The following is a 111,251-nucleotide window of genomic DNA, read 5'->3' on the forward strand; positions in this document are numbered from 1 at the left end:
CGACGCCTTCAACGGCATCGTCTCCCCCGCCGCCAGCACCGTCAGCGCCGCAGCCATTGCCGCCATCCGGCTGAAGTGATGCGCGCTCGGGCTTGCCGGGACGGGCGGGGTGGAGGCTGTCTCAGCCCCTGGCCGGAACGATCGTGACCAGGGCGTCGCGCGGATAGACGGACTCGAACAGGACGCCGTCGCCGGGCATGAAGCGCAGGACCGTCTCGCCGTGGGTGTCGGCCATCACCAGCATGCCGTCGCCGGTCGCCCGCCACTGCGAGACGCGGGAGAGGTCGGGCGAAGAAGCGCAATCGGGGCCGAGCGGGGCGGGCTCGAAGGCCTGCGCCGTGGGCTCGCGCCCGGCGACCTTGCAGCTGGCGCCCGATCGCAGATCGATCAGCCGGACCGCCGAGGGCTCGCCGGAGGCCGGCTTGACGGAGCCGACGGCAGCCTGATCGATGGGCAGGACGTTGGTTCCCGCAAGCGTGTTGCCGAGGTCGATGCCCGGCTCCGGGGCCGCCTGCAGCTTCGCGATCAGAAGCAGCGCGGCGGCGGCGGTGCCGAGAACAGTGGCCGTGAAGTTCATGAGACCGGAATCCATTAAGATTGACTGAACCCGATTATCGTCTCCGAAAGCTTAAGCGAACGTTGACGCGCCAGCGCGATGGTCAGATTCCGTTATGAATTCGCCGTGAGCGCGGGACGGCGGACGCTGTCCGGGCAGGCGATGCATCGCTGCGCTCGAATGGCGGCAGGCGCAATGACAGGACGGGCTGCAAGGTCTGTGCAGGGCCGGCACAGAGGCGGCGTGGCGGGCACGGTTCAGTGCGGCGGCTTCCCGCCGCAGGACTGGCGAACCCTCAGCTCGGGCTGGATCAACGTCGTCTGCTCCACCGCCTCGGTCCCCTGCAGCCGCTGCAGGAGGGCGCTCGCGGCCCGCTCGCCGACCTCGCTCTGGCCGTTGGAGACGGTGGTCAGCGGCGGCGTCGCGATCTCGGCTTCCTCGATGTCGTCATACCCGACCACCGCGACGTCGACGCCGGGGCGGATACCGGCGCGGGCGAGGCCGTACATCAGGCCGAGGGCGACGAGATCGGAGAAGCAGACGATGGCCGTCGGGCGCTCGGGGATCGCCAGGAAGGTGGCGGCCGATGCGAAGCCGGAATGGCGGTCACGCGGGCCCTCGATCCGCCACTCGGGTCTTGCTTCGATGTCGGCGCGGGCAAGGCCGGCGAGATAGCCCGCCTCGCGCTCGCGCCCGGTCGAGGTGGCGCGGGTGCCGCCGATCATGGCGATCGAGCGGTGGCCGAGGGAGACGATATGATCGACGGCGAGGCCCATCCCGTAGGCGTCGTCGCCGCGAAAGCCGTGGACGCCGGCGCCTTCGATGGTGCGGGCGATCAGGATCACCGGCAGGCCGTTCTCCTCCGCCAGCCCGATGTCGGCGGCCGGCGTGCCGAGTGCCGGGGAGAGGATCAGCCCGTCGGCGCCGAGCTGCAGCAGCGTGTCGATGAAGGAGCGCTGCTTCGACAGGTCGTCGTGGTGGTTGCAGAGGATGAAGGTCTGGCGATGCCGGTCGAGCTCGTTCTCGATCGACTTGAGGATCTCGCCGTAGAACGGGTTCATCACGTCATGCACGCAGACGCCGACGATGCCGGACCGCGAGGTCCGAAGGGAGGCGGCGCGGCGGTTGTAGATGTAGCCGAGCTCGCGGGCGGCGTCCTTGATCCGCTCGCGGGTGACGTCGGCGACGAGGGGGCTGTCCCGCAGCGCCAGCGACACGGTCGCGGTCGAAAGGCCGAGGGCCTCCGCGATGGTCGACAATTTCACCCTTTGCGCCACGAACGACCGCAATCCCCATCCAGTGATCAGAGGTGATCTATGGCAAAAGCTTGCCGATGCGGGAAGCCCTGCTTCGACACGCTGGCGCATCTCGATGCGGGATGAATGGCGGGCGCATGTGAAAAACCGCCCCGGGGGAGGACGGGGCGGTTTTCCAGTGACTGTCCGGCGCCGGCGCAAGGGCCGGTGGGAGGGGATGGCCGGACAGCGGGGGACACGATGGCTCGGAGGGGCCGCGATGACGCTCAGTGGCAGGTGCGGACGCGCTTCCAGACCCAGAGCTTGTTGCCGCACTCGTCGTAGCCGGCGAAGACCTTGCGCTTCTCGACGTGGCAGACCTTCTCGTAGCGAACGGTGTCGTAGCCATGGTGCTTCTTGTGGTAGCCGCCGGCATTGGCGGGGGCCGACAGGGCGGCGGCGGCGGTGACGACGGTGGCGATCGCGATGATGGTGTTGCGGATCATTTCGGGCTCTCCTCTGTTTGACCGATGCCCGGAGAGTGAAAGGCCGAGAGCGGTTTTTGCGGGATGGCTCCGGTTGCAGCTCTGTTGGCGATCTGCGGATGCGATGCCGGACAGCCGATGCCGACGGTTGAGGATGCGGAACGAAAAGCTTTGCACACTTAGTAAAAAAGCCGAAAAATACCAGATGATGCCGCCTGCTTCATTAAGTAAGGCGCCGGATTTGGCTATAGTTCAAATAGGAGTCATGTAGGCTGTAACTGGTTTGAAATTATTCATTGGCCTTCTATGCCAGATATATCCCGGCAGAAGGCGTGGCGGCAGATGGCATTATCCAGGCGGACATTCATCGCGGCATGCGCTCTGGCGCCGCTCGGCTGCATGCAGGCACGCGCGGCGGCCGGGGCCGGCCTCGACGACCCGGCACAGCCGGTTCTCGCGGTCAGCCGGAACGGCACCCGTCTCGCTGCCTTGAGCCGGGCCGAGCTCGCGGCGATGCCTCAGGCCCGGATCGCGACCCGCACCCCCTGGAACGACACGGCGGTGGTCTACGAGGGTCCATTGCTCGCGGATCTCCTTGCCCGGTTCGGCGACGGGCACGGAGAACTGCGGCTTCTGGCTTTGAACGACTACATGGTGACGGCGGATGCCGCGCTCCTGACGGAGGCGGGAGCGATCCTCGCGGTCAAGCAGGACGGGACGTTCCTGACGATGTCCCGCAAGGGCCCGGTCTTCGTGATGTTTCCCTTCGATGACGATCCGCGACTGCAGTCCCAGCCTTACTACAGCCGGGCGGTCTGGCAGCTCGTCGAGATCGAGCTGCTATGAGCCTCTTTGCAAGGAGCGGGCCGATCGGCATGCGATGGTTCGTCGCGGTACTTCTGGTCGCGACGGTGCTGCTGGCGGCCCTGGCGATCAAGACGTCGATGGAGACGCAGAGCTATCAGCGCGGCCTCGTCGAGGCCTCGTCCTACAACGCCACCTTCGACTATTCCCGCACCCAGGTCGAAATCGAACGGCTCGCCCATGCGATCACCAGCCTCGCAGAGGGGGACGGGACGCGCGCTCAGATGGAGATCGCCTTCGCCGTCCTGAGGACGCGTCTCGACACCCTGCCGGTCTCGATCACCGGGCGGCCGTTCCGCGATGCCTTGACCGCTCGCGATGAGCTGTCCCGCACATGCGACGAGATCGAGGCGATGCTGCCGCGGCTCGCCGACCAGGCCGTGGCGCGCGACGCCGTCGAAAGGCTCGGTGCGGTCGCCCGCCGGTTTTCCAATCTGGCGACGGTGTCGAACGCGGTGCAGGGCGACATCGTCGAGGGGTGGCGCCAGCGTCTGTCGGCATCGCTCGACGAGCTCAGCCTCAACCTGCGCCTCCTCTGCGCCAACGGTCTCCTGCTGATCATCGCCCTGATCCACCAGAAGCTGCATTTCCGGCGCCAGGCCCTGACCGATTCCCTGACCGGCCTGCCCAACCGCGCGGCGTTTCGCGAGTGGACGGGGCGGGCCGACGGGGCGAGGGAGATCGCCATCGCCGTGATCGACGTCGACCTGTTCAAGGAGATCAACGACGACTGCGGTCAGCAGCGAGGCGACCTGTTGCTGCGAAGGCTCGGCGTGATCCTGCGCGAGGCGGTCGGTCGGCGCGGCGAGGCCGCCCGGATCGGCGGCGACGAGTTCGCCCTGATGTTCATCGGCGATGCGGCGTTCGAGCGCGCGAATGCGGCCTGTTCCGACGTCGCCCGCAGGCTCGGCAAGGCGGCGGTCGGCTGCTGCGACCAGCCGCTGCTGACGCTCAGCGTCGGCCTGGCGGCGGCACGGGGCGGCGAACGGGAACTGGAGGCGCTTCTCCTCGATGCCGACGCTGCGATGTATTGCGCCAAGCGGGACGGCGGCAACCGCCTGGTCGTCGCGACGCAGGAATTCCGCAACGAGATCGAACATCGCCGGCAGGTCCAGCGGGATATCGTCAACGCGGTTTCGCGCGGGGAGTTCGAGACGGTGTTCCAGCCGATCGTCGACACCGCCGACTTGCGCCCGCAGGGCTTCGAGGCACTGCTGCGCTGGAACCATCCCACCCTCGGCCGGCTTCCGCCGGACTTCTTCATCCCGCTGGCCGAGGAAAACGGCGCGATCATCCCGATCGGCCGCTTCGTGCTCGACCGCGCCCTGACCATCGCCGCGAACTGGCCGGAGGCCCTGACCGTCTCGGTCAACGTCTCGCCGCTGCAGCTCGGCGAGAAGGGGTTCGTCGCCGACGTGCGCCAGGCGCTGGAGCGCCACCGCGTCGCGCCCCGGCGGCTGATCCTCGAGATCACCGAGACGGTGCTGATCAGGACGGCCAATGCGAGCGCCGTCCTCGACGGCCTGCGGGCGCTCGGCGTCGGCATCGCGCTCGACGATTTCGGCACCGGCTATGCCTCGATGGGCTATCTGCGGCAGTATCGGTTCGACAAGATCAAGATCGACAAGTCCTTCGTCTCGACGATGATCGAGGAGGACAAGAGCGCCGCCATCGTCCGGGCGATCTGCGGGCTGGCGCGGGAGATCTCGGCGACGGTCGTCGCCGAGGGAATCGAGACCCAGCAGCTCCTGTCCCTCGTCGCCGCGTCCGGCTGCGAGTCCGGCCAGGGCTACCTGTTCGCACGGCCGATGAGCGCGCTTCACACCGCCCTGTTCATCGAGAAGCACGGCTGGAGCAGCGCCGCCCCGCCGAGGCCGGCGACCATCCGTCTCGCCGCGAACTCATCCTCGGTCCGAGCGATCGGGTCGGATCATCCATCCGGTCCGCGCGGCGACCGAGTGGATGTCACCTGACGGCGGCCGAGGGTTCGGGCGAACCGGGAGGAAGCGGTCGCGGCTCGACCGGTGCCGCCCGGCGCTACTTGGTGCCGTACATGCGGTCGCCGGCGTCGCCGAGGCCGGGAACGATGTATCCCTTCTCGTTGAGATGGCTGTCGATCGCCGCGGTGAAGACGGGAACGTCCGGATGGGAGGCCGTGAAGCGCTCGATCCCTTCAGGCGCGGCGAGCAGGCAGAGGAAGCGGATGTTGCGGGCGCCGCGCTCCTTCAGCTTGTCGATCGCGGCGGTGGCCGAATTGGCCGTTGCCAGCATCGGGTCGACGACGATGACGAGCCGGTCGGCGAGATCTTCGGGGGCCTTGAAGTAGTATTCGACCGGCTGCAGCGTCTCGTGGTCGCGGTAGATGCCGACATGGGCGACGCGGGCCGCCGGCACGAGATCGAGCATGCCTTCCAGAAGCCCGTTGCCGGCCCGCAGGATCGAGGCGAAGACGAGCTTCTTGCCTTCCAGCGTCGGCGAATCGATCGTCGCCATCGGCGTCTCGATCCGCTTCGTCGTCAGGACGAGGTTGCGCGTCACCTCGTAGCACAAGAGCGTCGAGATCTCCCGCAACAGGCGCCGGAAGCTCGCCGTGGAGGTTTCCTTGTCGCGCATGATCGTCAGCTTGTGCTGGACCAGCGGGTGATCGATGACGGTGACGTTCTCCATGGGGCTCTCTTTCTCGGCTGGCGCTTGGCTTTGCGCCCGGTCTAATGCGATGCGCCCGGCGCGCCAAGCGAAAGCGCCTCGATCTGCAGACGGTCGAGCAGCGTCCGCCTCAGATCCGCCTCGACGAAGGCGGCTTCGAGAGCGTTGCGGGTGAGGGCGATGCGTTCGGCCGGGCCGAGACCGTTCTCGGCGGCGAGACGGTACTCGCGGGCAAGGTCGGTATGGAAGAAGGGCGGGTCGTCGGCGCCGAGGCAGGCTTTCACGCCGGCCTCGACCAGTCGCTTCAGCGGATGGGAGGCGATGTCGGGGTAAAGGCCGAGGGCAAGGTTCGAGCCCGGACAGACTTCCAGGACGATACCCCTTTCGGCGATCCCGCGCACGAGGTCCGGATCCTCGATCGCGCGGACGCCGTGGCCGATCCGGGAAGGCTTCAGGCAGGCGATCGTCTCGCGCACGCTCTCTGGTCCGCAGAGCTCGCCGGCATGGGCGGTGAGCCCGAGCCCGGCGTCGCGGGCGATGTCGAAGGCCCGCATGAAGTCTCTGGGCTGGCCGATCCGCTCGTCTCCGGCAAGATTGAAGCCGGTGATCAGCGGCCGGCCGGCCCCTGCGGCAAATCGCGCCGCCGCCTCGACGGCCTCCGCTCCGAGATGGCGGACGCCGACGGCGATCATCCTCGCCTCGATGCCGGTCTCCCGCCGGGCCCGGGCGATCCCCGCCGCAAGGCCGCGGGCATAGACGTCCGGCTCGGTGCCGCTCGCCCTCGCATGGTCGGGCGAGATGAAGAACTCTGCATAGAGCGCGCCCGCCGCGGCAAGGCCCGAGAGATGCGCGAAGGCGAGATCGGCATAGTCCCCCTCGCTCCGGAACACCGTCGAGGCAAGGTCGTAGGCGGCGAGAAAGCTGGTGAAGTCGTGCCAGACATAGGCGCCGTCGCGGATGATGGCGGAAACGTCGATGCCGTGGCTCGCGGCAAGGCGCTCGACCAGGGCGGGGGGCGCGGCGCCCTCGATGTGGCAGTGGAGTTCGGCCAGCGGAAAGCATTGCTCGCGCCTGGCGTGGGCGGCTGCGATGCTCACAGGAAGCTCCGGCCGTGTTCGCCCGCAGCAAGGCCGAGATGGGCGGCGACGCTTGCGCCGATGTCGGCGAAGGTCTCCCGCCGGCCGATCGGCTTCGGCTGGATGCCGGGCCCGAAGGCGAGGACGGGAACGATTTCGCGGGTGTGGTCCGACCCCCGGAACGTCGGGTCGCAGCCGTGGTCCGCGGTGACGACGGCGAGGTCGCCGGGTCGCAGCGCGGCCTGAAGCTCCGGCAGCCGGGCGTCGAAGGCCTCGAGCGCCGCGGCATAGCCGGCGACGTCGCGCCGATGGCCATGGAGCATGTCGAAATCGATGAAGTTGGCGAAGACGAGGTCGCCGTCTTGCGCCTCGCTCACCGCCTCCAGCATGCGGTCGAACAGCGCCATGTTGCCGTCGCCCTTGAGGACGCGGGAAATGCCGCGATGAGCGAAGATGTCGGCGGTCTTGCCGATGGCGTGGACGCTGCGGCCGGCGTCCACGGCCCGTTCCAGAAGGGTCGGCTGGGGCGGCGGCACCGAATAGTCGCGGCGGTTGGCGGTACGGGCGAAGGTCTCGGCGCTCTCGCCGGTGAAGGGGCGGGCGATCACCCGGCCGATGTTCAGGGGATCGACGTGGCGGCGGGCGGCGGCGCAGAGCTCGTAGAGCGCGTCGAGGCCGAAATGCGTCTCGTGCGCGGCGATCTGCAGGACGCTGTCGGAGGAGGTGTAGAGGATCGGCCTGCCGGTCGCGATGCTCTCCTCGCCGAACTCCCGGATGATCTCGGTGCCGGAGGCGTGCCGGTCGCCGAGGATGCCGGGGATCCCGGCATCGTCGACGATCTGCCGGACGAGTTCGGCCGGGAAGGCCGGGACGGTGTGGGGGAAATAGCCCCAGTCGAAGAGCACCGGGACGCCGGCGATCTCCCAATGACCGGAGGGCGTGTCCTTGCCGCGGGAGATCTCGCAGGCCGAGCCCCAGATGGCGTCTGGGCGCAGGACCGATTCACCCCGCCCGGCGGCGGCGAAGAGGCCGAGGCGTTCGAGGTTGGGCAGCGCCAGCGGACCCTTGCGCAGGCCGTCGCGGTCGGCCCGGCCGGATCGGCAGGCCGCAAAGACGTGGCCGAAGGTGTCGGCGCCGGCGTCGCCGAAGGCGGCCGCATCGGGCGCCGCGCCGATCCCGACGGAATCGAGCACCATGATGATCGCCCGCGTCATGTCACGTCTTCTCCCCGTCGTCGCTGCCCGCTCGCGCTGCCCGACCCCGCCGGGCCTCGCCGAACGGGCGATCCGCCGCCGACCAGCGACCTTGCCCGAGACACGATGGCCCGAGAGCCTGCCGAGCCCCCGGCTCGTGCGAATCTGGAAGCCGCGGAGAAAATTGACAGTCGGGAGGCCCGGTCAGCAGCCGGTGCAGGTGATCTGATGGGTCAGGCGGGGCGTGTGGTAGCTGGTCTCGCCCATGACGATCGGCCCGATGAGACCGAAGCCGCCGAGGGCCTCGTAGGAGTAGTAGGCTTCGGCGACGAGGATGTAGGTGTCCTTTTCGCCCGCGAACTGGCTGGGGAGGGTGTAGTCGTTCCCCTTGGCGAGCGCGGTCGTGCCGACCAGGGTGTTGTGGGAGCGGGTCCAGTCGACCGTCGCCTTGCCCGTGTCGTCGACCTTCACCTGGGTGACGCGCAGGAACACGTCGTCGGCGCTGTAGGGCTGCATCAGCGAGGCCGTGACGGCGAACAGCCCGTCAATCTGGTTCGGCGTCGTCGCCTCGACCTGGCCGACGAGATCGCCGATCGTACCGGCGGCGTTGTGGATCTTCCGGTTGATGGACACGGCCATCGCCGTGTCGGACCCACCCATGTAGACCACCGCGACGAACGGCACGACGAGGGCGAATTCCACGGCGGCGGCGCCGCGGCGATCCCGCGGCAATCGGGCCAGCGTCGCCAGGGTGCAGGCGAGCGTTCGGCGAAGGCTCCCGGTCAGGTCCTGCATCAGTAGGGCTCCGTCATGAATGCGGCGCTGCCGACGATGACGAACGAATGGTCGCTCATCTGGGTGGCCAGCTCCCGCAGGACGTCGACGTAGAGCGGCCATTTGTAATAGGCCTTGAGCGCGGTGACCTTCTCCCCGGAGGGGCTGGCGAAGCCGAAGCCGGTGGTGTCGAGATCGCCGTCCTTGACCGGCACGTTGGTGGGAACGAGGCCGAAGGAATCGTAGGTCTTCAGGTCGACATGAAGTTTCGCGCAGTCGAAGAGGAAGTCCACCTCGTCGCAGAGCTTCTGCTTGAATTCCGTCGCATCGAGGCCCGCGGTGGTAATCTGGCCGGTGCGCACCTCGCGACCGACCTTCGCCACGGCCCGGTCCATGACGAGTTCGGCGTAGAAGATCGTCGAGGTCTCGATGAGAACCATCATGAGCAGAAAGAACGGGAAGGCGAGCAAGGCGAATTCGACCGCCATCGCTCCGTCGCGGTTGCGAAGAAACGGCACGATGCACCTTCGTCCGCCCGGCCTTGAAGCCCCGGCGGACCGTTGCGCCCTTGCGGCTGTTTCCATCTTCGGGTCCCACCTGGCACGAGATCTGCGAACCCGGATTTTCCTGCCGATGGCTTAGGAAATCGTTACGCAGATCGGTCGAGTTTGCTGGATCGGGCCGGATTTTTCCGCAGCGTCATGCCAGTCGGCGATGGCCCCGTGCGAAAGGCCCCATGCGGAAGGCTCCGGCTCCGCTTCGGAAGCCTCGCTTCCGTCAGTTCTGCGCCGCCTGGTCGACGAAGCTCTGGCGCTGGGTCTGCTGCTGCACCGCCCTGCCGAAGCTCGCATCGTCGTCGCCGACGGTGATCGTCAGCACGCATTTCGGCGTGCAGGCATAGGTCGAGCGGGCCGCCTGCCGGTAGACCCGCACGGTGTGGTCCTCGAAGGTCTGCACGGAGACCTGCTCGTCGACGAAGGCATGGCCGTCCTGGTCGAGGATGACCATGTTGGTGATGCCGCTGCTCTTGCCGGTGAGGACGAGCCGGTTGGAGGAGAGCACCTGCACGTCGACGATCGCCGGGTTGCCGACGATGACGGTGGCTGCCGACTTGTCGAGCTCGATCACCTTGGCCTGGTCCATCTCGACCGAGATGATGGTCTCGCCCGCCGCCTGCGCCGGGCCTTGCGCGACGGCCGTCACGAGAAGTGCCGAGACAAGGCTGGCAAGGATCGCACGGAAAGCCATGATGGAAGCCCACTTCGTCGGAATTGGCGGTCTGGTTCGACCGGAACTGTCGCCGATCAGGCTGAATGAAGCGTTAACGCGGCCGAGACTGTCGTAAGGGAAATTCAAAAAAGCTGTTCTTCTCGAACGGTTTCGCGGCAATGCGCCGGAGTTGCGCGTCAGGCTGCCGGATGCCTGCAGTTCGCCGGCCCGAACCGGTTTCTCCCGCCCCGGCTGGAGCGAACGGGGCAATAAGTAAAAATCAACCAAATACCTTAAGTCCATCGCAACGGCGTGTGCCTATCGTCGCAATCACCCGAACGACGGGACAGTCGACGGGAGCGCTACACCGGTTTTTCAAGGAGTTCTCATGTCCAAGCTCATCGCTCGTTTCGCCAAGAACGAATCCGGCGCCACCGCCATCGAATACGGCCTCATCGCCGGCATCATGGCCGTCGCGCTGATCGCCATGTTCGCCCTGCTCACGCCCAAGATGGAAACCGCTCTCAGCACCATCGGCGACAAGATGCAGGTTCAATAAGAACCGCCGCGGTCGCTCCAGGGCGCCCCGACGTTCCGAACTTCATGTGGGCGGCCGGAGATCATCCGGCTGCCCACAATCGCTTTGAGAACCAGGTAGCCGGGTGAAGGTGGCCCGGCGGCGGGTCGTGGCGGTCCTTTTCCACCTCGACCGCTCGCCTGCGCGGGCCCCGGCGCCGCAAGATGGCGAGCATCGGGCGCCGGCGGCCGGTAGAGCCCACCGCCGCGTCGGGCGACCCGGCGGAGAGGCGTAAACGGAAGTCTCACCTTTCGCCGCCATCATCCGTAGCGCGACGTCGTCAGCCGGCCGGCGAAGCGGCCTCGTAGCGAAGGAGACGCCATGCTGACCACCACGCTTCTGCTCACGGTCTTCCCGTTCGCGATGATCTACAGCGCGATGACGGATCTTCTCGAAATGAAGATCGAGAACCGGGCGATGATCGTGCTCGCGGCGGCCTTCCTGCCGGCGGCGTTCCTCGTCGGCATGCCCTGGCCCCTGTTCGGCTTGCACCTCCTCGTCGGCTTCGCCTGCCTCTGCGTGACCTTCGGCCTGTTCGCCTTCGGCGGAATGGGGGGCGGCGACGCCAAGCTCATCGCCGCGACCGCGCTGTGGTTCGGGCCGAGCATGCTGACCGTCGAGTACCTGCTCTATTCGGCCCTCATCGGCGGCGCCCTGACGGTCGGCATCCTCGTCGTGCGCAGCCAGATGCTGCCCGTCACGGGGGTCGAATTCGTCGACCGCCTGATCGAGAAGGACACCGGCGTGCCCTACGGGATCGCGCTCGGCATCGGCGGCCTCATCGTCTACTCCCACAGCATCTGGGTGAGGGCAGCAGTCGGCTGACGCCGGCCTCTGCCGCTCTTGCCGGCGGCCGCCTCAGCGCTTCATCAGCCGGATCGCCTCGCCGACGATGCCGCGCCGGAAGAGCAGGACGCAGAGCACGAAGATCACGCCGATGATCACCGTGACCGGCACGTTGGACGTCGCGAAATAATTCTGCATCGTGATCACGAGCGCCGCGCCGATCGTCGGCCCGAAGATCGTGCCCATGCCGCCGAGCAGGGTCATCAGCACCACCTCGCCGGACATCTGCCAGGCGACGTCGGTCAACGTCGCGATCTGCAGGACGATCGCCTTCATGGCGCCCGCGAGACCGGCGATCGTCGCCGACATGACGAAGGCGGCGAGCTTGTAGCGATCGACCCGGTAACCGAGCGAGATCGCCCGGTTCTCGTTCTCGCGGATCGCCTGCAGCACGTGACCGAAAGGCGAGTGGACGATCCGCCACACGGCGTAGAAGCCGGCGAGAAAGATCACCAGGACGAAATAGTAGATGTTGAGGGGCCGGTCGAGGTCGATCAGCCAGAGCAGGTCGCCGCGCGGCACGCCCTGGATCCCGTCCTCGCCGTGGGTGAAGGGCACCTGCAGGAAGATGAAGAAGACCATCTGCGACAGGGCCAGCGTCACCATGGCGAAATAGATGCCCTGCCGCCGGATCGCGACGACGCCAACGACGAGGCCCATCAGCCCGGCGCCCGCGGCGCCGAAGACGATCGCCGACAGGGGCTCCAGACCCCACACCTTTACCGCATGGGCGGTGAAGTAGGCGGCGCCGCCGAAGAATGCCGCGTGGCCGAAGGAGAGCAGTCCGACATAGCCGAGGAGCAGGTTGAAGGCGGTGGCGAACAGCGCGAAGCAGAGCACCGTCATGACGAAGACCGGATAGACGAAGAAGGGCGCGGCGATCAGGCCGAGAACCGCGATCACCGCCACGGCGAGGCCGACGCGCGACAGGTTCTTCTGCCGCGCCGGGGCCTTGCCCTTGTCGTCCGTTCCGGAGGCCGCCGTGCCGCTTTGGGTGAGGCTCGACATCGTCAGATCTCCTTGCCGAACAGGCCGGCCGGGCGAAGCATCAGCACGATCGCCATGATGACGAAGACGACGATGTTCGAGGCTTCCGGATAGAACACCTTGGTGAGGCCTTCGAGGATGCCGAGCACGTAGCCGGTGATGATCGCCCCGCCGATCGAGCCCATGCCGCCGATCACCACCACCGCGAAGACGATGATGATGAGGTTCGAGCCCATCAGCGGCGAGACCTGGTAGATCGGCGCGGCGAGGACGCCGGCGAGCCCGGCGAGACCGGCGCCGAGGGCGTAGGTGAGGGTCAAAAGCAGCGGCACGTTTACGCCGAAGGCCTGGACGAGCTGCGGGTTCTCGGTGGCGGCCCGAAGATACGCCCCGAGCCGGGTCTTCTCGATCAGGAGCCAGACGGCGAGGCAGATGACGATCGAGGCGACGACGACGAAGCCGCGATAGTTCGGCAGGAACATGAAGCCGAGATTGGTGCCGCCGGACAAGAGCTGCGGTGTGGCATAGGGCTGGCCCGCCGCGCCGTAGTACCAGCGGAAGGTGCCCTCGATGATCAGCGCCAGGCCGAAGGTGAACAACAGGCCGTAGAGGTGGTCGAGGTCGTAGAGCCGCGACAGCATCGTGCGCTCGATGAGCGCCGAGATCGCCGCGACGATCAGCGGCGCGACGACGAGCGCCGGCCAGAAGCCGATGCCGGTATGGACGAGCAGCAGATAGGCGGTGAAGGCGCCGAGCATGTATTGCGCGCCATGAGCGAAGTTGATCACCCGGAGGAGACCGAAGATCACCGCCAGGCCGAGCGACAGCAGCGCGTAGAACGAGCCGTTGATGAAGCCGATGAGGAGCTGGCCGAGAAGCGCCGGGAGGGCAATGCCGAAGATCATGGTCATCGTGGCCTACACCCCCACCACTTCGTTGAGCCGGTCCATCTTCGCATCGAGCTGCGAGGTCGGGAAGCTTTCGAGGATGTGCCCGTCCTCCATCAGATAGAAGCGGTCGGCGACCTTCCGGGCAAAGCGGAAGTTCTGTTCGACGAGAAGCAGCGTCATGCCCTTCTTCTTCAGTTCGATGAGGACGTCGCCGATCCTCTGGATGATCACCGGGGCGAGGCCCTCGGTCGGCTCGTCGAGGAGAATGATGCGCACCCCGGTTCTGAGGATCCGGGCGATCGCCAGCATCTGCTGCTCGCCGCCTGACAGCTTCGTGCCCGGCGAGTTGCGCCGTTCGGCCAGGTTCGGGAAGAGCTCGAAGATCTCGGCGACGCTCATGCCGCCCTCGGCGACCTTCGGCGGCAGCATCAGGTTTTCCGTCACCGACAGCGAGGCGAAGATGCCGCGCTCCTCCGGCACGTAGCCGATGCCGTGATGGGCGGTGCGGTGGACCGGCACCTTCATCATGTCGTGGCCGTCGATGCGGATCTCGCCCTCGCGGCGCGGCAAAAGGTTCATGATGGCGCGCAGGGTCGTCGTCTTGCCGGCGCCGTTGCGCCCGACGAGGGTGATCGTCTCGCCCTCCATCAGGTCGAGGGAGACGCGATGCAGGACGTGGCTCTCGCCATACCAGCCGTCGAGATCGCGGACCTCGAGAAGCGGCCTCTTGCCGTTCGTCCGCTCTGGCGGCGTCCTACTCATCCTCGCTCCCCATATAGGCTTCGCGCACGCGCTTGTCGGAACTGACGGATGCGTAGTCGCCCTCGGCGAGGACTTCGCCACGGGCCAGCACCGTCACCTGGTCGCAGAGATCGGCGACGACGTTGAGATTGTGCTCGACCATCAGCACCGTCCGGCCCTTGGCGATGCGGCGGATGAGATCGGAGATGCGGCCGATGTCCTCGACGCCCATGCCGGCCATCGGCTCGTCGAAGAGCAGCACCGGGGGATCGAGGGCGAGGGTGGTGGCGATCTCCAGCGCCCGCTTGCGGCCATAGGGCAGCTCCGCCGCGTCGTGATTGGCGAAGGGCGCGAGGCCGACCGCGTCGATCAGCTGGTGCGCCTCGTCGTTCAGCCGGTCGAGCAGGGTGTTGGAGCGCCAGAACTGGGTGCCGAGATGGGCCTTGCGCTGGAGCGCGACACGGACGTTGTCGAGAACGGTCAGATGCGGGAAGACCGCGGAGATCTGGAACGAGCGCACCAGCCCCTTGCGCGCCACGTCGGCCGGCTTCAGCCTGGTGATGTCCTCGCCGCGGAAGACGATGGTGCCGGCGGTCGGCGTCAGGAACTTGGTCAGGAGGTTGAAGACGGTGGTCTTGCCGGCGCCGTTCGGCCCGATCATTGCGTGAATGGTGCCTTCGCGGACATCGAGGTCGACGTCGTTCACCGCCTTGAAGCCGAAAAACTCCTTGGTGAGGCCGCGGGCCGACAGGATCGCGTCGGACGGGGGTGCGCTCATGGCGGTGGGGTTCTCCTGTCGTGGCCGGTGCGTGGTCGGTGCATGGCCGGGATGGCGGCCAATCCTTGAGGCGGGGCCGGCGCTCGAAGCGAATGCCGGCCCCGACCCTTCAGTCCTGCGGGAAGGTCGAGACGTCGCAGCCGGACTCCTCGACGGTGCCGTAGGCGACGTCGCCGGGAACGGTGGCGACCTCCTCATAGAGGTCCCACTCGCCCTTCGACTGGTCCGGCGTCTTCACCCGGAACAGATACATGTCGTAGACCATGCGGCCGTTGGGCAGCACCTTGCCGTTCTTGGCGAAGAGATCCTCCACCGGCATCTCGTGCAGCTTCGCGGCGACGGCTTCCGTCTTGTCGGTGCCCGCGGCCTCGATCGCCTTCAGATATTGCAGCACCGCCGAATAGGTGCCGACATGGATCATGTTCGGCATTTTGCCGAATTTGGCCATGTAGCGTTTCGCGAACGCGCGGTTCTCGTCGCTCTGGTCCCAGTACCAGCCCTCGGTGAGGTTCAGCCCCTGCGCCGCCTCGATGCCGAGGCCCTTGACCTCGGCGAGGGTGAAGAGCAGCGCCGCCACCTTCTGGCCGGAGGCGACGAGGCCGAACTCCGTCGCCGCCTTGACGGCGTTGGCGGTGTCGAGCCCGGCATTGGCAAGGCCGATGACCTTGGCGCCCGAACCCTGCGCCTGCAGCATGAAGGAGGAGAAATCGTTGGTCGCCAGCGGATGGCGCGCCGCGCCGAGCACCGTGCCGCCCTTTTCCTCGATGACCTTGGTCGCCTCGCCCTGCAAAGAATCGCCGAAGGTGTAGTCGGCGGTCAGGAAGAACCAGCTGTCGTCGCCGCCCTCGACCAGCGAGCCGGCGGTGCCCTGGGACAAGGCGCGGGTGTTGTAGGCCCAGTGAAAGCCGTAGGGGCTGCACTGGGCGCCGGCGATCACGGTCGAGCCGCCGCCGGTGGTCATGGTGATCTTCTTCTTCTCGCGCGACAGGCCCTGCACGGCGAGCGCCACCGAGGAGGTGGTCAGATCCATGATCGCGTCGACCTGCTGGGTGTCGTACCACTCGCGGGCGATGTTGGAGCCGATGTCGGCCTTGTTCTGGTGGTCGGCCGAGATGATCTCGACCGGCTTGCCGAGGACCATGCCGCCGAAATCCTCCACCGCGAGGCCGGCCGCGACCACCGAGCCTTCGCCGGCGGTGTCGGCATAGACGCCGGAGCGGTCGTTCATGATGCCGATCTTCACGACATCGTCGGAGATCTCCTGCGCGGCGGCCGGAGCGGCCAGACCGAGCGCGCCTGCGACCAGCCCGGCCGCGAGCCCAATCGGCCTGCGGCTGGGCCCGGCCGGCCTGCGGCTCCCCGTTCCCCTTGTCACGAAATGCATGCTGCTCTCCTCCCAGAGTTCCAGTTGCCCGCCTTCCTCCCAGAAGGGGCACCGCTGCATTGGATGGGCGACCGCCTTGGACTGCAAGGGAAATCGTTCACCGCAGTGACGTTCGCTGCGAAGACCGGGCGTCACGCAAGCCGCGGGCGAGGCTGGAGCGGGATGAGACCAGCTTCGCTGGGCATCCCGCTCCATCATCCTGTTGCCGCATGATCTTTTCCGAAAAGCGGTTCCCACTTTTCGGGATCATGCTCCAGTGTCGCCCGCAGCTCCCATGGCCGGGGCGTTACTTGGCGAAGGCCGAGACGTCGCAGCCCGATTCCTCGACGGACAGGAAGGCGTCGCTGCCGGGAACGGTGGCGACCTCGGTGTAGTAGTCCCAGTCGCCCTTCATCTCGTCCGGCGTCTTCACCTGGAAGAGATACATGTCGTAGACCATGCGGCCGTTGGCCTGGACCTTGCCGTTCTTGGTGAAGACGTCCTCGACCGGGAGCTCGTGCAGCTTCGCGGCGACCGCCTTGGTCTCGTCGGTGCCGGCGGCTTTCACCGCCTTCAGGTAGCTCATCACCGCCGAATAGGTGCCCGTCTGGATCATGTTCGGCATGCGGCCGGTCTTTTCCATGAAGCGCTGGGCGAATTCGCGGGTGTCGTCGTTCTGGTCCCAGTACCAGCCCTCGGTGAGGTTCAGCCCCTGGGCCGCCTCGGCGCCGAGGCCGTTGACCTCGGCGAGGGTGAAGAGCAGGGCGGCGAGCTTCTGGCCGCCCTGGACGATGCCGAATTCCGACGCCTGCTTGATGGCGTTGGCGGTGTCGAGGCCGGCATTGGCGAGGCCGATGACCTTGGCGCCGGAGGACTGGGCCTGCAGCAGGAAGGAGGAGAAATCGTTGCTCGCCAGCGGATGGCGCACCGAGCCGAGCACCTGACCGCCGCTCTCCTTGACGAAGTTGCCGGTCTGCTCCTCCAGCGAATAGCCGAAGGCGTAGTCGGCGGTCAGGAAGAACCAGGTGTCGCCGCCGGCCTTGACCAGCGCGCCGCCGGTGCCGACGGCCAGCGCATGGGTGTCGTAGGCCCAGTGGAAGCCGTAGGGGCTGCACTGCTTGCCGGTGAGCTCCGTCGTCGCCGCGCCGGTGACGATGTCGATCTTGCCCTTTTCCTTCGACAGGCCCTGCACGGCCAGCGCCACCGACGAGGTGGTCAGCTCCATGATCGCGTCGACCTCCTGGGTATCGTACCACTCGCGGGCGATGTTGGAGGCGATGTCCGGCTTGTTCTGGTGGTCGGCGTTGATGATCTCGATCGGCTTGTCGAGAACGGTGCCGCCGAAGTCCGCGGCCGCCATCTCCGCCGCCGCGACGGACCACTTGCCGCCGAAGTCGGCATAGACGCCGGACTGGTCGTTGAGGATGCCGATCTTGACGACGTCGTCGGAGACGTCCTGTGCCAGGGCGCCTGCGGGCGCGGCGAGGCCGGCGATGATCGTCGCGGCCAAAAGGGTCTTGTCGATGCGCATGGGGTGTTACTCCTCCCGAACGAAGACGAAAGGCCCCGATTTCCTCCCGGGCCCTTCCACTCGCCGCGAATGAGAGACAGCGGGCTCCCCGATGTCAACGGCTTGACTTGCGATCACAGAGGTATAACCGGCCGCCTCATACTTTGGTCGCATGACGGCGCGGCGGTCGACGTTGCGGCAGCGCGCCGCGGTGGCCGGCATCGGCGGACGCCCCCTTGCGCCGTCTCGTCTTGCCACGCCCGGCGGGCTTCTTCGTCGCCGCCGCCGGCGGCTCCTGCAGCCACGCCGCCTTGCCGTCGAGCCAACGCCTCAGCCGCGTCACCACGATGTGGCGGTTGATGTCGTAGCGCGGGTCGCGGCTGCGCGAAAAGCGCGCCTGGCGGCCGATCTCCCGCTCGACGCGCTCCACGACACCGTCCCGTTCGGCCGGATCCAGCCTTGCCGCATCGTCGAGGCGGACGGCCTCCGCGACGGACGGGCCGCTCGCGCCATAGCGGCGCAGCGCCGCATGCAGTTCGAGGCCCCGCACCGCAACCCGGTCGCTCGTGCGCTTCTCCTCCACCTGACGGCGAATCCGGGCGGCGAGGATTTCGATGAGAGGGGCGAGGTCGTCGGTGGCGGTCATGGCGATGCTCCGGACAAAAGGGTCCGTCAGCATCGGGTGGGATGTCGGGGGTGGGGATATCTTCCTTTCCCGCTCGCGCAACCTCTTGGCCCCTGAGCGCTTCCGAGGCATGTTCGGAGGCGAGGTTTTCGCCGTCGGGCGAGGTGCGGCAGAAATAGGAAGATATTCACATTACGGCATGTCTGGCTTATAAGCGGCTGCAACCGCAGCCAGGAGACGCAGCCGATGTCGTTTGCAATGTCGCGAGACAGGATGGTTTCAACCGGGGAGCGTGGCGGCGAACCGCCGGAGCGCGGGAAGGGGGCAACCTCCGGCGCCCGTCGCTCGGCCGATTGCGAGCGCTGCGGCGACCGGCGGGACCGGATGGCCGCGGCCGCCTGCCGGCTCGCCCAGGAGATCGCCGGCCTCGGCTTCGACGTTCCGGTATCCGAGATCCGCCGGCCCAGCCGGGCCGCCAGCCGGTCCTGCGACGCGCGGCACGTCGCCATGTATCTCGCCCACACGACCTTCCAGATCTCCCTGACCAGGATGGCGCTCGCCTTCGGACGCGAACGCACCAGCATCGCCCATGCCGTCCGCCGGATCGAGGACTGGCGCGACGACGAGGCCTTCGACCGGATGCTGGAGCGGCTGGAGGGCCTGGCGGTTGCCGCCTGCCACGTCATCGACACCGGCCTTGGCGCCGATGTCGCGCCGGAGGACCGTCAATGAGCGGGCGGCCGGGCTTCAACGAGGAGGAGACGCCGCTGACGCGGCTGGCAACGCGGCGCGGGCGCGGCGGCGAGCCGTTCCTCTCGGCGGCGGAGGCGATGGCCGGCGAGCGCATCCGCGCCGACTTCACCCGCGCCCAGATGACGCCGTCGATCGGCCAACGCTGGGACGCCATGCCGCGGGCGCCCCGCCATGGAGGCTCCCACGATCTCTCCGACACGGCGATCGACGCGAAGCGGCGGGTCTCGGAGGCGTGCACGGCCATCGGGCCGGAGCTGTCCGGCCTCGTCCTCGACGTCTGCTGCTTCCTGAAGGGGCTGGAGACGGTGGAGCGGGAACGCCAGTGGCCGGCCCGCTCGGCCAAGCTCCTCCTGAAGACGGGGCTGGCGATTTTGGCGCGGCACTACGGCTTCGACCGGGAGGGCCAGAGCCGGGAGGGCCGAATCCGCCGCTGGCGGGCGCCGAAGGATGCGGCGGACGAGGATGGCGGCAGGGCCTGAGCAGAGGCCCTTCGCCTGCGACGTCATCAAGGCGGTGCGGCGGGGAGCGCCTGCGAAGCGGCCGGCGTCAGGCGGCGGCGGCCTCGCGGGCGTCGTGCTTGATCCGCGCCACCATGGACCTGAGGCCGTTGGAGCGCTGCGGCGTCAGATGGTCCTGGAGCCCGAGCCGCCCGAACAGTGCTTCGGCGTCGGTCGCCTCGATCTCGGCCGGGGTGCGGCCGGAAAACAAAGCGAGCGCGATGGCGACGAGGCCCTTGACGATGTGCGCGTCGGAATCGCCACGAAAGGACAGATGCGGCGGGCGGGCGTCGTCGCTTTCGCTGATCAGCCAGACCTGGCTGACGCAGCCGCGCACCTTGGTCGCCTCGGTCATCTCGTCGGGGCCGAGATCGGGCAGCGCCCGGCCGAGCTCGATGAGGTAGCGATAGCGGTCTTCCCAGTCGTCGAGAAGCTCGAAATCCGCGATGATCTCGTCGATCGTCTGCATGGCCGGTCTCCGGGACATCGTTCACTCTGGCGGCAGCGGTTCCGGCGCGCGTCCGTCCCGTTCCCGTCGTCGTATCCAGGGCCGCGCGGGGCGCCGCCGATGGCTCGGCGGACATATAGGTGATGAGATCGCGCCTGTCAGCCGCGGGGGGCGGGCGCCGGCACCGGCACGGTCGCGACCATTCGGCGCGACGTCACCGGAGCCGCCGGCAGCGGCCGAGCCCCGGCGGTCGCCAGCGCGGCGAGGCTGGGCGTCATGGGCGAGCGGGGCCGGGCGGCCAGCGTATCCTGGGCGCGGTCGGCGGGGATCGCGACGGTCTCGGGCGCGGGACCGGGAACGGTGGGCCTGCCGAGCGGGATCGCCGCGGTGGTGATCCTGTCGGCGCGTGCCGCCGCCTCGTCCCGGGCCTTCGCGGCCGGGACGGCGGCCTGCGGCAGGGGCTGCGGCCGGGATTGCGGCGCCGCGTCCTGCGAGGCCACGGCCTGCGGCGTCTCCGGTTCGTCCCGGCGGCGCTTCGACACGGCATCGTCGACGAAGTCGTAGGCGAGGGCCAGGCCGTCGCTCACCCGCTCGCCGGCAAAGCGGGCGACGTCGCCGCCGGCGGCGCAGGCCGACGGCGCCCTGTCGCAGAAGCTCGACAGATCCGACATCGCCGCCTGCGCCCCATAGAGCACCGCGAAGAGGTTGATCTCCGGCTCGCCGTCGCGGCTCGTGCCGCCCGGCACCAGCATGGCGATGAGGCCCAGAAAGAAGGCCATCTTGATGACGAAGCGAATCATCGCTCTATCCCCGTCCCGTTCGCTCGCGCCGCGATCCACCTCTTTCGCAGTCGCGGCCTCATTGCTGGCCACATTGGCAGGCGGCCCGGAACATCACGTTGAAACTGCGATGAAAATTTTAGCGAAATGGGATCGATTCGCCGCATTGCGGTGCGGCCCGACTCCGGCATCCGCCGATCGAGCGCATGGTTGCCATTCGTTAACCATGTTCGCAGCCGCCGATCGTAGGGAAGCGGTAGTTTTCTGGGGATGGCACGCCTCGCGCCAACTGCCGGGCGATTGGTTTATGGCTTCCTTAATGCGCCCCCGGCATGATCCTGAAAGTCGGTTCGGGAGACTTCGAGACGGAGCCTCCCCGCCCGGCGCGACAGATGATCTGCCAGGGTGAGTGATCAAGCATGAGGCAAGCGTCGAAGCGTCCCAAGGACACCGGTTTGCGTGTTCCCCAGGGCGCCGCCCGCTTCCTGAACCTGCGGCTCGAAGAATTCGTCGCTCCCTCGGTCACGGGAGGCGGCGAGCGCCGCTTTCAGGCTTTTCTGCTGCGCATCCTGCTGGTCTGTGCCCTCGGCGCCGCCCTGTGCTTTCCCTTGTTCCTCGTCGCCGGCTCGTCGGCCCCGGTCACCGCCTTCCCGCTGATCCTCGCTGCGGTCGCGCTGGCCTCGGCGGCCTGGCTGTCGATCGCCGGCGGCGCCGACGTCGTGCTCTGGCTCTGGGGCTCGATCGTATCCGTCGCCCTGACGATCGTCTCGCTGCAGGCGGCCGGCATCAGCGAACTCGTCCTCTGCGCGCTCGCCCTGATCCCCCTCGAGGCCGCGGTCGCCGGGCGCATGCGCCTCGCCGGCGGGCTCGCGGCAGTCTCGCTCGCCTGCGGCATGCTCCTCGCCTTGACTGCGGCCGGCACGCCCGGGATCACGCCCGGCGACGTCGCGCTTTGTCTCCTCGCCGTGTTCTACGGCCTGCGGCTGGCGGGTCGCATGCGCGACGGCACCAGTGCCGGCGCGGCGGGCGCGGACAACGACGCCGCATGGGACGAGCGGCAGGCGCGCCGCCAGGCGGCCGAGGACTTCCGCGCCCTGACCTTCGAGATCGCCCATACCGGTCGGATCGCCTACACCTCCAGCCGGGCGGCGGACGAGATCGCCGGTCCCGACGGGGACTGCGCCGGGCGCCTGTTCGGGGAACTCTGCCATGTCGCCGACCGTCTCGTCGTCATGCAGGCCATCGATGCCGCCCGCACGGATGCCGAGCCCGTCGCGTTCGAGGCGCGCCTGAAGGTCGCCGACGGCGGTTTTGGCGGCTTCCGCCTGACGGTTCGCCACCTGCGGCCGCTGGACGGCGGCAGCGACCGCGACGTCTGCGTCGTCGCCGAGCCCCTGTCGGCGAGCGGCTTCGGCGAGAGCTGCACGGCCGAGGATCTGGAGGCGGCACGCGAGGCATCGGCCGCCAAGAGCCGGTTCCTGGCGACGGTCAGCCACGAGCTGCGCACCCCGCTCAATGCCATCATCGGCTTCTCCGACGTGCTCGACCAGGAGTATTTCGGCGGCTTCGAGAGCACCAAGCAGAAGGAATATGTCGGGCTGATCCGCCAGTCGGGCAGCCATCTCCTGTCGATCGTCAACACCCTGCTCGACGTGTCGAAGATCGAGGCGGGCCGCTACGAGCTCGACCCGGAGAGCTTCGACGTCTCGACGCTGATGGTCGAGATCGGCGATCTGATGCGCGAGGAGGCGCGGCGCAAGGGCCTGCGCGTCGACGTCAGGCCGGCCGGCAGCCTCGAACTCGTCGCCGATCGCCAGGCCTGCCACCAGATCCTGCTCAATCTCGTCGCCAATGCGGTGAAATTCACCGAGACCGGCGCCGTCACGCTGGAGAGCCGGGTGCGCGACGGGTTCTGCGAACTTCTCGTCAGCGACACCGGCATCGGCATCGCCGCGGCCGATCTCGGCCGGCTCGGCATGCCCTTCGTCCAGCTTTCGTCGGGCCTGTCCCGGCGCTATCACGGCACCGGCCTCGGCCTTTCCCTGGTCAAGGGCCTTGCCGAACTGCACGGCGGCGCCATGACCGTCGAGAGCCAGCCGGGGATCGGCACCCTGGTGACGATCCGCCTGCCGGTGGATGGTCCCGCCGCCGCTCCCGCCATTTCCGATGACACTCCCGAAAACATTGTCGCGTTGAGAGATGCCCGCAGCAAAACGAATCCCCAAGCGCAAGACCGCGAAACGAGGCGCTCCGCCTGAGGGCGTTCTCGACGTGGTGGCCGCGATGTCGATGCGGGGAGCCAAGAGCTTCCTGCGCCTCGTCGCGCGCCATCCGGCGTTGTCGACGGGGATCGCCGCCTTCGGCGTGATCGTCATCAGCGTGTCGGTCAACGGCCTCTACGAGCAGCAGGGCCGTCATCCCAATCCGATGCTGGTCACGCGTGCCATTCCCGCTGCCGGCGCGCAGGCGCCCAGCGCTGGCCGGTCGCAGACGCCGGATCCGGCACGCTTCGCCGAGGTGGCCGAGCCCGCGGCTCCCGGCACGGCCGCTCCCGCGGCGACCGATGCGGCCGAGGCGGCCGCCCCGGTCGAGATCGACAACATCCCGGCGCCCGCGCCGCGCCCGCTGGAGCGGCCGGATCCGGAACAGACCGCCTCGATCGAGACCGGTGGCCGCGTCGCCGCGGTTCCGCAGCCGGCAGCGCCCCGCGGCGCTGCGGGCGAGGCGCGCTTCGCCGCCCTGAGCGAGGCCGAGCGGGTCAAGAAGATCCAGGCGGCGCTGGCCTCGGCACAGGTCGCCGAGCTCAGCGTCGACGGCGTCCTCGGCGAGAAGACCCGGGCCGCGATCCGCACCTTCGAGGCGCTGGAGGGGATGGACGTCACCGGCACGCCGAACGAGAAGGTCCTCAAGCGGCTTGCCGCCATCGGCCTCGTGGACTAGTCCCTGCAGGGTGCGGATCACCAGCGAACTCTTCGTCTCCCAGCTCTCGCGCCGGCTGTTCATCGCCGGCGCCTTTGCGGCTGTCGTGCGTCGCGGCGCCGACGCGGCGGGTGCGGTCTTCGTCGTCGCGCGCTCCCGTGATGGAGCCCTGCGGCTGTTCGGCCCCGCCGTCCAGAGCCTGTCCGACGAGAGCGGCGCGCGGCGCTTCATGGAGGAGGCGGCCAGCGACGAGGCGGCCCTCGATGCAAGGTTTCAGAAGGAAGCGCGCTTCGACCCGGACTTCTGGGTGATCGAGATCGAGACCGACACCCCGGAAGACTTCATCGAGATCGTCGAGGGGTGAGTTCGCGTGGCTGCGGCATCCTGCCATAGGGCCGGCCTTGCGCCCCCGTGGCCGTGGAGGTCTTCCGGATCGACTGGCGGGCTTCGGCCCGATCGGCCGTCGGCCTGAGGATGCGCGGCTGTGACCGCGCGGCGATCGAGCTGGGCCGGCATCACCGCCTTCCGCGCGAACCGCAGTTTCACCCGCTTCGCTGGTTCAGCGTCCGGACAGGATCGCGTCCGCGATGACGTCGGAAAGGTGATCGGCACGGCTGGCGAATGACGGCTGGTCGTGAAGCCACGCCAGCGCACTCACCAGGGCGAACAGGTCGGTGCCATCGATGTCGGTGCGGGCCTTGCCCTCGGCTTGAGCGCGCACCAGGAGTGCGGTGCCGGCGGCCTTCATCGAGACGCAGGAAGCGTGGAGGGCCGAGTCCGGCTCCGATATGGCAGCGACCATCGGGGCGATTGCACCCCTGTAGTTGTGCGTCACCGCCACGATCTCGCGCAGCCACGCCGCCAGGGCCTGTTCGGGCGAACTCGATCGCTGCAGTTCGTCCGCTCGTGCCGTGAGCCCGTCGAAGCTCTGGCGAAGGAGGGCTTCCAGCAGGGCCTCCCGTTTGGGAAAGTGGCGATAGAGCGTGCCGAGGCCGACGCCGGCCCGGCGGGCGATATCGCGCAATGACGCATCGCTGCCGCCTTCCCTCAAGACCTCTCGTGCGACGTTCAGAAGGTGATCGTAATTCTTTCGGGCGTCCGCTCTCATCGGCTCCACTTGACAAACGGAACACTGCTCCGGATATACGGAGCGCTGATCCGTATCCAGATATACCAATCGTGATCAAGGTGGAAGCGATGTCGACAGTGATGATGAAAGCGGTCCGGTTCCATGCGTTCGGCGGCCCGGAAGTGCTGGTCTACGAGGACGCTCCCAAACCCCTGCCGAGCCCGGGGGAGGTCCTCGTCCGGGTCCGCGCGGTCGGGCTCAACCCGCCAGACTGGTACCTGCGCGACGGTTACGGGATGCTGCCGCCCGAGTGGCGGCCGGAGGTTGCGTTTCCCGCCATTCCCGGGACGGACGTCTCCGGCATCGTCGAAGCGGTCGCTGGCGATGTCGAGGGCTTTGCAGCCGGTGACGAGGTTTATGCGATGGTTCGCTTTCCGGGTGGTCTTGCCGGTCAAAGCCGAGCCTATGCCGAATACGTCACCGTGCCGGCCTCGGAAGTGGCGCTCAAGCCGGCCCGCATCGATCATGAGCACGCCGCAGGAGCGCCGATGTCGCTGCTGACCGCGTGGCAGTTCCTGGTCGATCCCGGACATGACGAGCCGAACCCGCTTCAGCCGAGACCGCACGAGCCGCTGCCGCTGGACGGCAGGACCGTCCTCGTCAACGGCGCCGCAGGCGGCGTCGGGCACTTCGCAGTGCAGATCGCCAAGCTGAAGGGAGCCCATGTCATCGCCGTGGCGTCGGGCAGGCACGAGACCCTCCTGCGCGGTCTGGGCACCGACGATTTCGTCGACTACGCCAGGGCGGCTCCCGAGGACACGGTGCGTGGCATCGACCTCGTGATCGATACGGTCGGCGGACCGGACACGGGACGCTTCCTGCGCACGCTGAAGCGCGGGGGCGCGCTCTTCCCGGTGTTTCCGCTCGGCTTTGCCGGTGCCGATGAGGCCGAACGACTTGGCGTCACGGTCTCGACGACCCAGGTGCGGTCGAGCGGCGCGCAGCTGGCTGAGCTGGCGCGGTTCCTCGATGACGAGACAATCCGCGTCGTTATCGACAGCACCTACCGGCTCGCCGACGCACGCAAGGCGCATGAGCGCGCGGCGCAGGGGCACATCCAGGGCAAGATCATCCTCACCGTGGCCTGAGGTGGAGCGACGATGATCATCTTGACCGGCTACGTCCACATCGACCCGTGCGACGTCGGCGAGTTTTCCGCCGATGTCGAAGCTCTGGCTCGCGGCGCGAGAGCCCGCGCGGGATGCCTGTTCTATGCCGTCGCCCCGCAGGATGCGCCGGCCGGACGAATGCTGGTGGCGGAGCGCTGGCGGGACCAAAGCGCGCTGACGGCGCATCTCGAGGCCGCGGAGACCGCGGCGTTCGTCGCCCGATGGACGGGCCGGATGACGGCAGACATCCTGAAGTTCGATGCCGACAACGAACGCCGGCTGGCGGACGCGTGAGACCGTCGGCCCCGGTCTCCGTCCGGCGCCGAGGGGGCTAAGCCCAAGCGCCGCGCGGACCGCTGGCGTGAGCGGGCGGCGGGGCCGTCATGGGGGACGATCGGTCCGGCGAGCCGGCAGGCGGCTCCACAGGCCGGCGACCGTGTGAGGCTCGCGGCGTCCGGCAGCACTTCCCGCCAGCAGACGCGGCGACACTCACGCGCTGCGGACGGCGCCAGCCAGCCCGCCGATGCCGCGGAGCATGGTGGCGAGCTGCCCGTCGATCACCCGCGGCACCTCCTCTGCCGGCAGCGGATGGGCGAACAGGTAGCCCTGCACCTCGTCGCAGCTGCGGCTGGAGAGGATGGCCAGTTGTTCGGACGTCTCGACGCCCTCGGCGACGATCGACAGGTTCAGGGCCCGGCCGAGATTCATGACCGCATCGGCGATCGCCAGCGAGCTGTTGTCGTGGCTGAGATTCATGATGAAGCTGCGGTCGATCTTGATGGTGTCGAAGGGGAAGGCCCGCAGGTAGCTGAGCGAGGAGTAGCCGGTCCCGAAATCGTCGAGGGCGAGGCGGATGCCGCGGCGCTTCAGCGCCTTGAGGATGGCGAGCGCCCGCTGCCGGTCCTCCACCAGGATGCTCTCGGTCAGCTCGATCTCGAAGCGCTCCGGCGGAAAGCCCGCCTCCTCGATGATGGCGAGGACGTTCTCGACGAAGCCGCGGCAGCGCAGCTGGTGACCGCTGACATTGACGCTGATCGGGGCGCCGTCGAGGAATGCCAGGCTCTGCCGGCACGCCTCGCGGATGACCCAGTTGCCGATCTCGTCGATCTTGCCGGACTGCTCGGCGATCGGGATGAACAGGCCGGGCCGGACGAGCCCGCGCTCCGGATGGTTCCAGCGCACCAGCGCCTCGTAGCTGACGATGCCGCCGCTCTTCACCCCGACCCGCGGCTGGAAGCAGAGGCTGAGCTCGTTCCGCTCCACGGCCCGGGCGAGATCGGCCTCGAGTTCGCGCCGCGTCTTCAACTCCGTGTCCATGCCCGATTCGAAGCCGGCGAAGGTGTTCCGGCCGTTGCGCTTGGCATGATAGAGCGCGACATCGGCCCGGGAGATCAGGGCCTCCTGCTCGACGGCGTCGTCGGGGGTGAGGGCGAAGCCGACGCTGGCGCCTGGCCGGATCTGGATGCCGTTGCCGACGTCGAGCGGCTCGCTGACCGCGCGCACGATCCGGAAGGCGACATCGGCCACCTGGTTGCGGAAGGGCTGGTCCGCCAGGATGATGGCGAATTCGTCGCCGCCCAGCCGGGCGACGATCCCTGCGGGCCCGGCGATCCGGGACAGCCGTTCGGCGGTGGCGCGCAGGACGGCGTCTCCCGCCGGGTGTCCGTAAAGGTCGTTGATATCCTTGAAGTGGTCGAGGTCGACGCTGATCAGGGCGGCGCTGCGGCGGGTCTCCCTCGCCCGGGTGATGACCGTTTCGAGCTGGGTGGCGAAGAGGGCGCGGTTGGGCAGCCCCGTCAGCGTGTCGTGATGGGCGGTGAAGCGGAGAGCTTCTTCGGCCGCCTTGCGTTCGCTGACGTCGGCGAAGGCGACGACGCGCGCGGCGACGCCGCGCATCACGATCGCCCGCGACCGTGCCTCCACCGGGATCAGTCCGCCGCAGCGGCGCTTCAGGAAGATCTCGTAGGCGCGCGTCTCGTCGCCGTCCAACAGCTCGGCGAGGGTCGCCGCGTTGCCGCCGTCGACGAGGTTGGCGATCGGCGTTTCGCGCAGCTTGGCCGCCGGCTCGTCGACCAGGCGGGCGAAGGCGGCGTTCATGTCGACCACCCGCCCGTCGACGACGACCGCGAGCCCCTCGAAGGCGGCATCGCCGATGGCGGTAAGACGTTCGGCCTCCTGGGTGCTCCGGCGCAGGGTCTCGCTGTCGCGCCGCGCCATTTCGGTATTCTCGATCTCGTCGAGAAAGGCGTTGAACAACCGGGTGACGCGCTCGGCCTCGTCGCCGGTCTCGACGGGCAGCCGATGGCCGAGATCGATGCGGCCGGAGATATAGGCCGACAAGGCGATCTCGAGGCCGCCGGTGCCGAGGGAGGCGCCATGCTCCGACTGGTTGAGGCCGCGCTCCTCCTCCGCTGCGCTGACCCGGATCGGCTCGATGCGATCGGCCAGCTTGAAGAAGCCGTAGGCGATCGGGAACGTCCACAGGAAGTTCAAGCCGGCGCCGGCGGCCTGGATGCCGAGCTGGGTGAGGCGGTCGCCGTCCACCAGCGTGTCGAGCGGGGCCAGGAGGGCGAGGCCGAGCGTGCCGGCGATGCCGGCAAAGCCGTGGCAGCCGATGGCGCCGACCGCGTCGTCGATGCGGCAGCGGGCGACCAAGTCGTTGCCGATGATGGCGATGAGGCCGCCGACGACGCCGAGCGTCATGGCGCCGAGCCCGTCGAGGATGTGGCAGCCGGCGGTAACGGCGACGAGCCCGCCGATCAGGCCGCAGATCGGCATTTCGGGCTGGCTGATGCCGTCGTCCTTCCAGATCCCGTAGACATAGCCGGCCGTGCCGCCACAGCCGGCGGCGAGCACCGTGTTGGCGATGATGGCGGCGATCGCCGGCGTCGCTTCGATCGTCGAGCCGCCGTTGAAGCCGATCCAGCCGACGAAGATGATCATCGCGCCGGTCGTCGCCAGGACGGCGCTGTGGCCCTGGATGCGACGGGGCGTGCCGTCGGGCAGGAAGCGGCCGATGCGCGGTCCGAGGACGATGCAGGCGGCGAGCGAGATCCAGGCGCCGGTGGAGTGGACGACCGTCGAGCCGGCGAAATCGATGAAGCCGAGATTGGCGAGGAAGGCCGATTCGCTCGGATGCAGGGCGTTGCCCCAGGCCCAGTGGGTGAAGATCGGATAGATGAAGGCGGCGATGAGCAGCGAGACCATGCCGTAGACCGCCAGCCGCAGACGTTCGGCCGCGGCGCCGGAGACGATCGTCGCCGCGGTGCCGCAGAACATGACCTGGAAGGCGAAGAAGGCGTGCTCGGACGGGGTCAGGTCCCTGAGGAAGGCGAAGCGCTCCTCATGGCCGAAGCCGTAGCCGGAGTCCCTGCCGAAGGCGAACATGAAGCCTACGGCCGCGAAGGCGACGATCGACAGGAGCAGGTCGAGGAGGTTCTTCTGGGCGACGTTGATGGAGTTCTTGGACCGCACGAGTCCGGCCTCGAGCATCAGGAAGCCGATCTGCATGAACAGGACGAGCCCCGCCGAGATCAGGATCCAGACATAGACGTCGCCGCCGGCAAGGGAGAACGAGGCATTGGCCGCCGTGGCGAATGCCGGCGAGACGCCAGTGGCGAGCAAGGCGAGGAAGACGAGAATCGAGACGAAACGCCGCATGATCAATCCGGTCCGATTGGGCAGACCCGATGAGAGTCCGAGAGTCATTAAGTTTGGCTGAAAATCTGCCGCAACCGTAAAGCGATGCTGCACCTGCGTTGTGGAGAAGCAGCTTCCCTCGCTCCGGCAAGCCCTGCGGCTAGAGCATGATCCCGAAAGGTGGCTTGCCGGCGTTCGGAGAAGATCATTCGGAAGAAAGATCCTGAGCGGGGTGGCGATTCGAAGAAAAGCCATCCCGCTCTAGCGCGGGCGGGCGGCATCGAGTGGGTGATCGAGCGCCCGGCGCATGGCCGCGACATGGGCAGGCGTCGCGCCGCAACAGGCGCCGACGAGCCGTGCGCCGGCAGCCACCGCCGCATGGGCATGGCGGGCCATCGCGGCCGGTCCGACGGGGTGTTCGAACACGCCCGACCGGAGCTGCGGCAGGCCGCAGTTCGGCTTGACGGCCAGCGCGACGCCGTCCGTCCGCGCCATGGCGGCGGCGGCGGCGAGCGCCGTGGCAGGCCCTTCGCAGCAATTGGCGCCGATCGCCAGCGGCGGGACCGGCAGTCCGTCGAAGGCGGCGGCGAAGTCCAGAGGCGATTCGCCCGCCGGCGTCCGGCCGCCTGCGCCGAAGCTCGCCGTCGCGACATAGGACAGGCCCGCCGCGATCGCCGCCCTGGCGCCGGCGCGGGCTTCGCTCGCCGAAACCATCGTCTCCAGCCAGACGAGATCGACGCCGCCCGCCTTCAGGCCGGCGATCTGTTCGGCGAAGATCCCTTCGGCCTCGTCGTCTTCATGCGACGCATCTTCGCCGGGGCCGGGTCGCCGCCATGTCGGCCCGATCGACCCCGCCACGAGAACAGGCCGGGCCACCGTCGCGGCCGCGTCGCGGGCGAGTTCGGCGGCTCGGCGGTTGAGAGCGACGCATCGCGGCGCAGCATCCCAGAGCGCCAGCCGCGGCCGGTTGGCACCGAAGGAGCAGGTCAGAAGGACGTCCGCCCCTGCCGCGAGAAACGCCCGGTGAAGGGCGCCGATCGCTTCCGGCCGCTCCTCCAGCGAGGTCTCCGGTGCCCTGGAGACGGCAAGGCCGGCGGAAAGGAGGTTCGTCCCCATGGCACCGTCGGCCAGGAGAACGTGGCCGGCACGCAGGCGATGGACGAGGGACAGGGGCATCGAGGTCATCCCGGCGGCGGCGCGCAAGCAGTTGGAATTGCCACGGTTTGATGATCTTCGGCGGGGCTTGCCACCAGTTTCGCGCCAGTCACGGATGGTCATCTTCGGCTCGCGGGGATCGAACGGTGATCCCGCGCCAGGCCAGGGACGAAGCACGATCTGCCGACGGCGGGTCGCACTGCCCAGCCCGCCTTCTCAAGGATCGACGCCCGTGTATGAGCGCCCCGTCAAGCGTCTGGAAGACCCGGAAATCATCAGCGCTCTCGTTTCCGCGCTCCACAAGGCCGGCTATCGGCGCGAGACCATCGAAAGCGCCCTGATCCGCCAGGCGCCGATCGACCTCGACATCCTCGCAGATTGCTATCGCCGGCTGACGGAGGCAAGCGCCGCGATGCACGGCGAAGCAGGCGCGCCGCCGGCCGCCGGCAACCGGCGCGCCGCCTGACGGCCTGCGGGCTCGAAGCGCGTCCCGTTGAAGGCGGAGTCGCTGGCCGGAACCTCCCGCCGCGAAGCCGCTCGCTCGCCGGCCCTTCGCCGCCGCAGCTTTGCGGATTGTTCAGCGCCCGCGGTCAGAGCCGCCGGGCGCTGCCATGCGTGGTCTCCTCGCGGGACGCTTCGAGCAGATGCTTTTTCGCAGAATTCGTCGCTGCGGCCGGCGAGTAAAGAGAACGGTAACCGCGTTTCGATAGAACTGATTCCGACACCGGATGTCGCCTGCTCCGAAGTTGGTTTCGCGTATCGGGGCGCGCATCCGGTGTTTACCTTCTCCCTCATCTGTCGGCCCGTCCAAGTCTTGCCATCCCTGTTGCATGGGAGCGGCCAGGCGAGGGCGTGAAGCCGGGCGGGCCGGCGCGAATTACCGCGTTCCACCTTCGACCAGTTGCGCCGCCTCGGCCTCGCCGAGGGGCTCCGGTCGTTCGCAACGCTGAGCGATCGTCACGCTCTTGCGCGTCGTCGCCGCCTCGATGATGCCGTCGACGACGGCGAGGACATGCAGCGCCACGTCGCCATTGGCGCGGTGGGGTCTGCCGGCCTCGATCGCCGACGCCATCTCGGCGAGGCCGAGGCCGCGATAGTTGGCAAAGCGCGGCTCGGCCTGCGGCCAGTTGGCGCCGCCGAAGGTCCGGCCGGACGTGTCGGTGGTCTCCCAGTCGCCCTGGCCGATGGCGATCTCGAGCTCGCCGCCGAACCAGTTCGGATCGGGAACGCGCATCGAGCCCTCCGTTCCGTGGATCTCCAGCGGGCGCAGCCCGTGGCGCCAGACGTCCCAGCTGGCAAGGAAGGTGATCTCGGCGCCGCTCTCGAAGGACAACAGCGCCTGCACCGAGGTCAGCACCTCGACCGGGATCTCGTGCCCCTTGATCGGCGAATGGGGCGTCGTCACCGTCCGGGTCTCGAAGGCGATCTGGCCGGTGGCCTGGACGCTCGCCACCGGCCCGAGCAGGCTGACCAGTGCCGACAGGTAGTAGGGACCCATGTCGAAGACCGGGCCGCCGCCGGGCTTGAAGAAGAACGTCGGATCGGGATGCCAGTGCTCCATGCCATGGGACAGCACCGCCCCGGTGCCGAGCACCGGCCGGCCGATGGTGCCGGCATCGATCCGCTGGCGCGCCGCCTGGATCGCGGCGCCGAGCACCGTGTCCGGGGCGCTGCCGACCCTGAGGTCGCGCGCCCTGGCGGCCTCGATGATGGCGATGCCGTCGGCCAGCGTGCTGGCCAGCGGCTTTTCCGAATAGACATGCTTGCCGCTCTCGATGGCGGCAAGCGATATCTCGGCATGGGCTGCCGGGATGGTCAGGTTGAGGACGACGTCGATGTCGTCGCGGGCGAGGAGTTCGGAGACGCCCGGCGCCTCGATGCCGTAGGCGTCTGCCTGGCGCCGGGCCGCCTCGGGCTTCAGGTCGGCGCAGGCGACGAAGCGGATCGCCGGAAAGCGCGGGGCGTTGATCAGGTAGATGTCGGAGATGTTGCCGCAGCCGACGAGGCCGATGCGAAGGGTCATGGGAGTGTCTTTCCGTCTCAGGCGTTCGCTGCGGCGAGTTCGCGCATCTTGTCGGCGCTCACCCTTGCGAAGCGGGCAAAGTCCGACGGCTTGTCGTGTTCGGCGATCATCAGGCTGGCGCCGGCCTGCACGGCGATCGGCCAGAGCGTTGCCCAGTCGACGGTGCCGGTGCCGACATCGGCCCAGCCATCCTCGTCGAGATTTTCACCGGCCGGTGCGATGTCCTTGACGTGGACCGAGACGAGCCTCGCGCCATAGCGTTCGAGCCATTCGGCCGGATCTGCCCCGGCGCGCGCGATCCAGGCGAGATCGGCCTCCCACAGGACGCCCTCGGTCAGGATGTGCTCGATCGGATAGGAGCCGTCGGCAAGGGCGAGGAACTCGAAGTCGTGATTGTGCCAGGCGAGCCTCAGGCCCTCGTCGGCGCATTCGGCGGAGAGTTCGGCCAGCCTCTGGCCGATCTCGCGCCAGCCGGCCGCGTCCTGCGGCCTGACCTCCGGCAGGAGATAGGGGATCACCACCGTCTCGATGCCGAGGATGCGGCAGAGCTCGACGACACGGGCGAAATTCTCCTCGGCGAGTGCGAGGTCGAAATGGCCGCTCCTGGCGGTGAGGCCGGCCGCGTCCAGGGCCTTGCGGAAGCCCTCGGCGTCCTCGTAGTTCGGCCGGTAGGTCTCGACATTGGTGTAGCCGACGTCTGCCAGTGTCTTCAGGACGTCGGTGCCGGGAGGGGCGTTGCGGGCGGAATAGAGCTGGAAGGAGATGGGGGCGATGAGTGCCATGAAGTGACGTCCTCGATGGAAGGTGAAAGGATGGGGGAGAGGAAAGCGGGTCAGAGGCGCAGATCGGTCGCTGCGTCGAACAGACACGCGCTGGCCGGGTCGAAGCCGAAGCGGATCGTCTCGCCGGGGCGGATCTCGGTCTCGCCGTCGGTACGGATGGTGAGCGGCACGCCCGCAAGGCTCGTCCAGACGATGGTGTCGGCGCCCATCGCCTCAACGAGATCGACCTTCCCCTCGGCGCTGAAGTGGCCGTCCGGCTGGTCGCCGAGGGCGATGTGCTCCGGCCGGATGCCGAAGACGGCGGGGCGGCTCTTCGACGGGGCCCGTTCGATGAAGTCGTAGCGGGCGAGGGGGATGGAAGGGGCCGCTCCGGAGCCGCCGGGTGCGAAGGCGGGACCATCCGGAGAACTGCCGGCCGAACCATCGGCGCTGCCGCGCAACTCGCCCTCGAAGAAGTTCATCGACGGCGATCCGATGAAGCTGGCGACGAAGCGGTTGACCGGCTTGCGGTAGATCTCCTTCGGCGGTCCGAGCTGCTGGATCACGCCGCCGCGCATGACGGCGATCCGGTCGGCCAGCGTCATCGCCTCGATCTGGTCGTGGGTGACGTAGATCATCGTATTGCCGAGCCGCTGGTGCAGCTTCTTGATCTCGACCCGCAGCTCGTTGCGCAGTTTGGCGTCGAGGTTTGAGAGAGGCTCGTCGAACAGGAAGACGTCGACGTTGCGCACCAGCGCCCGGCCGATGGCGACACGCTGGCGCTGGCCGCCGGACAGTTCGGACGGCCGGCGCTTCAACAGGCCGTCCAGCTGCAGGAGCTCGGCGACGCGCGCTACCCGGCCGTCGATCTCGGCCTTCGGAAGTTTCGAGATCCTGAGGCCGAAGGACAGGTTCTTCTCCACGCTCATGCGCGGATAGAGCGCATAGGACTGGAACACCATGCCGATGCCGCGGTCCTTCGGCTCGGCCCAGGTGACGTTCTTGCCGTCGATCCAGATCTCGCCGTCGGAAATGTCGAGGAGCCCGGCGATGGCGTTGAGGAGGGTGGACTTGCCGCAGCCGGAGGGGCCGAGCAGCACGATGAACTCTCCCGGCGACACGTCGAGATCGAGGCCGGAGATCACCTTGTGGGCGCCGAAGGCGATGTCGAGCTCGCGCACCGAGACGGACGGCTCGGCGGTTCGTGCAGTCTCTCCGGCCGGCCGGCCATGCGGCGTGTGGCCGGCGCCCTGGCGCTCGTTCATGCGGTTGGCCCCCTGATGCGCGGGTCTTTTGTCGACGGTGGCGGTTTGCTGGCTCATCCCTTGACGGCTCCCGCTGCGATGCCGCGGACGAACCAGCGGCCGGATACGAAATAGACGAGCAGCGGAACCGCGGCGGTGAGGATCGTCGCCGCCATGTTGAGGTTGTATTCCCGCTCGCCATAGGTGGAGTTGACGACGTTGTTGAGCTGCACGGTCATCGGTAGGTTCTCCCGGCCGGCGAAGACGAGGCCGAGGATGAAGTCGTTCCAGATGTTGGTGATCTGCAGGATCGCCGCGACGATGAGGATCGGCGTCGACATCGGCAGCATGACGTTCCAGAAGATCCGGAAGAAGCCGCCGCCATCGACCCGCGCCGCATTGAACAACTCCACCGGCAGGCCGGCATAGAAGTTGCGGAAGATCAGCGTCATGATCGGCAGGCCGAAGATGACGTGGACGATGACGATGCAGGCCAGCGTGTTGTAGAGCCCGACCATCGAGAAGGCCCGGACCATCGGATAGAGGAAGATCTGGTAGGGCAGGAAGGCGCCGAGAAGCAGGACGGCGAACAGGATGTCGGCACCCTTCACCCGCCAGAAGGAGAGGGCGTAGCCGAGGGTGGCGCCGGCGGCGATGGAGAAGATCGTGCTCGGCACGGTGATCACGACGGAGTTCCAGAAGCCCACCCGGATGCCGTCGCAGTCGAGGCCGGTGCAGGCGCTCGACCAGGCTTTTATCCATGCCGTCAGGTCGAAGCTCTCCGGTAACGCGAAGATCGAGCCCTCGCGGATTTCCGGCATGGTCTTCAGGGAGGTGAGGACCATGACGACCGCCGGCAGGATGAAGAAGGCCGCGGCGACGGCGACGAAGCCGTAAAGGCCGATCCGCCCGATGGTGAGATGGCTCGGCTTGCGCCCGCGCGTCGCGGATCGTTCGTGTGCTCCCTCGGATCCGGCTGCGCGTCCCGGCGCCGTCGCCCGGAAGGCGAGGGTGGCGCTTTCGGCATGCGGCCCGCGGGGCCGTGCGGTCTCGAGGCTCATGCCGCCGCTCCCTTTCTCGCCTTGCGGAAATATTCGGCGTAGATCCACGGCACCAGCACGGCGGCGACGGTGATCAGCATGACGGTCGCGGCCGCCGTGGCGAGGCCGATGTTCTGGCGGGTGAAGAGGTTGTCCATGACGAACTTCGCCGGCATGTCGGAGGAGATCCCGGGCCCGCCATTGGTCAGCGCCACCACCAGGTCGAAGGCCTTGACGACGCTGATCGACAGGAGGACCACGGCCGTCACGATCAGCGGCCGCAGCATCGGCACGACGACGAAGAGATAGACCCGCCAGGCCGGAATGCCGTCGATGCGCGAGGCCTTCCAGATTTCTTCGTCGACGCCGCGCAGGCCCGCCAGCATCAGCGCCATGACGAGGCCGGAGGCCTGCCACAGGCCAGCGAGGACGAGCGCGTAGAGCGCCATGTCGCGATCGACCGCCCAGGCGAAGGAGAAGCTCTCGAAGCCCCAGTCGCGCACGGTCTTCTGGATGCCGAGGCCGGGATTCATCAGCCACTGCCAGATCAGCCCGGTGACGATGAAGGACATGGCATAGGGATAGAGGAAGATCGTCCTGAGGGTGTTCTCGAAGCGCACCCGCTGGTCGAGGACCACCGCCAGCAGGAAGCCGAGGACCAGGGCCCCGGTGATGAACAGGACGCCGAAGATCACGGCGTTCTGCATGGAGACGATCCAGCGGGTCGAGGAAAACAGCCGCTCGTACTGGGCAAAGCCGACATAGTCGTCGACAGGGAGCAGCTTGGAGGCCGTGAAGGAAATCTGCACGGTCCACAGCATGGTGCCGACATAGGCGGCGAGCACCACCGCCCAGAACGGGACGAGCACCAGGGTTGCCGTCGAAAGACGCTTGCGGGGCGCCGTCATGAAGGCTCCTCTCATCGCAACAAGGGTCAAGGAAACGCAACGGATGTCGGCCGGACGCGGGCGGTTCGGCGAAGACGGGCGAGCCGCTTCCCGCGGGCGCCGTGGCGCCCGCCATGTGCGACTGCTCGTCCCGGCCCGGCCGGGCGAGGCGGCATCGTTACAGCCGCCTCATGGTTCCGGGAGAAGCGTGGGGCTGTTTCACCCCACATCCTCAGCCCTCGATCTCAGCCCTCGATCTCGAAGGCGTTGACGAAGCCTTCGACCACGTCGTCGGGCTCGGCCGAGGGGTTGTTCCAGAACTGCGTGACGACGTCGTCCACCGAGCCGGCGAGGCTTGCGCTCACCAGGATCTCGAATACCGGCGCCTGCCCCGCTTCGCTCTGGAGCAGCTTCAGCCCTTTCTGCGCGCAGGCGTCGAAGCTCGCCGTGTCGACGTCCTTGCGAACCGGCATCGAGCCCTTGGCGAGGTTGAAGGCGATCTGCGCGTCCTTGGAGATCATCGTCTCGACGAGGAGGTCCTGGGCCGCCTTCTCGGCGGGCTCATCGGTCTTGGGGAAGACGAAGACGTCACCGCCGACCATCAGCATCGTGTCGTCGAGGCCGATGGTGCAGCCATAGTCCTCGCCCGGCTTCTCGCCGGCATTGGTGAACTCGCCCTTCACCCAGTCGCCCATCACCTGAATGGCCGCCTGGTCCCGGAGGAGGAGGGAGGTCGAATCGTTCCAGCTGCGGCCGGGCGAGCCGGCATCGACCATGGCGCGCAGGGCCCCGTAGGTCTCGACGGCCTTGCGGAAGCCCTCCGAGCGCACGGCTTCCTCGTCCTTGTCCCGATAGACCTTCATGTAGAGGTCCTTGCCGCCCTGCTGCAGAAGGATGGCGTTGAACAAAGCGCGCTCCTGCCAGGGCTGGCCGCCGAGGGCGAGGGGCGTGAAGCCGGCGTCCTTGATCTTCTGCAGCGCCGGGATCATCGCCTCCCAGGTCGCGGGCAGCTCGCTCACGCCGGACTTTTCGAGGACGTCCTTGGAATAGAACGTCCAGTTCTGGCCGTGGACGTTGATCGGCAGCGCATAAAGCTCGCCGTCGCGGCTGGCGGCGGCGACCAGCGAGGTCGGCATCGCCTCTTTCCAGCCGCCCTCTTGCGCCAGGTCCTCGATCGGCCGGATCAGCCCTTGCGAGACCAGATCGTCGAACTGGCGGCCGGTGTTGAACTGCGCCGCCGTCGGCGGCTGGCCGCCGACCATGCGATTGATCGTCGCCGCGCGGGAATTCTCGCCGCCGGCCGTGGCGGAATCCACCCATTCGCCGCCGGCCTTCGCATAGGCGTCGGCGAAGGTCTTGATGGCGGCGGATTCCCCGCCGGAGGTCCACCAGTGCATGACCTCCGCCCGCGGCTTCTCCTGAGCGCTCGCGGGCATGGCGGCGAGGCTGAACGCCGCGCCGACGAGCATCGAACGAACCAGTTCCTTCATTGCATTTCCTCCCGAAATCGGACCTTGTGGTCTCTGCGATTACCGTTTCTGTAATCGATTACATCAATGGTAAGACGAAATTTCCTCCATTACAAGCAGATGATTCTGAAAATGAGAGACGGTGGAAAAACCTCCGGGGAGGCGCGGCGCGTGCCGCGGATCGGCGACGTGGCGGCGGCGGCCGGAGTTTCCGTCGCGACCGTCTCGCGGGCGCTCTCGGCGCCCGACAAGCTGAAGTCCGAGACCCGCGACAAGGTGCTCGAGGCGGTCGCCGCCCTCGGCTACACGCCCAATTCCATCGCCCGGCAGCTGCGGGCGGGCCATTCGCGGCTCGTCCTGGTGATCGTCCCGCGGCGGACCAACCCGCCGTTCTTCGCCGAGGTGCTGCATGGCATCGACGTGCGGCTGGCCGAGGCGGGCTACGTGCTGATCACCGGCTACATGGAGGCCGACGACCACGACCTGCGGCTGATCGAGCTGGCATCCTCCGGCCATGTCGCGGGGCTCCTGACGATTTCCGGCGATCTGCCGAAGGTGGCGGGACGCTCGATCCTCGACGCGGGGCTGCCGGCGGTGGCCATCTGCGCCGATCCGAGGGTCGAGGGCCTGCCGGCGGTTCTCCTCGACGACGAGCGGGCGGCGGCGATGCAGGTCGAACACATGATCGAACTCGGCCATCGGCGGCTGTTCTACGTGTCGGGGCCGCCCGGCAACTACAACGAGGTGACGCGCCACCGCGGCGTTCTCGCGGCGCTGCAGAAGGCCGGTCTCGGACCCGATGCTTTGATCGAGCATCCGGGCAACTATGCCTTTTCCGGCGGCATTGCCGGGGCCAACGCCTATCTGGCCCTGCCGGACCGGCCGAGCGGAGTCGTCTGCGGCAACGACGAGACCGCCATCGCCTTCGTCAAGACCGTGCATGCCGCCGGCCTGAGGGTGCCGGACGACGTCTCGGTGATCGGCTTCGACGGCATCGAACTCGCCGACTTCTGCGAGCCGACGCTGTCGACGATCGCCCAGCCGCGCTTCGAACTGGGCGCCGTCGGGGCGCAGCTGCTGATCGACCGTCTCGCCGGCGCCGACGCGGCGGACATGCTGCCGCCGGATGGCCGGATCCTGATGCAGGGCCGGCTGCTGGCGCGCGACAGCACGCGGCCGCTCCGGGAATAGGCGGCGGTCAGACAGGCCGGCGCCAGCGGATCGGCCTCGCCCGCCCCATGATCGTCTCGCTGACCTCCTATCCGCCGCGCTTCGCCGGCCAGGCCATGCCCCTGCACGGCGGCATCCGGTTCTGCGATGCGGTCACGCGGAGCGGGAATGGCTCGAGCGGGACGCTCTGCGACACTGACGTCGTCGCGTCTCAGCCGCCCCAGGCGTGGCTCTGGAGGGCGCTCGCCATGACCATCAGCTCGGCCCGCAGCCTGTCGCGGGTGATCTGGCCGCCGAGGCAGACCCGCACGGCCTCCCCGGGCGGTCCCGTGACGGTGAAGGCATCGGAGGGCATGATGCCGACGTGCCGCCCGGCCATGCGTCCCATCAGGTCGGCGCGGGAAAACCCCGTCGGCAGGCGCAGCCAGATGTTGAACGCATACTGGTTGGTGTCGAAATCGAAGCCGTCGAGCACCTGCGCGGCGATCTCCTGGCGGGCCTCGCTCTCGGCGCGGATGAATCTGCGGATGCCGTCCGCCGTGCCGTCCTCGATCCACTGGGTGGCGAGCGCCATCGAGATCGGCGAGGCCATGCCGCTGATCGCCTTCAGCGCCTGGGTCAGCTGCAACGCATCCTTGCCGCTCGGCGCCACGGTGTAGGCGAGGCGGAGCCCCGAGCCGATGCACTTTGCAAGGCCGCCGATGTGCCAGATCAGCTCCGGGGCGCTGACGGCGAGGGGCGCCGGCGCCTTCTGCGGAATGAAGCCATAGGCGTCGTCCTCGATCGCCGGCAGGCCATGCCGGGTGAGGATCTCGGCGACGGCGAGCCGCCGCTCGGTCGGCATCGTCACCGTCGTCGGGTTCTGCAGCGTCGGATTGAGGTAGAGCGCCCGCGGCGCCTGGACGCGGATCGCCGCCTCGAGGGCGTCGGGCAGGATGCCCTGCCGATCCATCGGCAGCCCGACGAGCTCGAGGTTCAGGAGCCGGGCGATCGCCCGCAGCCCCGGATAGGTGATCTCCTCGCACAGGATCGTGTCGCCGGGCTTGGCGATGATCGAGAGGATCGCGGTGATCGTCGGATGCGCCCCGGGGGTGACGGCGATGCGTTCGAGCTTCGGCACCATGCCGCGCATCGACAGCCAGGACGAGGCGGCGACCTTGTCCTTCTCGCTGCCGGTGGTCGACTGGTAGCGCAGGAGCGGCACGAGATTGGCACCGACATAGGCAAGGCCGGCCTGCATCTTGGCGAGAAGCGCCGGATCGGTGGGCTCCGGCGGCATATTCATGGTCAGGTCCTCGGCCTCGCCGCGCACCGCGTCGGGCCGCCCGCCCGCCGTCTCGGCGGATTCGACGAAGGTGCCCCGCCCGACATGGCTGTCGACGAGGCCGCGCATGCGCGCTTCGGCATAGGCCCGCGACACGGTGGTGAAGTCGATGGACAGCCGCTTGGCGAGGCGCCGCTGGGGCGGCAGCCGCTCGCCGGGTTTCAGCCGGCCGGCGCGCATGTCCGCCGCGATCGCATCGGCGATCTCCAGATAGAGCGGCTTGCCGCTGTTCGGCAGCTCGGGAACCCAGTTCATCGGCAGGCATCCTGGTGTGGCGGCCTCGTGAGAACCGCGCGACGGTGTTCGCAAGATTGTATGGACATTGTGGCGATCCAAGGCAAGCGATGACGGGCTCTCCGCTGCATCGTTTTGCGGCAAAAGCCGCTCAAAATGACGCCATATGATGGATAATCCGCCAGAATGACGATGCAACAGCGAAATAATTGTATGGAGAATAGAATGGAGATTGACCGGAGATTTTGATCGGCCCCACTCTCGGATCGGGTTCACGCTTCGAAGAGGAGAGCACGATGCCGGCAGTCACCCAGGAAGCTCACAAGGACGGCGACTATTTCGTCGACTACGAAGAAAAGGTCTTCGAGGACGTCAAGGCGGCGCCCGGCGAGAAGGCCCTCGTCACCTTCCACACGGTCGCCTTCGAGGGCTCGATCGGCCTCGTCAACATCCTCAACGCCATCCGCCTCAACCGCAAGGGCTACGAGACCTCGATCCTGCTCTACGGACCGGGCGTGACGCTCGGCATCCAGCGCGGCTTTCCCAAGCTCGGCGACGAGGCGTTTCCCGGCCACCAGAACTTCGCGGTGAATCTCAACAAGTTCATGGGCGAGGGCGGCAAGGTCTATGCCTGCCGCTTCGCGCTGCAGGCGCTCTATGGCCATGGCGAGCCGTCGCTGCTGCCGGGGATCACGCCGATCGCGCCCCAGGACGTGCTCGACTGCATCCTCCTCCACAAGAAGGCCAACGCCGTCATCCTCGACACCTGGACGGTCTGACCGGGCCCGTTCCGTCGATGACAGAGGGGCGCCGGATCTCCGGCGCCTCACCCCGAACGCAGATCTTGCCCCGAACGCAGATCCTGCGAAGAACCGGAGACGAGGATGCGAACCGATACCGTGCGGGCCGCCGCCGTGCAGATCGCGCCGGACCTGTCCGGCCGCGCCGGGACGATGCAGCGGGTGCTGAACGCCATCACAGACGCGGCGGACAAGGGCGCCGAGCTGATCGTCTTTCCCGAGACCTTCGTCCCCTACTACCCCTATTTCTCCTTCGTCCTGCCGCCGGTGAGCCAGGGCGCCCCCCACCTGAAGCTGTACGAGGAAGCCGTCGTCGTTCCCTCGCCGGAAACCGACGCCGTGGCGGATGCCGCGCGGCGGCGGGGGATGGTGATCGTCCTCGGCGTCAACGAGCGCGACCACGGCTCGCTCTACAACACCCAGCTCATTTTCGACGCCGACGGAACCCTCGTCCTGAAACGCCGGAAGATCACGCCGACCTATCACGAGCGGATGGTCTGGGGGCAGGGCGACGGCTCCGGGCTGAAGGTCGTGGACACCGCCGTCGGCCGCATCGGCGCGCTGGCCTGCTGGGAGCACTACAACCCGCTCGCCCGCTACGCGCTGATGACCCAGCACGAGGAGATCCACGCGAGCCATTTTCCGGGCAGCCTCGTCGGGCCGGTGTTCGGCGAGCAGATCGAGGTGACGATGCGCCACCATGCGCTCGAATCCGGCTGCTTCGTCGTCAACGCCACGGGCTGGCTGAGCGAGGACCAGATCGCCGAGATCCATCCCGACCCCAAGCTCCAGAAGGGGCTGCGCGACGGCTGCATGACCTGCATCGTCTCGCCGGAGGGCCGCCACCTCGTGCCGCCGCTGACGGAGGGCGAGGGCATCCTGGTCGCCGATCTCGACATGCGGCTGATCACCAAGCGCAAGCGGATGATGGACTCGGTCGGCCACTATGCCCGGCCGGAGCTCCTGTCGCTCGTCCACGACGTGCAGCCGGCAATGCCGCGGCATGTAATCGGCGACCCCGCCCTGCCGATGCCGACCGCGCCGATGTCCGGGCCGGCCGGCCCGATTCCCGCCGAGGAGGCCGACCATGTCTGACGCCGAACTCATCAACGACCTGCAGACCCGCGGCATGCGGCTGGTCGATCCGCGCGCCGGCAACGACAGCCGCCGCGGCGGTGCGGGGCCGTCCGACCACAAGGCGGTGACGATCGGGACGACCACGGTGATGGTGCCGGTCCACACCGCGCCGGCCTTCGACAGCCCCTATCTGGTCGACGCGCCGGATGCCGCGGGCCTGTCGCGGGTGACGCGGGACCGCGTCGAGGTCGCCAAGGTGCGCTTTCCCTCGCGGCCGCGCTTCTACGATCTCACCACTGCCGACGGCATTCCCTACAACAAGATCGCCGTCCTGCATTCCCGCGACGTCCTGGCGACGACGGTTCTGCAGACCTGCATCCGCTACGAGAGCCGCAAGAAGACCTGCCAGTTCTGCTCCATCGGCCAGTCGCTCGCCGCCGGGCGCACCATCGCCCACAAGACCCCGGCGCAGCTCGCCGAGGTGGCCAGGGCGGCGGTGGAGCTCGACGGCGTCAGGCACATGGTGATGACGACGGGCACGCCGCCGGGCAAGGATCGCGGCGCGGCGGTTCTGGCGGAGAGCGCCCGCGCCGTGAAGGCGGCGGTCGACCTGCCGATCCAGGCGCAATGCGAGCCGCCGGAGGACGATGACTGGCACCAGAGGATGCGCGAGGCCGGCGTCGACGCCCTCGGCATGCATCTCGAGGCGGTGACGCCTGAGGTGCGCCAGGCGATCATGCCGGGCAAGGCGTCGGTGCCGCTGGAGAAGTATTTCTCCAGCTTCGAGGCGGCGGTGAAGGTCTTCGGCAGGGGCCAGGTCTCGACCTACATCCTCGCCGGCCTCGGCGACACGGCCGAGGCGATCCTCGCCATCTCCGAGAAGCTCTGCGCCATCGGCGTCTATCCCTTCGTCGTGCCCTTCGTGCCGATCTCCGGCACGCCGCTGGAGAGTCACGCCGCCCCGAGCGCCGACTTCATGGCGAGCGTGCTTGCGCCGCTCGCCGGGATGATCCGGAACGCCGGCATGTCGTCGGGCGAGATCAAGGCCGGCTGCGGCCGCTGCGGCGCCTGCTCGGCGCTTTCCACCTACGAAAAGCTCGCCCCGGGCACCAGGTTGGCGTCGGCCGGAACACTCGCTGCGGCCGGGAGACCGGTTCCCCGCGAAGCACCGGCCGTGGCCGCCATCCTGGCGGCGCCCGAGCAACGGAGGGCCTGATGAACGCGATCGATCATTCCGTCTTCCACTCGCCCGGCTATTTCATCCGCGCGGCGACGGCGGCGTGGGAAAAGGCGGGAGCCGCCACGCTGCGCCACCGGGTGTTCGTCGAGGAGCAGAAGCTCTTTCCCGTCCATGATCGCGACGGCATCGACGGCGACTGCACGTCGCTGGTGGCGCTCTCCACCTATGCCCACGAGGCCGACGAGGTGGTCGGCACGGTGCGCATCCACGAGGAACGGCCGGGCCTGTGGTGGGGCTCGCGCCTCGCCGTCGACAGCCGCTTCCGCCATGTCGGCCGGCTCGGCCGGGAGCTGATCCGGCTGGCCGTCTCCACCGCCAACGGCCGGGGCTGCCACACCTTCCTCGCCCATGTGCAGGCGCAGAACGTCGAGATGTTCCGGCATCTCTCCTGGGATGTGGAGGACGAAGTCGTCCTCCACGGCATGGTCCACGCCCGCATGCGCGCCGACCTTGCCGCCTATCCGCCCATCGCCGATCCGCAGGCCGGTTTCCTCGCTTTGGCGAAGCGCACCGCGCCCCCGCCGGCGATCGCCTGGTGACACGGCGATGAGCATCGATTGCCAAGAGCTCGCCGAACGCCTTCGCCAGCACCCGTCGATCCTCGGAAAGCTCGCCATCGGCCATCTCGCCGGCGCGCTCGGCCTCGATCCGAACGGCATCGGCCGGCCGGGCGACGACGCGGCGATCCTCGACAATGCCGCGGGCGGGTTCGACCTCCTGGCCGGCGAGGGCTTCATTCCGGCCTTCGTCGCCGACGACCCCTGGTTTGCCGGCTGGTGCGGCGTGATGGTCAATCTCTCCGACATCGCCGCGATGGGCGGATGGGCCGTCGCCCTCGTCGATCAGGTCTGGGCGCCGTCGCCCGAGGCCGCCGCGCCGCTGCTCGCGGGGCTGCGGGCCGCGTCGCAGGCCTATGGCGTGCCGATCGTCGGCGGCCACACGAATTTCGGCGCCAGCGAACTCGGCCTCGCCGTCACGGTCCTCGGCCGGTCGAGGGGGCTGGTGACGAGCTTCGACGCCAAGCCCGGCGACACCCTCGTCATCGTCGTCGACATGCACGGCGCGTATCGCCCGAGCTTCGACAATTTCTGCGCCGCCCTCGACAAGCCGCACGAGCGCCTGCGCGGCGACCTCGCCCTCGTCTCCGACCTCGCCGAGCGCCGCATCTTCAAGGCGGGCAAGGACATCAGCCAGGGCGGCATCGCCGGGACCGCGCTGATGCTGGCCGAGGCTTCCGGCGTCGGCATCGATCTCGATCTCGACCGGATCTTCACGCCGGAGGGCGTCCCGCTGGAACGCTGGCTGCGCACCTTCCCGAGCTTCGGGTTCCTCGCCACCATGCCGGAAAGGAAGGTCGAGCGGTTCGCCGAGGCCTTCTGGGAGCGGGGCATCTATGCCGGCCCGATCGGCGAGGTGACCAGGTCGACGCAGGTGACGTTCCACTCGCAGGGTCATTCCGCGCCGTTCTGGGACTGGCGCGCAAGGCCGTATCTTCGTCCCGCTCCCGCATCTTCGGAGGGCTCTGATGCCTGAGGTCCATTTCACCATCCGCTGGCCGGACGGCGCGGAGCAGCGTTGCTATTCGCCCTCGACCGCCATCACGCGCTATGTTGCTGCCGGCGAGACCTATCCGCTCGCCGACTTCCTCGCCCGGGCACGGGACGGCCTCAACGCCGCCTCGGACCGGGTCGCCGCGAAATACGGCTTTGCCTGCACCTCCGCCATGGCCGAACTCGCCGACATCGAGGCGAGGGCAAAGCCCTTTCTCGAAAGCCCGGAGGCGAGCGTCGCCTGCCTGTCGGTCGAGGATCGCGGGAGGATGCAGCGATGACCCGCCACACCAGCACGGCCACCCATGCCCATGCCCCCGGCCATGTTCCGGTGGCGATCGTCGGCGGCGGCCAGGCCGGCCTGTCGGTCAGCCGGCACCTTATCACGCGCGGCATCGAGCACGTCGTCTTCGAGCGCCATCGCCGGTTCCATTCCTGGCGGGTCAACCGCTGGGACACGTTCTGCCTCGTCACGCCGAACTGGCAGTGCCTCCTGCCGGGCTTTCCCTATGACGGCGACGATCCCGACGGCTTCATGGTGAAGGACGAGATCGTCGACTATCTCGACCGCTTCGCCGCGAGCTTCAAGCCGCCGCTGCGCGAGGGCGTTGCCGTCACCCGCATCGCCCGGCGCGGCGGCGGCTATGTCGTCGAGACGTCGGCAGGCGTCTGGACGGCCGACCAGGTGGTGATCGCCTCGGGCGGCTACGACACGCCCATCGTTCCGCCCTATGCGGAGGCGCTCGACCCGGCGATCGTCCAGATCCACTCGCGGGACTATCGCCGGCCCTCGCAACTGCCGGACGGCGCCACGCTCGTCGTCGGCACCGGCCAGTCGGGCGTCCAGATCATGGAGGATCTGGTGCGCGCCGGGCGCAAGGTGCATCTGGCGGTCGGCCCGGCGCCGAGGAGCCCGCGGAAATATCGCGGCCGCGACGCCACCGACTGGCTCTACGACGCCGGCCACTATGCGATGACCATCCGCGACCATCCGGATCCGGTGAAGGCGGTCAGCCAGACCAACCACTACATGTCCGGGCGGGACGGCGGCCACGAGATCGACCTGCGCCGCTTCGCGCTCGAGGACGGCGTGTCGCTCTACGGCTCGGTCGACGGCATCGAGGGCACGCGGATTAGCTTCCAGCCGGACCTCGAGAAGAACCTCGACGACGCCGACCGCAGCTATGTCGGCATCCGTGAGGCCATCGACGCCCACATCGCCCGCAATGGCATCGACGCGCCGCAAGAGCCGCCCTTCGAGAAGGTCTGGCGGCCGGACCGCGAGATCACCGAGATCGACGCCGCGGCCGAGGGGATCACCTCGGTGGTCTGGTCGATCGGCTTCCGGCCGGATTATTCGTGGATCGAGGTCCCGGTCTTCGACGCCCGCGGCAAGCCGGTCTTCGATCGCGGCGTCACGGCCGTTCCGGGTTTCTACTTCGTCGGTCTCGGCTGGCTGAACACATGGGGCTCCGGTCGTTTTCTCGCCATCGACGAGGACAGCGCCCATCTCGCCGCGGCGATCGCCACGGTTGAGGCGGGACGGGTTCTCGAGCGGGCGTGAGGCGCTGGGCCCATGGCGGCGTCCGCCGCCGGCCACCGCGGCCTCCAGTCGTCGCCGTTCCGGCGCAGCCTGGCGTCGCGCCGGCCTTCCTTCGGGTGGATGGCGAAAATGCAACGGTCGCCGTCCATTCGTCACCGGCCCGGCAATCCGGCCCTGCCAAACTGAACGACATCGTCTAGTTCCCTTCGGGAGGGGCGCCGCATCGCCTCGCTCGGAAGGACGATGACGTTGCAGAAACAGGTTGTTGCGCAAACGGATGCCGGGCGTCCGGGACATGTGAAGGGCGGCCGGCCGACCCGGGAAGAGGGGCTGCGCCGCCAGCGCAACATCATGGAGGCCGCGACGCGGCTGTTCCTCGCCAAGGGCTTCGACGGAACCTCGCTGGAGGCGGTGGCGGAGGAGGCCGGCGTCAGCAAGGCGACGGTCTATGCCCGCTTCACCGACAAGCGCCGGCTCTTCGCCGAAGTCCTGCGCGAGCGGATCGCCCATTGGCTGGAGCCTCTGTCGCGGGCGGCGGAGGACCAGTCCGGTGGACTGGGATGCTGCAAGGATCTGCCGGGCAAGCTGCACGCCCTGAGCCGCTACATGGTGGAGGTGCTGCGCAAGCCGGAGACGATTTCGCTCCAGCGCGGGGTGATGGCGAGCGCCACGGAATTTCCCGAGATCGCGGCACTGGCCGACGAGGAGGGCCGGCAGCGGTCGATGCGGGCGGTGGCGATGCTGCTCGACCACCACGCGCGCCTCGGCGAGATCGCCGTGCCGGACGCCTCGCTCTCGGCGGACCTGTTCCTCAGCCTCGTCACCGCCCCCTATGTCTCGATGCCGCAGCGTCTCGTCGATTGCGAGGCCGCTACCGAGCGGCGGCGACAGGCGGCCGTGGAGCTGTTCCTTCGCGGCGTCGGCTACCGCGGGCCTGCTTCCGAGGGCGCCTCTGAGAGCGATTTCAAAGCCATGCCCGATGCCGCGGGCAGACCTTTGCGGCGGTCATGAACCCGGCCGCCTCGCCGACGCCCGTGCGCGGTCTCGCGGGCCTCGCCCTGTCGAGGCCGCTGGCGCTCGTCACGCTCGCCCTGTCGCTGTCCCTTTCCGGCTGTGCCGGCGTGCCGAGCACCACGCTCGAGCCGGTCAAGGAGCGCGTCGCCGGAACCCATCTCGTCGACATGCTGGTGGCGACGACGCGGGCGCCCTCGAGCGTGCCGGGCGAAGTCTTCGACGGTCGCCGCGGCGGCGAGATATCATTCGACAACATCGTCGTGTCCGTCCCGCCGGACAGCGTCCGCAAGCCGGGCGAGGTGATCTACCCGCCAGAGAATCCCGGTGATCCGGCCAGGCAGTTCGTGGCGCACAAGATCGAGCCACTCGGCCTGAAGGGTGCGATCGCCTGGTACGACCGCGTCGCCGGCCCGAAGAAGCGGGTGCTGATCTTCGTTCACGGCTTCAACAGCACCTATGAGGACGCCGTGCTGCGCTTCGCGCAGATCAGTACCGACCTGCCGATCGATGCCGCGCCGGTCCTCTTCACCTGGCCGTCGGGCGGCTCGGTCTTCGACTATCTCTACGATCGCGACAGTGCCAACTATTCCCGCGACGCGCTGGAAGCGATGATCCAGCAGATCACCGACAGTCCGGATGTCGAGGAGGTCACCCTGCTCGCTCATTCCATGGGCGGCTGGCTGGCGATGGAGGCTGTGCGCCAGCTGGCCATCCGCAATGGCGGGCGCGTGCCGAAGAAGCTTTCCGACATCATCCTGGCCTCGCCGGACATCGACGTCGACGTCTTCGTCACCCAGCTGAACCAGATCGGCGAGGCGTCCCGGCGGATCACCATCTTCACCGCCGTCGACGACGTGGCGCTCGACGTCTCCCGGCGGATCGCGGGAAGCGACCAGCGGCTCGGCTCGATCGACATCACCCGACCCTTCGTGCGCAAGGCCCTGTTACAGCGGGGCATCACTGCCATCGATCTCAGCACGGCGAAAAGCTCCGACGGACTCAATCACATCAACTTCGCCGACAGCCCGGAGATGGTGACGGCGATCGGCGAGCGGCTCGCCGCCGGCGACGACATCTCCGGACCGCATCCGGGCCTTGCCGAAACCATCGGCGCCACGGCGCTGGGGGCTGCAAAGGGGGTCGGCTCGGCGATCGGGGCCGGTGTGACCGCGCCGGTGGCCGTCGTCGATCCCGAGGCGCGGCGCCGGCTGCGTCGGCAGTTTTCCCGGAGCGGCCAGGCCCTCGCCGGATCGTTCATGACGGCGACCGGGCGCTGAACCCGGCGGCAGGAAAGCCGACGGGAAGACGTCTTGCGCGAAGGATGCCAATGTCCGCGTGAAGCGAATCGGCGGGAGGCGCCGATGCTGCGGCCGGCCGGGAAGGATGTTGGTACGATGCGCAACGGTGGACAACTCCTCGTCGAATGCCTGATGGCGCTCGGCGCCACGAAGAGCTTCGGCGTGCCCGGCGAGAGTTATCTGGCGGTGCTCGATGCGCTGCACGACACGCAGGGGCGGCTCGACTACATCCTCTGCCGACAGGAGGGCGGGGCCGCCTTCATGGCGGCGGCCTACGGCAAACTGACGGGACTGCCCGGCATCGCCTTCGTCACCCGGGGGCCCGGCGCGACCAATGCCTCGATCGGCGTCCACACGGCGATGCAGGATTCGGCGCCGATGCTGCTCTTCGTCGGCCAGGTCGGCACCGACATGAAGGGCCGCGAAGCCTTTCAGGAGCTGGATTACAGGGCCGTCTTCGGCACCATGGCGAAATGGGCCGTCGAGATCGACCGTGTCGAGCGCATCCCCGAGATCGTCGCGCGGGCCTGGACCCTCGCCGTCACCGGGCGGCCGGGCCCGGTGGTGATCGCGCTGCCCGAGGACATGCTGACCAGCCTCACCGACGCCGCGCCGCTGTCCGGCCCGGCCGAGATCTTCGAGCCGGCGCCCTCAGCCTCGGCCATGCGGCGCCTGCGGGAGATGCTCGCCGGGGCCGAGCGCCCGCTGATCCTTTATGGCGGCTGCAACTGGCGGGCCGGGGCGATGGCGGCGATCCAGCGTTTCGCGGAAGCCTCCGACATCCCGGTGGTCTCGGTGTTCCGCTACCAGGACCAGTACGACAATTTCTCGCCCACCTTCTGCGGCGAGGCCGGCGTCGGCATGACGCCTTCGGTCAGGACGCTGCTCGCCGACGCCGACGTCATTCTCGCCGTCAACAACCGGTTCGGCGAGAACTCGACGGCCGGCTACACCCTCTTCGACGTGCCTCAGCCCAGGCAGGCCATCATCCACGTCCACGGCTCGGACATCGAAATCGGCAAGGTCTATCGCCCGGCGCTCGGCATTCATGCGGGGCCGAACGCTTTCGCCGAGGCGCTCGGCGGCCTGGAGCCCGTCGAGGGCGGCTGGGCGCAGTGGCGCCATCGCGGACGCGCCGCCTATGACGCGGGCTTCGACCTTCCCGATCTTCCCTCTCCGGTCGACATGGGCAAGGTGACCGCGCATCTGCGCGAGGTGTTGCCCGACGACGTCATCCTGACGAATGGCGCCGGCAACTTCACCGTCTGGCCGAACAAGTTCTTCCGATACGGGCCGAAGGCGACGCTGCTCGCGCCCCAGTCCGGCGCCATGGGCTACGGCGTGCCGGCGGCGATTGCCGCCAAGGTCGCCCATCCCGGCCGCTGCGTCGTCTGCTTTGCCGGCGATGGCGACTTCCAGATGACCTCCCAGGAACTCGCGACCGCCAGCCAGGCCGGTGCGCAGCCGATCATCCTCGTCCTCAACAACGGCATCTACGGCACGATCCGGGCCCATCAGGAGCGCCACTATCCGGAGCGCGTCTCCGGCACGGACATGGTGAGCCCCGACTTTTCGATGCTGGCGAGGGCCTATGGCTTTCACGGCGAGCGGGTCGAGAAGACGCAGGACTTCGCCGCCGCCTTCGAGCGGGCCATGGCGTCGAAGACCGGAGCGGTGCTCGATCTGGTGATCTCGCCGGAAGCGCTCACCCCGCGCCAGACCCTCAGCCAGATGCGCGACGCGGCGCTCGCCGCGAAGGTGTAGGTGGTGGCCGGCCTTGCCGGCCGCCCGTTGCGAACGGGATTCCCAGGCAGATCTGGCACATGGTGGGTCAATTACCACGGGGTGCCCTCCCTCGACGCAAGCCGGACATGGGCATCGTCGCCGCCCCCGCAGAGGACGCCGGGCGAGCAGGCGCAATGAGCCTGGCCGGTGAGCCTACCCGGCGAGCCTGCCAGGAGAGCAATGGTGGGCCTGGGCGGGCGGCTTTGGCCGTCGCCCTCCAGTCCGCGTTCAGTGGCTGATCATCCAGGGCCGTTTGCCGGGGAATGACTTCGCCGCCCCGGCAGCGGTGGCCGCCGCCGCCTTCGGCCGCGACGGCGCGCAGCAGCCGCAGCCCGCGCCATGGCCGCCGCCATGCCCCTGCGAGGCGAGCTTGGGCGCGTTGGCGCTGCGCTCGTTGGTGGCGAAGGCCGAGCGCCGGCCGGCATCCATTGTCGCAAGCCGCGGCGCGGTGAGGATCACCCGCCGGGCGCTGTCGCCGCATTGCGGGCACGCACACGGGTCCGCCGCCTGCGCCATCGGGCGCAGGCTCGTGAAGGTGCCGCAATCGGCACAGGCATAGTCGTAGAAGGGCATGGCCTCAGAGATCCTCGGCGATCGGCATGTCGACCGAGCCGTCGAGGAACTTCGTCGGCCCGTCGGCGCCCGGCATGATGTCGAACTCGAAGACGTCGGTCGGCAGCCACAGCGTGGCACAGGCATTCGGCACGTCGACGACGCCGGAGATGTGGCCCTGCACCGGGGCGGTGCCGAGGATCGAATAGGCCTGGGCGCCGGAATAGCCGAACTTCTTCAGATACTCGATGGCGTTGAGGCAGGCCTGGCGGTAGGCGACATGCACGTCGAGGAAGTGCTGCTTGCCGGCCTCGTCGACCGAGATGCCCTCGAAGATCAGGTAGTCGTCGTATTTCGGCGCGATGGGGGAGGGCCGGAAGATCGGGTTCTTGATGCCGTATTTCGCCATGCCGTCCTTGATCAGCGACACCTTGATGTGCAGCCAGCCGGCCATCTCGATGGCGCCGCAGAAGGTGATCTCGCCGTCGCCTTGCGAAAAATGCAGATCGCCCATGGAGAGGCCGGCACCGTCCACATAGACCGGGAAATAGACCTTCGAGCCGCGCGACAGGTCCTTGATGTCGCAATTGCCGCCATGTTCGCGCGGCGGCACGGTGCGCGCGCCCTCGGCCGCGGCCTTCATCTTCTCCTCGCCCTTCAGCTTGCCCATGTGGGCCGACTGGGTGTTGGGCAGGGCGGCCAGCGTCGGCACGCGCTCGGGATCGGTGTCGAACAGCGCCTTCTCGCGGGTGTTCCAGGCGTCCAGCATCTTGCGGTCCGGCAGGCAGCCGATCAGGCCGGGATGGATCAGGCCGGCATAGCGCACGCCCGGCACGTGGCGCGATTTCGTGAACATGCCCTCGAAGTCCCAGATCGACTTCTGCGCCGAGGGGAAATGCTGGTCGAGGAAGCCGCCGCCGTTCTTCAGGGAGAAGAAGCCGTTGAAGCCCCAGAGGCTCTCCTCGAAGGCGCCGATGTCGAGAATGTCGACCACCAGGAGATCGCCGGGCTCGGCGCCCTTCACCCCGATCGGGCCGGACAGATAGTGGACCTGTTCGAGTTCGACGTCGCGCACGTCCGCAGCCGAATCGTCGTTCTTGATCTGGCCGCCGGTCCAGTCGTGGGTCTCGACCTTGAAATCGTCGCCGGGATTGACCCAGCAGGCCATCGGGATGTCGGGGTGCCAGCGATTGTGGACCATCTCGTTGGCGTGGGGGGACTGCGAGAGGTCGACCTTGATCAGCGTATCGGTCATGCCGTTTCACTCCTTCGGCTGGGCTTCCTGGATGGGGTGTCGAGCCTTTGTCGTTCCGTTCGGCTCGTTGATTGGCCGGGCTGAGGAGGGCTCAGACCGACAGGAATTTCGCCACCGTCGCCTCGTCGACATTGGCGATCGGCTCGTCATGGACGAGATCGCCGTTCTCGAGGACGAGAACCCGGTCGGCGATGTCGAGGGCGAAGGACAGGACCTGTTCGGAGACGACGATGGACAGGCCCTTCTCGTCGCGGATCTTCTTCAGGGTCCGGGCCATGTCGCGGATGATCGAGGGCTGGATGCCCTCGGTCGGCTCGTCGAGAAGCAGCACCTTCGGCCGCGCGGCGAGAGCCCGGGCGACCGCGAGCTGCTGCTGCTGGCCGCCGGAGAGATTGCCGCCGCGGCGCTTCTTCATCTCGAGCAGCACCGGGAAGAGCTCGTAGATGTCGGCGGGCACCTGCGTTTCGCCGGTGACGGTGAGCCCGGTCTCGATGTTCTCGCGCACCGTCATGGTCGAGAAGATCATGCGGCCCTGCGGCACGTAGCCGACGCCGCCCTTGACCCGCTCGTGGCTTTTGGCGCCGGTGATGTCGGCGCCGTCGACGGTGACGCGGCCCGACTTCGTCGGCACCAGCCCCATCAGCGACTTCATCAGCGTCGTCTTGCCCATGCCGTTGCGGCCCATGATGGCGACGATCTCGCCGGGAGCGACGGTGAAGTTCAGCCCGTGCAGGACCTCGCTCGAGCCATAGGCGACGTGGAGGCCGGAAACGTTCAGCATGGCGCTTGTCCTCAATGACCGAGATAGACTTCGACGACCTTCGGATCGGCCTTGACGTGGGCCATCGAGCCTTCCGAAATCACCCGGCCCTGGTGGAGCACGGTGACCTTGTGGGCGATGTCCTCGACGAACTTCATGTCGTGCTCGATGACGATGACCGAGCGACCCTCGATGATCCGGTGGAGGAGCTCGGCGGTCTTGATGCGCTCGGAGACGCTCATGCCGGCGACGGGCTCGTCGAGCATCAGGAGCTCGGGATCCTGGATCAGGAGCATGCCGATCTCCAGCCACTGCTTCTGGCCGTGGCTGAGATATTCGGCCCGCTCGTCCAGATGATCGGCGAGGAAGATCATCTCGGCGATCTCGGCCACCCGCTCGCGCACCTCGCGGTCGCGCTTGAAGGCCAGCGCGCCGAAGACGCTGCGGCCACGGGGAAAGGATATCTCCAGATTCTCGAAGACGCTCAGATCCTCGTAGATCGACGGGTTCTGGAATTTCCGTCCCACCCCGGCATGGACGATCTGGTGTTCCTTCATCTCGGTCAGTTCCTTGCCGCGGAACCGGATCGATCCGGAGGTGGCTCTCGTCTTGCCGCAGATGAGGTCGAGGGCGGTGGTCTTGCCGGCGCCGTTCGGCCCGATGATCACCCGGATCTCGCCGGGATCGACGTAGAAGGAGAGGTCGTCCACCGCCTTGAACCCGTCGAAGGAGACGGTCAGGGCCTCGACGGCGAGGAGAAATTCGGTCGGTGCGGTCATGGCTTGTGTCCTCACTCGGCGATCGGGGCCGGGGCCTCGGCGGGCGTGGGCCGGCGCTCGCCCAGCTTGGCCACGAGGCGCAGCAAAAGGGGCTCGACATGGGATTTGTAGAGACCGGCGAGACCGTTCGGGAACGCCATGACGACGGCGATGAACAGGCCGCCCATGGCGAACAGCCAGAGCTCGGGAAAGCTCTCGGAGAAGGTCGTCTTGCCGAAATTGACCAGCAGCGTGCCGTAGACCGCGCCGATCAGCGACAGCCGGCCGCCGACGGCGCAGTAGATGACCATTTCGATGGATGGCACGATGCCGACGAAGGTCGGCGACATGAAGCCGACCTGGAGGGTGAACATCGCCCCGCCGATGCCGGAGATCGCCGCCGCGAAGCAGAAGACGAAGACCTTGTAGGCGGCGACGTCGTAGCCGGAGAAGCGGACCCGGTCCTCCTTGTCGCGCAGGGCGACGAGGATGCGCCCGAGCTTGGAGGAGCGCACGAACATCGACAGGCCGATGACGCCGAGGAGGAGGGCGGCGTTGACGAAATAGAGGATCGTCTTGGCGCTATCGGTGCGGATGTCCCAGCCATTGAGGGTTCTAAGGTCGGTGATGCCGTTGACGCCGCCGGTATAGCCCTGCTGGCCGATGATGAGGATGGTCAGGATCGCGGCGATCGCCTGGGTGATGATGGCGAAATAGACGCCGCCGACGCGGCGCGTGAACATCGCGAAGCCGATGACGAAGGCGAGGATGGCCGGCACCGCGACGACGGCGAGAAGGGTGAAGGCGAAGGAATGGAACGGCTCCCAGAAGGCCGGCAGCGCGGTGATCTGGTTCCAGTCCATGAAGTCCGGGATGCCGGGCGTCGACTGGATGCTGGTGGCTTCCGGCGTCGAGGCCTCGAGCTTCAGGAACATCGCCATGCAGTAGCCGCCGAGGCCGAAGAAGATGCCCTGGCCGAGGGAGAGGATGCCGGCCGAGCCCCAGCACAGGACGAGGCCGACGGCGACGAAGGCGTAGGTGAGATACTTGCCGACCATGTTCAGCCGGAAGGCGTCGGTGATCGCCGGCAGCACCACAAGGATGACCGCGGCGAGGAGGACGAAGCCGATCAGCTCGGTCTTCTTCGGGGAGTTGAGAAAGGCTGTCATGACGGCTCCTCAGCGGCGGACTTTGAGGACGAAGAGGCCCTGCGGGCGCAGCATCAGGATGCCGACCACGGTCAGGAGCGTGAGCACCTTGGCCATCGAGCCGGAGAGGAAGAACTCCATCGTCGACTGGGCCTGGGAGATGGTGAATGCGGAGGCGACCGTGCCGATCAGGCTGGTCGCGCCGCCGAAGACGACGACGAGGAAGGTGTCGACGATGTAGAGCTGGCCGGAGCTCGGGCCGGTCGAGCCGATCATGGTGAAGGCCGAGCCGGCGATGCCGGCGATGCCGCAGCCGAGCCCGAAGGTGAGGCGGTCGACCCGTTCCGTGTCGATGCCGACGGCGCCGGCCATCGGCCGGTTCTGCACCACGGCGCGCACCTGCGCCCCGAAGCGCGAGCGGAACATGATCAGATAGACGGCGAGCGTGATCGCGAGGGTGATGGCCATGACGATCAGGCCGTTGATCGGGATCTCGATGATGTCGGTGAGGGGCAGCGAACCCATCATCCAGTCGGGCAGCGTCACGCCCACCTCTCTGGCGCCGAAGATCGTCCGGTAGGTCTGCTGCAGGATCAGCGACAGACCCCAGGTGGCGAGCAGCGTGTCGAGCGGGCGTCTGTAGAGGAACCGGATCATGCCCATCTCGACCAGCATGCCGAGCGCGCCGGCGGCGAAGAAGGCGAGCACCATGGCGACGAAGAAGGAGACCGGCATCAGGCCCGGCACGACGGCCTCGACGAGGTTGGTCGTCAGATACGTCACATAGGCGCCGAGGATCATGAACTCGCCATGGGCCATGTTGATCACGCCCATCTGGCCGAAGATGATCGCAAGGCCGAGCGCCATCAGCACGAAGACCGAAAACAGCACCAGGCCGGCAAAGCCCTGCATGGCGAAGATCGATCCGAGCTCGCTCCAGGAATAATCCGCGAACATGTCGGGCTCCGAAACTGGGGATGAAGGGGGGACGGGAAAGCCGGGGAGGGGACGCTTCGCCCCCCGCCCGATGCCCGGCCGCCGGCGGAGACCGCGGCGGCCGGATCGCCGAAGCTTATTGATAGCCCTCGGGGAACGGGTTCGGCTCGACGAGATCCTTGGTCTCGTAGACCACTTCGTACTGGCCGTCGGTCTGAGCGTGGCCGATGCGGGTCTTCGACCAGAGGTGATGGTTCTCGTGGATCTTCACGTAGCCTTCGGGCGCCGTGGTCAGCTCGATGCCGGGCGAGGCCTCGCGCACCTTGTCGATGTCGAACGAGCCGGCCTTCTCGACCGCCGCCTTCCACAGCCACGGGCCCTCATAGGCGGCCTGGGTGACGTCGCCGATGACGCTGTCCTCGCCATATTTCGCCTTGAAGGCCGCGACGAACTTCTCGTTGTTCTCGTTCTTCAGGCTCTCGAAATACTTCATCGCCGCATAGGCGCCGACGATGTTCTCGCCGCCGATGCCGCGGATCTCGTCCTCGGTGACCGAGATGGTGAGAAGCAGCGGCTTCTCCTTGGTCATGTCGATGCCGGCGGCCTTCAGCTGCTTGTAGAAGGCGACGTTCGAGCCGCCGACGATGATCGCATAGATCACGTCGGGCTTCTTCAGCTTGATCTTGTTGATCACCGAGTTGAACCCGGTGGAGCCGAGCGGGAAGTAGTCCTCGCCGACGACCTTGCTGCCGAGGTGGTCCTCGATGTGCTTGCGGGCGATCTTGTTCGAGGTGCGCGGCCAGATGTAGTCGGAGCCGAGCAGATAGAAGCTCTTGGCGCCCTTTTCCTTGCTCACCCAGTCGAGGCCGGCGATGATCTGCTGGGTCGCCTCCTGACCGGTGTAGATGACGTTCGGCGACTGCTCGAGGCCCTCGTAGAAGGTCGGGTAGTAGAGCATGCCGTTATACTGCTCGAACACCGGCAGCACCGCCTTGCGCGAGGCCGAGGTCCAGCAACCGAAGACCGCCGCGACCTTGTCCTCGACGAGGAGCTTCTTGGCCTTCTCGGCGAAGGTCGGCCAGTCCGAGGCGCCGTCCTCCTGGATGAACTCGATCTTGCGGCCGAGGACGCCGCCCATCTCGTTGATCTGGTCGATGGCGAGCTTCTCGGCCTCCACCGAGCCGGTCTCGGAAATCGCCATCGTGCCGGTGACGGAGTGGAGGATGCCGACCTTCACGGTCTCGTCGGTGACGGCGAGACCGGTGGTGTTGACCTCGCTGGTCGGCGGCGTCTGGGCGAAGCCGAGCTTCGGGGCCGCGGCGAGGCCGAAAGCGAGAGCGGCTGCGCCGATCATCAGTTTGCGACGCAGCATGGAGCGCGGGGCCGCGCCCTTCTTGTCGGTGTGCATGGGAAACCCCCTGTCGAATTGGAGTGCCGGGACGGCTGCCGGCCGAGCGACGCCCGGCGATTGACAGGAGCGAGCATGGGGGCGGATGCTGCAGGGCAACAATACGTCAAAATGCGTATGTTCCCGCGGCGGGATTGCGGCGACACTCGCGTCAACGCAGCTACCCGCGCGTCGGTGGCTGCGGCGGCTGCGCGGGTGCGGGATCGCTGGATCTCCGGGTTTTCCGGCGGCGTCGACACGGATGTCATCAGGTAGGGGTCGTTGACGGAAGCTTGCGGTTCACCGATTTCGCCGAGGTCGTATCCTGCCAGCGCCACGCCGGTGCGGGAGAGGCGATCGTGACCGCGCCGCAGCGCATCCTGCGGGTCAGGCGCAACTACAACCAATGGGTCGCCGACGAGACGCTGGAGGACTTCGCGCTGCGCTTCACCGCCAAGCGCGCCAGGCGGTTCACCCCGTTCCAGATCGCCTCGACCGCGCTGGGCGGCATCTCCTTCCTGGCGCTGGAGGCGATCGGCGGGTCGCTCGTCCTCGGCGTCGGCTTCACCAACATGGCGGCGGCGCTGCTCGTCACCGGGCTCCTGATCTTCGGCGCGGCGCTGCCGATCTGCTTCAACGCCGCGAAATACGGCGTCGACATCGACCTCCTGACCCGCGGCGCCGGCTTCGGCTATCTCGGCTCGACGGTCACCTCGCTGATCTATGCCTGCTTCACCTTCATTTTCCTCGCCATCGAGGCGGCGATCATGGCGATGGCGCTGAAGATGCTGTTCGGTCTGCCGCTGTGGATCGGCTACATCGTCTCGGCCGTCGCCGTCATTCCGATCGTCACCCTCGGCATCGGGCTGATCAGCCGCTTCCAGAGCTGGACGCAGCCCCTGTGGCTGACCCTGAACTTCCTGCCCTTCGTCGTCCTCGGCTGGCGGGGCGAGCTGCCGCTGGAGGAATGGACGAGCCATGTCGGCAGCCGGGGCGACGGCGGGTTCGACCTCGTCCTCTTCGGCGGAGCCTCGGCGATCCTCTTCGCCCTGATGGCGCAGATCGGCGAGCAGGTGGATTATCTGCGCTTCCTGCCGCGGCGCCGAAAGGGCCATCACGCCGGCTGGTGGGCAGCGCTCATCGCCGGCGGCCCCGGCTGGATCCTCGTCGGCGCGGTCAAGATCCTCGCCGGCTCGCTGCTCGCGGTGCTCCTCATCGGCGCGGGCTTCTCGGCCTTCGACGCCCATCAGCCGACGGTGATGTACGATGCGCTGTACGAGCGGTTGTTCGGCAATCCGGGCGTCGCGGTGGCCGTCATGGGGCTGTTCGTCGTCGTCGCCCAGACCAAGATCAACGTCACCAATGCCTATGCCGGCTCGATCGCCTGGTCGAACTTCTTCTCGCGCCTCACCCACAGCCATCCCGGCCGGGTGGTCTGGCTGGTGTTCAACGTCGCCATCGCCGTCCTCCTGATGGAAATGGGCATCCTCCAGGCGCTGGAGCAGATCCTCGGGCTCTACGCGATCCTGGCGGTCTCCTGGGTGTCGCCGCTGGTCGCCGATCTCGTCGTCAACAAGCCGCTCGGGCTGTCGCCCCGCCACATCGAGTTCAAGCGCGCCCATCTCTACGACATCAATCCCGTCGGCTTCGGCGCGATGGGAGCGGGCATCCTCGTCGGCGTCGTCCTGCACACCGGCCTTCTCGGCACGGTGCCGGCGGCGCTGGCCGTCTATGCGGCGCTGGTGACGGCCTTCCTGGCCTCGCCGCTCATCGCCGTCCTGACCGGCGGGCGGTTCTACATCGCCCGGCATCCGCGGCAGGACTGGGCAGGGCTCGAGACCATCGCCTGCGCGATCTGCGAGCACGAGTTCGAGCCCGAGGACATGGCCTTCTGCCCGGCCTATTCGGGGCCGATCTGCTCGCTCTGCTGCTCCCTGGACGCGCGCTGCCACGATCTCTGCAAGACCGGCAGCCGGGTGCGCGAGCAGATCGTCGGCGGCCTGCGCCACACGGTCTCGGAGCGCCTCGCCGGCTTCGTCGATTCGCCGCAGGGGCACTATCTGGCGATCTTCTCGATCCTGATCGGGCTGAGCGCCGCGGCACTGTCCGTCATCCACTTCCAGACCAGGCTGTCGCCCAGCGCCGACCCCGGCACCTCGGCCCTCGTTCTGGTCCAGGTGTTCGTCGTCCTCGTGATCCTGATCGGCATCGCCTCCTGGCTGCTCGTCCTCGCCCATGAGAGCCGCCGGGTGGCGCAGGAGGAATCCTCCCGCCAGACCCTGCTTCTGACCCAGGAGATCGAGGCCCATCAGGCGACCGACGCCGAGCTGCAGATGGCCAAGGAGAAGGCCGAGGCGGCAAGCCTTGCCAAGACGCGCTTCGTCGTCGGCATGAGCCACGAGCTGCGCACGCCGCTCAACTCGATCCTCGGATTCGCCCAGATCCTCGAGGACGACCCGACGATGAACGACAAGCGGCGCGAAGGGCTGCGGGTCATCCGCCGCTCGGGCGAGCACCTGGCCGGCCTGATCGACGGCCTCCTCGACATTTCCCGCATCGAGGCCGGCAAGATCGAGATCTACAGCGACGTCTTCGCCTTCGACCAGCTGCTCAACCAGATCGTCGAGATGTTCCGCCTGCAGGCCGGCAATGCCGGGCTCGACTTCGTCTACGAGGCGGAGGGCCTGTTGCCGTCCCATGTGCGCGGCGACGAGAAGCGGGTGCGGCAGATCCTGATCAACCTGCTTTCGAATGCGATCAAGTACACCGGCGAGGGCTTCGTGCGGTTCCGGGTGCGCTACCGCAACCAGATCGCCACGTTCTCGGTGGCGGATTCCGGACCCGGCATCTCGGCGAACAACCTGACGCGCATCTTCGAGCCGTTCGAGCGCCTCGACGTGCGCAGCGCTGCGCCCGGCATGGGCCTCGGCCTGACCATCACCAAGCTCTTCGCCGAGATCCTCGGCGGCGACATCCAGGTCGAGAGCGAGGTCGGGCGGGGATCGACCTTCCACGTCCGGCTGATGCTCGGCTCGGTCAGCGAGGACAAGGTGGCCGAAGAAGTCAGCCGGCGCATCGTCGGCTACGAGGGCCGACGGCTGACCATCCTGTCCGCCGACGACGAGCCGCTGCACCGCCAGCTGATCGAGGAGATCCTGACGCCGCTCGGCTTCAAGGTGCTGACGGCCGATGGCGGCGAGACATGCCTGCGCATGCTGGAACTGTGCGAGCCGGACCTCTGCCTGCTCGACATCAACATGCCGGGGGTGGACGGCTGGGACGTCGCCCGCATCGTGCGGGGGCGCTCGCCGGGCGTCCCGATCCTGATGCTGTCGGCCAGCGCCCGGCCACCGTCGCGCGACCGCCACCTCTATGACGACTGGGTCGGCAAGCCGCTGTCGATCGCCGCGCTCCTCGACGTCATCGCAAGGGCGCTGTCGCTGCGCTGGCGGTTCGAGGGCACGGGGCGCGAGGCGCCCCGGCCGCTCGGCCTTGCGAGCCCCGGCCTGTCGCCAACCGAGCGCGACGAACTTGTGACGCTTCTGGACATCGGTTATGTGAGGGGGATCCATGCAAAGCTCAGTGAAATCGCGGCGGAACGACCGGACGTCGATCCCGTCGTCGAGCGGCTTCGCGAGCATCTCCGGCGCTTCGATTTCGACGCGTGTCTGCGCGATCTCGAAAGGGCCGACGATGGAGCCTGAGCGCCCGGACGGCCGGCTCGTGGTCCTGGCGGTGGAGGATTCCCCCGAGGCTGCCGCCTTCATCGTCGCCGCGCTCGAGGCCGAGGGCATGACCGTCCTCGTCGCGACGGACAGCGCCCGGGCCCTGTCGATCATCGAGCGGGTGACGCCGGACGTCATCCTGATGGACGCGATGATGCCGGGAACCGACGGCTTCGAGACCTCCCGGCGGATCAAGGCCAGCGGCAATTTCGCCGACATCCCGATCATCTTCATGACCGGCCTCAGCGAGACCGAGCACATCGTGCGGGCTTTTGCCGTGGGAGGCGTCGACTACGTCACCAAGCCGATCCGGCCGGAGGAACTCGTCGCCAGGATCGGCGTCCACAGCCAGAACGCCCGGATGAGCCGCAGCGCCAGGCTGGCGCTGGAGACCACCGGCCGCTACCTCTTTGCCACCGACGGGGCGGGCGAACTCCTCTGGGCGACGCGCCAGGCGCGCCAGCTGCTGGCGGAGGAGGCGGGCGCCCGCGAGGCGGCGCTGGCGATCCCGGCGGGGCGCCTGCGCATCGGGGCGACGCTGCCTTTGTCGAAGGACCTCTCCCTGACGGTGGTCGGCCGGCTCGGCTCGAAGGAGTTCCTGCTGCGGATCACCCGCGACGGCATGGCCGACGACATCGAGACGCTGCAGCGCCAGCTGCAGATCACCGCGCGCGAGGCGGAGGTCCTGCTCTGGCTGGCCCGCGGCAAGCCCAACCGCGACATCGCCGAGATCCTGAAGCTCAGCCCGCGCACGGTGAACAAGCATCTGGAAGTCGTCTTCCGCAAGCTCGGCGTCGAGAACCGCGCCGCTGCAACCGCGATCGCCGTGCGCCAGCTTTCCGACAACGAGTGAGGGGCCGGCCCCGGCGCGGGGCGCGGCCTGGCCATCGCAGCGTCGGCGATCCAGCACCGGCCGTCCAGAACCGGCGGTCCAGCACCGGATCGGGCTGCGAGGCGCCGGCGACGCTTCGTCAGCCGGCGCCCCATTTGGCGAGGGATGCGGCCAGCTCCGGATGGTCCCTGGCCTTGGCCGCAAGGCTCTCGCCGGCTTCGGCGGCCTGCCAGGCCTGGCGGATCGCCCGGACGCCGGCAGCCGGCCCCATCGGATGGCCGTGGATGCCGCCGCCGCCGAGATACATCAGGTCGAGTGTGCGGCCGGTGCGCTCGTAGGTCTCGACCGCCTGGCCGCCCCACTGGCCCGAGCAGACGACGGGGAGCGGCCGGTCGGCATCGGAAAAGATCGGCGTCATCACGTCGTGGAAGGATTTCACGAAGCTCTCGTCCGGCTCCCAGTATTTGGCCCTGATGCCGTTGATCTGGAACTGGTCGACGCCGAGCAGCCGCCAGATCTTCTGATAGGCGCGAAACTCCATGCCGAGGCCGGGATGGCGGGTCAGGATGTCCCAGCCGTTGCGATGGGCATGCAGGCAGAGCGCCGAGCGCTTCCTCAGGAAGCTCATGCCGCCATGGCCGATGGAGTTGATGTTGACGACGGCGGCGTTGCCGCCCGCCGCGACCACTCGGTCATGGTTGCGCATCATCACGTCCGGATCGGCCGAGGAGATGCCGAAGGCGTACATCACGCGCTTGCCGGTCTTCTGCTCGTGATCGCGGATCACCGGCATGATGGCCGCGACGCGGCTGTCCAGCGGCGAATAGCCGGGGCTCATCAGCTTCTCGTCGTCCTTGATGAAGTCGACGCCGGCCTCGCAGAGCGTCTTGACCACCGCGGCCGTCTCCTGCGGCAGGAGCCCCAGCGAGGGCTTGATGATCGAGGCGATCATCGGACCCTTGGCGACGCCCATCAGCTTGCGCGAGCCGGCGATGCCGAATTGCGGGCCCGGATGGCAGGCGAAGGCTTCCGGCAGCTCGATGTCCATCACCCGGATGCCGGAGAGGCCGCGGGCGGCGTAGACGCCGCCGATGGCGATCGTCATCAGGGCGGCGATGTCGGTGCCGACGGCTTCGAGCGGATAGGAGATGACGGCGTCGGCCCGCCGGACGGGACCCGTCGCGCCCGGCTGCGGGATCGAGGGCGTCGCGATGTCCGGCAGCGGCTCCACCGCCTCGACCCTTGCCGCGCAGCGGGCCTTCACCGCCGCCGTCTCGCCTGCCAGCTCGGTGAAGGTGCCGGTCGACTGATCGGAGGCGATCTTCTGCGCCATCGCTTGCGGATCGCCGGCGGTCTCGATGCGGTAGGTCACCCTGATGCTGTCTCGGCTCACCGGCGCGTCTCCGTGATTTGTCATCTGCTGGCTGTGATGCTCATCATACCTGTTGACACAATGCCGGGGGTCCGTCATCCCGACAAGGACGAAAAGGAGCGGTCCATGCCCAAAGGTGCCCTGATCGGTTGCGGTTTCTTCGCCCAGAACCAGCTCCACGCCTGGGGCGAGATCGCCGGTGCCGAGATCGTCGCCCTCTGCGACCGCGACGAGCGCCGGCTGAGCGAGACCGCGGCGCGCTTCGGGATCGCCCGGACCTATCGCGACGCCGGCGAGATGCTGGCCGCCGAGGCGGTCGACTTCGTCGACATCGCCACCACCGCCCCCAGCCATCGCCCGCTGGTCGAGATGGCGGCCCGGGCGGGGCGACACGTCATCTGCCAGAAGCCCTTCGCCGAGACCATTGAGGACGCAAGGGCGATGGTCGCCGCCGTCGAGGCCGCCGGCCGCGTCCTGATGGTGCACGAGAACTTCCGCTGGCAGTCGGCGATCCGCCGGGCGATCGAGACGGTGCGCGGCGGCGCGATCGGCGAACCCTTCTTCGGCCGCATCAGCTTTCGCTCCGGCTACGACGTCTATGCTGGCCAGCCCTATCTCGCCGAGGGGCAGCGCTTCATCATCGAAGATCTCGGCATCCACATCCTCGACATCGCCCGCGCCTTCTTCGGCGACGTGGACCGGCTCTCCGCGACGACGCGGCGGGTCAATCCGCAGATCCGCGGCGAGGATGTCGCGACGATGCTGCTTGCCCATGCCGGCGGCGTGACCAGCGTCGTCGACTGTTCCTATGCGACCCGGCGCGAGCCGGAGACCTTCCCGCAGACGCTGGTCGAGATCGACGGCACCGACGGCACGCTGCGCCTCGACGCCGGCTATCGCCTGACCGTCCAGAGCGGCGGGCGAGAGACCATCTTGGACGTCTCGCCGCCGCTGCTCGCCTGGGCGGAGCGTCCGTGGCACAACATCCAGGAGAGCGTGAAGACCATCCAGCAGCACTTCGTCGACTGCCTCGCCGAGGGACGGCAGCCGGAAACCTCCGGCGCCGACAATCTGAAGACCCTGGCGCTGGTCGAGGCGGCCTACCGGTCGGCGGAGACCGGCCGGACGGTGGAGATCGCCGCGATATGAACGACGCGTCGCTCGAGCCCTGCCGCAACCGCGCGCCGTGCTCGACGGGGAGCGGAGCCGGGCAGACGCGGGTGCCGGGCGAAGCGCGCGGGCGAGGCGGCAGGGCGGGGATGAGGCATGACGCTGCGAATTGACACCGACGAGGACGGCGACCGGATCGTCCGGCGCAAGCTGTCGGACCAGGTGCTGGACAGGCTGCGCGAGATGATCCGCTCGCGCGAGTTGAAGCCCGGCGACGCGCTGCCGTCCGAACGCGCGCTGATGGAGCGCTTCGGGGTCGGCCGGCCGGCGGTGCGCGAGGCGCTGCAGTCGCTGCACAATTCCGGGCTGATCACCATCACCCATGGCGAGCGCAGCCGGGTCAACGCGATCACCGCCGGGACGGTGCTCGACCAGAGCGACCAGATCGCCCGGCTGCTGCTGGATTCCGTCCCCTCCAACCTCGAGCATCTCAAGCAGGCGCGGCAGATGTTCGAGCTCGGCATCGTCGGCGTTGCCGCCGACAAGGCCAGCGAGGCCGACGTCGCCGCGCTGCGCGATCTCGCGGCACACCAGCGGGCGCTGCTCGGCGGCGATCCGGTTCCCTTCATCAAGGCCGACATGGCGTTTCACGCGCGCATCGCGGAGATCGTCGGCAATCCGATCATCGCGGCGGTGTCGGTGGCGATGCTGCGATGGCTGTTCGAGTACCACGACGCGCTCTTGCACTGGTCGAACAACGAGGAAATCACCCTCACCGAGCACGACCGCATCGTCGATCTGATCGCGGCTCATGACCGGGAAGGGGCGACCATGATGATGCGCGACCATCTGGACCGAGCCACCAGCCTCTACGCCTTCAACGACGAGGCGGCGAACCGCCCCGCCCGGTGACGGATGCCGCGTCAGGACCGGGCCCCGCCGCCATCCCTGATCCAGCCGAAGAAGTCCTCCGAGCCCATCTGCCCGCCCTTCAGCGCGATCTGCAGGCCGTCGTGCCGGCTCTCGCCATGGGCGCTGCAGAGTGCCGCGCCGGGAATGGTCGGGGCGAGCGCCGTCAGCGCATCGAGGCCGAGCTGGCGCATGCCGTGACCCGACGTGTCGCCGCCGGAGATCACCGCGCGGCGAAGCCCGGTCCGCTCCAGCACCACCGAGAGGATCCGGCCGAGCGCCTCGCCGATCCGCTGGTTCGCCGTCTCCATGGAGATGCCCGAACGCGACACGGCGGATCTGAAGGCGGTGACGGCGTCGCCCTCGCCGATGGCCGAATGGACGAGGGGGCTCTTGCCACTCCCGGCGGCCTCGCAGGCAGCCTCGGCGGCGAGGGCTTCTTCCGCCGCGAGATCAGCCGCGCCGCCGCAGACGGCGGCGGCATCGAAGCCGATCAGTTCGAAGCCGTTGGCGCCGGCCCAGCGCAGCTGCGCCGCCGTCGTCGGCGAGACCGAGCCGGAGATGGCGGCGATCCGGTCGACCCGGCCGGCGCTTCCGGGTGCGGCGGCGGCGGCGAGCCTGTCCGTGGCCTGCCAGTGCCGTACCAGCGCGTATTCGACGCCCTGGCTGCCGACGACGAAGGAAAGCCTGTCGCGGTTCTCCCAGATCAGCCGGCCCGCCGCCGCCTCGCTCCTCTCCTCCATCATGTCGAGGGACAGGATTTTCGCGCCCGCCGCGAGAGCCTCGTTAAGGCGCTGTTGCGGGCCGGACCAGAGCGCCTCGAGGTCGATCAGCGCCGACGGCAGGTCCGACTGGGCGGAAAGGTGCCTCAGGAGATCCGCCTCGTCCATCGGCGTCACCGGATGATGCGCCATCACCGGATGGCGATCGAGCCGGAAAACGCCGTCGAGGCTGCCGGCGAAGAGGTGGCCGAAGGCCTGCCAGCGGCGCATCTGCGGCGCGGCGACGATCATCGGAACGGCGTCTGCCTTGCGGATGCCGAGTCCGATCTCGATCGCCTTGCCGATCGAGCCGACATCCGGCGCCGAATCGAAGGTCGAGCAGACCTTGTAGTGGAGAAGCGGCGCGCCGAGGCCGTCCAGAAAGCGCAGCGGTGCTGCCAGATGCTCCGCCATCCAGGCCGGCGAGTGGCTGCGGGCCGTGGAGGCGATGCCGATCGCCCGGCAGCCGGCGAAGCGTCTCAGGAGCTCCGCGTCCGGGATCCGTGTGAACAGGACGCTCGGAACGCCGGCGAAAGCCAGCACCTCCATCACCGCGGCCGACCCGGTGAAATCGTCGCCGAACCAGGTGATCCAGGGCGCCGCCGCGTCGTCCTCGTTCATCGCGATCTCCGCTGTTCTCGCCGATCGGCGCAATTGACTTTCGAGCCCGATTATTATCTCATCATACCAGTTGACGAAAGGCTCTTCGAAGAGCGGGAGATGAAGACATGACGACTGTTGCGCTGTTCGGCGCCGGTGGCAAAATGGGCGTGCGGCTGTCGCGCAACCTGGCGAAGACGGATTTTTCGGTCCGCCATGTGGAGCCGAGCGAGCAGGGCCAGGCCCGGCTGAAGGACGCGATCGGGGCCGACTGCATCGATGCCGACGTCGCGATCGACGGGGCCGAGGTGGTGATCCTGGCGATCCCGGACACGGTGATCGGCAAGGTCGCGGCGGCGGTCGTGCCGAAGCTCGCGCCCGGAACCATCGTCGTGGTGCTCGATGCGGCGGCGCCCTTTGCCGGCCATCTGCCGGAGCGGGCCGACATCACCTATTTCGTCACCCATCCCTGCCATCCGCCGATCTTCAACGACGAGGCGACGCCGGAGGGTCGGGCCGATCATTTCGGCGGCGTCGCGGCGCAGCAGGGCGTCGTCAGCGCGCTGATGCAGGGACCGGACGAGCACTACGAGATCGGCGACAGGGTGGCCCGCGCCATCTACGCCCCGGTCGCCCGGACGTATCGCGTCACCGTCGAGCAGATGGCTCTGCTCGAGCCCGGCCTGTCGGAGACGGTGTGCGCCTCGCTTCTCGTCGTCATGCGCGAGGCGATGGACGAGGTGGTCAGGCGCGGCGTGCCGAAGGACGCCGCCCGCGACTTCCTGCTCGGCCACATGAACATTCTCGGCGCGGTGATCTTCGACGAGGTCGAGGGCGTCTTCTCCGACGCCTGCAACAAGGCGATCGAATTCGGCAAGCCGATGCTGATGCGCGACGACTGGAAGCGGGTGTTCGAGCCCGAGGAGATCGCCGCCAGCATCAAGCGGATCACCTGAGAGACGGCGAGGGGAGGGCGGCACCGTGCCGCCCTGCCTCCGGTTCGACCCTTCGTCGAGCCCGGCATTCGCGCCGACATGGGGTGCGCTCACGACTTGGCGCGAAACGCCTTCGCCGCTTCCGGCACCATGGCCTGGCCGAAGTCGTTCTCGTTCAGCCAATCGAGCGCCGCGAGCACGCCCCTCGCGACGTCGCGGCGGGTCCCGGTCTCCTCGGCGAGGGTGTTGTAGTATCCGAGGTCCTTGCGCGCATTGGCGTTGGTGAAGCGCATCTGCGCGGTCTCGCCGGCGAGCAGGAATGGCGCGAGGCGCTCCAGCGCCGCACCGCTGCCGCCGCCCCGGCGCAGGCAGTCGACGAAGACGCCGGCATCGATGCCGTTCTCGGCCGCGCAGGCCGCCGCCTCGCTCATCAGCGTCACCGTGCCGAGCGAGACGTAGTTGTGGAGGAGCTTCAGCGTCTGCCCGGCGCCGACCGGCCCGGCATGGAACCGGTTCTCCGAGAAGGCTGTAAACAACGGCGTCAGCGCCGCGACGGTGTCGCTGTCGCCGCCGATCAAGAGGTTGAGCCGGCCTTCCTCGGCCTCCTTCGGCGTGCGGGTCATGGCGGCGTCGACGAAGGCGCAGCCTTTTTCCGCGACCTGTGCCGCCACGCGCTGGGTGACGCTCGGAATGCCGGTGGAGCAGTCGACCACCGTCATGCCGGGCCGCAGCTGCGGGATCAGCCCGTTCGCCCCTGAGAGAATGGCCTCGATCTCCGCCGCGCCGGTGACGCAGAGGAGGAGGATGTCGCTTTCGGCCACGAGTTCCACCGCGCCGTCGAAGCGCCGGGCGCCGGCGGCGTCGAGATCGTCGGTCGGCTGGTTGCCGGGATGGTGGAGATAGGCCAGCGGCCATCCCTTCGCGGCGATGTTGCGGGCGATGCCGTGCCCCATCATGCCGACGCCGATCATGCCGATGCGCTGCTTGTCCATGTCTGTCGTCCTCGTCTCGAAATCAGGCGCCGAGCGCCCGCAGGATCGCCGTCGTCATCTCGCTGCAGCGGGCCGAGCCGCCGAGATCGGCCGGCACGTGCTCGCCCGCCGCGAGCACCCGTTCCACCGCCGTCTCCACCCGGCCGGCGGCTTCGTCGAGCGCCATGTCGCCATGCTTGTCGGCCAGCCAGCGCAGCATCATCGCGCCCGACAGGATCGTCGCGACGGGGCTGGCGACGTCCTGCCCGGCGATGTCGGGCGCGGAGCCGTGAGCGCCCTGGAACAGACCGTGGCTGTCGCCGATCTCGCCCGATGGCGAGATGCCCATGCCGCCGACGGTCGCCGCGCCGAGGTCGGAGATGATGTCGCCGAACATGTTCTCCGCGACGATGACGTCGTAGAAGTCCGGCCGCTTCAGGAGGTGGACGGTGATCGCGTCGGCATAGGCATAGTCGATGTCGATATCGGGAAACTCGCCATGGACGTCGTCGCAGACCGCTCGGAAGAAGGCATAGCTGCGCAGGATGTTGGCCTTGTCGCAGACGGTCAGCCGGCGCCTGCCGTCGCGGGGCGCGCCGTTCCGCTTGCGCGACAGCGCGAAGGCGAAGCGGGCGACGCGGCTCGTGCCCTTGCGGGTGATGACGAGGCTGTCGGAGGCATATTCGCCGCGCAAAAGCACCCCGGCGCCGCGGCTGGCATAGAGCCCCTCGGTGTTCTCGCGCACGATGACATAGTCGATGCCGCCGCCCTCGAAGGCGCGCAGCGGCGAGGTGACGCCCTTCAAAAGCTTGATCGGCCGGACATTGGCGTAGAGGTCCAGCGTAAAGCGCAGCCTCAGATGCAGGTCGTTGCCGACCTCGGTGCCGTCCGGATAGACGACGCCCGGCAGCCCCGCCGCCCCGTGCAGGATCGCGTCCATCTCGCGGCAGGCGGCCATGGTCTCGTCCGGCAGGACGTCGCCGGTGGCGCGGTAGTGCCCGGCGCCGCCGTTCAGCATGGCGAAATCGAGCGTGTCCTCGCCGCAGGCCGCCTTCAGGACGGCGAGCGCCGCCTTTGTCACCTCTGGGCCGATGCCGTCGCCCTCGATGGTGGCGATGCGGTAGGGGCCGGCAGCCGGTCGTGTCATCCGGTTGTTCCTTCCTTGGAGAGTCACTGGACCTTCGAGATCCGTTTGCACCGCGTCTTCGCCCGCTACCCGCCGATCAGGAACAGCGAGATCTGCGGCACGTAGGTGATCAGCAGCAGCGCCAGGAAGACCGTCCCGACGGGCAGGAGCAGCGACTTGAACATGCTCTGGACCGGGATCTTCGCGACCGCGGCTGCGGCGAAGAGGTTCACCCCGAGCGGCGGCGTGATCATCCCCAGCGCTAGGTTGACGATGACGACGATGCCGAAATGCACCGGATCGACGCCGTAGCTGATGGCGATCGGCGTCAGGATCGGCGCCAGCACCAGGATCGCCGCCGAGGTCTCGACGAACATGCCGACGAGCAGCAAGAGGATGTTGACGAAGAGCAGGAAGGAGACCGACGAGGAGAAGCTCGCCTCGGCCCATTCGCCGATCACCGTCGGCAGGCCGGAAAGGCTGACGAGGAAGGAGAACAGCCCGGCCGTTCCGATGATCAGCATGATCGCGCCGGTGGAGACCGCCGCCGAGCGGAAGATCGCTGGGAGGTCGGAGATCGTCATTTCGCGATAGACGAAGAGCCCGACGAGGAGGGCGTAGACGGCCGCGACCGCCGCGGCTTCGGTCGGTGTGAAGATGCCGCCATAGATGCCGCCGAGGATGATGACCGGCAGCATCAGCGCCCAGAACGCGTCGACGAGGCTCTTCAGGAAATCGACACGGCCATCGCCGTCCTGCTTGCCGATGCCCTTCACGCGGCACCAGATCTGGGTCAGCAGCACCAGCGCGCCGGCGACCAGCAGGCCCGGGCCGATGCCGGCGACGAAGAGCTTCGTCACCGAGGTTTCGGTGGAAACGCCGTAGATGATCATCGGCACCGAGGGGGGAATGATGACGCCGAGTTCGGCCGAACTCGCCTGGATCGTCGCGGCCATCGGCAGCGGGTAGCCGTGGCGGGCCATCGCCGGCACCAGGATCGCGCCGATGGCGAAGGTGGTGGCGACCGAGGAGCCGGAGATCGCCGCGAAGATCATGCAGGTGAGGACGCAGGTCGAGGCGAGGCCGCCCTGGACGCCGCCGACCATCGACTTGGCGAAATCGACGAGCCGGCGCGAAACCCCGCCCTGGGTCATCAGGTTGCCGGCGAGGATGAAGAAGGGGATCGCCAGGAGCGGGAAGGAATCGAGGCTGGTGAAGATCTTCTGCGGCACGACGAGGAGCGGCAGCGGCGAGAAGAAGGTGACGCCGAAGACGGCGGCGAGCCCGATGGCGACGGCGACCGGCACCGACAGCGTGAAGAGGACGAGAAGCGCTGTGACGAGGGCGGCGTTCATTCGAAAATATCCTCGCGCGGCGTCTCGATGGGGCGGATGAATTCGAGGATCGCGCCCGGCATCGCCAGGACGGCGCCGACAGGAAGCGCGGCATAGAACCAGGAGATCGGGACGTTCAGCATCGCCACCTGCTGGGTGGAGACGCGGATCGCCATCATCGTGCCGAACCAGGCGATGATCGCGAGGAAGGTCAGGATCAGGCAGAGGACGATGAAGGAGACCACCCGCTGCATCCTGTCGGGCAGGACCGATCGGACGAATTCGAGCGGGATCATCGCGCTGAGGCGGAAGCCGGCGCCCGCCACCAGGAACACCATCCAGATGACGATGCCGCGGGCCAACACCTCGGACCAGGCGGCGGCGTCGTGCAGCACGAAGCGCGTGACCACCTGCCAGAAGACCAGGCACATGGCGAGCGCCATCAGCAGCGCGGCGAGATTGTGGGTGAGGGTGGTCAGCCGTTCGCCGGCCGAGATCAGGAAGTTGCGCACGAGACGTGTCCCTTGGGCCGAGGCTTGAGCCGCCGCGGGCCGGCCTTGCGACGGCCAACCCGCGGAGGGGGAGCGTTGGAGCGGGCGCTATTCCTGCGCGGCGCGGATGCGCTCGATCATCTCCTTGCCGTACTGGCCGGCATATTTCTCGTAGGTGGGCTGGACGGCATCCTGGAACGCCTTCTTGTCGACGTCGGTCACGACGTCCATGCCGTTCTCGCGCATCGTCTCGACGCCGTTCGCCTCGTTCTCGGCGACGACCTTGCGGGTCGCCTCGACGCCCGCCTTGGCGGCTTCCTTCATCCAGCCCTTTTCCTCTTCGGAGAGCTGGTCCCAATGGATCTTCGACATGGTGATGACCGCCGGCGAATAGACGTGGCCGGTCAGCGTCACGAATCTCTGCATGTCCCACATGTTGTTGGAGACGATGATCGGGATCGGGTTTTCCTGCGCGTCGATGGTGCCCTGCTGCAGCGAGGTCAGGACCTCGGTCCAGCTCATCGGCGTCGGCGAGGCACCCATCTCCTGAAAGGCGTCGATGTGGACCTGGTTCTCCATGGTCCGGATCTTCAGGCCGGCGAGATCGGCCGGCGTTTTGATCGGGTGCTTGGAGTTGGTGATGTGGCGGAAGCCGTTCTCCGACCAGGCGAGGCCGATCATGCCCTTGTCTTCGAACTTCGCCAGGAGCTCGTCGCCGATCTCCCCGTCGAGGATCTTGTGGGCGCTGTCGTAGTCCTTGAACAGGAACGGGAAGTCGAGGGCGTAGATCTCCGGCACGAAGGAGCCGACCGGACCGGTCGAGGTCAGCGCCAGCTCGATCGTGCCGATCTGCTCGCCTTCCAGGAGCTCACGCTCGCCGCCGAGCGAGCCGCCGGACTTCAGGTTGATGGTGATCTCGCCGTTGGAGAGTTCGTTCATCTTTGCGGCGAAGGCCTTGGCGCCCTGGCCGTAGTGGCCGTCGGCGGGGGTCACGAAGGCGAAGTTCATGTCCTTCGCCTCGGCCAGCGTGGCGACGAAGGCGCTCGAAGCCATCAGGGCTCCGACGAGAAGTGGTCTGAACGACATGGTTGGTTCCTCCCGAAAATTCAGCAGCTTGTATCTCGGACCTCTCCAGCGTCCCTGCCCGGACGCTGCCCGCTCGGATGGTTTACAGCCGATATCCGATACGATATTTTGTACTGGTATGACGACCACCGGTCAAGGATGTCCTCGTGACGGATTGGATCCAGCATTCCAGGGAGCGCCCGCGTGACGGCGGGGCGGTGACCGCGGACGACATCGTCCAGCGGCCGTCTTTGGGCGACGAGGTCTATCAGCGGCTGTTCTCCGATTTCCTGTCCCTGAAGATCCCGCCGGGGGAGCGGCTGTCGGTGGATGCGCTGGCGCGGCGCTTCGGCGTGTCGCAGACGCCGATCCGGGCGGCGCTGATCCGGCTGGAGGCCGAGGGTCTCGTCGTCAAGAAGCACTATTCGGGCTACAGCGTCGCGCCGATCCCGAGTTCGCGGCGCTTTGCCGACATCATCGAGGCGCGTCTCCTGCTCGAACCGGCAAGCGCCGCCCACGCGGCCCGCCGCGCCTCGACCGCCGAGCGCGCCGAGATCGCCGAACTTGCCGCGGAGATGCATGAGCTGGCGGCCGGCGACCTTGCCGAGCATACCGCCAGGCTGGTGCTGCTCGACAGCCGATTTCACTCCGCGATCGCCCGGGCCTGCGGCAACGCGGCCATCACCGACGCGCTCGACCGGCTGCTCACCCAGATGCACATCTTCCGCCTGCGCTACCACGCCGACGTCGCCCGCGCGGTGATCGACGAGCACCTCTTGATTCTCGCCGCCATCGAGGGCCGGGACGCCGGGGCCGCCGAGGCGCGGATGCGCGCGCATGTCGACCGGGCCCGCGAGCGCATCGAGCCGTTCGTGCGGAGCGGCCAGTGACACGACTTCTCCCCGCGGGACCGCCAGGGGCTCTGCCTGCTTCCTGCGGGAACCATCCGTCTGACAATCGAGGAACTTGCGACATGACCATCCAGGACGGCCTGTGGTTCGACCCGGCGAAACTCTTCATCGGCGGCGGCTGGCGCGCCGGCGGCGGCGGCGAGACGATCCCGGTCGAGAACCCCTCGACCGGCGAGGTGATCGCCGCCATCGCGCGGGGCACGGCCGAGGACGTCGATGCCGCCGTCGCGGCGGCGCAGGCGGCCCTCGACGGCGCATGGGGCGCGATGACCGCCACCGAGCGCGGCCGCATCCTGATGCGGCTTGCCGGACTGGTGATCGAACGCGCCGAGACCCTCGCGCAGCTGGAATCGGCCGATGTCGGCAAGCCGCTCGTCCAGGCCCGCAACGATGCGATCGCCCTGGCGCGCTACTTCGAGTTCTACGGCGGCTCGGCCGACAAGATCACCGGCGAGACGATCCCTTACCAGAGCGGCTCGACGGTGCTGACGCTGCGCGAGCCGCATGGCGTCACCGCCCATGTCATCCCCTGGAACTACCCGATGCAGATCCTCGGGCGCTCGGTGGGCGCGGCGCTCGCCATGGGCAATGCCTGCGTCCTGAAGCCTGCCGAGGACGCCTCCCTGAGTGCCCTCGCGGTCGCGGCGCTGGCGGTGGAGGCGGGGCTGCCGGCGGGCGCCCTCAACATCGTCACCGGCTATGGCCACGACGTCGGCGCAGCGCTGTCCGGCCATGCCTGCGTCCATCACGTCTCCTTCACCGGCTCGGTTGGGACCGGCAGGCGTATCCAGATCGCGGCGGCGGAGAACGTCGTTCCGGTGACGCTGGAGCTTGGCGGCAAGTCGCCGCACATCGTGTTCGACGACGTCGATCTCGAGGCGGCGTTGCCGACCCTCGTCGGCGCCTGCATGCAGGCCGCCGGCCAGACCTGCTCGGCCGCCTCCCGCGTCCTCGTCCAGCGCGGCATCTACGACGAGGTCAAGCGCCGCATGGCGGAGGTCTACAACGGCCTGAAGGTCGGGCCGGCCTCGGGCAACCACGATCTCGGACCGCTGGTTTCGGCGAGGCAGAAGGCCATCGTGTCCCGCTACATCGCCCGCGGCAGAGAGGACCTCACCGTCGCCGGCGAGGGCACGATCCTGCCGGATGCGCCCGAAGCCGGCCATTACGTCGCGCCGGTGCTGTTCGCCGACGTGCCGCCGGAGCACCCGCTCGCCCAGGAGGAGATCTTCGGCCCGGTCCAGGTGCTGATCCCCTTCGACGACGAGGCCGATGCCATCCGCATCGCCAACGGCACCGACTACGGCCTCGTCGCCGGCGTCTGGACGGAGAACGGCGCCCGCCAGATGCGGCTTGCCAGGAAGCTCGACGTCGGCCAGGTCTTCGTCAACAACTATGGCGCGGGCGGCGGGGTGGAGCTTCCCTTCGGCGGCGTCGGCAAGTCCGGCCATGGCCGCGAGAAGGGATTCGAGGCGCTCTACGGCTTCTCGCGGCTGAAGACGATCTCGATCAGGCACGGCTGAAGTCGCAGGTGCCCATCGCGGTGGCGACCGAGCGTCGCCATCGTCACGATGCGGCGGCGCTCACTCCTGCGCGCAGGGCCATTTTTCCGGGCGCGACAGGCCCTGCGGCAGCTTCGTCTCGGCGTTGCCGCAGGCGATGTCGATCTGGGTCTGGGCGAGGCCGGTGGCCGCCGACAGGTCGGCGCCCTCGATGCGCGTCAGGAACAGATAGGCGTTGCTGAAGTCGAGGGGGCCGGCGATGTCGGCGCGGGAAAAGTCGGCCCGGGCGAGGTTGGCGAAGACGAAGCTGTTGCCGCCGAGCCGGGCGCCGTCGAAGCTGGCCCGTCCGAGCTCGGCCTTCTCGAAATCGGCATTCGAGAGCGTTGCCCCGGCAAAATTCGCCCGCTGAAGTTCGGCGCTCTGGAACGACGCCTTTTCGGCCGACATGGCGGAGAAGTTCGTCCTGTAGCCTTCCACCTTGGAGAAGTCGGCGGCATCGGCATTGGCGCCGGCGAGGGAGGCGCGCACCAGCTTGGCCTCCGAGAAGTTCGCCGATGTCAGCGTGGAGTCCGAGAGGTCGGTCAGCCCGAAATCCGCATGGCTGAGATTGGCTTCGGCGAGGTTCGCGCCGCCGAGCATGAGGTTCTGGCGGTTGCAGTCGCTCCAGTCGATCGACGGCCGCGGCTGGTAGGTACAGTCGGCGGCGCTGGCCGGAACTGGCGCCAGGGCCGAGAAGACGCCGACGCCGACGGCGACGGCTGCGAGGGGCGCTGCCATGAAGGGACCTGCCGCGAGGCGGACGCCTCGCCGCCACGTGGGCGAGGGCCGCCCCGGGGCCGGGGCCGCGGCGTCGCCCGATGCACATGCCGGCCCCTCCGGTCGCTGCGCCTTGCTGCGGGTCGGCCGATGGTCGATCGTCATGGGGATGGGCGCTCCGGGCGGGATCGGTCCGATGGCAAATGTGGAAAGCCGGGTGATTCGGCAATCCCCATCCGGCTCGAGGGTGCCGCTCTGCCGGCGCGGGGTGCCTCGCGCATCGATCGCGCGAAGGCGCTTTCGGGCGCCTCGGGCCTCGAAATGGCCCGTCGGCGCCTTGACCGTCGGGAAATCTGTCACTATAGCAACGCCATTCTTGGGGCAGGCCCGTCCGTGCCCTTTTTCGCCTATTTCGCAACCGACTGAACAAGAAGACGGCCCGCGCCCTCGCGGCACGAGAGCTGGTCTGACGAACGGAGAAAAAATGTTCGCAGTCATCAAGACCGGTGGCAAGCAGTATCGCGTCGCCCCCGAAGACAAGTTCACCATCGAGCGCATCCCCGGCGAGGCCGGTGATCTGGTGACGCTCAACGAGGTGCTGATGGTCGGCTCCACGATCGGCGCGCCGTTCGTTTCCGGCGCCAGCGTCTCCGTGGAGATCGTCGAGCAGACCCGCGGCAAGAAGGTCATCTCCTTCAAGAAGCGTCGCCGGCAGAACTCCAAGCGCACCCGCGGCCATCGCCAGGACCTGACGATGATCCGCATCGCCGAGATCCTGACCGACGGCAAGGCACCGTCCGCCAAGTCCGACGTCGCTGCCAAGCCGCAGAACGACGACGCGGCCGAGGTCGTCGTCGAGACGCCCGAGACGCCGATGTTCACGGCACCCGAGGGCGACAACGACAAGCTGACCAAGATCAAGGGCATCGGCCCGGTCGCGGAGAAGCAGCTGAACGCGCAGGGCATCACCACCTTCGCGCAGATCGCCGCCTTCACCGACGAGGACATCGAGCGGATCGATGCTGGCATGCCTTTCAGCGCCGCGCAGATCAGCGATTGGCGCGAGCAGGCCAAGGCGCTCGCCGCCGAGTAAGGCACGGGTCGCATACGCAATTCATCGGGACCTCTTCGGATGGTCCGCTGCCTGAGCAGGCAAGGAGATTGAACGATGGCACATAAGAAAGCAGGCGGTTCCTCGCGCAACGGTCGCGATTCGGAATCCAAGCGCCTCGGCGTGAAGAAGTTCGGCGGCGAAGCCGTCATCGCGGGCAACATCCTCGTGCGTCAGCGCGGCACGCGCTGGCACCCGGGCGCCAATGTGGGCCTTGGCAAGGATCATACCCTTTTCGCCAAGTCGGAAGGCGTCGTCGCCTTCCAGAAGAAGGCCAATGGCCGAACCTACGTCGCGATTATGCCGAAAGCAGAAGCCGCCGAATGACCGGAGCTTCTCAGCGCCGGCGTTCCAACGACCCGGCGCTCAAGAAGCCAGAAGGCATCGCCTGACGGATCGAGCGAAAGGGGAGATGGATCGCCGTCTCCCCTTTTCGCTTGTGAGGAAGGACGATTCGATGACCGAAGAGATGACGGAAAGGCCGAGATCGCCGACGGGCGCGCCTCGCGCCGTCGTCACCCCGAGGCTGAGGCTTCGGCCGCCCGTGCCGCAGGATGCCGAGGCGATCGCGGCGCTCCTCGACGACTACGACGTGGTCAAGATGCTGTCCCGGGTCCCCTGGCCCTACGGCGTCGAGGATGCCGAGAGCTTCATCCGCGATCACGGCGAGGAGACGGTCTTCGTCATCTGCCTGAAGGCGACCGGCGACATCGTCGGCATCTGCGGCGTCCATCCCGACGCCAGGCGCTCCGACCGGGGCGAGCTCGGCTACTGGATCGGCCGGCCGTTCTGGGGCAACGGCTACGCCACCGAGGCGGCCCATGCGGCCATCGACTACGGCTTCACCGCCCTCGGGCTCGGCGAGATCAGGGTCAACTGCCGGGTGATCAACGAGGCCTCGCGCCGGGTGATCTGGAAGTGCGGCTTCCGCTTCATCGGCTCGGGCATGATCGATACGGTCGCCGCCGGACGCGTCGCCTCGGAGCATTTCAGCCTCGACCGCAACTGCTGGCAGTCGCTGAAGTCCTGGGGCGAGGCGCGATGATCGAGCGGGCGCCGGGAGCCGTGGGACGACTGGCCCGGAGCTCGGCGGCGTGCCGCGGCCGGCGCCGGCCGGCTCGCCATCTGGCGCGCCTGGCGCTCGCGGTGGTGCTGCTCCTTGCGCCTGTCGTCGGTCTGGCAAGCCCCGTCGTCGATGACGCACGTCCGGCGGCGGGCTCGCGGCCTGCGGCGGACGCGGCGCTGGCGCTCGACGCCTTCTTCGACGGCCAGGCGACGTCGCAGGGCACGATCACCACGCTGCTGGTCTTTCGGGAGCCGTTCACTGCGCGGTTCTCGGGCAGGGTTGCGGGCAACCGGCTGAAACTGGACGAACGGTTCCGTTTCGAGGACGGGAAACGCCTGCAGCGCTGGGACCTGACGCGGTCGCGGGACGGGCGCTATCGCGGTACCGTGACGACGGAACTCGGCGACGGCACGATGGCGCCACCGGCGTCCGTCGTCGGCTGGACCTTTGCAGGCGGCGTCGTCCTTGCCTATGACGGGTATGCGCCGGGCGGCGGGCGGACGCTGCTCGGATTTCGCCATGTCATGCGGACGATCGCGCCGGGAACGGTGCGAAACCGGGTGACGATCTCGAAATTCGGGGTGGCGATCGCTTCATCCGACGTCATCTTCCGGCGTGCCGGGCGATGACCGGATCGCGATCATGATCGATATGGGGCCGTGCCGGGCCGGGTGCCGGGCGTGACCTCGAACGAAACGAAGCGGGCGCAGACCGTCCGCGACGGACCGAAGACGGTAGAACGATGAAGTTTCTCGACCAGGCGAAAGTCTATGTGCGCTCCGGCGATGGCGGTGCGGGCTCCGTCTCGTTCCGGCGGGAGAAGTTCATCGAGTTCGGCGGCCCGGACGGCGGCGACGGCGGGCGCGGCGGCGACGTCTGGATCGAGACCGTCGCCGGCCTCAACACGCTGATCGACTATCGCTACCAGCAGCATTTCAAGGCCAAGACCGGCACCCACGGCATGGGCCGCAACCGCAACGGTGCCCGGGGCGCCGACGTGGTCCTGAAGGTTCCGGCCGGAACCCAGGTCTTCGCCGAGGACAACGAGACGCTCATCTGCGACCTGACGACGATCGGCGAGAAGCACAAGATCGCCGCGGGCGGCAATGGCGGCTTCGGCAACGCCTATTTCAAGTCGTCGGTGAACCAGGCGCCGCGCCATGCCAATCCCGGCCTGCCCGGCGAGGAGCTGACGATCTGGCTGCGGCTGAAACTGATTGCCGACGCCGGCCTCGTCGGCCTGCCGAATGCCGGCAAGTCGACCTTCCTCGCCTCGGTGACACGGGCACGGCCGAAGATCGCCGACTATCCCTTCACGACGCTGCATCCCGGCCTTGGCGTCGCCAAGGTCGACGACGCCGAATTCGTCATCGCCGACATTCCCGGCCTGATCGAGGGCGCCCATGAGGGCGTCGGCATCGGCGACCGGTTCCTCGGCCATGTGGAGCGGACCTCGATCCTCCTCCACCTCGTCTCGGCCATGGAGGAGGACGTCGGCAAGGCGTACCGGACCGTGCGCCGCGAGCTCGAGGCCTATGGCCACGGCATCGCCGAGAAGCCCGAGATCGTCGCCCTGTCGCAGATCGACACGCTGGCCGGTGAGGCGAGAGCCGAAAAGATGGCCGAGCTGCGAGAGGCCGCAGAGGTCGAGCCGCTGGCGCTGTCGGCGGTGAGCGGCGAAGGGATGATCGAGGCCCTGCGCCGCATGCGGGCGGAGATCGTCGGCCTCAACGGACCGGGCGACGACGAGGGCGAGGACCGCGAGAGCGTCGGCCGGGCTGGAGATCTTGCCGAGGGCGGTGCGTGATGGCCAATCTCCTCGACGGCCACCGCCGCATCGTCGTCAAGATCGGCTCCTCGCTGCTCGTCGACCGCGAGCGGGGCATGAAGCGAACCTGGCTGGAATCGCTGGGCGAAGACATTGCCCGGCTGGCCTCGGAGGGGAGGCAGGTGCTGGTCGTCTCTTCCGGCGCCATCGCCATGGGGCGCAAGCTCCTGAAGATGCCGCGGGGCGGCCTGCGGCTGGAGGAGAACCAGGCGGCGGCGGCCGTCGGCCAGATCGCTTTGTCGCGAACCTATTCGGAGATCCTCGGCCGGCACGGCCTCGAGACCGGCCAGGTCCTGCTCACCATCGGTGACACGGAGGAACGCCGGCGCTACCTCAACGCCCGGGCGACGCTGTCGACGCTGCTCGACATGGGCGCCGTGCCGGTGATCAACGAGAACGATACGGTCGCGACCAGCGAGATCCGCTACGGCGACAACGACCGGCTGGCGGCCCGCGTCGCCACCATGGTCGAGGCCGACCTCCTGATCCTCCTCTCCGACATCGACGGGCTCTATACGGCGCCGCCGCTGGAGGATCCGACGGCAACCCATATCCCCCTCGTCGAGCACATCACGCCGGAGATCGAGGCGATGGCGGGGGCGGCCGGCTCGGAGCTGTCGCGCGGCGGCATGAAGACCAAGATCGACGCCGGGCGGATCGCGACGGATTCCGGCACGGCGATGATCATCACCGCCGGGCAGCGGCTCTACCCCCTGTCTGCCATCGAGCGCGGCGAGCGGGCGACGATGTTCCTCGCCTCCGGCACACCGCGCAGCGCCCGCAAGCGCTGGATCGCCGGCCATCTCCAGATGAACGGGGCGCTGGTCGTCGACGAGGGCGCGGTGGCCGCGCTGACCTCCGGCAAGAGCCTTCTGGCCGCCGGCGTCGTCTCTGTGCATGGCGCCTTCTCGCGCGGCGATCCCGTCCTGATCACCCGGCCGGACGGCTCGGAAGTGGCCCGCGGCATCGTCGCCTATGACGCGGGGGACGCGGCCAAGATCGCCGGCCTCCGCAGCTCGGCGGTGAGCGAGGCGCTCGGCTACGAGGCGCGCGCCGCCATGGTCCATCGCGACGACCTGGTGCTCGGTCATGTGACCGAGAGCATCGCGGCGGAGGTCGCCAGCCTGATCGCCGAGGACGAAGAGGCCGAGCGGGCCCGCAGTGGCGCGGTCGGGGCAGAATGAAGGGAGACGTCTGATGCTCGACAGGGCCGATACGGGCGCCGATGGGATCGGCGCGATGATGGATGCGATCGGCCGGCGCGCCCGCGCCGCCGCCCGCCAACTGGCGCTGGCGCCGCGCGCCCGCAAGGACGCGGCGCTGCAGGCCATGGCCGACGCCTTGAACGCTGCGATCCCGGCGATCCTCGAGGCGAATGGCGAGGATCTCGTCAGGGCGCAGGAGAGCGGCGCCAACGCCGCCTTCGTCGACCGCCTGACGCTGAACCCGGCCCGCATCGTCGCGATGTCGGAGGGACTTCGCGCCATCGCCGAGCTGGCCGATCCGGTCGGCCAGACGATCGCCGCCTGGGAGCGGCCGAACGGCTTGCGGATCGAGCGGGTGCGCACGCCCCTCGGTGTCATCGGGGTCATCTACGAGAGCCGGCCGAACGTGACGGCCGACGCCGGCGCGCTGTGCCTCAAGGCCGGCAATGCGGTGATCCTGCGCGGCGGATCGGATTCGGCCCATTCCTCCCGGGCGATCCATGCGGCCCTCGTCGCAGGCCTGACAGCCGCGGGGCTTCCCGAGGACGCGATCCAGATGGTGCCGACCACCGACAGGGCGGCGGTCGGCGAGATGCTGAAGGGGCTGTCGGGCAATCTCGACGTCATCGTGCCGCGCGGCGGGAAGTCGCTGGTCGCCCGCGTCCAGGACGAGGCGCGGGTGCCGGTCTTTGCCCATCTGGAAGGCATCTGCCACGTCTATGTCGATCGCTCGGCCGATCTCGCGATGGCCGTCGCGGTGACGGTCAATTCGAAGATGCGGCGCACCGGCATCTGCGGATCCGCCGAAACCCTCCTCGTCGACCGGGCGGTCGCGGCGACTCACCTTGCGCCGATTCTCCAGGCGCTCGCGGGCAAGGGCTGCGAGATCCGGGCGACGGAAGAGGTGCGAGCGCTGTTCCCGGCGGCCTTGCTGGCGGACGAAACCGACTTTTCCACCGAATATCTCGACGCGATCATCTCCGTTGCGCTCGTCGACGGGGTGGAGGGCGCAATCTCCCACGTCGAGCGCTATTCCTCCCATCACACCGAGGCGATTCTCGCCGAGGACGCGGCGGCGGTGGAGGCCTTCATGAACGGCATCGATTCGGCGATCCTCCTGCACAACGCCTCGACCCAGTTCGCCGATGGCGGCGAGTTCGGCATGGGCGGGGAAATCGGCATCGCCACCGGCAAGATGCATGCGCGCGGTCCGGTCGGCGTCGAGCAGCTGACGAGCTTCAACTACCGCGTTCGCGGCAGCGGCCAGACGCGGCCTTGAGCGAACCGGAGGGGATGAGCCGGGAGGGGACGGGCCCCGCCACGCTGCCGGGCGCCGGACCGTTCGACGCGGCGGCGGCGGGGCCGGTGCTGTCGATGCCGCCGGGCAACGGACAGATGACCGTCGGCCTGTTCGGCGGCTCGTTCAATCCGCCCCACGACGGCCATCGCCTCGTCGCCGAGACGGCGCTCCGCCGCCTCGGCCTGACCCGGGTCTGGTGGATCGTCACGCCGGGCAATCCGCTCAAGGACCACGGTGTCCTGCGACCGCTGGACGAGCGGATCGCGATGGTGCGCGACTTCGCCTCGCCGGCGCGGGCGGACGTCACCGCCTTCGAGGCCAGCTACAAGGTGCGCTTCACCGCCGACACGCTGGCGCTGGTCCGGCGGCGGCGGCCGAACATGAAGATCGTCTGGGTGATGGGGGCAGACTCCATGGTGACGTTCCACCGCTGGCAGGAGTGGCAGTGGATCGCCGAGAACGTGCCGATCGCCGTGGTCGACCGGCCGGAAAAGACCTTCGCGGCGCTCGCCTCGCCTTTCGCGCGGCGCTACGATTTCGCCCGGATTCCCCAGGAACGGGCAAGGATCCTGCCCTACCGTCAGGCGCCGGCCTGGACGTTTCTCTTCGGGCCGCGCAACGCGGCCTCCTCGACGCAACTTCGCAGTGCCGCGGCAGAGACGTCTTGAAACGGACACGGAACACTGCCTACATTACTCGTGCAGGCGTTATCAGGACGCCCGCAGGTTGACCCGTGGAAAGGGAAAACGACACTGAGACAAGCGGCTCAAGCGAAGGGAGTCTTCGAGACGTCTCCTTCTGAAGCGCCTGCGACCGAGATCTCGGCCGGCGGGACCGCAATCGACCTCGTGACCCAGAGTCTGGAAGACTCCAAGGGCGAGGACATCGTCTCCATCGATCTGAGCGGGAAGTCGGCGCTGGCCGACTTCATGGTGGTCGTCTCCGGACGCTCCAACCGCCATGTCACCGCCATCGCGGACCACCTGCTGCGCCATCTCAAGGAGCATGGCCTCGGCAACGCGAAGGTCGAGGGTCTCCAGAACGGCGACTGGGTGCTGATCGATGCGGGCGACATCATCGTCCACATCTTCCGCCCGGAAATCCGCAGCTTCTACAACATCGAGAAGATGTGGACCGTCGGCGACACCGGAGACGCGACGATCCACTGATCGCGCGACGCACCAACGGGCGCATGGAAGGCCCTTTTCAGGAGGGCGGCTGATGCGTCTTTCGATCGCTGCCATCGGGCGGATGAAACAGGGTCCGGACAAGGCGCTGGTCGAGCGGTATCTCGGCCGGCTGACCTCCGTCGGTGGCCAGGTCGGCCTCGACTATCGCGGCCTCAAGGAAACGGTCGAATCGCGGCTCCAGACCGTCGCCGAACGGCGCAGGGAGGAGGCGGCGAAGCTGACCGCCGGCCTCGATGAGGACTGCGTGCGCGTCGTCTTCGACGAGCGCGGCAAGAGCCTGTCCTCGGCCGATTTCGCGGCGCTGCTCGCCGGCCTGCGGGACGATGGCCGGCGCGAGGTGTGCTTCTTCCTCGGCGGCCCGGACGGCCACGATCCCGACCTCGCCGCCTCGGCCGACCGGCTTCTGTCCTTCGGCAAGATGACGTTCCCCCATCAGATCGCCCGCCTGATGCTGGCCGAGCAGCTCTACCGGGCCGTGACGATCCTCTCCGGCCACCCCTATCATCGCGCCTGACCCTGGCATGGCGGCGGCATTCCGGCGGTCGGGCAGGGCGGTTCGGGCAATGGGACATGGCGCTGCGGCTCGACATCCCGGCATCCCGCCTTCGATGCGTCGCAGATGAACGCGCCCGAGATGCGAGCTGGCATTTTCCGGATCGAAATACGGGCGCCGAGGCGCTGGCGGGGCAGAGGTTTGCGGCCGTCAACTCAGCGTGATTTTCGCGCTGTCGCCCTGCGACCACAGGCCTGAACCGTCAAACCGTGGTATCGTCTCCTTTCGATCATCCGGCGCCTCGACTGCGGCCGCGTATGCGACGGCTGGCGCCATGTGGCGAGCCGGGCAGGCATGGTTGATCGATTGTTAACGGCTCGATTCTATCGTCGGCGATGCGAGGACAGGACGAAGCGGCTTGAACAGACGACGGATCAGCGGCGGTGGCGAACGATGCCTCGCGGAGCGCCGGAGCGGGGGCCGCTTGGCCGCCTTGCTGGTCGGCTCGATCCTGACGTCTGTGCTCGTCGCGTCGTCGATGCCGGCCGCGACGGCGGCGCCGGGTGAGACGGACCCGACCGAAGTGGCCGCGATCTCGCGTGCCTCGGGACTGACCGAAGCTTCCCTCGCTGCATCGGCCGGCGACATCGAGGCGCGGCGCCGGAAGACGGCGTCCGAACTTGCCGAGCTGTCCTCCCGCATCGAGCTGTCCGAGGCGACCATCCGCTCCCTCGACGACGAGATCGTCTCGATCGCCGCCGACCGCAACAAGCTGACTGCCGCCTTGAAGAGCGCGACCGAGGCCCAACGCAGGATCAGCGGCGATCTGGCCGGCACCGAGGCGCGGCTGACGGCTCTCGGTGCCGAGGAAGACGCGATCAAGGCCTCGCTCGCCGCGCGCCGCGACCTCCTGGCGGAGGTGCTGGCGGCGCTCGAGCGGATGGGCCGCAAGCCGCCGCCGGCGCTGCTGGTTCGCCCCCACGACGCGCTCGGCGCGGTGCGCAGCGCCATCCTCCTCGGGGCGGTGGTGCCGACCATGCGCCAGGAAGCCGCCACACTGGTCGCGGATCTGCAGCGGCTTTCGACGGTGAAGGCGTCGATCGTGACGGAGAAGGACCGGTTCACCGCCCAGATGCGGAACCATCGGGAGGAAGAGGCGCGGCTGGAGAGGCTGTTCGCCGAGAAGCAGCGGATCGAGACGGCCAATCGCGCGCGCCGCGAGGCCGAGAGCGCGCGCGCCGCCGAACTCGCTCGCAAGGCCGACGATCTGAAGGGGCTGATCGCCTCCCTGCAGGCGGAAGCCGACGCGGCCAGGCAGCGCGAGACGGCGGAGCGCGAGGAGAAGGCGCGCCAGCTCGCCGCAGCCGAGGCGCTCGCGGCCAAGGACAGGCGCGAGGCGACGGCGGCGCGGGAAGAGATGGCCCTCGCACGATCGCGCGAGGACGACGATGCCGGAAAGGTGCGCACCGCCGATGGCCAGACCGGCCGCCTGACCGCATCCCAGGAGGCAGACGGCGACGGAGCGACGGCCGGCAGCGGGAACGACACCGCGGCGGGAACCGGCACGGGCCCAGGCCCAGGCCCAGGCTCTGGCGAAGACCCAGGCTCTGGCGAGGACCGGGACATCGCGGCGAGCGATGCGGACGAGACGCCGCCCCGCGACGTCGCTGCGGCGCAGAGCGACCCGTCGCGGGACGCGGCAGCGGCGGATGACGCGGACGGCGACGCTGCGGCGCTCACCGGCACGGCCCCCGGCGACGACACCCGCGTCGCCGCGCTCGAGGATCGGCAGCCGGAGAAGCCGGCCTACGATATCGCGGCGCTGCGGAACAACACGGCGTTATTGGAGCCCGCCGCCGCATTTTCGACACTCAAGGCTCGTTTGTCGAAGCCTGTGCTCGGGAGGCAGATCATTGGATTCGGCGAGAAGGACGACATCGGCAGACCCTCGAATGGCGTGTCCTTCGCCGCGCGAGCCGGCGATGTCGTCATTGCGCCTTCCGACGGAAGGGTGCTCTATGCCGGTCCGTTCCGCTCCTATGGACAACTCTTGATCCTCGATGCCGGCGATGGCTATCATATCGTCCTGGCCGGCATGGATCGTATCGACGTTGCGAGTGGCCAGTTCGTTTCGGCAGGGGAGCCGGTCGCGCTGATGGGTGCGCGGCGGCTGGCAAGTGTTCAGGTGGCGGAGTTCGGTGCGGCCGAGCCCGCGCTCTACGTCGAATTTCGAAATGACGGGAAACCGGTCGATCCGACCCCCTGGTGGACGGAAGAACCCTCTGGAAGGACGAGGAATGATTCGTAAGCTTTCGATACTCTTCGCCGGCGTGCTGATGGGAGCCACGGCGATGACCGTGGTCAGCCAGAGCCCGGGCGTCGCCAACGCCGCCGGCTCCGATACCTATCGCCAGCTTGCGATCTTCGGCGACGTCTTCGAGCGCGTGCGGGCCCAGTATGTCGATCAGCCCGACGACCAGAAGCTGGTCGAGACGGCGATCAACGGCATGCTGACCTCGCTCGATCCGCATTCGAGCTACATGAACGCCAAGGAAGCCGCCGAGATGCGGACCGAGACCCGCGGCCAGTTCGGCGGGCTCGGCATCGAGGTGACGATGCAGGACGAACTCGTCAAGGTGGTCTCGCCCTTCGAGGGCACGCCCGCCGACAAGGCCGGCGTCCTCGCCGGCGACCTGATCGCCGAGATCAACGGCGAGCAGGTTCGCGGCCTGACCCTCGGCGAGGCCGTCGACAAGATGAAGGGCGACATCGGCTCCAAGGTGACGCTGACGATCGTTCGCGAAGGCGCCACCAAGCCGGTGCGTCTGACACTGACTCGGGCCGAGATCAAGGTTCCGTCGGTGCGTCATTCGGTCGAGGGCGACGTCGGCTACATCAAGCTGCTGAAATTCAACGAGCAGACCACGGTCGGCCTCGAGGACGCCATTGCCGACATCAAGGAGAAGGTCGGCGAGGACAAGCTGAAGGGCTACGTCCTCGACCTGCGCCGCAATCCCGGCGGACTGCTCGACGAGGCGGTGTCGGTCTCCGACGCCTTCCTCAACAGCGGCGAGATCGTCTCGACCCGCGGCCGCAACGCCGACGAGACGCGGCGCTACAACGCCCGCTCGGGCGACGACATCGACGGCAAGCCGCTGGTCGTCCTCGTCAATGGCGGATCGGCCTCGGCGTCGGAGATCGTCGCCGGCGCCCTGCAGGACCAGCGCCGGGCGACCATCGTCGGCACGCGCTCCTTCGGCAAGGGATCGGTGCAGACCATCATCCCGCTCGGCCAGAACGGTGCGCTCCGCCTGACGACGGCGCTCTATTACACGCCGTCCGGCAGCTCGATCCAGGGCCGCGGCATCAATCCGGACATCACCGTCGAGCAGCCGCTGCCGAAGGAGATCCGCGAGCAGATGGGCCTCGACGCAGAGGACGAGCTGGTGCGGGGCGAGTCGTCCCTGCGCGGCCATATTCCGGGCACCGAGGAGACCGACGAGGGCTCCGGCTCGCTCGACTATGTGCCGCCGGAGAAGAAGGACGACCTGCAGATGCAGTATGCGATCGATCTTCTCGACGGCAAGAAGACCAATGCGATGTTCCCGCCCAAGCGCGAAGCGAATGCCAGCTCGCAGACCGGCACCGAGGAAGGCGCCAGCGCCAAGAACTGAGGCGCCGGGGCGGCGCAATCCGCCCCCACCCTCGACCGCGACATGATCGACAGCCCGGCCGCCCCCGCGGCCGGGCTTTTTTGCGGCCGTCGCGGCCTCTGCCCCGGCGAGCCCCGCGAAAGCTTGAGCCGATATTTCCTTCTTCCATGTCCATCGAAGGCGAATTCCATCGGCCCCTGGGGCTGGACCGAACGCGGCAGCGCTTCGCCTTGCCGTTCCCCCCGCTGTCGTCGCTCGCGCTGGCCGCTTGCGCCGCGGCGATCGTTCTCGGCTCCGCCGGGACCGCCTTTCAGGGCCACGCCCCGCGCCGCATCGTCGACGTCCTCGCCGCGCCGGCCCCGGCGCCCGCTCCGCAGGTCGCGGTGACGGCGCCGGCGCCGGTCGAGGCGCGGCCCCTCTCCCGGCCGGGCGGCCCCACCATCATCAGCCCCGGCACCGCCGGCGGGCCGGTGACCTTCCGGGTGGAGGAGACGCAGTCGTTCCGGCAGTCGCCGGTGGTCGCGCATCTGCCCGATCGCGACCTGATCGAGGACAGCCCCTACGGCCCGCTGCCCGTGCGAGCGGCGGACGGGCGGCGTCCCTTCGACGTCTATCGCGGCGCTTCGAGCGGCAAGCCGGCGACGCGGATCGCCATCGTCGTCGGCGGCATCGGGATCAGCCAGACCGGCAGCATGGAGGCGGTCGAGCGGCTTCCCGCCGGCGTCACCTTCGGCTTCTCCCCGGCCGGCAACAGCCTCGATCGCTGGATGCAGTCAGCCCGCCGCAGCGGCCACGAACTGGTGCTGCAGGTGCCGCTGGAGCCGATCGGCTATCCCACCGTCGATCCGGGCGAGAACACGCTGACGGCCGAGGCGGCGGCGGTGGGAGACTTCGCCGCCCTCGAGGCCTCGCTCGGCCGGATCACCAACTATGTCGGCGTGATGAACTACATGGGCGCGCGCTTCACCGGCGACAGAGCGTCGATGGATCCCTTCATCGCCGAACTCGGACGGCGCGGGCTGATGTATCTGGACGACGGCTCGTCGGCACGCTCCCTCGGGAAGGACAGCGCGATCGCCGCCGGCGTGCCGGCCGCGACGGCCAACGTCCTCCTCGACCAGAACCAGGATCCGGCCGCCATCGCAGATCAACTCGACATGCTGGAGAAGGTCGCCCGCGCGCAAGGGGCGGCGATCGGCGTCGCCTCCGCCTTCGACCAGTCGATCGCGGCGATCGCAACGTGGATCCCGGCGGCGGAGAAGCGCGGCATCGAGATCGTGCCGGTCTCGGCGGTGGCCTACGACCCGGAAGGGCGCTGAGGCTCGCCTCGGCTGCCCTGTCGGAGGCAGGCTGCGCCCGCGTCATCTCCCGACGACCTTCGTCAGACGGCAGGCCGGCCTTCGTCAGAAGGGGAGGCCGACATAGTTTTCCGCGAGCGCGGTCTGGGCGGCCTTCGAGCCTGCCAGGAAGTCGAACTCCGCCTCCTGGATGCGTTGGCCGAAACTGCCGTCGTCCTCGAAGCGGTGGATCATCGAGGTGAACCACCAGGAGAAGCGCTCGGCCTTCCAGACCCTGGCGAGCGCATCGCCGGAATAGCTGTCGAGCAGCCCGTCGTCCCGCTCGCCGTAGTGGGCGGCGAGCGCGCGGGACAGGTAGTAGATGTCCGAGACGGCGAGGTTCAGCCCCTTGGCGCCCGTCGGCGGCACGATGTGGGCGGCATCGCCGGCGAGGAACAGGCGGCCGAAGCGCATCGGCTCGGCGACGAAGGAGCGCAGCGGCGCGATCGACTTCTCAACGCTCTCGCCGCGCTGCAGGTTGGCGGCGATCCGGTCCGGCAGCCTTGCCGCGAGTTCGTCATAGAAGCGCTCGTCCGGCCAGTCCTCGACCCTGTCGTTCACGCTGCACTGGATGTAGTAGCGCGACAGCTGCGGATTGCGCAGGGAGCAGAGGGCGAAGCCCCTTGTGTGGTGGGCGTAGACGAGCTCTTCCTGGATCGGCGGCTTGCGGGTGAGGACACCCAGCCAGCCGAACGGGTAGACCCGCTCGAAGGTCTCGATCCTGTCCCTCGGAATGGCCGTGCGACAGACGCCGTGAAAGCCATCGCAACCGGCGACGAAGTCGCAGTCGATGCGTTTCTCGCCGTGCTCCTTCGTGCGGTAGGTGACGAAGGGTTCCGACGTCTCGAGCCCCTGGGGGCGGACGTCCTCGGCCTCGTGAACGACCGGAACGCCGACCGCGTCGAGGGCATCGTAGAGGTCGTGGGTGACCTCCGTCTGGCCGTAGACCATCACCGTCTTGCCGCCCGAGAGCCCGCGCAGGTCGACATGCAGCGTGTCGCCGCGCCAGGCGATGTCGAAGCCGTCATGGACCAGCCCCTCGCGGTCCATGCGGTCGCCAACGCCGGCAGAGCGCAGGAGATCCGTCGTGCCCTGTTCGAGGACGCCGGCGCGGATGCGCGACAGCACGTAGTCCCGGCTGCGACGCTCGAGGACGACGCAGTCGATGCCGGCCCGGTGGAGGAGCAGCGCCAGCAAGAGGCCCGCAGGCCCGCCGCCGACGATGGCGACCTGGGTCCGTTTCGGGGCAGCGCCCGCATGTGAAGTCGCGCTCATCTCGTCTCGCCTCCTGCGGGCCCCGCCGCCGCTTCCTCGTGCGATGCGACGCAGCGGCGGGCCTCGATCGGCTCGCCTCCCGCTCCGCCCGCCTTACGCTCGATCCTCCGTCCTCAGATGTCGAAGAAGATCGTTTCCTTCTCGCCCTGCAGGAAGATGTCGTGGCGATAGGTCGGAACGCCGCCTTCCAGGGTCTTCGGCGCGATCAGCGTCGACACCCGCGAGCGGTGCTCGATCCGCGACAGGATCGGGTCGGCCTCGTTGGCCGCTTCCTCGTCGCCGAAATAAAGCCGCGTGTGCAGGCCGATGTTGATGCCGCGGGCGACGATCCACAGCGTGACGTGCGGCGCCTGGGGGCGACCGTCCTTGAACGGCACCCTGCCGGGCTTGATCGTCTCGAAGACGAACTCGCCCGTTGCCATGTCGCCCGCCGATCGGCCGAAGCCGGAAAAGTTCGCATCGGCGGTGCCGCGGGTCTCCTGCGGCGAGGGGTAGAGCCCGTCGGCGTCGGCCTGCCAGATCTCCACCATGGCGTCCTTCAACGCGGCACCGACCCCGTCGAAGACGCGGCCGACGATGCGGATGCGCTCGCCTCTTGCCTCGGCGTTGAGCATGGAGGCGCCGAGATCCTGCGGGAAGACGCCCTCGATCCCGGAGAAGTTCGGCGTGCAGCCGATGTGAACGTATGGGCCGGCGGTCTGCGAGGCGCTTTCCTTGAGCCGGTCGAGAGACTGGACCATCAGTTGCCCTCCATCCGGTTCTCGAACAGCGTCGAGCGGCGGCCGCGCAGGACGATGTCGAACTTGTAGGCCCTGGCGTCCATCGGCACGGTGTTGGCCATGTCGAGCGGTGCGATCAGCCGCTCGATCGCCGCCTTGTCGGGGATGGTCGAGACGATCGGGCACAGCCAGATCAGCGGGTCGCCCTCGAAATACATCTGGGTGATCAGGCGCTGGGCGAAGCCGTGGCCGAAGATCGAGAAGTGGATATGCGCCGGCCGCCAGTCGTTGGGGCCGTTGGGCCAGGGATAGGGGCCGGGCTTGATGGTGCGGAACCGGTAGGAGCCGTCCTCGGCCGAGATCGTCCGCCCGCAGCCGCCGAAATTCGGATCGAGCGGCGCCAGATAGGTTTCCTTCCTGTGGCGGTAGCGCCCGCCGGCATTGGCCTGCCAGACCTCGATGAGCGCGCCCGGCACCGGGCGGCCGTCCTCGTCGAGCACCCGGCCATGGACGATGATGCGCTGGCCGATCGGATCGCCGTCCTTGGCGAAGTTGGCGATCAGGTCGTCGTCGAGGGGCCCGAGCATGTCATGGCCGAACACCGGGCCGGTCATCTCGGACAGGGTGTTGTCGAGGGCGATCAGCGCCTTCTGGGGCGAGCGGGTGACGCTGGTCTTGTAGGTCGGCGCGTAGGCGGGCGGATGCCAGCTCCGGTCGCGCTGATAGAAGGATCCTCCGCTCATCGAGCGCCTCCAGTCTCTGCGTCGATCTCGCCATAGACGCGCTTGGCGATCTTGATCGCGTGGTTTGCGGCGGGAACGCCGGCATAGACCGCCACATGCATCAGGGCCTCGACGACATCCTCGCGGGTTGCGCCGGTGTTGAGCGTCGCGCGGATGTGCATGGCCAGTTCGTCGTCCTGGCCGAGCCCGGCCAGGAGCGCGATGGTGACGATCGAGCGTTCGCGCCTGGTAAAATGCGGCCTCGACCACACCGAACCCCAGGCACCCTCGGTGATGAAGACCTGGAAATCGCGGTCGAGGGGCGTTGCCGCCGCCTCGGCCCGATCCACATGGGCATCGCCCAGAACGGCGCGGCGTGTCGCCGTCCCGCGCGCGAAACGGTCCTCGACTTGATGGGACATGGCAGCGTCAACTCCTCCGAGGCGGCAATATGAAAGCCCGGAAAATTCATGTAAAATGAATATGCACCGGGTTTAGCATGACTGTCTGGTTATGGAAATTGATCGTCGCATCAAAATTCGCCACCTGCGGACATTTGTCGAAGTGGCGCGAACGGCCAGTGTCGGCAAGGCGGCCGAACTGATGCACGTGTCGCAGCCGGCGGTCTCCAAGACGCTCGCCGAGTTGGAGACGGCCCTGGGCGCGCGGCTGATGGATCGCAACCGCAGCGGCGTCGCGCTGACGCCGGTCGGACAAATGTTCCACTCCTATGCGAGTTCGAGCCTGGCGGCGCTTCGCCAGGGCATCGAGGGCATCTCGGAGACACTGGCGGGAGGCGGCCTCAGGCTGTCGATCGGCGCGCTTCCATCGGTCGCCGCACGCATCGTTCCCGATGCCGCCGTGGAGATGGGACGCATCGCGCCGGAGGTCGGCCTGGCGATCGTAACCGGTCCGAACGGTTATCTCCTCTCCGAACTGGCGGGCGGCGCGCTGGATCTGGTCATCGGCCGCCTCGGCAAGCCCGAGGCCATGAGCGGTCTCAGCTTCTCCCATCTCTATTCGGAGCGGATCTCGCTCGTCGTGCGTCCGGGTCATCCGCTCATCGGCCGCAGCGACGTCGCCGCCATCTCCGACTACCCGATCGTGTTTCCCAACCGGGATGCGGCGATCCGGACGATGGCCGAGCAGTTCTTCATCGCGCAGGGGATCCCTCAGGTCGGCCACCGGATCGAGACCGTCGCGGAGACCTTCGGCCGGGCCTTCGTGCGCAAGACCGATGCCGTGTGGGTGATCTCCTCCGGCGTCGTGGCGCTCGACGTCGCCGAGGGAATGCTGGTCGAATTGCCGATCACGATGCGCGAGACGCTGGGGCCGGTGGGGCTGACGATGCGGGGCGAGGGCGAGACCTCGCCGGCGCTTCGGATGTTCATCGAGGCGGTCCGGCGGACCGTCGCCGGGCTGCAGCTGGCAAGCTGATCCGGGGCTGACCCGACGGGAGGTGGCGGGAGGCGCGTGGAGCGGCCTTAACCGGCGGTTAACCACGACACTCGAATGTCGTCCCGGGGAGGCCCCGATGGCGGCACGTTCACTCTTTCTTGGGATTTCCGCCGTTCTGGCGCTCAGCCTTCTCGGTTGCGCGGCGCGTCCGAAGACCTGCTACGTCACCTTGAGCGCCGCCGGCCAGCCGACGGCGGAGGCCTGCGAGAGCGGTCCCGTGCTGATGGTGCGGCCGATCACCGCGACCAACGCCGCCTATTACGTGCCGCCCTACGTGCTCGGCGCCCTCTCCTACGAAGGCTTCCTCGTCCCGGAAGAAGCGCAGCCCGCCGCTTCGCACGACCTCGGGCCGGCGCCGGCCAGCGGTGCCTTCCCAGGCGGCTTTGCGGCCGGGATGGACGCGCAGGAGGAGCGGTCAAAGGCAGAATGGGCGCTGGAAGGGTCGGTCGTGGCCCAGGGAGGTCCGCTCGACGCAGGCCCGATCGATCTAGGTCCGGTCGAGGCAGGGCCGCTCGGTACAGGATCGCTCGACCGGTCCGAAGCAGGCTCGCTCGAGGCAGGCCCGCCCGAGGAGCGTGCGTCGAACGTCCGGCCGGCCTTGTCGGATGGACCAACCGCGGGTCAGACCGGCGAAGCCTCGGCCGGCTCGCCATTTGCAGCATGGGCGATGCGCGGCCCGGCCCCGGAGAACCGGATCCGGCCGGAGAACCCGAGCATCGGTGGCGAGGTGATCTATCGCCGGCCCTATGAAGGCCTTCCGACCATCGCTATTTCGCGCGACCTGTTTCTATGAGGAGCGGCGTGCCGTTGACCAGCGCGTGGCCGGGATCGAGCTTGCGGACCAGCTTCGGCGCAACGCGGCCGGGAGACGCATCGACGACGATCTGGCCCTGACGGACATCGAAGCTGTAATTGATGCCGTTGCAGACGACGGGCGTTCCGAACGTGTCCTCGGCGAAGGAGTCCAGATTGATCGTCCGGCAGTCGCCGATGGGTGTCGAGCCGCGCTCGCCGGTGGCAAGATCGATGACGATGGCGTTGAGGCGGTAGCCGCCCGGGATCTCGGCGAATTCGAACGCCGTCTCGAAGCGGGCGGGTTCGCCGGCCGCGGCAGCGGGATCGCGCTGCGGCCCGTCGGAAAACGGGATGGCGATCGCTCCGGCGAGGAGCACTGTCTCGATGAGCATCGTCTGGAGCAGCATTGCGGTTTCCTCCCCGGCCGAACCGGCGTCGAATTCAGCCTGCTGTTCTTGCCGGCGTCGATGGCCCGGCCAAGATCGTCAACAGCCGCGACGGACGCGGCTCGCCCTTGCGGAAGCTGTGGCAGGCCGGGGGAGGGCGATGTGCTTCCCCCCGGCCCGGTTGTGTTCGATCAGCAGGGGACCAGGGTGTAGTGGTCCTGCTCGACGAGCTTCTTCGTCGTGATGTAAACGGCGGGATTGCGGCGGTGATAGATCTTGCCGCCGTCGACGATGTCGCCTTCCCACGCGGTGCCCTGGCTCTGAACGAGCTTGCCGCGCGTATTGTACTTGTAGGTGGAAGGAATGTACTCGACGAGGTAGCACTTGCCGCCCCGTTCGTCGACGTGTTTCTTGTACCACTTTGCATCGGCGGTTCCCGCGAAGGAAATTGCACCGGCAGCGGCAATCAGCGTGAGCAGCACTTTGCGCATGAGAAAAAACGCCTCCGTGTTCGATGTTGCGCAGGGGAAGCTTTAAATGACGGTAATCAAAGATCAATAGATTATCGACATTCTCACCTTAAAAAGCAGATTGGCCGGCGTTTTGATCCATTTCGGCACATGAGAGGTTCTATTCTGGAGCATTTATGCGCGTCATGTCAATCGCGGAACCTTTCGCCCGGGCGCTCGGCGCGATCAGGCGGCGGCGGCCGTCGATCCTTCAGGAGGATCATGGGCACGCAGGGGTTGATGGTGCCCGGAGCCGGACCAGAGCGCGTTCCAGCATCCCGGCCTGGGTTGGTGAGGCGCCTAAGGGCAAAACCCGCCCGATCGGCCGTCAGGGGATGAGCGCGGCCGATATCAGCGCTCCGGCGCGCCGAACGGCCCTGTCCTGATCGTCCCAGAACGCAACTCTTGCGTTTTTCGAGGTTCTCGTGCAGCGCAACAGAAACATGCCGAAGATGCCGCAGCGTCGCAGGGGTCGTTGCTTTTCGAGACGGGTCGCGAGCCTGCGCGAGGGCGGTCCGGGCATCGCTGGCGACGCCGGGTGGCGGGGCCGCCCGGTTCGCAACCCGGATGGAAGGCGCACAGGCATGCCGGCCGCGCCCGCATCGAAGGGCGAGCGGGTGATCGCGGCCGCGCGGCGGAGCGGGCCGATCCGTCCTGCAGGAGAGGGTGGGTTCGACGCGGCAAGCGGGTCGGCATCCGCACGGGTGCGGTGATTGCGGGCGCGGCGAATTGCGGGCGCGGCAGCGCACGGCGGCCGTCGGCGGGCGCCGCGCTACGAGAGCCTGTTTCGTCCCGAGGTGGCGCCGGCCGCCTCGAAGGTCTCGCTATTCCTTGACTATGACCGTCTCCGCGACCGCGATGCCGAAGCCGGTCAGGCCGACATAGGCGCGCTCGTGGGTGGCGAGGACGGTGATCGAGGAGACGCCGAGGTCGCGCAGGATCTGGGCGCCGACGCCGACTTCCCGCCAGCGCTGGCGGCGCAGGCGGGCGCTGAGATGGCGCTCGCCGTCGGCGACGGGCTCCTCGCTGCCGGTGGGCCTCGCCTCGAAGTCGTCGATCTGCGGCGAGCGCAGCAGCATGATGACGCCCTGGCCGCTGGCCTTGATGTTCTCGACGGCGACGTCGACCCAGCTGCGGCCGTCTCCGACCCGCGACAGCATGTCGAGGACCGGCTGTTCCCGGTGGATGCGGGTCGGCACGTTGCTCCGGCCCCGCACGTTGCCATGCACGAAGACGACGTGCTGGGTCTCGTCGAACGGCGTTTCATAGACGCGGATCTTGCCGGTCAGGCCGCCGAGACAGAAGTCCTCCTCCCGCACGCAGGTGACGAAGGACTCCCGGCGGATGCGATAGGAGATGAGGTCCTCGATCGAGACGATCTTCAGCCCGTGTTCCCGGGCGAAACCGACCAGCTCGGGCAGGCGCTTGACGGTGCCGTCGTCATTGACGATCTCGGCGAGGATGCCGCCGGGCTCGAGGCCGGCGAGGCGAGCGAGATCGGTGCCGGCCTCGGTGTGGCCGGACCGGATCAGCACGCCGCCCTCGCGGGCGATCAGCGGGAAGATGTGGCCGGGGCGGATGAAGTCGGACGGCGCGCAATTGGCGTTCATCAGAGCGCGGCAGGTGTTGGCGCGCTCCTCGGCGGCGATGCCCGTGGTCATGCCGACCTTGTAGTCGACGGACACGGTGAAGGCGGTGCGCATCGGATCGAGATTGTTGGCGACCATCGGCGGCAGGTTCAGCGCTTCGGCCCGCTCCGCCATCATCGGCACGCAGATGATGCCGCTGGTGTGGCGGATCATGAAGGCCATCTTCTCCGGCGTCGCCTTGGCGGCGGCCATGATCAGGTCGCCCTCGTTCTCGCGGTCGGTGTCGTCGACCACGACCACCATTTCGCCTTCGGCGATGGCAGCGATTGCATCTTCGATGGAGTCGAGCGTCAGATCCGCGTCGGTCATGATCAGTCCTGTCGGTGATGCTGCGGGCGCAGGATGGGGGCCCTGATGATGATAAGAAAGAAGCTCGAGGCTTCTACGGCGTGTGGCCGGCAATGATCAACAAGCCGGCCATGCACCCTCATCCCCGGCCGCGATAGGGCGGCACGCCCTGGTCGGGCAGGAAGACGCCTTCGGGAGCGGGTCCCGACTGCCAGAAGACGTCGATCGGAATGCCGCCGCGCGGATACCAGTAGCCGCCGATCCGCAGCCACAGGGGCTTCGTCGCCGCGATGACGCGCCGGGCGATCATCACCGTGCAGTCTTCGTGGAAGGCGCCGTGATTGCGGAAGCTGGTCAGGAAGAGCTTCAGCGACTTCGATTCGACGAGGCGGGCATCCGGCGCGTAGTCGATGACGACATGGGCGAAGTCCGGCTGGCCGGTGACCGGGCAAAGGGAGGTGAATTCCGGGCAGGTGAAGCGGACGATGGCCGGCGGCCCGTCGCCGCGGGCGTAGGGGACGGTTTCGAGCGTCGCTTCTTCGGGGGAGGCGGCCGGGCGGGCGTTCTGGCCGAGCTGGGAAAGGTCCTGATGGGACAACGTGGATCGCTCCTCGTGGCAACCGGCCTGAGCGGCCGGATCGTGAACCGGCTTTAAGCGACTTGCCGTCCCTCTTGGCAAGTGGTCCGATGTGGGGCTGACGCGCCGCGGCCCAGGGAAGGGGCCATGGGGTCGGACAATCCGGCGCATCGGGCGGCAGCATGGGACGAAAGACATGAGACGATGATCGACAAGCTGGAATATCTGATCGCCCTTTCCACCGAGCGGCATTTCGGCCGCGCGGCGGAGCGGCTCGGGATCACCCAGCCGACGCTGTCGGCCGGCATCCGGCAGCTCGAGGAGCGGCTCGGCACGACGCTGGTCAATCGCGGCTCGCGCTTTCGCGGCCTGACCGAGGAAGGCGAGCGGGCGCTGGCCTGGGCGCGGCGGATCACCGACGACGTCCGCACGATGCGCGAGGAGATCCGCACCGTGAAGCGCGGGCTCTCCGGCCATCTGCGGATCGGCGCCGTGCCGACCAGCCTCGCCATCGTCTCGCGCCTGACGGCGCCGTTCCACCTGCGGCACGACAACGTCACCTTCGACGTCACCTCGCAGACCGCCTCGGAGATCATCGCCGCCATCTCCAACTTCGAGATCGACGTCGGCCTGACCTATCTCGACGACGAACGGCTGAAGAAGCTCGATACCCGCGCCCTCTATGATGAGCGCTACTGTCTCGTCACGCGGCGCGACAGCGTCTTTCACGACCGCCAGCAGGTGACCTGGGAGGAGGTGGCGAGCCTCAAGCTCGGCCTCCTCAGCCCTTCGATGCAGAACCGCCAGATCCTCAACCGGCACCTGGGCGCCGGCGGGCGGCGCTTCGAGACCGTCATGGAGTCCAACTCGATGATCGCGCTTCTCTCCCAGACCCGGCTGGCCGGGATCGCCACGGTGATGCCCCACCGCTCCGCCGCCCTTCTCGGCCTCGCCGAGCCGCTGGTGGCCATCCCCATCACCGGCCCGGACGTCAGCTATCGCATCGGCCTCGTCACCGCGCGGCGGGAGCTGCGCCCGCCGATCGTGGCGGCCTTCTGGGAGGAAACCCAGGAGATCGACAGCATCTGACGGCGTCCCTGGGCAGGTCGGCAACCAAAAGCTGCAGGAGGCGTCATTATCGATAGAGGTCTTCTATCGCAGGACGAGGATCACGCCTTGATTCTTGCCCAACTTGGGTGTTCCCTCTCTGGAACAATTCAAGATCGGGTGCGGGAGGAAGGCGCTTGGTTTTTCAGGCGAATTACGACGAGGCGGAGGTCGCCGAGATCATCGACGCCAAGCGTGGGCTGGAAGGCCCGATGCTGCCGATCCTGCACGAGATCCAGGAGCGGTTCGGCCACGTGCCGGAGGCTGCGGTGCGCCAGATCGCGGCGGCGTTGAACCTGACCCGCGCCGAGGTGCACGGCGTCGTCACCTTCTATCACGACTTCCACAAGGCTCCCCGCGGCCGGCATGTCCTGAAGGTCTGCCGGGCGGAGGCCTGCCAGGCGGCGGGCAGCGACGCCATCGCCGGCGCGATCGAGACGGCGCTGGGCGTCAAGTTCGGCGAGACGACGCCGGACGGACAGGTCAGCCTCGAAGCGGTCTATTGCCTCGGCCTCTGCGCCACGGCGCCGTCGGCGATGCTCGACCGGCGGATCGTCGGGCGCCTTACCGAGGCGAAGGTCGGGGCGCTGGTCGAGGAGGCACGGCTGTGACGAAGCTCTACATCCCGCTCGACTCCTTCGCCGTCGCCTGCGGCGCCGACACGATCGCCGAGGAGTTCGCCCGGCTCAACACCGATCGCGGCCTGTCCCTCGAGATCGTGCGCAACGGCTCGCGCGGCATGGCGTGGCTCGAGCCGATGATCGAGGTCGAGACGCCGGACGGGCGCATCGCCTACGGGCCGATCGAGCCGGGCGAGGCCGACGTGCTGGTCGATGCCGGCATCCTGTCCGGTGCGGGCCACCCGAAGCGGATCGGCAGGGTCGAGGAGCACCCGTTCTTCGCCCGCCAGACGCGCCACACCTTCAAGCGCTGCGGCGTCACCGATCCCTTGTCACTCGACGACTATCGCGCCAATGGCGGCCTGAAGGGGCTGGAACGCGCCATCGGCATCGGCGCCGAGGCGATCGTCGCGGAAGTCACCCAGTCCGGCCTGCGCGGCCGCGGCGGGGCGGGCTTTCCGACCGGCATCAAGTGGAAGACCGTCGCCGAAGCCAAGGGCGCGCGCAAATACATCGTCGCCAACGCCGACGAGGGCGATAGCGGCACGTTCGCCGACCGGATGATCATGGAGGGTGATCCGTTCTGCCTGATCGAGGGCATGGCGATCGCCGGCGTCGCCACCGGGGCAACCAAGGGCTACATCTATCTGCGGTCGGAATATCCCGTCGCCATCGAGGTGATGCGCGAGGCGATCCGCCGGGCGCACGAAGCGGGCGTTCTCGGCGCCTCGGTGATGGGCTCGAGCCACGTCTTCGACATCGAGGTGCGGGTCGGCGCCGGGGCTTATGTGTGCGGCGAGGAGACCTCGCTGCTCGACAGCCTCGAAGGCAAGCGCGGGCAGGTGCGCTTCAAGCCGCCGCTGCCGGCGATCCAGGGCCTGTTCGGCATGCCGACCGTGATCAACAACGTCATTTCGCTGGCCTCGACGCCGGAGATCCTGGCGGCGGGCGCGGAAGGCTACAAGGAGCTCGGCATGGGCCGCTCGCGCGGCACCATCCCGATCCAGCTCGGCGGCAACGTCAAGCATGGCGGCCTCTTCGAAGTGCCCTTCGGCATGACACTGGGCGAAATCGTCAATGACGTTGCCGGCGGCACGGCGTCGGGTCGGCCGGTGCGGGCGGTGCAGGTCGGCGGGCCGCTGGGCGCATACTTCCCCGTGTCCCTGTTCGACACACCCTTCGACTACGAGGCCTTCGCCGCCAGGGACGGGCTGATCGGCCACGCCGGCATCGTCGTCTTCGACGACACGGTCGACATGCTGGCCCAAGCCCGCTTCGCCTTCGAGTTCTGCGCGATCGAGAGCTGCGGCAAGTGCACGCCCTGCCGGGTCGGCGCGGTGCGCGGCCACGAGACGATGAAGAAGATCATCGACGGCGAGCGGCCGGCGGAGAACCTCGCCCTCGTCGAGGACCTCTGCAACACCATGAAGTTCGGCTCGCTCTGCGCGCTGGGCGGCTTCACGCCCTATCCGGTGATGAGCGCGATCCGGCACTTCCCGGAGGATTTTCATGGGCAACCGATGAGGGTGGCGGCGGAGTAGGCGTTGCGTTCATGCCGGCCATCTTCGACGAAATCGAATGGGATCAAGGCAATCGCGACAAATGCGGCAAGCACGGCGTTTCAGTCGATGAGATCGAATATGCTTTGCGGGGGCTTCCGTTGATCGTGGAGGACCCGTCGCATTCGACGCAGGAGCAGCGTTTCAGGGCGATCGGGCGAAACGAGGCGGGGCGGCCTATATTCGTCGTCTTCACGGTTCGTCAGCGCGGCGAGAGGTTTTTGGCCCGACCGCTCAGCGCCCGGTACATGCATTCGAAGGAGGTGCGGTTCTATGAGCAAGACCAAGCTTAAGCCGATGCCGCATTTTGCGACCGACGAGGAGGCCGAGCGCTTCGTCGATGAGGCAGACCTCTCGGAATACGACCTGTCCGGCTTCAAGCCGATGAAGATCAGTCGACGCAGCGAGTACAGCATGTACGGCCTGCGTCTACCGAGCGAGTTGCTCTTCCGCATCGACAAGCGTGCGAGCGAGATGAACGTTTCCATCGACGATTATCTCGTGTCGTTGGCAAGAAAAGACCTCGGTGAATGAAGCCGAATTCGGACGAGTGACCAGACCACGACACTGGCGCATCTGACGTATCAATCGAATGCCCGTCAGGGAGGAAACCCATGAGCCTCATTCGCGAAATCGACTACGGCACGCCCGCCTCGAAGGCCGAGAAGACCGTTACCCTGACCATCGACGGCCAGGAGATCACGGTTCCCGAGGGCACGTCGCTGATGCGCGCGGCGATGGAGGTCGGCGTCCAGGTACCGAAGCTCTGCGCCACCGACATGATGGATGCCTTCGGCTCCTGCCGGCTCTGCGTCGTCGAGGTCGAGGGGCGCAACGGCACGCCGGCCTCCTGCACGACGCCCGTCGCGGCGGGCATGAAGGTGTCGACCCAGACCGAGCGGCTGAAGGCGATCCGAAAAGGGGTGATGGAGCTCTACATCTCCGACCACCCGCTCGACTGCCTGACCTGCGCCGCCAATGGCGACTGCGAGCTGCAGGACATGGCCGGCGCGGTGGGCCTGCGCGAGGTGCGCTACGGCTATGACGGCGAGAACCATCTCGGCAAGGCGAAGGACGTCTCCAACCCCTATTTCCAGTTCGATCCGTCGAAATGCATCGTCTGCTCGCGCTGCGTGCGCGCCTGCAACGAGGTGCAGGGCACCTTCGCGCTGACGGTCGAGGGCCGCGGCTTCGACTCGATCATCTCGGCCGGCACCGGCTTCGACGACTTCTTCTCCTCCGAATGCGTCTCCTGCGGCGCCTGCGTCCAGGCCTGCCCGACGGCGACGCTGGAGGAAAAGTCCGTCATCGAGATCGGCACGCCCGAGCATTCCGTCGTCACCACCTGCGCCTATTGCGGCGTCGGCTGTTCGTTCAAGGCGGAAATGCGCGGCGAAGAGCTGGTGCGCATGGTGCCCTACAAGGACGGCAAGGCCAATCGCGGCCATAGCTGCGTCAAGGGCCGCTTCGCGCTCGGCTATGCGACCCACAAGGACCGCATCCTGGGTCCGATGATCCGCGATCATTACACGCAGCCCTGGAAGGAGGTCTCCTGGGAGGAGGCGCTGTCCTTCACGGCGGCGAAGATCAAGGACATCCAGGCGAAATACGGCCGCGGCGCCATGGGCGGCATCTCCTCGTCGCGCTGCACCAACGAGGAGGTCTATCTCGTCCAGAAGCTGGTGCGGGCGGGCTTCGGCAACAACAACATCGACACCTGCGCCCGCGTCTGCCATTCGCCGACGGGCTATGGCCTGAACTCCACCTTCGGCACGTCGGCCGGCACCCAGGACTTCGATAGCGTCGAGGATACGGACGTCATCCTCGTCATCGGCGCCAATCCGACCGATGGCCATCCGGTCTTCGCCTCGCGGATGAAGAAGCGGCTGCGCGGCAAGCCGGGCGAGCCCGGCGCTAGGCTGATCGTCATCGATCCCCGCCGCATCGACCTGGTCAAGACGCCGCATGTGAAGGCCGACCACCATCTCGCCCTGAAGCCCGGCACCAACGTCGCCATGCTGACGGCGCTCGCCCATGTCATCGTCACCGAGGGCCTCGTCAATGAGAGCTTCGTGCGCGAGCGTTGCGAGTGGGACGAGTTCCAGGAATGGGCCGCCTTCGTCGCCGAGGACCGGCATTCGCCGGAGGCCGTCGAGGCGATCACCGGGGTTCCGGCCGCCGAGGTGCGCAAGGCGGCGCGGCTCTATGCCACCGGCGGCAACGGGGCGATCTATTACGGCCTCGGCGTCACCGAGCACAGCCAGGGCTCGACCTCGGTCATCGCCATCGCCAACCTCGCCATGGCGACCGGCAACATCGGCCGGCCGGGCGTCGGCGTGAACCCGCTGCGCGGCCAGAACAACGTCCAGGGCTCCTGCGACATGGGCTCCTTCCCCCATGAGCTGCCGGGATACCGCCACATCTCGATGGACGCCGTCCGCGAGACCTTCGAGGAGCTGTGGGGGGTCAAGATCGACAAGGAGCCGGGGCTGCGCATCCCGAACATGTTCGACGCCGCCGTCGAGGGCACCTTCAAGGGCCTCTATTGCCAGGGCGAGGACATCCTCCAGTCGGACCCCGACACCAAGCACGTCTCGGCCGGGCTTGCGGCGCTCGAACTCCTGATCGTCCACGACCTCTTCCTGAACGAGACCGCGAACTACGCCAACGTCTTCCTGCCGGGCTCGACCTTCCTGGAGAAGAACGGCACCTTCACCAATGCCGAGCGGCGCATCAACCGCGTGCGCAAGGTGATGGCGCCGAAGAACGGCTATGAGGACTGGCAGGTCACCCAGCTGTTGGCCCAGGCGATCGGGATGGACATGAACTATTCCCATCCCTCCGAGATCATGGCCGAGATCTCCGCGACGACGCCGTCCTTCGCAGGCGTCACCTATGATGTCCTGGACGAGAAGGGCTCGGTCCAGTGGCCGTGCAACGAGGCCCATCCGGAGGGCACGCCGATCATGCATGTCGGCGAGTTCATGCGCGGCCGCGGCAAGTTCATCATGACGGAATATGTCGCGACGGACGAGCGGACGGGGCCGCGCTTCCCGCTGCTGCTGACCACCGGGCGCATCCTGTCCCAGTACAATGTCGGCGCGCAGACGCGGCGCACCGGCAACGTCGTCTGGCACGACGAGGACCTCCTGGAGATCCATCCGCACGACGCCGAGCAGCGGGGCGTGCGGGATGGCGACTGGGTCAAGCTCGAGAGCCGCGCCGGTTCCACCGCGATCAAGGCGAAGATCACCGACCGCGTCGCGCCGGGCGTCGTCTACACGACCTTCCACCATCCGATGACACAGGTGAACGTGATCACCACCGACTTCTCCGACTGGGCGACCAATTGCCCGGAATACAAGGTGACGGCGGTGCAGATCTCGCCCTCCAACGGGCCGACGGAATGGCAGGACGACTACCGCGAGCTGACCATGGAAAGCCGGCGGATCGCGGCCGCCGAGGCGGCGGAGTAGGTTCAGGAACGATCTTGTCGGAACCGGGTATGCAGCGTCACCCCCCTCTGTCCTGCCGGACATCTCCCCCACAAGGGGAGAGATCGGCAGCTTCACCGCCTCGTCTCAGCTGGAATCGTTTCGGCAACCTCTACCCTTTGAAATCAGGGGCAACACCGAGCGCGACCTCGATCTCCCCCCTTGTGGGGGAGATGTCCGGCAGGACAGAGGGGGGCGCGAAGAGCGCCTCCGGTGAAGGCCGGGCGAGAATCCTCCGCCGGCATACGTCAAGAGCATGGCCATGGTGACGGTTCGCGACGAACGGTCGACACCAGAGCCCGATCTCCCGGAACCAGCTCGCCGCGTCGAGAGCCTCGTGTTCCGGGACGGGGCGTTCTCCCCTTCCCAGCGGCAGGTGCCGGCCGAGACGGCGGTGGCGATATCGATCGGCGGCTCGACCCATGCGGTGATGATGGCGACGCCCGCTGACCTCCAGGACATGGCGGTCGGCCTCGTCCTCAACGAGCGGATCGTGGACCGAATCGAGGAGATCGAGCATCTGGAGATCGTCGACACCGAAGCCGGGGTGGACTGCCAGATCCGCCTCGTCGAGGCGCGGGCGAAGACCTATGTCGCGCGGCGCCGGCAGATGACCGGGCCTGTCGGCTGCGGGCTGTGCGGCGTCGAGTCCCTCGAACTGGCCGCACCGCAACTGCCGAGAGTGCCGGACGCCGCGGCGGGCGCGATCCCGCCGCTGGCGATCACGGATGCCGTCGCGGCCATGGCGCGCGAGCAGGCGCTCAGCCGGCTGACCCGGGCGGTGCATGCGGCCGCGTGGCACCGTCAGGGCACGGGGCTCGTGGTGACGCGGGAAGACGTCGGCCGGCACAATGCGCTGGACAAGGTCGCGGGACATCTCGCCCGATCCGGGCTCGACCCGCGCGACGGCTTCCTGACGATCACCAGCCGGGTGTCGGTGGAGCTGATCCAGAAGGCGGCGCGGATGGGCTGCGGGCTGATCGCCGCCGTCTCGGCGCCGACGGCCCTGGCGATCGCCGAGGCGAACGCCGCGGGCATCACCCTCGTCGCAGTGGTGCGGGGCGCGGACTTCGAGGTCTTCACGCATCCGGAGCGGATCGCGGGCACGGACGATCTCGCAGCGCCGGAGAATGGGGCGCAGGCAATGACAGGACAGGGGAGAGCCGTCCATGGAGCGTGACAAGCTGGTCTATATGGCCAACCAGATCGCCAAGTTCTTCGAATCGGCCAAGGAGGGCGCGCGCTCCAAGGGCGTCGCCGACCACATCAACAAGTTCTGGGAGCCGCGCATGCGCACCCAGCTGTTCGAGCGGGTGGAGAGCGGACGAACGGGCGATATGCATCCGCTCGTCCTGGAGGCGATGGGAGCCATCCGGCGGCCGGAAGCTCCGTCGGGTGCGCCCAATCAGAGCGATCCGTCCCTCGCCTGACGCGACATCTGCGGCACGCGATCGAGCGGGATCCCCTTTTGCGTATTCGCTGGCCGCCTGTGGCAGAATGGTGGCCGGGAACCGAAGATTAACCTTAACGCCTTACCAAAAACCGGGTCAGCAACGCCACTGGGCCGGTCTCCATGCGCTCCACGCGAGTTCTCTTCTCCGCCGTCGTCGCCGCCTCGCTTCTGTCGGGTTGCGCCAGCAATGAGCGATCGTCGATGCGCTTGCCCGCCACCTCCGCCACGAGCGCCGCGCCGGCGCTGGGCTACCAGACGCCCGCCGAGGATCCGAAGTTCCCGCTGTTCCAGTCGTTCCAGCCGGCGTTCGCCTCGCCGCTGGCAGGGCGCACCATCGCCGTCGCCCGCTATTCCGATATCGCCCTTCGCGACAAGGAGGTGGTGCTCACCTTCGACGACGGCCCGATGCCGGGCAAGACCCACAAGATCCTCGAGGCGCTCTCCGACCATGGCGTCGGCGCGACCTTCCTGATGGTCGGCCAGATGGCCAAGGCCTATCCGAAGATCGCCCAGGAGGTCGCGCAGGCAGGTCACACCATCGGCACCCACACCTATCGCCATCCCAATCTCAGAACGATGAGCGACGCGGCCGCCATGGCGGAAATCCGCAAGGGCGAGCTCAGCGTCGCGGACGCGCTGAGGCCCATCGGCATGCGGCCGGCTCCCTTCTTCCGCTTCCCCTATCTCGCCGACACCCAGCAGCTGCGCCACGATCTGGCGAGCGAGGGCATCGTCGCCATCGACGTCGACATCGATTCCAAGGATTATTTCCGCGATGCTCCGGCGACTGTGCGCGATCGCACGTTGCGGGCGCTGGAGAAGCACGGCCGCGGCATCATCCTGATGCACGACATCCAGAACCGGACGGCGGCGATGCTGCCCGGCTTCCTCGCCGAGCTGCAGAAGCGCGGCTATAAGGTGGTGCGGCTGGTGCCGGCGGACGAGGCCCCACTGGTCGCGGGGCTCTGATCGTCACGCCGGGCAGGGCCACGAAACAAGCTCCGGACGGCGCTCAGACCGCCTCCTTGGCGTCCTCCCGCGGCCGGGCATCGATGGCCCGGCCATCGGCGAGAAGCTCGCGCTGGCGCACCCAGCCGATGCCTGGGGTGTTCTCGCAGACGCCGCGCTCGCGCTGGATCAGCGTCCAGGTGGACGGGCCGCCGGTGATCTCGAAGAGGTTGTAGCGCGAGGCCGGGTTCTTGCTGCCGGGGGCCTGGCTGGCCGAGGGCACGCCGACCACGGGGATCTGCTTCTCCGGGCCCTTCAGCCAGTGGAGCGTATCCAGATGGGTATGGCCGTGGAGGACCAGCTCGGCGCCGACCTCGCGCATCAACTTGGAGAAGAACTGCTTGCCGATCAGCCGCTTGTGCCACGAGGTGGCGCCGGAGATCGGCGGGTGGTGGATCAGGACGACCCGAAACAGGCCGAGGGCCCGGGCGGTCTCCAGCATCTTGGCGAGCCGCAGCGCCTGGCCGCGATTGAACGTGCCGGTGGCGAAGAACGGCGCTGTCGCCTCCGCCGTCGAGACGCCGAGGATCGCGACGTTCTCGCGAATTCGCATGTAGGGGAATGACTTGTCGGTCGAAGCGAGCGGCGCGTCGCCGGTCATGTAGGGTTGCCACTCCTTGTAGGAGCGCTTCAGCGCGCCCGGCACATAGGCGTCGTGATTGCCCGGGACCAGCGAGACCTGATGCGGGGCGCCGAGGTCGCGCAGCCAGATGCCCGAGGCGATCGTTTCCTTCTTGGTGGCGAGATTGACGAGATCGCCGGTCACCGCGATGTGGTCCGGATCTTCCGCCTGCAGGTCGAGGACGAGGTCGCTCAGCGTGTCGCCGAACATCATTCGGCGCCGGTTGCGCTGCCAGTTGTACCAGCCGGTCACGCGCTTGGAGGCGAGTTCGCGGAAGGAGAGTTCCGGCAGCGGCCCGAGATGGATGTCGGAGAGATGGGCAAGACGGAACATCGCATGTCCTCGGGTCGAAATCGGTCTTCGCCGGGCGCCATCTCGTCGACGAAGGGCCGCAGGAAGCGATTGTTTTTTCACGCTTGGAAAGGGGCGCCGATCCGCGCACCCTCGTCATGCATCAATTGTAGAAACGAAGACGGAGAGTGGAACCGTGCGGTTTCAGAAATTGCTGGTCACCGCCATGCAGGGCGTGCATCTCCTGTCGCGGCCGATGACGCTCGGGGTGCGTGGCGCCGCCTTTGACGAAAGGGGGCGCATCTTCCTCGTCCGGCACACCTATCTGCCGGGCTGGTACATGCCGGGCGGCGGGGTCGATCCCGGCGAGACGGTGGAAGAGGCGCTGCACCGGGAAATGGCCGAAGAGGGCAATCTCGTTGCGTCCCGCCCGCCGGAGCTCTTCGCCGTCTACTACAACCGGGCCGCCTCGAAGCACGACCACGTCGTGTTCTATCGCTGCGACGGCGTGGTGCAGGCGAGCGAGAAGAAACCCGACCGGGAGATCGCCGAGTCGGGCTTCTTCCCGCTCGACGGTCTCCCTGAGGGACTGACCGACGCCACCCGCCGGCGGCTGGAGGAACTTTCCGGCGGGGGCACACCGGGCCCCTACTGGTGAGCGGTGCTCGCCGAGGCCGGGGCAGCGGCCGGGCCGAGGAAGCGGGCGACGGCGTCGATCACTCCGGCATGGATCGTCGCCCGGTCGGAGCCTTCGGGGTCGGTGCAGACCGGGTCGTCCTGCTCGTCTTCCAGGAGCTTCGCGGCCTCCGGCCTGCAGAGGCCGAGAAAGGTGAAGTGGGAGGCCGGGCGGATGATCTCGTAGGTCGCATCGGGCAGGCGAGCGGCGAGGTTGGAGCCGGATGCGGACACGTCCACGCCCCGCCACGGGTCGGGCGCGCCGAGGCCGATCAGCTGGACCGGCAGCGTCATCGCCGCGATGCTCTCGTCCGACAAAGCGTCGGTGATGCCGGGCTCGACGGCGACGATGGCAGAGATCCGCGGGTCACGGACATCTTCTTCCATCTCCTCCGGCAGATGGTCGAAATCGACGCCGCCCTTCCGGAAGAAGACGCAGTCGCCCTGGTCGGCGAACTGCTCGCAGTAGTCGCGATATTTCACCCGTTGGAAACGGCCGCCGGCGAGATCGATCACCGTGCTGCCGCCGAGGGAGAAGCCGAGGGCGCTGATGCGGCTTTGGTCGATCAGTGGGCCAAAGCTCGGATCGGCGAGCACCGTGTCGAGGGCGGCGGAGAGATCCTTCGCCCGCTGGTCGAGGCGGGGGGTGCGCCGCGGCGAGGAGTCGCCCGATGTGGTGCCGGGATGATTGACGGCGACCACCAGCGCCCCGCGCAAGGCGAGCTCTGACGACAGCCAGCCGAGGCCGTCCATGTTGCCGCCCGAGCCGTGGGACAGGAGGACCAGCGGATGCTGGCCCGCTTGGGCCGCCGCGCCGACGAGGGCGCGGGTGCCGGTAAAGACCGGGTTGTCGCCGATGGTGACGGCATAGGTCCAGGCGCTGGCCGGATACCAGACCGAGCCGGGTACGAGGACGGCGCGATGGGCCGCGACGACGTCGAACCGGTCGTAGCCGGCGAGCGGCTCGACAGCACCTGCGACGGGCGCGGCGGCCGGCTGCGACGTTCCTTCGTCCGGCGCGGCGAGGGTCGGGCTGGTGAAAAGAAGGCCGGTGAGGCAGGCGAGGAGGGAGAGGCAGCTTGGCATCGGATGTTCCTTGTGACGATGACCTGGGGCAGTCAGCCCGGCCAATGCGATGCGCTCCTGCGTGATTTTCGGCGTCCTCGATCCGGTTCGAGGTCGCGCCGAACCCGTTCGAGGCCTATCGAGAAAGGGTGATCCACGGAGCGCGTCCATGCTCGCCTTGCCGATTTCGATCGTCGTCTCGCTCGCCCTTGCCTATGTGCTCGCCCGTCTCCTGCATGGGCGCCGCGTCGCGATGCCGCTTGCCGCGCTGCTCGTCGCCTGCATCCTCCAGGGCGTCGTCAACGCGCTGGCGCAATATTACGGGGTGGCGGGCTTTCGCCCGTTGCAGCCGGTGACGGCGGTCACCATTCCGCCGCTGGCCTTCCTGGCGCTCGGGGCGGCGCAGGGGCGGAGCCGTGCTGGCGCGGCGCTACATCTGCTTGCCCCGGCCTTCGTGGCCTTCTGCGTCCTCACCGCACCCCAGGCGATCGACGTCGCGGTGGTCGCGATCTTCGCCGGCTATGGCGCCGCGATGCTCGTCGCGCTTCGCTCCGGCGCCGATGCCTTGCCCGAGGCGCGGCTCGACGCCGGCGAATGGCCGCCGCTGGTCTGGCGGGCGCTCGCCGCGTCCCTGATCGCCTCGGCGCTGAGCGACGTGGCGATCGCGTTGGCGGTGTTTCTCGGCGAGGGCTGGATGAAGGGCTGGATCGTCAGCTTCGGAACCAGCCTGACGCTGCTTCTGATCGGCGGCCTCGCCGCATCCCGGAGCATCGGCCCGCCGGTGGCCGAAACGACCGCCGGCCCTGTCCGGCCGGCGGGCCTCGACCAGGGGGAAGCTGCCGCCGAGCGCCAGCGCGACGCCGCGATCATGGCCGATCTCGAGCAGCTTCTCGCGACGCAGAAGCTCTACCGCGACGGCGACCTGACGCTGGCCCGTCTGGCACGCCGGCTCGGCCTGCCGGCCAAGCGCGTGTCGGAGGCGATCAATCGCCGGACCGGCGAGAACGTCTCGCGCTACGTGAACGGATACCGCATCGCCGATGCTTGCGCGGCGATCGAGGCGGGTCAGTCGGTCACCGACGCGATGCTGGGCAGCGGCTTTGCCACCAAGTCGAACTTCAACCGGGAATTTCGCCGCGTCACCGGCCGGGCTCCGACGGAGTGGGCGGCGCGGGGGCCGCTGGTGATCGGGCGCTCGCCCGGCGATGCGGCGGCGCGGCCGCCGGCCCATCCGGCGCGGCTCACCGCCGTGCCGGATGGCAACTGACGCGAGGCCTCAGGCCGCGAAGGGCACGCTCTCCCGGCCATGGGGCGTGTCGAGGTCGAGCTTCGGCCCGAGCGGCACGATGCCGGTCGGA

General features: G+C 68.1%; 109 protein-coding genes and 2 pseudogenes (1 of these 111 running past the window's edge). 56 read left to right on the forward strand and 55 right to left on the reverse strand.

Going from position 1 to position 111,251, the window contains the following annotated elements; all coding sequences use genetic code 11:
* Positions 1-121 precede the first annotated feature (121 nt).
* The 3 genes from ATO4_RS02580 to ATO4_RS02590 form a co-directional block, all read right to left on the reverse strand.
* Positions 122-577, reverse strand: a complete 456-nt coding sequence (locus ATO4_RS02580) for a hypothetical protein (protein WP_139802212.1) — start codon at positions 575-577, stop codon at positions 122-124.
* Positions 578-813: 236 nt separating this feature from the next.
* Entirely contained in the window at positions 814-1,833 is a 1,020-nt protein-coding gene (locus ATO4_RS02585; RefSeq protein WP_083590160.1) for a LacI family DNA-binding transcriptional regulator, read from the reverse strand.
* 245 nt (positions 1,834-2,078) lie between these two features.
* Positions 2,079-2,297 (reverse strand): hypothetical protein, encoded by a 219-nt coding sequence (locus ATO4_RS02590; RefSeq protein ID WP_083589862.1) that lies wholly within the window; start codon positions 2,295-2,297, stop codon positions 2,079-2,081.
* A 321-nt stretch (positions 2,298-2,618) separates the two neighbouring features.
* On the opposite strand from ATO4_RS02590, the gene ATO4_RS02595 reads away from it, so the two are divergent.
* Together ATO4_RS02595 and ATO4_RS02600 are read left to right on the forward strand one after the other, a co-directional pair.
* Complete coding sequence (locus ATO4_RS02595; protein WP_139802213.1) at positions 2,619-3,122, forward strand: hypothetical protein; 504 nt, start codon at positions 2,619-2,621, stop codon at positions 3,120-3,122.
* Between the two features lie 29 nt (positions 3,123-3,151).
* Positions 3,152-5,113 carry a bifunctional diguanylate cyclase/phosphodiesterase gene (locus tag ATO4_RS02600; RefSeq protein ID WP_176222833.1) on the forward strand — a complete coding sequence of 654 codons (1,962 nt, stop codon included), beginning with the start codon at positions 3,152-3,154 and terminating at the stop codon, positions 5,111-5,113.
* Positions 5,114-5,177: 64 nt separating this feature from the next.
* Here ATO4_RS02600 and upp read toward each other — a convergent pair whose 3' ends face one another.
* The 6 genes from upp to ATO4_RS02630 form a co-directional block, all read right to left on the reverse strand.
* Positions 5,178-5,807: a uracil phosphoribosyltransferase gene (gene upp, locus ATO4_RS02605; RefSeq protein ID WP_083589865.1), complete on the reverse strand. Its 630-nt coding sequence runs from the start codon at positions 5,805-5,807 to the stop codon at positions 5,178-5,180.
* 41 nt (positions 5,808-5,848) lie between these two features.
* Complete coding sequence (locus tag ATO4_RS02610) at positions 5,849-6,883, reverse strand: adenosine deaminase (RefSeq protein ID WP_245308531.1); 1,035 nt, start codon at positions 6,881-6,883, stop codon at positions 5,849-5,851.
* Positions 6,880-8,076, reverse strand: coding sequence for a phosphopentomutase (locus ATO4_RS02615; protein ID WP_083589866.1), 1,197 nt, complete (start codon positions 8,074-8,076; stop codon positions 6,880-6,882). The genes ATO4_RS02610 and ATO4_RS02615 overlap by 4 nt, the downstream gene beginning before the upstream one ends.
* A gap of 183 nt (positions 8,077-8,259) precedes the next feature.
* Positions 8,260-8,850, reverse strand: a complete 591-nt coding sequence (locus tag ATO4_RS02620; RefSeq protein WP_083589867.1) for a TadE/TadG family type IV pilus assembly protein — start codon at positions 8,848-8,850, stop codon at positions 8,260-8,262.
* The gene (locus ATO4_RS02625; RefSeq protein WP_176222834.1) at positions 8,850-9,347 is read right to left on the reverse strand and encodes a TadE/TadG family type IV pilus assembly protein; all 498 of its coding nucleotides are present in this window, start codon (positions 9,345-9,347) and stop codon (positions 8,850-8,852) included. Before ATO4_RS02625 ends, ATO4_RS02620 begins: the two co-directional genes overlap by 1 nt.
* A gap of 259 nt (positions 9,348-9,606) precedes the next feature.
* Positions 9,607-10,077 carry a pilus assembly protein N-terminal domain-containing protein gene (locus ATO4_RS02630; protein ID WP_083589869.1) on the reverse strand — a complete coding sequence of 157 codons (471 nt, stop codon included), beginning with the start codon at positions 10,075-10,077 and terminating at the stop codon, positions 9,607-9,609.
* A 349-nt stretch (positions 10,078-10,426) separates the two neighbouring features.
* On the opposite strand from ATO4_RS02630, the gene ATO4_RS02635 reads away from it, so the two are divergent.
* Together ATO4_RS02635 and ATO4_RS02640 are read left to right on the forward strand one after the other, a co-directional pair.
* Positions 10,427-10,597, forward strand: a complete 171-nt coding sequence (locus tag ATO4_RS02635; protein ID WP_083589870.1) for a Flp family type IVb pilin — start codon at positions 10,427-10,429, stop codon at positions 10,595-10,597.
* A 339-nt stretch (positions 10,598-10,936) separates the two neighbouring features.
* The gene (locus ATO4_RS02640) at positions 10,937-11,440 is read left to right on the forward strand and encodes a prepilin peptidase (RefSeq protein ID WP_083589871.1); all 504 of its coding nucleotides are present in this window, start codon (positions 10,937-10,939) and stop codon (positions 11,438-11,440) included.
* Between the two features lie 33 nt (positions 11,441-11,473).
* Here ATO4_RS02640 and ATO4_RS02645 read toward each other — a convergent pair whose 3' ends face one another.
* The 7 genes from ATO4_RS02645 to ATO4_RS02675 all read right to left on the reverse strand — a co-directional run bounded on the left by ATO4_RS02645 (position 11,474) and on the right by ATO4_RS02675 (position 18,376).
* Positions 11,474-12,469 carry a branched-chain amino acid ABC transporter permease gene (locus ATO4_RS02645; RefSeq protein WP_083589872.1) on the reverse strand — a complete coding sequence of 332 codons (996 nt, stop codon included), beginning with the start codon at positions 12,467-12,469 and terminating at the stop codon, positions 11,474-11,476.
* 2 nt (positions 12,470-12,471) lie between these two features.
* A complete protein-coding gene (locus ATO4_RS02650) occupies positions 12,472-13,359 on the reverse strand; it encodes a branched-chain amino acid ABC transporter permease (RefSeq protein WP_083589873.1) in 888 nt (295 codons plus the stop codon).
* A gap of 6 nt (positions 13,360-13,365) precedes the next feature.
* Positions 13,366-14,100: an ABC transporter ATP-binding protein gene (locus tag ATO4_RS02655; protein ID WP_083589874.1), complete on the reverse strand. Its 735-nt coding sequence runs from the start codon at positions 14,098-14,100 to the stop codon at positions 13,366-13,368.
* Positions 14,093-14,857, reverse strand: coding sequence for an ABC transporter ATP-binding protein (locus tag ATO4_RS02660; RefSeq protein ID WP_083589875.1), 765 nt, complete (start codon positions 14,855-14,857; stop codon positions 14,093-14,095). The genes ATO4_RS02655 and ATO4_RS02660 overlap by 8 nt, the downstream gene beginning before the upstream one ends.
* Positions 14,858-14,966: 109 nt before the next feature.
* Entirely contained in the window at positions 14,967-16,241 is a 1,275-nt protein-coding gene (locus ATO4_RS02665) for an ABC transporter substrate-binding protein (RefSeq protein WP_083590162.1), read from the reverse strand.
* Positions 16,242-16,527: 286 nt separating this feature from the next.
* Positions 16,528-17,751 carry an ABC transporter substrate-binding protein gene (locus ATO4_RS02670; RefSeq protein ID WP_083589876.1) on the reverse strand — a complete coding sequence of 408 codons (1,224 nt, stop codon included), beginning with the start codon at positions 17,749-17,751 and terminating at the stop codon, positions 16,528-16,530.
* Between the two features lie 136 nt (positions 17,752-17,887).
* Entirely contained in the window at positions 17,888-18,376 is a 489-nt protein-coding gene (locus ATO4_RS02675) for a hypothetical protein (protein WP_139802215.1), read from the reverse strand.
* A gap of 252 nt (positions 18,377-18,628) precedes the next feature.
* On the opposite strand from ATO4_RS02675, the gene ATO4_RS02680 reads away from it, so the two are divergent.
* Positions 18,629-19,087 carry a helix-turn-helix domain-containing protein gene (locus ATO4_RS02680; protein ID WP_083589878.1) on the forward strand — a complete coding sequence of 153 codons (459 nt, stop codon included), beginning with the start codon at positions 18,629-18,631 and terminating at the stop codon, positions 19,085-19,087.
* Complete coding sequence (locus ATO4_RS02685) at positions 19,084-19,587, forward strand: DUF6456 domain-containing protein (protein WP_083589879.1); 504 nt, start codon at positions 19,084-19,086, stop codon at positions 19,585-19,587. The genes ATO4_RS02680 and ATO4_RS02685 overlap by 4 nt, the downstream gene beginning before the upstream one ends.
* Positions 19,588-19,654: 67 nt before the next feature.
* Here the strand turns inward: ATO4_RS02685 and ATO4_RS02690 are convergent, their stop codons facing one another.
* The gene (locus tag ATO4_RS02690) at positions 19,655-20,074 is read right to left on the reverse strand and encodes a SufE family protein (protein ID WP_083589880.1); all 420 of its coding nucleotides are present in this window, start codon (positions 20,072-20,074) and stop codon (positions 19,655-19,657) included.
* Between the two features lie 137 nt (positions 20,075-20,211).
* Complete coding sequence (locus ATO4_RS02695; RefSeq protein WP_083589881.1) at positions 20,212-20,853, reverse strand: DUF5330 domain-containing protein; 642 nt, start codon at positions 20,851-20,853, stop codon at positions 20,212-20,214.
* A 434-nt stretch (positions 20,854-21,287) separates the two neighbouring features.
* On the opposite strand from ATO4_RS02695, the gene ATO4_RS02700 reads away from it, so the two are divergent.
* From ATO4_RS02700 to ATO4_RS02710, 3 genes are read left to right on the forward strand one after another with little or no spacing between them, the layout of a single operon-like run.
* Positions 21,288-23,090 (forward strand): PAS domain-containing sensor histidine kinase, encoded by a 1,803-nt coding sequence (locus ATO4_RS02700; RefSeq protein WP_139802217.1) that lies wholly within the window; start codon positions 21,288-21,290, stop codon positions 23,088-23,090.
* A gap of 25 nt (positions 23,091-23,115) precedes the next feature.
* The gene (locus ATO4_RS02705) at positions 23,116-23,772 is read left to right on the forward strand and encodes a peptidoglycan-binding domain-containing protein (RefSeq protein ID WP_139802218.1); all 657 of its coding nucleotides are present in this window, start codon (positions 23,116-23,118) and stop codon (positions 23,770-23,772) included.
* A gap of 10 nt (positions 23,773-23,782) precedes the next feature.
* Positions 23,783-24,115 (forward strand): DUF1491 family protein, encoded by a 333-nt coding sequence (locus ATO4_RS02710; protein WP_083589884.1) that lies wholly within the window; start codon positions 23,783-23,785, stop codon positions 24,113-24,115.
* A 195-nt stretch (positions 24,116-24,310) separates the two neighbouring features.
* Here the strand turns inward: ATO4_RS02710 and ATO4_RS02715 are convergent, their stop codons facing one another.
* A complete protein-coding gene (locus ATO4_RS02715) occupies positions 24,311-24,775 on the reverse strand; it encodes a helix-turn-helix domain-containing protein (protein WP_348626443.1) in 465 nt (154 codons plus the stop codon).
* Between the two features lie 173 nt (positions 24,776-24,948).
* Here ATO4_RS02715 and ATO4_RS02720 point away from each other — a divergent pair, with 173 nt between their 5' ends.
* Together ATO4_RS02720 and ATO4_RS02725 are read left to right on the forward strand one after the other, a co-directional pair.
* Positions 24,949-25,968 (forward strand): NADP-dependent oxidoreductase, encoded by a 1,020-nt coding sequence (locus ATO4_RS02720; protein ID WP_083590163.1) that lies wholly within the window; start codon positions 24,949-24,951, stop codon positions 25,966-25,968.
* Positions 25,969-25,980: 12 nt separating this feature from the next.
* Positions 25,981-26,283 carry an antibiotic biosynthesis monooxygenase gene (locus tag ATO4_RS02725; RefSeq protein ID WP_083589886.1) on the forward strand — a complete coding sequence of 101 codons (303 nt, stop codon included), beginning with the start codon at positions 25,981-25,983 and terminating at the stop codon, positions 26,281-26,283.
* 195 nt (positions 26,284-26,478) lie between these two features.
* On the opposite strand, the gene ATO4_RS02730 is transcribed toward ATO4_RS02725, so the two are convergent.
* Both ATO4_RS02730 and ATO4_RS02735 read right to left on the reverse strand, forming a co-directional pair.
* The gene (locus ATO4_RS02730; RefSeq protein WP_176222835.1) at positions 26,479-29,649 is read right to left on the reverse strand and encodes an EAL domain-containing protein; all 3,171 of its coding nucleotides are present in this window, start codon (positions 29,647-29,649) and stop codon (positions 26,479-26,481) included.
* Positions 29,650-29,889: 240 nt separating this feature from the next.
* A complete protein-coding gene (locus ATO4_RS02735) occupies positions 29,890-30,804 on the reverse strand; it encodes a homocysteine S-methyltransferase family protein (protein ID WP_176222836.1) in 915 nt (304 codons plus the stop codon).
* 211 nt (positions 30,805-31,015) lie between these two features.
* Between ATO4_RS02735 and ATO4_RS02740 the strand changes: the two genes are divergently transcribed.
* Positions 31,016-31,249 carry a hypothetical protein gene (locus tag ATO4_RS02740; RefSeq protein WP_083589889.1) on the forward strand — a complete coding sequence of 78 codons (234 nt, stop codon included), beginning with the start codon at positions 31,016-31,018 and terminating at the stop codon, positions 31,247-31,249.
* 411 nt (positions 31,250-31,660) lie between these two features.
* Here ATO4_RS02740 and ATO4_RS02745 read toward each other — a convergent pair whose 3' ends face one another.
* From ATO4_RS02745 to ATO4_RS02770, 6 genes are all read right to left on the reverse strand, one after another.
* Positions 31,661-32,806: a Gfo/Idh/MocA family oxidoreductase gene (locus tag ATO4_RS02745; RefSeq protein WP_083589890.1), complete on the reverse strand. Its 1,146-nt coding sequence runs from the start codon at positions 32,804-32,806 to the stop codon at positions 31,661-31,663.
* Between the two features lie 17 nt (positions 32,807-32,823).
* Positions 32,824-33,579, reverse strand: coding sequence for a sugar phosphate isomerase/epimerase (locus ATO4_RS02750; RefSeq protein WP_176222853.1), 756 nt, complete (start codon positions 33,577-33,579; stop codon positions 32,824-32,826).
* A gap of 59 nt (positions 33,580-33,638) precedes the next feature.
* Positions 33,639-34,889 carry an ABC transporter ATP-binding protein gene (locus tag ATO4_RS02755; protein ID WP_245308532.1) on the reverse strand — a complete coding sequence of 417 codons (1,251 nt, stop codon included), beginning with the start codon at positions 34,887-34,889 and terminating at the stop codon, positions 33,639-33,641.
* A complete protein-coding gene (locus ATO4_RS02760) occupies positions 34,886-35,872 on the reverse strand; it encodes a carbohydrate ABC transporter permease (RefSeq protein WP_083589892.1) in 987 nt (328 codons plus the stop codon). The genes ATO4_RS02755 and ATO4_RS02760 overlap by 4 nt, the downstream gene beginning before the upstream one ends.
* A complete protein-coding gene (locus tag ATO4_RS02765; RefSeq protein WP_083589893.1) occupies positions 35,869-36,759 on the reverse strand; it encodes a sugar ABC transporter permease in 891 nt (296 codons plus the stop codon). The genes ATO4_RS02760 and ATO4_RS02765 overlap by 4 nt, the downstream gene beginning before the upstream one ends.
* Before the next feature lie 224 nt (positions 36,760-36,983).
* Complete coding sequence (locus ATO4_RS02770; RefSeq protein ID WP_245308533.1) at positions 36,984-38,228, reverse strand: ABC transporter substrate-binding protein; 1,245 nt, start codon at positions 38,226-38,228, stop codon at positions 36,984-36,986.
* Between the two features lie 111 nt (positions 38,229-38,339).
* Here ATO4_RS02770 and ATO4_RS02775 point away from each other — a divergent pair, with 111 nt between their 5' ends.
* Positions 38,340-39,398, forward strand: a complete 1,059-nt coding sequence (locus ATO4_RS02775) for a LacI family DNA-binding transcriptional regulator (RefSeq protein WP_176222837.1) — start codon at positions 38,340-38,342, stop codon at positions 39,396-39,398.
* Between the two features lie 190 nt (positions 39,399-39,588).
* Here ATO4_RS02775 and ATO4_RS02780 read toward each other — a convergent pair whose 3' ends face one another.
* Entirely contained in the window at positions 39,589-40,956 is a 1,368-nt protein-coding gene (locus tag ATO4_RS02780) for a PLP-dependent aminotransferase family protein (protein ID WP_083589895.1), read from the reverse strand.
* Between the two features lie 275 nt (positions 40,957-41,231).
* Between ATO4_RS02780 and ATO4_RS02785 the strand changes: the two genes are divergently transcribed.
* The 10 genes and pseudogenes from ATO4_RS02785 to ATO4_RS02830 all read left to right on the forward strand — a co-directional run bounded on the left by ATO4_RS02785 (position 41,232) and on the right by ATO4_RS02830 (position 51,221).
* On the forward strand, positions 41,232-41,714 hold the full coding sequence (locus ATO4_RS02785) for an MSMEG_0572/Sll0783 family nitrogen starvation response protein (RefSeq protein ID WP_083589896.1): 483 nt from the start codon (positions 41,232-41,234) through the stop codon (positions 41,712-41,714).
* Positions 41,715-41,819: 105 nt separating this feature from the next.
* Entirely contained in the window at positions 41,820-42,830 is a 1,011-nt protein-coding gene (locus tag ATO4_RS02790; protein ID WP_083589897.1) for a Nit6803 family nitrilase, read from the forward strand.
* A pseudogene (locus ATO4_RS02795) lies at positions 42,823-43,911 on the forward strand (MSMEG_0568 family radical SAM protein); the annotation flags it as partial. The gene ATO4_RS02790 and the pseudogene ATO4_RS02795, both read left to right, overlap by 8 nt.
* Positions 43,912-44,027: 116 nt before the next feature.
* Positions 44,028-44,591 carry an MSMEG_0567/Sll0786 family nitrogen starvation N-acetyltransferase gene (locus ATO4_RS02800; protein ID WP_083589899.1) on the forward strand — a complete coding sequence of 188 codons (564 nt, stop codon included), beginning with the start codon at positions 44,028-44,030 and terminating at the stop codon, positions 44,589-44,591.
* Between the two features lie 7 nt (positions 44,592-44,598).
* Entirely contained in the window at positions 44,599-45,585 is a 987-nt protein-coding gene (locus tag ATO4_RS02805; protein WP_083589900.1) for a sll0787 family AIR synthase-like protein, read from the forward strand.
* The gene (locus tag ATO4_RS02810) at positions 45,578-45,883 is read left to right on the forward strand and encodes an MSMEG_0570 family nitrogen starvation response protein (protein WP_083589901.1); all 306 of its coding nucleotides are present in this window, start codon (positions 45,578-45,580) and stop codon (positions 45,881-45,883) included. Before ATO4_RS02805 ends, ATO4_RS02810 begins: the two co-directional genes overlap by 8 nt.
* On the forward strand, positions 45,880-47,166 hold the full coding sequence (locus ATO4_RS02815) for an MSMEG_0569 family flavin-dependent oxidoreductase (protein WP_083589902.1): 1,287 nt from the start codon (positions 45,880-45,882) through the stop codon (positions 47,164-47,166). Before ATO4_RS02810 ends, ATO4_RS02815 begins: the two co-directional genes overlap by 4 nt.
* Positions 47,167-47,388: 222 nt before the next feature.
* On the forward strand, positions 47,389-48,156 hold the full coding sequence (locus tag ATO4_RS02820) for a TetR/AcrR family transcriptional regulator (protein WP_083589903.1): 768 nt from the start codon (positions 47,389-47,391) through the stop codon (positions 48,154-48,156).
* Positions 48,153-49,436: an alpha/beta hydrolase gene (locus tag ATO4_RS02825; protein ID WP_083589904.1), complete on the forward strand. Its 1,284-nt coding sequence runs from the start codon at positions 48,153-48,155 to the stop codon at positions 49,434-49,436. The genes ATO4_RS02820 and ATO4_RS02825 overlap by 4 nt, the downstream gene beginning before the upstream one ends.
* Before the next feature lie 117 nt (positions 49,437-49,553).
* Positions 49,554-51,221: a thiamine pyrophosphate-binding protein gene (locus ATO4_RS02830; protein WP_083589905.1), complete on the forward strand. Its 1,668-nt coding sequence runs from the start codon at positions 49,554-49,556 to the stop codon at positions 51,219-51,221.
* A 249-nt stretch (positions 51,222-51,470) separates the two neighbouring features.
* On the opposite strand, the gene ATO4_RS02835 is transcribed toward ATO4_RS02830, so the two are convergent.
* The 7 genes from ATO4_RS02835 to urtA form a co-directional block, all read right to left on the reverse strand.
* Positions 51,471-51,815 (reverse strand): zinc ribbon domain-containing protein, encoded by a 345-nt coding sequence (locus ATO4_RS02835; RefSeq protein ID WP_083589906.1) that lies wholly within the window; start codon positions 51,813-51,815, stop codon positions 51,471-51,473.
* Between the two features lie 4 nt (positions 51,816-51,819).
* Entirely contained in the window at positions 51,820-53,049 is a 1,230-nt protein-coding gene (gene fmdA, locus ATO4_RS02840) for a formamidase (RefSeq protein WP_083589907.1), read from the reverse strand.
* Positions 53,050-53,140: 91 nt separating this feature from the next.
* On the reverse strand, positions 53,141-53,830 hold the full coding sequence (gene urtE, locus ATO4_RS02845; RefSeq protein WP_083589908.1) for an urea ABC transporter ATP-binding subunit UrtE: 690 nt from the start codon (positions 53,828-53,830) through the stop codon (positions 53,141-53,143).
* An 11-nt stretch (positions 53,831-53,841) separates the two neighbouring features.
* Entirely contained in the window at positions 53,842-54,588 is a 747-nt protein-coding gene (gene urtD, locus ATO4_RS02850; protein WP_083589909.1) for an urea ABC transporter ATP-binding protein UrtD, read from the reverse strand.
* Between the two features lie 11 nt (positions 54,589-54,599).
* Positions 54,600-55,736: an urea ABC transporter permease subunit UrtC gene (gene urtC / locus ATO4_RS02855; RefSeq protein WP_083589910.1), complete on the reverse strand. Its 1,137-nt coding sequence runs from the start codon at positions 55,734-55,736 to the stop codon at positions 54,600-54,602.
* A 9-nt stretch (positions 55,737-55,745) separates the two neighbouring features.
* Positions 55,746-56,672 carry an urea ABC transporter permease subunit UrtB gene (urtB, locus tag ATO4_RS02860; protein WP_083589911.1) on the reverse strand — a complete coding sequence of 309 codons (927 nt, stop codon included), beginning with the start codon at positions 56,670-56,672 and terminating at the stop codon, positions 55,746-55,748.
* Positions 56,673-56,787: 115 nt separating this feature from the next.
* Complete coding sequence (gene urtA, locus ATO4_RS02865; protein ID WP_083589912.1) at positions 56,788-58,059, reverse strand: urea ABC transporter substrate-binding protein; 1,272 nt, start codon at positions 58,057-58,059, stop codon at positions 56,788-56,790.
* Positions 58,060-58,397: 338 nt separating this feature from the next.
* Between urtA and ATO4_RS02870 the strand changes: the two genes are divergently transcribed.
* Complete coding sequence (locus tag ATO4_RS02870) at positions 58,398-61,742, forward strand: ATP-binding protein (RefSeq protein WP_083590166.1); 3,345 nt, start codon at positions 58,398-58,400, stop codon at positions 61,740-61,742.
* Positions 61,732-62,616 carry a DNA-binding response regulator gene (locus tag ATO4_RS02875; RefSeq protein WP_083589913.1) on the forward strand — a complete coding sequence of 295 codons (885 nt, stop codon included), beginning with the start codon at positions 61,732-61,734 and terminating at the stop codon, positions 62,614-62,616. Before ATO4_RS02870 ends, ATO4_RS02875 begins: the two co-directional genes overlap by 11 nt.
* Before the next feature lie 118 nt (positions 62,617-62,734).
* On the opposite strand, the gene oiaX is transcribed toward ATO4_RS02875, so the two are convergent.
* Entirely contained in the window at positions 62,735-63,988 is a 1,254-nt protein-coding gene (gene oiaX / locus ATO4_RS02880) for a 3-oxo-isoapionate-4-phosphate decarboxylase OiaX (protein WP_280940474.1), read from the reverse strand.
* A 105-nt stretch (positions 63,989-64,093) separates the two neighbouring features.
* Here oiaX and ATO4_RS02885 point away from each other — a divergent pair, with 105 nt between their 5' ends.
* Together ATO4_RS02885 and nanR are read left to right on the forward strand one after the other, a co-directional pair.
* On the forward strand, positions 64,094-65,116 hold the full coding sequence (locus ATO4_RS02885) for a Gfo/Idh/MocA family oxidoreductase (protein WP_083589915.1): 1,023 nt from the start codon (positions 64,094-64,096) through the stop codon (positions 65,114-65,116).
* Positions 65,117-65,233: 117 nt separating this feature from the next.
* A complete protein-coding gene (nanR, locus tag ATO4_RS02890; protein WP_083589916.1) occupies positions 65,234-65,989 on the forward strand; it encodes a transcriptional regulator NanR in 756 nt (251 codons plus the stop codon).
* 11 nt (positions 65,990-66,000) lie between these two features.
* Here nanR and ATO4_RS02895 read toward each other — a convergent pair whose 3' ends face one another.
* Positions 66,001-67,368 (reverse strand): four-carbon acid sugar kinase family protein, encoded by a 1,368-nt coding sequence (locus tag ATO4_RS02895; RefSeq protein WP_083589917.1) that lies wholly within the window; start codon positions 67,366-67,368, stop codon positions 66,001-66,003.
* 107 nt (positions 67,369-67,475) lie between these two features.
* On the opposite strand from ATO4_RS02895, the gene ATO4_RS02900 reads away from it, so the two are divergent.
* On the forward strand, positions 67,476-68,303 hold the full coding sequence (locus ATO4_RS02900) for a phosphogluconate dehydrogenase C-terminal domain-containing protein (RefSeq protein ID WP_083589918.1): 828 nt from the start codon (positions 67,476-67,478) through the stop codon (positions 68,301-68,303).
* 89 nt (positions 68,304-68,392) lie between these two features.
* On the opposite strand, the gene ATO4_RS28615 is transcribed toward ATO4_RS02900, so the two are convergent.
* From ATO4_RS28615 to ATO4_RS02925, 6 genes and pseudogenes are all read right to left on the reverse strand, one after another.
* A complete protein-coding gene (locus tag ATO4_RS28615) occupies positions 68,393-68,818 on the reverse strand; it encodes an NAD-binding protein (RefSeq protein ID WP_280940477.1) in 426 nt (141 codons plus the stop codon).
* Positions 68,795-69,280: pseudogene (locus ATO4_RS28620) on the reverse strand (NAD(P)-binding domain-containing protein); the annotation flags it as partial. The gene ATO4_RS28615 and the pseudogene ATO4_RS28620, both read right to left, overlap by 24 nt.
* A gap of 16 nt (positions 69,281-69,296) precedes the next feature.
* Positions 69,297-70,400, reverse strand: coding sequence for an isocitrate/isopropylmalate dehydrogenase family protein (locus ATO4_RS02910; RefSeq protein ID WP_083589920.1), 1,104 nt, complete (start codon positions 70,398-70,400; stop codon positions 69,297-69,299).
* A gap of 65 nt (positions 70,401-70,465) precedes the next feature.
* Entirely contained in the window at positions 70,466-71,734 is a 1,269-nt protein-coding gene (locus ATO4_RS02915) for a TRAP transporter large permease (RefSeq protein ID WP_083589921.1), read from the reverse strand.
* The gene (locus ATO4_RS02920) at positions 71,731-72,225 is read right to left on the reverse strand and encodes a TRAP transporter small permease (protein ID WP_083589922.1); all 495 of its coding nucleotides are present in this window, start codon (positions 72,223-72,225) and stop codon (positions 71,731-71,733) included. Before ATO4_RS02920 ends, ATO4_RS02915 begins: the two co-directional genes overlap by 4 nt.
* 87 nt (positions 72,226-72,312) lie before the next feature.
* A complete protein-coding gene (locus tag ATO4_RS02925) occupies positions 72,313-73,290 on the reverse strand; it encodes a TRAP transporter substrate-binding protein (protein WP_083589923.1) in 978 nt (325 codons plus the stop codon).
* A 146-nt stretch (positions 73,291-73,436) separates the two neighbouring features.
* Between ATO4_RS02925 and ATO4_RS02930 the strand changes: the two genes are divergently transcribed.
* Entirely contained in the window at positions 73,437-74,159 is a 723-nt protein-coding gene (locus ATO4_RS02930; protein WP_083589924.1) for a GntR family transcriptional regulator, read from the forward strand.
* Between the two features lie 83 nt (positions 74,160-74,242).
* Positions 74,243-75,703, forward strand: coding sequence for an aldehyde dehydrogenase family protein (locus ATO4_RS02935; RefSeq protein ID WP_083589925.1), 1,461 nt, complete (start codon positions 74,243-74,245; stop codon positions 75,701-75,703).
* Positions 75,704-75,763: 60 nt separating this feature from the next.
* On the opposite strand, the gene ATO4_RS02940 is transcribed toward ATO4_RS02935, so the two are convergent.
* Positions 75,764-76,459 (reverse strand): pentapeptide repeat-containing protein, encoded by a 696-nt coding sequence (locus ATO4_RS02940; RefSeq protein WP_083589926.1) that lies wholly within the window; start codon positions 76,457-76,459, stop codon positions 75,764-75,766.
* A 463-nt stretch (positions 76,460-76,922) separates the two neighbouring features.
* On the opposite strand from ATO4_RS02940, the gene ATO4_RS02945 reads away from it, so the two are divergent.
* From ATO4_RS02945 to ATO4_RS03005, 13 genes are all read left to right on the forward strand, one after another.
* A complete protein-coding gene (locus tag ATO4_RS02945) occupies positions 76,923-77,531 on the forward strand; it encodes a 50S ribosomal protein L21 (RefSeq protein WP_083589927.1) in 609 nt (202 codons plus the stop codon).
* A 75-nt stretch (positions 77,532-77,606) separates the two neighbouring features.
* On the forward strand, positions 77,607-77,876 hold the full coding sequence (gene rpmA / locus ATO4_RS02950; protein WP_083589928.1) for a 50S ribosomal protein L27: 270 nt from the start codon (positions 77,607-77,609) through the stop codon (positions 77,874-77,876).
* 130 nt (positions 77,877-78,006) lie between these two features.
* Positions 78,007-78,594, forward strand: coding sequence for a GNAT family N-acetyltransferase (locus ATO4_RS02955; RefSeq protein WP_245308534.1), 588 nt, complete (start codon positions 78,007-78,009; stop codon positions 78,592-78,594).
* Between the two features lie 20 nt (positions 78,595-78,614).
* Positions 78,615-79,244, forward strand: a complete 630-nt coding sequence (locus ATO4_RS02960) for a DUF3833 family protein (protein WP_176222838.1) — start codon at positions 78,615-78,617, stop codon at positions 79,242-79,244.
* A gap of 113 nt (positions 79,245-79,357) precedes the next feature.
* A complete protein-coding gene (obgE, locus tag ATO4_RS02965) occupies positions 79,358-80,422 on the forward strand; it encodes a GTPase ObgE (protein WP_083589930.1) in 1,065 nt (354 codons plus the stop codon).
* A complete protein-coding gene (gene proB / locus ATO4_RS02970; protein WP_083589931.1) occupies positions 80,422-81,627 on the forward strand; it encodes a glutamate 5-kinase in 1,206 nt (401 codons plus the stop codon). Before obgE ends, proB begins: the two co-directional genes overlap by 1 nt.
* Positions 81,628-81,640: 13 nt before the next feature.
* Positions 81,641-82,927 carry a glutamate-5-semialdehyde dehydrogenase gene (locus ATO4_RS02975; RefSeq protein ID WP_083589932.1) on the forward strand — a complete coding sequence of 429 codons (1,287 nt, stop codon included), beginning with the start codon at positions 81,641-81,643 and terminating at the stop codon, positions 82,925-82,927.
* 95 nt (positions 82,928-83,022) lie between these two features.
* Positions 83,023-83,616 carry a nicotinate-nucleotide adenylyltransferase gene (locus tag ATO4_RS02980; protein WP_083590168.1) on the forward strand — a complete coding sequence of 198 codons (594 nt, stop codon included), beginning with the start codon at positions 83,023-83,025 and terminating at the stop codon, positions 83,614-83,616.
* A 150-nt stretch (positions 83,617-83,766) separates the two neighbouring features.
* Positions 83,767-84,117, forward strand: a complete 351-nt coding sequence (gene rsfS, locus ATO4_RS02985; RefSeq protein ID WP_245308560.1) for a ribosome silencing factor — start codon at positions 83,767-83,769, stop codon at positions 84,115-84,117.
* A 52-nt stretch (positions 84,118-84,169) separates the two neighbouring features.
* A complete protein-coding gene (rlmH, locus tag ATO4_RS02990) occupies positions 84,170-84,652 on the forward strand; it encodes a 23S rRNA (pseudouridine(1915)-N(3))-methyltransferase RlmH (protein ID WP_083589934.1) in 483 nt (160 codons plus the stop codon).
* A gap of 463 nt (positions 84,653-85,115) precedes the next feature.
* Positions 85,116-86,939, forward strand: coding sequence for a peptidoglycan DD-metalloendopeptidase family protein (locus ATO4_RS02995; protein ID WP_083589935.1), 1,824 nt, complete (start codon positions 85,116-85,118; stop codon positions 86,937-86,939).
* Complete coding sequence (locus tag ATO4_RS03000) at positions 86,929-88,305, forward strand: S41 family peptidase (protein ID WP_083589936.1); 1,377 nt, start codon at positions 86,929-86,931, stop codon at positions 88,303-88,305. The genes ATO4_RS02995 and ATO4_RS03000 overlap by 11 nt, the downstream gene beginning before the upstream one ends.
* A gap of 209 nt (positions 88,306-88,514) precedes the next feature.
* Positions 88,515-89,603, forward strand: a complete 1,089-nt coding sequence (locus ATO4_RS03005) for a divergent polysaccharide deacetylase family protein (protein WP_245308535.1) — start codon at positions 88,515-88,517, stop codon at positions 89,601-89,603.
* An 84-nt stretch (positions 89,604-89,687) separates the two neighbouring features.
* On the opposite strand, the gene pobA is transcribed toward ATO4_RS03005, so the two are convergent.
* From pobA to pcaC, 4 genes are all read right to left on the reverse strand, one after another.
* Complete coding sequence (gene pobA / locus ATO4_RS03010) at positions 89,688-90,896, reverse strand: 4-hydroxybenzoate 3-monooxygenase (RefSeq protein WP_083589938.1); 1,209 nt, start codon at positions 90,894-90,896, stop codon at positions 89,688-89,690.
* Between the two features lie 113 nt (positions 90,897-91,009).
* Complete coding sequence (pcaG, locus tag ATO4_RS03015) at positions 91,010-91,636, reverse strand: protocatechuate 3,4-dioxygenase subunit alpha (RefSeq protein ID WP_083589939.1); 627 nt, start codon at positions 91,634-91,636, stop codon at positions 91,010-91,012.
* The gene (gene pcaH / locus ATO4_RS03020) at positions 91,636-92,358 is read right to left on the reverse strand and encodes a protocatechuate 3,4-dioxygenase subunit beta (protein ID WP_083589940.1); all 723 of its coding nucleotides are present in this window, start codon (positions 92,356-92,358) and stop codon (positions 91,636-91,638) included. The genes pcaG and pcaH overlap by 1 nt, the downstream gene beginning before the upstream one ends.
* Positions 92,355-92,759 carry a 4-carboxymuconolactone decarboxylase gene (gene pcaC, locus ATO4_RS03025; protein WP_083589941.1) on the reverse strand — a complete coding sequence of 135 codons (405 nt, stop codon included), beginning with the start codon at positions 92,757-92,759 and terminating at the stop codon, positions 92,355-92,357. Before pcaC ends, pcaH begins: the two co-directional genes overlap by 4 nt.
* A gap of 91 nt (positions 92,760-92,850) precedes the next feature.
* Between pcaC and pcaQ the strand changes: the two genes are divergently transcribed.
* Both pcaQ and ATO4_RS03035 read left to right on the forward strand, forming a co-directional pair.
* A complete protein-coding gene (gene pcaQ / locus ATO4_RS03030) occupies positions 92,851-93,774 on the forward strand; it encodes a pca operon transcription factor PcaQ (protein WP_083589942.1) in 924 nt (307 codons plus the stop codon).
* A gap of 97 nt (positions 93,775-93,871) precedes the next feature.
* Entirely contained in the window at positions 93,872-94,588 is a 717-nt protein-coding gene (locus ATO4_RS03035) for a hypothetical protein (protein ID WP_083589943.1), read from the forward strand.
* Here ATO4_RS03035 and ATO4_RS03040 read toward each other — a convergent pair.
* The 4 genes from ATO4_RS03040 to queF form a co-directional block, all read right to left on the reverse strand.
* Positions 94,563-94,997 carry a hypothetical protein gene (locus ATO4_RS03040; RefSeq protein ID WP_083589944.1) on the reverse strand — a complete coding sequence of 145 codons (435 nt, stop codon included), beginning with the start codon at positions 94,995-94,997 and terminating at the stop codon, positions 94,563-94,565. The two genes, ATO4_RS03035 and ATO4_RS03040, sit on opposite strands and share 26 nt — an antisense overlap.
* A 170-nt stretch (positions 94,998-95,167) precedes the next feature.
* Positions 95,168-95,467, reverse strand: coding sequence for a hypothetical protein (locus ATO4_RS03045; RefSeq protein WP_083589945.1), 300 nt, complete (start codon positions 95,465-95,467; stop codon positions 95,168-95,170).
* 842 nt (positions 95,468-96,309) lie between these two features.
* Entirely contained in the window at positions 96,310-97,443 is a 1,134-nt protein-coding gene (gene ribB / locus ATO4_RS03050) for a 3,4-dihydroxy-2-butanone-4-phosphate synthase (protein ID WP_083589946.1), read from the reverse strand.
* Positions 97,444-97,561: 118 nt separating this feature from the next.
* Entirely contained in the window at positions 97,562-98,020 is a 459-nt protein-coding gene (queF, locus tag ATO4_RS03055; protein ID WP_139802219.1) for a preQ(1) synthase, read from the reverse strand.
* 183 nt (positions 98,021-98,203) lie between these two features.
* Here queF and ATO4_RS03060 point away from each other — a divergent pair, with 183 nt between their 5' ends.
* The 9 genes from ATO4_RS03060 to ATO4_RS03105 all read left to right on the forward strand — a co-directional run bounded on the left by ATO4_RS03060 (position 98,204) and on the right by ATO4_RS03105 (position 107,201).
* Positions 98,204-99,088 (forward strand): LysR family transcriptional regulator, encoded by an 885-nt coding sequence (locus ATO4_RS03060; protein WP_083589947.1) that lies wholly within the window; start codon positions 98,204-98,206, stop codon positions 99,086-99,088.
* 155 nt (positions 99,089-99,243) lie between these two features.
* Positions 99,244-99,717 (forward strand): formate dehydrogenase subunit gamma, encoded by a 474-nt coding sequence (locus ATO4_RS03065; RefSeq protein WP_083589948.1) that lies wholly within the window; start codon positions 99,244-99,246, stop codon positions 99,715-99,717.
* Complete coding sequence (locus ATO4_RS03070) at positions 99,714-101,267, forward strand: NADH-quinone oxidoreductase subunit NuoF (RefSeq protein ID WP_083589949.1); 1,554 nt, start codon at positions 99,714-99,716, stop codon at positions 101,265-101,267. The genes ATO4_RS03065 and ATO4_RS03070 overlap by 4 nt, the downstream gene beginning before the upstream one ends.
* 11 nt (positions 101,268-101,278) lie before the next feature.
* The gene (locus ATO4_RS03075; RefSeq protein ID WP_083589950.1) at positions 101,279-101,578 is read left to right on the forward strand and encodes a BrnT family toxin; all 300 of its coding nucleotides are present in this window, start codon (positions 101,279-101,281) and stop codon (positions 101,576-101,578) included.
* A complete protein-coding gene (locus ATO4_RS03080; RefSeq protein WP_083589951.1) occupies positions 101,559-101,819 on the forward strand; it encodes a CopG family antitoxin in 261 nt (86 codons plus the stop codon). Before ATO4_RS03075 ends, ATO4_RS03080 begins: the two co-directional genes overlap by 20 nt.
* Positions 101,820-101,899: 80 nt before the next feature.
* Positions 101,900-104,761 carry a formate dehydrogenase subunit alpha gene (gene fdhF / locus ATO4_RS03085; RefSeq protein WP_083589952.1) on the forward strand — a complete coding sequence of 954 codons (2,862 nt, stop codon included), beginning with the start codon at positions 101,900-101,902 and terminating at the stop codon, positions 104,759-104,761.
* A 280-nt stretch (positions 104,762-105,041) separates the two neighbouring features.
* Positions 105,042-105,959, forward strand: a complete 918-nt coding sequence (gene fdhD / locus ATO4_RS03095; RefSeq protein ID WP_083590170.1) for a formate dehydrogenase accessory sulfurtransferase FdhD — start codon at positions 105,042-105,044, stop codon at positions 105,957-105,959.
* Positions 105,949-106,209: a formate dehydrogenase subunit delta gene (locus ATO4_RS03100; protein WP_083589953.1), complete on the forward strand. Its 261-nt coding sequence runs from the start codon at positions 105,949-105,951 to the stop codon at positions 106,207-106,209. Before fdhD ends, ATO4_RS03100 begins: the two co-directional genes overlap by 11 nt.
* Before the next feature lie 224 nt (positions 106,210-106,433).
* On the forward strand, positions 106,434-107,201 hold the full coding sequence (locus ATO4_RS03105) for a polysaccharide deacetylase family protein (RefSeq protein ID WP_245308537.1): 768 nt from the start codon (positions 106,434-106,436) through the stop codon (positions 107,199-107,201).
* Positions 107,202-107,244: 43 nt separating this feature from the next.
* Here the strand turns inward: ATO4_RS03105 and ATO4_RS03110 are convergent, their stop codons facing one another.
* Positions 107,245-108,195 (reverse strand): metallophosphoesterase, encoded by a 951-nt coding sequence (locus ATO4_RS03110; RefSeq protein WP_083589955.1) that lies wholly within the window; start codon positions 108,193-108,195, stop codon positions 107,245-107,247.
* A 184-nt stretch (positions 108,196-108,379) separates the two neighbouring features.
* On the opposite strand from ATO4_RS03110, the gene ATO4_RS03115 reads away from it, so the two are divergent.
* Complete coding sequence (locus tag ATO4_RS03115; protein ID WP_083590171.1) at positions 108,380-108,811, forward strand: NUDIX domain-containing protein; 432 nt, start codon at positions 108,380-108,382, stop codon at positions 108,809-108,811.
* Here ATO4_RS03115 and ATO4_RS03120 read toward each other — a convergent pair.
* Positions 108,802-109,914, reverse strand: a complete 1,113-nt coding sequence (locus ATO4_RS03120) for a hypothetical protein (RefSeq protein ID WP_083589956.1) — start codon at positions 109,912-109,914, stop codon at positions 108,802-108,804. The genes ATO4_RS03115 and ATO4_RS03120 overlap by 10 nt on opposite strands.
* A 148-nt stretch (positions 109,915-110,062) precedes the next feature.
* On the opposite strand from ATO4_RS03120, the gene ATO4_RS03125 reads away from it, so the two are divergent.
* On the forward strand, positions 110,063-111,160 hold the full coding sequence (locus ATO4_RS03125) for an AraC family transcriptional regulator (RefSeq protein ID WP_083589957.1): 1,098 nt from the start codon (positions 110,063-110,065) through the stop codon (positions 111,158-111,160).
* A gap of 9 nt (positions 111,161-111,169) precedes the next feature.
* Here ATO4_RS03125 and ATO4_RS03130 read toward each other — a convergent pair whose 3' ends face one another.
* Positions 111,170-111,251: the 3' portion of a glutathione S-transferase family protein gene (locus tag ATO4_RS03130; RefSeq protein ID WP_083589958.1), read on the reverse strand. It continues 911 nt past the right edge of the window; 82 of the gene's 993 nt are visible here — the last part of the coding sequence; its start codon lies off the right edge, out of view — the gene reads right to left on this strand; it ends in the stop codon at positions 111,170-111,172.

The sequence above is a fragment of the Aurantimonas sp. 22II-16-19i genome (assembly GCF_002088275.1).
Classification (GTDB): domain Bacteria; phylum Pseudomonadota; class Alphaproteobacteria; order Rhizobiales; family Rhizobiaceae; genus Jiella.

What these genes read in the sequence shown, in the direction of transcription:
- fdhD (WP_083590170.1), top strand. Translation starts at nt 105,042, where the DNA reads ATGGTGACGGTTCGCGACGAACGGTCGACACCAGAGCCCGATCTCCCG.
- ATO4_RS02910 (WP_083589920.1), bottom strand. Translation starts at nt 70,400, where the DNA reads ATGACACGACCGGCTGCCGGCCCCTACCGCATCGCCACCATCGAGGGC.
- ATO4_RS03040 (WP_083589944.1), bottom strand. Translation starts at nt 94,997, where the DNA reads ATGCTGCTCCAGACGATGCTCATCGAGACAGTGCTCCTCGCCGGAGCG.
- pcaQ (WP_083589942.1), top strand. Translation starts at nt 92,851, where the DNA reads ATGGAAATTGATCGTCGCATCAAAATTCGCCACCTGCGGACATTTGTC.
- ATO4_RS02900 (WP_083589918.1), top strand. Translation starts at nt 67,476, where the DNA reads ATGACGACTGTTGCGCTGTTCGGCGCCGGTGGCAAAATGGGCGTGCGG.
- pcaH (WP_083589940.1), bottom strand. Translation starts at nt 92,358, where the DNA reads ATGAGCGGAGGATCCTTCTATCAGCGCGACCGGAGCTGGCATCCGCCC.
- ATO4_RS02685 (WP_083589879.1), top strand. Translation starts at nt 19,084, where the DNA reads ATGAGCGGGCGGCCGGGCTTCAACGAGGAGGAGACGCCGCTGACGCGG.
- ATO4_RS02940 (WP_083589926.1), bottom strand. Translation starts at nt 76,459, where the DNA reads ATGGCAGCGCCCCTCGCAGCCGTCGCCGTCGGCGTCGGCGTCTTCTCG.
- nanR (WP_083589916.1), top strand. Translation starts at nt 65,234, where the DNA reads ATGACGCTGCGAATTGACACCGACGAGGACGGCGACCGGATCGTCCGG.
- ATO4_RS02660 (WP_083589875.1), bottom strand. Translation starts at nt 14,857, where the DNA reads ATGAGCGCACCCCCGTCCGACGCGATCCTGTCGGCCCGCGGCCTCACC.
- ATO4_RS02705 (WP_139802218.1), top strand. Translation starts at nt 23,116, where the DNA reads ATGTCGATGCGGGGAGCCAAGAGCTTCCTGCGCCTCGTCGCGCGCCAT.
- ATO4_RS02680 (WP_083589878.1), top strand. Translation starts at nt 18,629, where the DNA reads ATGGTTTCAACCGGGGAGCGTGGCGGCGAACCGCCGGAGCGCGGGAAG.
- urtD (WP_083589909.1), bottom strand. Translation starts at nt 54,588, where the DNA reads ATGACCGCACCGACCGAATTTCTCCTCGCCGTCGAGGCCCTGACCGTC.
- ATO4_RS02955 (WP_245308534.1), top strand. Translation starts at nt 78,007, where the DNA reads ATGACCGAAGAGATGACGGAAAGGCCGAGATCGCCGACGGGCGCGCCT.
- ATO4_RS02775 (WP_176222837.1), top strand. Translation starts at nt 38,340, where the DNA reads ATGAGAGACGGTGGAAAAACCTCCGGGGAGGCGCGGCGCGTGCCGCGG.
- ATO4_RS02785 (WP_083589896.1), top strand. Translation starts at nt 41,232, where the DNA reads ATGCCGGCAGTCACCCAGGAAGCTCACAAGGACGGCGACTATTTCGTC.
- ATO4_RS02820 (WP_083589903.1), top strand. Translation starts at nt 47,389, where the DNA reads ATGACGTTGCAGAAACAGGTTGTTGCGCAAACGGATGCCGGGCGTCCG.
- urtB (WP_083589911.1), bottom strand. Translation starts at nt 56,672, where the DNA reads ATGTTCGCGGATTATTCCTGGAGCGAGCTCGGATCGATCTTCGCCATG.
- ATO4_RS02645 (WP_083589872.1), bottom strand. Translation starts at nt 12,469, where the DNA reads ATGTCGAGCCTCACCCAAAGCGGCACGGCGGCCTCCGGAACGGACGAC.
- ATO4_RS02745 (WP_083589890.1), bottom strand. Translation starts at nt 32,806, where the DNA reads ATGACCCTTCGCATCGGCCTCGTCGGCTGCGGCAACATCTCCGACATC.
- ATO4_RS02805 (WP_083589900.1), top strand. Translation starts at nt 44,599, where the DNA reads ATGAGCATCGATTGCCAAGAGCTCGCCGAACGCCTTCGCCAGCACCCG.
- ATO4_RS02725 (WP_083589886.1), top strand. Translation starts at nt 25,981, where the DNA reads ATGATCATCTTGACCGGCTACGTCCACATCGACCCGTGCGACGTCGGC.
- ATO4_RS03000 (WP_083589936.1), top strand. Translation starts at nt 86,929, where the DNA reads ATGATTCGTAAGCTTTCGATACTCTTCGCCGGCGTGCTGATGGGAGCC.
- ATO4_RS02695 (WP_083589881.1), bottom strand. Translation starts at nt 20,853, where the DNA reads ATGATTCGCTTCGTCATCAAGATGGCCTTCTTTCTGGGCCTCATCGCC.
- ATO4_RS03115 (WP_083590171.1), top strand. Translation starts at nt 108,380, where the DNA reads ATGCAGGGCGTGCATCTCCTGTCGCGGCCGATGACGCTCGGGGTGCGT.
- urtE (WP_083589908.1), bottom strand. Translation starts at nt 53,830, where the DNA reads ATGCTGAACGTTTCCGGCCTCCACGTCGCCTATGGCTCGAGCGAGGTC.
- ATO4_RS02670 (WP_083589876.1), bottom strand. Translation starts at nt 17,751, where the DNA reads ATGCGCATCGACAAGACCCTTTTGGCCGCGACGATCATCGCCGGCCTC.
- ATO4_RS02945 (WP_083589927.1), top strand. Translation starts at nt 76,923, where the DNA reads ATGTTCGCAGTCATCAAGACCGGTGGCAAGCAGTATCGCGTCGCCCCC.
- ATO4_RS03060 (WP_083589947.1), top strand. Translation starts at nt 98,204, where the DNA reads ATGATCGACAAGCTGGAATATCTGATCGCCCTTTCCACCGAGCGGCAT.
- ATO4_RS02595 (WP_139802213.1), top strand. Translation starts at nt 2,619, where the DNA reads ATGGCATTATCCAGGCGGACATTCATCGCGGCATGCGCTCTGGCGCCG.
- ATO4_RS02600 (WP_176222833.1), top strand. Translation starts at nt 3,152, where the DNA reads ATGCGATGGTTCGTCGCGGTACTTCTGGTCGCGACGGTGCTGCTGGCG.
- ATO4_RS02830 (WP_083589905.1), top strand. Translation starts at nt 49,554, where the DNA reads ATGCGCAACGGTGGACAACTCCTCGTCGAATGCCTGATGGCGCTCGGC.
- ATO4_RS03100 (WP_083589953.1), top strand. Translation starts at nt 105,949, where the DNA reads ATGGAGCGTGACAAGCTGGTCTATATGGCCAACCAGATCGCCAAGTTC.
- ATO4_RS03045 (WP_083589945.1), bottom strand. Translation starts at nt 95,467, where the DNA reads ATGCGCAAAGTGCTGCTCACGCTGATTGCCGCTGCCGGTGCAATTTCC.
- ribB (WP_083589946.1), bottom strand. Translation starts at nt 97,443, where the DNA reads ATGACCGACGCGGATCTGACGCTCGACTCCATCGAAGATGCAATCGCT.
- upp (WP_083589865.1), bottom strand. Translation starts at nt 5,807, where the DNA reads ATGGAGAACGTCACCGTCATCGATCACCCGCTGGTCCAGCACAAGCTG.
- ATO4_RS02620 (WP_083589867.1), bottom strand. Translation starts at nt 8,850, where the DNA reads ATGCAGGACCTGACCGGGAGCCTTCGCCGAACGCTCGCCTGCACCCTG.
- ATO4_RS02935 (WP_083589925.1), top strand. Translation starts at nt 74,243, where the DNA reads ATGACCATCCAGGACGGCCTGTGGTTCGACCCGGCGAAACTCTTCATC.
- ATO4_RS03080 (WP_083589951.1), top strand. Translation starts at nt 101,559, where the DNA reads ATGAGCAAGACCAAGCTTAAGCCGATGCCGCATTTTGCGACCGACGAG.
- ATO4_RS02980 (WP_083590168.1), top strand. Translation starts at nt 83,023, where the DNA reads ATGCCGCCGGGCAACGGACAGATGACCGTCGGCCTGTTCGGCGGCTCG.
- fmdA (WP_083589907.1), bottom strand. Translation starts at nt 53,049, where the DNA reads ATGACCGATACGCTGATCAAGGTCGACCTCTCGCAGTCCCCCCACGCC.
- ATO4_RS03125 (WP_083589957.1), top strand. Translation starts at nt 110,063, where the DNA reads ATGCTCGCCTTGCCGATTTCGATCGTCGTCTCGCTCGCCCTTGCCTAT.
- pcaC (WP_083589941.1), bottom strand. Translation starts at nt 92,759, where the DNA reads ATGTCCCATCAAGTCGAGGACCGTTTCGCGCGCGGGACGGCGACACGC.
- urtA (WP_083589912.1), bottom strand. Translation starts at nt 58,059, where the DNA reads ATGCACACCGACAAGAAGGGCGCGGCCCCGCGCTCCATGCTGCGTCGC.
- ATO4_RS03105 (WP_245308537.1), top strand. Translation starts at nt 106,434, where the DNA reads ATGCGCTTGCCCGCCACCTCCGCCACGAGCGCCGCGCCGGCGCTGGGC.
- pobA (WP_083589938.1), bottom strand. Translation starts at nt 90,896, where the DNA reads ATGAGCGCGACTTCACATGCGGGCGCTGCCCCGAAACGGACCCAGGTC.
- ATO4_RS02730 (WP_176222835.1), bottom strand. Translation starts at nt 29,649, where the DNA reads ATGCGGCGTTTCGTCTCGATTCTCGTCTTCCTCGCCTTGCTCGCCACT.
- rlmH (WP_083589934.1), top strand. Translation starts at nt 84,170, where the DNA reads ATGCGTCTTTCGATCGCTGCCATCGGGCGGATGAAACAGGGTCCGGAC.
- ATO4_RS02875 (WP_083589913.1), top strand. Translation starts at nt 61,732, where the DNA reads ATGGAGCCTGAGCGCCCGGACGGCCGGCTCGTGGTCCTGGCGGTGGAG.
- ATO4_RS02755 (WP_245308532.1), bottom strand. Translation starts at nt 34,889, where the DNA reads ATGAGCCAGCAAACCGCCACCGTCGACAAAAGACCCGCGCATCAGGGG.
- ATO4_RS02580 (WP_139802212.1), bottom strand. Translation starts at nt 577, where the DNA reads ATGAACTTCACGGCCACTGTTCTCGGCACCGCCGCCGCCGCGCTGCTT.
- obgE (WP_083589930.1), top strand. Translation starts at nt 79,358, where the DNA reads ATGAAGTTTCTCGACCAGGCGAAAGTCTATGTGCGCTCCGGCGATGGC.
- ATO4_RS02815 (WP_083589902.1), top strand. Translation starts at nt 45,880, where the DNA reads ATGACCCGCCACACCAGCACGGCCACCCATGCCCATGCCCCCGGCCAT.
- ATO4_RS02810 (WP_083589901.1), top strand. Translation starts at nt 45,578, where the DNA reads ATGCCTGAGGTCCATTTCACCATCCGCTGGCCGGACGGCGCGGAGCAG.
- ATO4_RS02635 (WP_083589870.1), top strand. Translation starts at nt 10,427, where the DNA reads ATGTCCAAGCTCATCGCTCGTTTCGCCAAGAACGAATCCGGCGCCACC.
- ATO4_RS02915 (WP_083589921.1), bottom strand. Translation starts at nt 71,734, where the DNA reads ATGAACGCCGCCCTCGTCACAGCGCTTCTCGTCCTCTTCACGCTGTCG.
- ATO4_RS02640 (WP_083589871.1), top strand. Translation starts at nt 10,937, where the DNA reads ATGCTGACCACCACGCTTCTGCTCACGGTCTTCCCGTTCGCGATGATC.
- ATO4_RS02790 (WP_083589897.1), top strand. Translation starts at nt 41,820, where the DNA reads ATGCGAACCGATACCGTGCGGGCCGCCGCCGTGCAGATCGCGCCGGAC.
- ATO4_RS03035 (WP_083589943.1), top strand. Translation starts at nt 93,872, where the DNA reads ATGGCGGCACGTTCACTCTTTCTTGGGATTTCCGCCGTTCTGGCGCTC.
- ATO4_RS02690 (WP_083589880.1), bottom strand. Translation starts at nt 20,074, where the DNA reads ATGCAGACGATCGACGAGATCATCGCGGATTTCGAGCTTCTCGACGAC.
- ATO4_RS02800 (WP_083589899.1), top strand. Translation starts at nt 44,028, where the DNA reads ATGAACGCGATCGATCATTCCGTCTTCCACTCGCCCGGCTATTTCATC.
- ATO4_RS02895 (WP_083589917.1), bottom strand. Translation starts at nt 67,368, where the DNA reads ATGAACGAGGACGACGCGGCGGCGCCCTGGATCACCTGGTTCGGCGAC.
- ATO4_RS03075 (WP_083589950.1), top strand. Translation starts at nt 101,279, where the DNA reads ATGCCGGCCATCTTCGACGAAATCGAATGGGATCAAGGCAATCGCGAC.
- ATO4_RS03110 (WP_083589955.1), bottom strand. Translation starts at nt 108,195, where the DNA reads ATGTTCCGTCTTGCCCATCTCTCCGACATCCATCTCGGGCCGCTGCCG.
- pcaG (WP_083589939.1), bottom strand. Translation starts at nt 91,636, where the DNA reads ATGGTCCAGTCTCTCGACCGGCTCAAGGAAAGCGCCTCGCAGACCGCC.
- proB (WP_083589931.1), top strand. Translation starts at nt 80,422, where the DNA reads ATGGCCAATCTCCTCGACGGCCACCGCCGCATCGTCGTCAAGATCGGC.
- ATO4_RS02885 (WP_083589915.1), top strand. Translation starts at nt 64,094, where the DNA reads ATGCCCAAAGGTGCCCTGATCGGTTGCGGTTTCTTCGCCCAGAACCAG.
- ATO4_RS02780 (WP_083589895.1), bottom strand. Translation starts at nt 40,956, where the DNA reads ATGAACTGGGTTCCCGAGCTGCCGAACAGCGGCAAGCCGCTCTATCTG.
- ATO4_RS02760 (WP_083589892.1), bottom strand. Translation starts at nt 35,872, where the DNA reads ATGAGCCTCGAGACCGCACGGCCCCGCGGGCCGCATGCCGAAAGCGCC.
- rpmA (WP_083589928.1), top strand. Translation starts at nt 77,607, where the DNA reads ATGGCACATAAGAAAGCAGGCGGTTCCTCGCGCAACGGTCGCGATTCG.
- ATO4_RS02655 (WP_083589874.1), bottom strand. Translation starts at nt 14,100, where the DNA reads ATGAGTAGGACGCCGCCAGAGCGGACGAACGGCAAGAGGCCGCTTCTC.
- ATO4_RS02735 (WP_176222836.1), bottom strand. Translation starts at nt 30,804, where the DNA reads ATGCCCCTGTCCCTCGTCCATCGCCTGCGTGCCGGCCACGTTCTCCTG.
- fdhF (WP_083589952.1), top strand. Translation starts at nt 101,900, where the DNA reads ATGAGCCTCATTCGCGAAATCGACTACGGCACGCCCGCCTCGAAGGCC.
- ATO4_RS03120 (WP_083589956.1), bottom strand. Translation starts at nt 109,914, where the DNA reads ATGCCAAGCTGCCTCTCCCTCCTCGCCTGCCTCACCGGCCTTCTTTTC.
- ATO4_RS02825 (WP_083589904.1), top strand. Translation starts at nt 48,153, where the DNA reads ATGAACCCGGCCGCCTCGCCGACGCCCGTGCGCGGTCTCGCGGGCCTC.
- ATO4_RS02770 (WP_245308533.1), bottom strand. Translation starts at nt 38,228, where the DNA reads ATGAAGGAACTGGTTCGTTCGATGCTCGTCGGCGCGGCGTTCAGCCTC.
- ATO4_RS02650 (WP_083589873.1), bottom strand. Translation starts at nt 13,359, where the DNA reads ATGACCATGATCTTCGGCATTGCCCTCCCGGCGCTTCTCGGCCAGCTC.
- ATO4_RS02720 (WP_083590163.1), top strand. Translation starts at nt 24,949, where the DNA reads ATGTCGACAGTGATGATGAAAGCGGTCCGGTTCCATGCGTTCGGCGGC.
- ATO4_RS02630 (WP_083589869.1), bottom strand. Translation starts at nt 10,077, where the DNA reads ATGGCTTTCCGTGCGATCCTTGCCAGCCTTGTCTCGGCACTTCTCGTG.
- urtC (WP_083589910.1), bottom strand. Translation starts at nt 55,736, where the DNA reads ATGACAGCCTTTCTCAACTCCCCGAAGAAGACCGAGCTGATCGGCTTC.
- ATO4_RS02975 (WP_083589932.1), top strand. Translation starts at nt 81,641, where the DNA reads ATGCTCGACAGGGCCGATACGGGCGCCGATGGGATCGGCGCGATGATG.
- ATO4_RS02615 (WP_083589866.1), bottom strand. Translation starts at nt 8,076, where the DNA reads ATGACGCGGGCGATCATCATGGTGCTCGATTCCGTCGGGATCGGCGCG.
- ATO4_RS02665 (WP_083590162.1), bottom strand. Translation starts at nt 16,241, where the DNA reads ATGCATTTCGTGACAAGGGGAACGGGGAGCCGCAGGCCGGCCGGGCCC.
- ATO4_RS02835 (WP_083589906.1), bottom strand. Translation starts at nt 51,815, where the DNA reads ATGCCCTTCTACGACTATGCCTGTGCCGATTGCGGCACCTTCACGAGC.
- ATO4_RS02675 (WP_139802215.1), bottom strand. Translation starts at nt 18,376, where the DNA reads ATGACCGCCACCGACGACCTCGCCCCTCTCATCGAAATCCTCGCCGCC.
- ATO4_RS02765 (WP_083589893.1), bottom strand. Translation starts at nt 36,759, where the DNA reads ATGACGGCGCCCCGCAAGCGTCTTTCGACGGCAACCCTGGTGCTCGTC.
- ATO4_RS02590 (WP_083589862.1), bottom strand. Translation starts at nt 2,297, where the DNA reads ATGATCCGCAACACCATCATCGCGATCGCCACCGTCGTCACCGCCGCC.
- ATO4_RS02925 (WP_083589923.1), bottom strand. Translation starts at nt 73,290, where the DNA reads ATGTCGTTCAGACCACTTCTCGTCGGAGCCCTGATGGCTTCGAGCGCC.